General features: G+C 67.3%; 83 protein-coding genes and 1 pseudogene. 38 read left to right on the forward strand and 46 right to left on the reverse strand.

Features of this window, described 5'->3' with window-relative positions:
- On the reverse strand, window positions 1–106 hold a 106-nt coding region (locus AB0C78_RS29415; protein WP_360754125.1), incomplete at its 3' end, for a DNA gyrase subunit A.
- Window positions 107–353: 247 nt separating this feature from the next.
- Between AB0C78_RS29415 and AB0C78_RS29420 the strand changes: the two genes are divergently transcribed.
- Window positions 354–2,207 (forward strand): serine/threonine-protein kinase, encoded by a 1,854-nt coding sequence (locus tag AB0C78_RS29420; protein ID WP_360753958.1) that lies wholly within the window; start codon window positions 354–356, stop codon window positions 2,205–2,207.
- Here AB0C78_RS29420 and AB0C78_RS29425 read toward each other — a convergent pair.
- The 5 genes from AB0C78_RS29425 to AB0C78_RS29445 all read right to left on the reverse strand — a co-directional run bounded on the left by AB0C78_RS29425 (window position 2,191) and on the right by AB0C78_RS29445 (window position 9,204).
- Window positions 2,191–4,431, reverse strand: a complete 2,241-nt coding sequence (locus tag AB0C78_RS29425) for a transglutaminase domain-containing protein (protein ID WP_360753959.1) — start codon at window positions 4,429–4,431, stop codon at window positions 2,191–2,193. The two genes, AB0C78_RS29420 and AB0C78_RS29425, sit on opposite strands and share 17 nt — an antisense overlap.
- Window positions 4,428–5,555, reverse strand: coding sequence for a DUF58 domain-containing protein (locus AB0C78_RS29430; RefSeq protein WP_151599954.1), 1,128 nt, complete (start codon window positions 5,553–5,555; stop codon window positions 4,428–4,430). The genes AB0C78_RS29425 and AB0C78_RS29430 overlap by 4 nt, the downstream gene beginning before the upstream one ends.
- 15 nt (window positions 5,556–5,570) lie before the next feature.
- On the reverse strand, window positions 5,571–6,599 hold the full coding sequence (locus tag AB0C78_RS29435; RefSeq protein WP_360753963.1) for an AAA family ATPase: 1,029 nt from the start codon (window positions 6,597–6,599) through the stop codon (window positions 5,571–5,573).
- Window positions 6,581–8,374: a hypothetical protein gene (locus tag AB0C78_RS29440; protein ID WP_360753965.1), complete on the reverse strand. Its 1,794-nt coding sequence runs from the start codon at window positions 8,372–8,374 to the stop codon at window positions 6,581–6,583. The genes AB0C78_RS29435 and AB0C78_RS29440 overlap by 19 nt, the downstream gene beginning before the upstream one ends.
- A 200-nt stretch (window positions 8,375–8,574) precedes the next feature.
- Window positions 8,575–9,204 (reverse strand): TetR/AcrR family transcriptional regulator, encoded by a 630-nt coding sequence (locus AB0C78_RS29445; RefSeq protein ID WP_151599956.1) that lies wholly within the window; start codon window positions 9,202–9,204, stop codon window positions 8,575–8,577.
- A gap of 132 nt (window positions 9,205–9,336) precedes the next feature.
- On the opposite strand from AB0C78_RS29445, the gene AB0C78_RS29450 reads away from it, so the two are divergent.
- The 4 genes from AB0C78_RS29450 to AB0C78_RS29465 all read left to right on the forward strand — a co-directional run bounded on the left by AB0C78_RS29450 (window position 9,337) and on the right by AB0C78_RS29465 (window position 13,083).
- On the forward strand, window positions 9,337–9,492 hold the full coding sequence (locus tag AB0C78_RS29450) for a hypothetical protein (RefSeq protein WP_160573974.1): 156 nt from the start codon (window positions 9,337–9,339) through the stop codon (window positions 9,490–9,492).
- Between the two features lie 257 nt (window positions 9,493–9,749).
- Window positions 9,750–11,552, forward strand: coding sequence for a serine hydrolase (locus AB0C78_RS29455; RefSeq protein ID WP_360753968.1), 1,803 nt, complete (start codon window positions 9,750–9,752; stop codon window positions 11,550–11,552).
- Window positions 11,553–12,038: 486 nt separating this feature from the next.
- Window positions 12,039–12,545: an SRPBCC family protein gene (locus AB0C78_RS29460; protein ID WP_360753971.1), complete on the forward strand. Its 507-nt coding sequence runs from the start codon at window positions 12,039–12,041 to the stop codon at window positions 12,543–12,545.
- 262 nt (window positions 12,546–12,807) lie between these two features.
- A complete protein-coding gene (locus AB0C78_RS29465; RefSeq protein WP_360754128.1) occupies window positions 12,808–13,083 on the forward strand; it encodes a transposase in 276 nt (91 codons plus the stop codon).
- Window positions 13,084–13,628: 545 nt separating this feature from the next.
- Here the strand turns inward: AB0C78_RS29465 and AB0C78_RS29470 are convergent.
- The gene (locus AB0C78_RS29470; protein WP_160573977.1) at window positions 13,629–13,832 is read right to left on the reverse strand and encodes a hypothetical protein; all 204 of its coding nucleotides are present in this window, start codon (window positions 13,830–13,832) and stop codon (window positions 13,629–13,631) included.
- 113 nt (window positions 13,833–13,945) lie between these two features.
- On the reverse strand, window positions 13,946–14,857 hold the full coding sequence (locus AB0C78_RS29475; RefSeq protein WP_360753973.1) for a hypothetical protein: 912 nt from the start codon (window positions 14,855–14,857) through the stop codon (window positions 13,946–13,948).
- A gap of 421 nt (window positions 14,858–15,278) precedes the next feature.
- Here AB0C78_RS29475 and AB0C78_RS29480 point away from each other — a divergent pair, with 421 nt between their 5' ends.
- Window positions 15,279–16,553, forward strand: coding sequence for an MFS transporter (locus AB0C78_RS29480; protein ID WP_160573978.1), 1,275 nt, complete (start codon window positions 15,279–15,281; stop codon window positions 16,551–16,553).
- 186 nt (window positions 16,554–16,739) lie between these two features.
- On the opposite strand, the gene AB0C78_RS29485 is transcribed toward AB0C78_RS29480, so the two are convergent.
- The 7 genes from AB0C78_RS29485 to AB0C78_RS29515 form a co-directional block, all read right to left on the reverse strand.
- Window positions 16,740–17,294 (reverse strand): GAF domain-containing protein, encoded by a 555-nt coding sequence (locus AB0C78_RS29485; RefSeq protein WP_202126045.1) that lies wholly within the window; start codon window positions 17,292–17,294, stop codon window positions 16,740–16,742.
- Window positions 17,295–17,358: 64 nt separating this feature from the next.
- Complete coding sequence (locus tag AB0C78_RS29490) at window positions 17,359–17,934, reverse strand: ATP/GTP-binding protein (RefSeq protein WP_151599964.1); 576 nt, start codon at window positions 17,932–17,934, stop codon at window positions 17,359–17,361.
- Window positions 17,915–18,286 carry a DUF742 domain-containing protein gene (locus tag AB0C78_RS29495; RefSeq protein ID WP_328601301.1) on the reverse strand — a complete coding sequence of 124 codons (372 nt, stop codon included), beginning with the start codon at window positions 18,284–18,286 and terminating at the stop codon, window positions 17,915–17,917. The genes AB0C78_RS29490 and AB0C78_RS29495 overlap by 20 nt, the downstream gene beginning before the upstream one ends.
- Window positions 18,283–18,714: a roadblock/LC7 domain-containing protein gene (locus AB0C78_RS29500; protein ID WP_151599965.1), complete on the reverse strand. Its 432-nt coding sequence runs from the start codon at window positions 18,712–18,714 to the stop codon at window positions 18,283–18,285. The genes AB0C78_RS29495 and AB0C78_RS29500 overlap by 4 nt, the downstream gene beginning before the upstream one ends.
- Window positions 18,715–18,724: 10 nt before the next feature.
- The gene (locus AB0C78_RS29505; protein ID WP_360753978.1) at window positions 18,725–20,257 is read right to left on the reverse strand and encodes an ATP-binding protein; all 1,533 of its coding nucleotides are present in this window, start codon (window positions 20,255–20,257) and stop codon (window positions 18,725–18,727) included.
- 584 nt (window positions 20,258–20,841) lie between these two features.
- Entirely contained in the window at window positions 20,842–21,276 is a 435-nt protein-coding gene (locus AB0C78_RS29510; protein ID WP_151599967.1) for a hypothetical protein, read from the reverse strand.
- 11 nt (window positions 21,277–21,287) lie between these two features.
- A complete protein-coding gene (locus AB0C78_RS29515) occupies window positions 21,288–22,181 on the reverse strand; it encodes a sigma-70 family RNA polymerase sigma factor (RefSeq protein ID WP_360753981.1) in 894 nt (297 codons plus the stop codon).
- Window positions 22,182–22,773: 592 nt separating this feature from the next.
- On the opposite strand from AB0C78_RS29515, the gene AB0C78_RS29520 reads away from it, so the two are divergent.
- Complete coding sequence (locus tag AB0C78_RS29520; protein ID WP_360753983.1) at window positions 22,774–23,523, forward strand: hypothetical protein; 750 nt, start codon at window positions 22,774–22,776, stop codon at window positions 23,521–23,523.
- Here AB0C78_RS29520 and AB0C78_RS29525 read toward each other — a convergent pair.
- Window positions 23,480–24,190, reverse strand: a complete 711-nt coding sequence (locus AB0C78_RS29525; RefSeq protein ID WP_160573981.1) for a response regulator transcription factor — start codon at window positions 24,188–24,190, stop codon at window positions 23,480–23,482. The genes AB0C78_RS29520 and AB0C78_RS29525 overlap by 44 nt on opposite strands.
- Before the next feature lie 177 nt (window positions 24,191–24,367).
- Between AB0C78_RS29525 and AB0C78_RS29530 the strand changes: the two genes are divergently transcribed.
- Window positions 24,368–24,724, forward strand: coding sequence for a response regulator (locus AB0C78_RS29530; RefSeq protein WP_360753986.1), 357 nt, complete (start codon window positions 24,368–24,370; stop codon window positions 24,722–24,724).
- A gap of 13 nt (window positions 24,725–24,737) precedes the next feature.
- Here AB0C78_RS29530 and AB0C78_RS29535 read toward each other — a convergent pair whose 3' ends face one another.
- From AB0C78_RS29535 to AB0C78_RS29555, 5 genes are all read right to left on the reverse strand, one after another.
- Window positions 24,738–26,699 carry a PAS domain-containing sensor histidine kinase gene (locus tag AB0C78_RS29535; RefSeq protein WP_360753989.1) on the reverse strand — a complete coding sequence of 654 codons (1,962 nt, stop codon included), beginning with the start codon at window positions 26,697–26,699 and terminating at the stop codon, window positions 24,738–24,740.
- 1,274 nt (window positions 26,700–27,973) lie between these two features.
- The gene (locus AB0C78_RS29540; RefSeq protein ID WP_360753991.1) at window positions 27,974–28,999 is read right to left on the reverse strand and encodes a phosphodiester glycosidase family protein; all 1,026 of its coding nucleotides are present in this window, start codon (window positions 28,997–28,999) and stop codon (window positions 27,974–27,976) included.
- A gap of 602 nt (window positions 29,000–29,601) precedes the next feature.
- Window positions 29,602–31,464 carry a TraM recognition domain-containing protein gene (locus AB0C78_RS29545; RefSeq protein WP_360753993.1) on the reverse strand — a complete coding sequence of 621 codons (1,863 nt, stop codon included), beginning with the start codon at window positions 31,462–31,464 and terminating at the stop codon, window positions 29,602–29,604.
- Between the two features lie 682 nt (window positions 31,465–32,146).
- Window positions 32,147–33,784: an NlpC/P60 family protein gene (locus AB0C78_RS29550; protein ID WP_360753996.1), complete on the reverse strand. Its 1,638-nt coding sequence runs from the start codon at window positions 33,782–33,784 to the stop codon at window positions 32,147–32,149.
- A gap of 42 nt (window positions 33,785–33,826) precedes the next feature.
- Entirely contained in the window at window positions 33,827–34,459 is a 633-nt protein-coding gene (locus AB0C78_RS29555; RefSeq protein ID WP_360753999.1) for a DUF6668 family protein, read from the reverse strand.
- Between the two features lie 394 nt (window positions 34,460–34,853).
- Between AB0C78_RS29555 and AB0C78_RS29560 the strand changes: the two genes are divergently transcribed.
- Together AB0C78_RS29560 and AB0C78_RS29565 are read left to right on the forward strand one after the other, a co-directional pair.
- Window positions 34,854–35,453 carry an RNA polymerase sigma factor gene (locus AB0C78_RS29560; protein ID WP_151599977.1) on the forward strand — a complete coding sequence of 200 codons (600 nt, stop codon included), beginning with the start codon at window positions 34,854–34,856 and terminating at the stop codon, window positions 35,451–35,453.
- Window positions 35,446–36,495 carry a CU044_5270 family protein gene (locus AB0C78_RS29565; protein ID WP_236010060.1) on the forward strand — a complete coding sequence of 350 codons (1,050 nt, stop codon included), beginning with the start codon at window positions 35,446–35,448 and terminating at the stop codon, window positions 36,493–36,495. The genes AB0C78_RS29560 and AB0C78_RS29565 overlap by 8 nt, the downstream gene beginning before the upstream one ends.
- 60 nt (window positions 36,496–36,555) lie before the next feature.
- On the opposite strand, the gene AB0C78_RS29570 is transcribed toward AB0C78_RS29565, so the two are convergent.
- From AB0C78_RS29570 to AB0C78_RS29605, 8 genes are all read right to left on the reverse strand, one after another.
- Window positions 36,556–37,773, reverse strand: a complete 1,218-nt coding sequence (locus tag AB0C78_RS29570; RefSeq protein ID WP_151599978.1) for a hypothetical protein — start codon at window positions 37,771–37,773, stop codon at window positions 36,556–36,558.
- A gap of 33 nt (window positions 37,774–37,806) precedes the next feature.
- Window positions 37,807–39,249 (reverse strand): P-loop NTPase, encoded by a 1,443-nt coding sequence (locus tag AB0C78_RS29575; RefSeq protein WP_360754003.1) that lies wholly within the window; start codon window positions 39,247–39,249, stop codon window positions 37,807–37,809.
- Window positions 39,250–39,477: 228 nt separating this feature from the next.
- The gene (locus AB0C78_RS29580) at window positions 39,478–41,046 is read right to left on the reverse strand and encodes an ATP/GTP-binding protein (protein WP_360754006.1); all 1,569 of its coding nucleotides are present in this window, start codon (window positions 41,044–41,046) and stop codon (window positions 39,478–39,480) included.
- Window positions 41,043–42,521: an SCO6880 family protein gene (locus AB0C78_RS29585; RefSeq protein ID WP_360754009.1), complete on the reverse strand. Its 1,479-nt coding sequence runs from the start codon at window positions 42,519–42,521 to the stop codon at window positions 41,043–41,045. Before AB0C78_RS29585 ends, AB0C78_RS29580 begins: the two co-directional genes overlap by 4 nt.
- A 134-nt stretch (window positions 42,522–42,655) precedes the next feature.
- Complete coding sequence (locus AB0C78_RS29590; RefSeq protein ID WP_360754011.1) at window positions 42,656–43,732, reverse strand: hypothetical protein; 1,077 nt, start codon at window positions 43,730–43,732, stop codon at window positions 42,656–42,658.
- 27 nt (window positions 43,733–43,759) lie between these two features.
- Window positions 43,760–45,244, reverse strand: coding sequence for a hypothetical protein (locus AB0C78_RS29595; RefSeq protein ID WP_360754014.1), 1,485 nt, complete (start codon window positions 45,242–45,244; stop codon window positions 43,760–43,762).
- A 198-nt stretch (window positions 45,245–45,442) separates the two neighbouring features.
- On the reverse strand, window positions 45,443–46,351 hold the full coding sequence (locus AB0C78_RS29600) for a hypothetical protein (protein WP_360754017.1): 909 nt from the start codon (window positions 46,349–46,351) through the stop codon (window positions 45,443–45,445).
- Between the two features lie 167 nt (window positions 46,352–46,518).
- Entirely contained in the window at window positions 46,519–46,839 is a 321-nt protein-coding gene (locus tag AB0C78_RS29605; protein ID WP_151599984.1) for a hypothetical protein, read from the reverse strand.
- 992 nt (window positions 46,840–47,831) lie between these two features.
- Between AB0C78_RS29605 and AB0C78_RS29610 the strand changes: the two genes are divergently transcribed.
- Window positions 47,832–48,440: a hypothetical protein gene (locus AB0C78_RS29610; RefSeq protein WP_360754020.1), complete on the forward strand. Its 609-nt coding sequence runs from the start codon at window positions 47,832–47,834 to the stop codon at window positions 48,438–48,440.
- Window positions 48,437–49,009 carry an OmpA family protein gene (locus AB0C78_RS29615; protein WP_360754023.1) on the forward strand — a complete coding sequence of 191 codons (573 nt, stop codon included), beginning with the start codon at window positions 48,437–48,439 and terminating at the stop codon, window positions 49,007–49,009. The genes AB0C78_RS29610 and AB0C78_RS29615 overlap by 4 nt, the downstream gene beginning before the upstream one ends.
- Window positions 49,010–49,385: 376 nt before the next feature.
- On the opposite strand, the gene AB0C78_RS29620 is transcribed toward AB0C78_RS29615, so the two are convergent.
- Window positions 49,386–49,898 carry a hypothetical protein gene (locus tag AB0C78_RS29620; protein ID WP_360754025.1) on the reverse strand — a complete coding sequence of 171 codons (513 nt, stop codon included), beginning with the start codon at window positions 49,896–49,898 and terminating at the stop codon, window positions 49,386–49,388.
- A 454-nt stretch (window positions 49,899–50,352) separates the two neighbouring features.
- Here AB0C78_RS29620 and AB0C78_RS29625 point away from each other — a divergent pair, with 454 nt between their 5' ends.
- Complete coding sequence (locus AB0C78_RS29625) at window positions 50,353–50,763, forward strand: hypothetical protein (RefSeq protein WP_360754027.1); 411 nt, start codon at window positions 50,353–50,355, stop codon at window positions 50,761–50,763.
- 1 nt (window position 50,764) lies between these two features.
- Here AB0C78_RS29625 and AB0C78_RS29630 read toward each other — a convergent pair whose 3' ends face one another.
- On the reverse strand, window positions 50,765–51,415 hold the full coding sequence (locus AB0C78_RS29630; protein ID WP_360754029.1) for a TetR/AcrR family transcriptional regulator: 651 nt from the start codon (window positions 51,413–51,415) through the stop codon (window positions 50,765–50,767).
- Window positions 51,416–51,509: 94 nt separating this feature from the next.
- Here AB0C78_RS29630 and AB0C78_RS29635 point away from each other — a divergent pair, with 94 nt between their 5' ends.
- From AB0C78_RS29635 to AB0C78_RS29645, 3 genes are read left to right on the forward strand one after another with little or no spacing between them, the layout of a single operon-like run.
- Window positions 51,510–51,698 (forward strand): hypothetical protein, encoded by a 189-nt coding sequence (locus AB0C78_RS29635; protein WP_360754032.1) that lies wholly within the window; start codon window positions 51,510–51,512, stop codon window positions 51,696–51,698.
- Complete coding sequence (locus AB0C78_RS29640; RefSeq protein WP_360754034.1) at window positions 51,695–52,300, forward strand: VC0807 family protein; 606 nt, start codon at window positions 51,695–51,697, stop codon at window positions 52,298–52,300. The genes AB0C78_RS29635 and AB0C78_RS29640 overlap by 4 nt, the downstream gene beginning before the upstream one ends.
- Window positions 52,297–53,742, forward strand: a complete 1,446-nt coding sequence (locus tag AB0C78_RS29645; RefSeq protein ID WP_360754037.1) for a hypothetical protein — start codon at window positions 52,297–52,299, stop codon at window positions 53,740–53,742. Before AB0C78_RS29640 ends, AB0C78_RS29645 begins: the two co-directional genes overlap by 4 nt.
- A 35-nt stretch (window positions 53,743–53,777) precedes the next feature.
- Here AB0C78_RS29645 and AB0C78_RS29650 read toward each other — a convergent pair whose 3' ends face one another.
- The 3 genes from AB0C78_RS29650 to AB0C78_RS29660 form a co-directional block, all read right to left on the reverse strand.
- Window positions 53,778–55,106 carry an NAD-binding protein gene (locus tag AB0C78_RS29650; protein ID WP_360754039.1) on the reverse strand — a complete coding sequence of 443 codons (1,329 nt, stop codon included), beginning with the start codon at window positions 55,104–55,106 and terminating at the stop codon, window positions 53,778–53,780.
- Window positions 55,107–55,208: 102 nt separating this feature from the next.
- The gene (locus tag AB0C78_RS29655; protein ID WP_360754041.1) at window positions 55,209–55,991 is read right to left on the reverse strand and encodes a hypothetical protein; all 783 of its coding nucleotides are present in this window, start codon (window positions 55,989–55,991) and stop codon (window positions 55,209–55,211) included.
- Window positions 55,992–56,079: 88 nt separating this feature from the next.
- Window positions 56,080–56,412, reverse strand: a complete 333-nt coding sequence (locus tag AB0C78_RS29660; RefSeq protein WP_360754044.1) for a hypothetical protein — start codon at window positions 56,410–56,412, stop codon at window positions 56,080–56,082.
- A 176-nt stretch (window positions 56,413–56,588) separates the two neighbouring features.
- Between AB0C78_RS29660 and AB0C78_RS29665 the strand changes: the two genes are divergently transcribed.
- Window positions 56,589–56,750, forward strand: a complete 162-nt coding sequence (locus AB0C78_RS29665; protein WP_360754046.1) for a hypothetical protein — start codon at window positions 56,589–56,591, stop codon at window positions 56,748–56,750.
- A 185-nt stretch (window positions 56,751–56,935) separates the two neighbouring features.
- Here the strand turns inward: AB0C78_RS29665 and AB0C78_RS29670 are convergent, their stop codons facing one another.
- A complete protein-coding gene (locus tag AB0C78_RS29670) occupies window positions 56,936–57,628 on the reverse strand; it encodes an ATP-grasp domain-containing protein (RefSeq protein ID WP_360754049.1) in 693 nt (230 codons plus the stop codon).
- A gap of 549 nt (window positions 57,629–58,177) precedes the next feature.
- Here AB0C78_RS29670 and AB0C78_RS29675 point away from each other — a divergent pair.
- From AB0C78_RS29675 to AB0C78_RS29705, 7 genes and pseudogenes are all read left to right on the forward strand, one after another.
- Entirely contained in the window at window positions 58,178–58,699 is a 522-nt protein-coding gene (locus AB0C78_RS29675; protein ID WP_360754052.1) for a hypothetical protein, read from the forward strand.
- Between the two features lie 115 nt (window positions 58,700–58,814).
- The gene (locus AB0C78_RS29680) at window positions 58,815–59,846 is read left to right on the forward strand and encodes a hypothetical protein (protein ID WP_360754054.1); all 1,032 of its coding nucleotides are present in this window, start codon (window positions 58,815–58,817) and stop codon (window positions 59,844–59,846) included.
- Between the two features lie 251 nt (window positions 59,847–60,097).
- Window positions 60,098–60,343 (forward strand): hypothetical protein, encoded by a 246-nt coding sequence (locus AB0C78_RS29685; protein ID WP_360754057.1) that lies wholly within the window; start codon window positions 60,098–60,100, stop codon window positions 60,341–60,343.
- A 1,204-nt stretch (window positions 60,344–61,547) separates the two neighbouring features.
- A pseudogene (locus tag AB0C78_RS29690) lies at window positions 61,548–62,011 on the forward strand (ATP-binding protein).
- A complete protein-coding gene (locus tag AB0C78_RS29695) occupies window positions 61,989–62,255 on the forward strand; it encodes an ATP-binding protein (protein WP_360754131.1) in 267 nt (88 codons plus the stop codon). The pseudogene AB0C78_RS29690 and the gene AB0C78_RS29695 overlap by 23 nt, the downstream one beginning before the upstream one ends.
- 103 nt (window positions 62,256–62,358) lie before the next feature.
- On the forward strand, window positions 62,359–62,499 hold the full coding sequence (locus AB0C78_RS29700) for a hypothetical protein (protein ID WP_360754060.1): 141 nt from the start codon (window positions 62,359–62,361) through the stop codon (window positions 62,497–62,499).
- A 210-nt stretch (window positions 62,500–62,709) separates the two neighbouring features.
- Window positions 62,710–62,982 (forward strand): hypothetical protein, encoded by a 273-nt coding sequence (locus AB0C78_RS29705; protein WP_360754134.1) that lies wholly within the window; start codon window positions 62,710–62,712, stop codon window positions 62,980–62,982.
- A 398-nt stretch (window positions 62,983–63,380) separates the two neighbouring features.
- Here the strand turns inward: AB0C78_RS29705 and merB are convergent, their stop codons facing one another.
- The 3 genes from merB to AB0C78_RS29720 all read right to left on the reverse strand — a co-directional run bounded on the left by merB (window position 63,381) and on the right by AB0C78_RS29720 (window position 66,256).
- Window positions 63,381–64,040 (reverse strand): organomercurial lyase, encoded by a 660-nt coding sequence (merB, locus tag AB0C78_RS29710; protein ID WP_360754063.1) that lies wholly within the window; start codon window positions 64,038–64,040, stop codon window positions 63,381–63,383.
- A gap of 265 nt (window positions 64,041–64,305) precedes the next feature.
- Window positions 64,306–64,452: a hypothetical protein gene (locus AB0C78_RS29715; RefSeq protein ID WP_360754065.1), complete on the reverse strand. Its 147-nt coding sequence runs from the start codon at window positions 64,450–64,452 to the stop codon at window positions 64,306–64,308.
- Between the two features lie 4 nt (window positions 64,453–64,456).
- Complete coding sequence (locus tag AB0C78_RS29720; RefSeq protein WP_360754068.1) at window positions 64,457–66,256, reverse strand: TraM recognition domain-containing protein; 1,800 nt, start codon at window positions 66,254–66,256, stop codon at window positions 64,457–64,459.
- A 321-nt stretch (window positions 66,257–66,577) separates the two neighbouring features.
- Between AB0C78_RS29720 and AB0C78_RS29725 the strand changes: the two genes are divergently transcribed.
- Entirely contained in the window at window positions 66,578–66,943 is a 366-nt protein-coding gene (locus AB0C78_RS29725) for a hypothetical protein (protein WP_360754071.1), read from the forward strand.
- A 380-nt stretch (window positions 66,944–67,323) separates the two neighbouring features.
- Window positions 67,324–67,491 (forward strand): hypothetical protein, encoded by a 168-nt coding sequence (locus tag AB0C78_RS29730; RefSeq protein ID WP_360754074.1) that lies wholly within the window; start codon window positions 67,324–67,326, stop codon window positions 67,489–67,491.
- Between the two features lie 9 nt (window positions 67,492–67,500).
- Here the strand turns inward: AB0C78_RS29730 and AB0C78_RS29735 are convergent, their stop codons facing one another.
- Entirely contained in the window at window positions 67,501–68,202 is a 702-nt protein-coding gene (locus AB0C78_RS29735; protein WP_360754077.1) for a pyridoxal-dependent decarboxylase, read from the reverse strand.
- Between AB0C78_RS29735 and AB0C78_RS29740 the strand changes: the two genes are divergently transcribed.
- Window positions 68,122–69,396, forward strand: coding sequence for a PLP-dependent aminotransferase family protein (locus tag AB0C78_RS29740; protein ID WP_360754080.1), 1,275 nt, complete (start codon window positions 68,122–68,124; stop codon window positions 69,394–69,396). The genes AB0C78_RS29735 and AB0C78_RS29740 overlap by 81 nt on opposite strands.
- A 40-nt stretch (window positions 69,397–69,436) precedes the next feature.
- Window positions 69,437–70,105, forward strand: a complete 669-nt coding sequence (locus AB0C78_RS29745; protein WP_151600112.1) for a TIGR00730 family Rossman fold protein — start codon at window positions 69,437–69,439, stop codon at window positions 70,103–70,105.
- Window positions 70,106–70,671: 566 nt separating this feature from the next.
- Here AB0C78_RS29745 and AB0C78_RS29750 read toward each other — a convergent pair.
- The 3 genes from AB0C78_RS29750 to AB0C78_RS29760 all read right to left on the reverse strand — a co-directional run bounded on the left by AB0C78_RS29750 (window position 70,672) and on the right by AB0C78_RS29760 (window position 73,053).
- Window positions 70,672–71,577 (reverse strand): hypothetical protein, encoded by a 906-nt coding sequence (locus AB0C78_RS29750; protein ID WP_360754082.1) that lies wholly within the window; start codon window positions 71,575–71,577, stop codon window positions 70,672–70,674.
- A 552-nt stretch (window positions 71,578–72,129) separates the two neighbouring features.
- Window positions 72,130–72,525, reverse strand: a complete 396-nt coding sequence (locus AB0C78_RS29755; RefSeq protein WP_360754085.1) for a hypothetical protein — start codon at window positions 72,523–72,525, stop codon at window positions 72,130–72,132.
- 213 nt (window positions 72,526–72,738) lie between these two features.
- Window positions 72,739–73,053, reverse strand: a complete 315-nt coding sequence (locus AB0C78_RS29760) for a hypothetical protein (protein WP_360754087.1) — start codon at window positions 73,051–73,053, stop codon at window positions 72,739–72,741.
- Window positions 73,054–73,076: 23 nt separating this feature from the next.
- On the opposite strand from AB0C78_RS29760, the gene AB0C78_RS29765 reads away from it, so the two are divergent.
- Entirely contained in the window at window positions 73,077–73,274 is a 198-nt protein-coding gene (locus tag AB0C78_RS29765) for an aldehyde dehydrogenase family protein (protein WP_360754090.1), read from the forward strand.
- Between the two features lie 65 nt (window positions 73,275–73,339).
- On the opposite strand, the gene AB0C78_RS29770 is transcribed toward AB0C78_RS29765, so the two are convergent.
- Both AB0C78_RS29770 and AB0C78_RS29775 read right to left on the reverse strand, forming a co-directional pair.
- A complete protein-coding gene (locus AB0C78_RS29770) occupies window positions 73,340–73,963 on the reverse strand; it encodes a LysE family transporter (RefSeq protein ID WP_360754093.1) in 624 nt (207 codons plus the stop codon).
- Complete coding sequence (locus tag AB0C78_RS29775) at window positions 73,960–74,472, reverse strand: N-acetyltransferase family protein (RefSeq protein ID WP_360754097.1); 513 nt, start codon at window positions 74,470–74,472, stop codon at window positions 73,960–73,962. The genes AB0C78_RS29770 and AB0C78_RS29775 overlap by 4 nt, the downstream gene beginning before the upstream one ends.
- 67 nt (window positions 74,473–74,539) lie before the next feature.
- Here AB0C78_RS29775 and AB0C78_RS29780 point away from each other — a divergent pair, with 67 nt between their 5' ends.
- The 3 genes from AB0C78_RS29780 (at window position 74,540) to AB0C78_RS29790 (ending at window position 77,480) form a co-directional block, all read left to right on the forward strand.
- A complete protein-coding gene (locus tag AB0C78_RS29780) occupies window positions 74,540–75,601 on the forward strand; it encodes a GNAT family N-acetyltransferase (protein ID WP_360754099.1) in 1,062 nt (353 codons plus the stop codon).
- Window positions 75,598–76,371 (forward strand): PhzF family phenazine biosynthesis protein, encoded by a 774-nt coding sequence (locus AB0C78_RS29785; RefSeq protein ID WP_360754102.1) that lies wholly within the window; start codon window positions 75,598–75,600, stop codon window positions 76,369–76,371. Before AB0C78_RS29780 ends, AB0C78_RS29785 begins: the two co-directional genes overlap by 4 nt.
- Window positions 76,372–76,478: 107 nt before the next feature.
- Complete coding sequence (locus AB0C78_RS29790; RefSeq protein ID WP_360754105.1) at window positions 76,479–77,480, forward strand: helix-turn-helix domain-containing protein; 1,002 nt, start codon at window positions 76,479–76,481, stop codon at window positions 77,478–77,480.
- A gap of 17 nt (window positions 77,481–77,497) precedes the next feature.
- On the opposite strand, the gene AB0C78_RS29795 is transcribed toward AB0C78_RS29790, so the two are convergent.
- The gene (locus tag AB0C78_RS29795; protein ID WP_360754107.1) at window positions 77,498–77,917 is read right to left on the reverse strand and encodes a hypothetical protein; all 420 of its coding nucleotides are present in this window, start codon (window positions 77,915–77,917) and stop codon (window positions 77,498–77,500) included.
- Between AB0C78_RS29795 and AB0C78_RS29800 the strand changes: the two genes are divergently transcribed.
- The 6 genes from AB0C78_RS29800 to AB0C78_RS29825 all read left to right on the forward strand — a co-directional run bounded on the left by AB0C78_RS29800 (window position 77,916) and on the right by AB0C78_RS29825 (window position 81,770).
- Entirely contained in the window at window positions 77,916–78,068 is a 153-nt protein-coding gene (locus tag AB0C78_RS29800) for a hypothetical protein (RefSeq protein WP_360754110.1), read from the forward strand. The two genes, AB0C78_RS29795 and AB0C78_RS29800, sit on opposite strands and share 2 nt — an antisense overlap.
- Before the next feature lie 210 nt (window positions 78,069–78,278).
- Window positions 78,279–78,512 carry a hypothetical protein gene (locus tag AB0C78_RS29805; RefSeq protein ID WP_360754112.1) on the forward strand — a complete coding sequence of 78 codons (234 nt, stop codon included), beginning with the start codon at window positions 78,279–78,281 and terminating at the stop codon, window positions 78,510–78,512.
- A 184-nt stretch (window positions 78,513–78,696) separates the two neighbouring features.
- Window positions 78,697–79,185, forward strand: coding sequence for a fumarylacetoacetate hydrolase family protein (locus tag AB0C78_RS29810; protein WP_160573995.1), 489 nt, complete (start codon window positions 78,697–78,699; stop codon window positions 79,183–79,185).
- Window positions 79,182–79,319, forward strand: a complete 138-nt coding sequence (locus AB0C78_RS29815; RefSeq protein WP_360754114.1) for a fumarylacetoacetate hydrolase family protein — start codon at window positions 79,182–79,184, stop codon at window positions 79,317–79,319. Before AB0C78_RS29810 ends, AB0C78_RS29815 begins: the two co-directional genes overlap by 4 nt.
- Before the next feature lie 97 nt (window positions 79,320–79,416).
- Entirely contained in the window at window positions 79,417–81,051 is a 1,635-nt protein-coding gene (locus tag AB0C78_RS29820) for an ABC transporter substrate-binding protein (protein ID WP_360754117.1), read from the forward strand.
- Between the two features lie 62 nt (window positions 81,052–81,113).
- On the forward strand, window positions 81,114–81,770 hold the full coding sequence (locus tag AB0C78_RS29825; protein WP_360754120.1) for an ABC transporter permease: 657 nt from the start codon (window positions 81,114–81,116) through the stop codon (window positions 81,768–81,770).
- A 12-nt stretch (window positions 81,771–81,782) separates the two neighbouring features.
- On the opposite strand, the gene AB0C78_RS29830 is transcribed toward AB0C78_RS29825, so the two are convergent.
- Entirely contained in the window at window positions 81,783–85,172 is a 3,390-nt protein-coding gene (locus tag AB0C78_RS29830; RefSeq protein WP_360754122.1) for a hypothetical protein, read from the reverse strand.
- Window positions 85,173–85,514: the final 342 nt, after the last annotated feature.

Raw genomic sequence — 85,514 nt, forward strand, 5'->3', positions numbered from 1 at the left:
GCGCGTCGTAGATCGCCGAGTCGCCGTGGGGGTGGTAGTTCCCCATGACGTCGCCGACGACGCGGGCGCACTTGAAGTAGCCGCGGTCGGGCCGGCCGCGACCCAACCGACCTCACGAAAGATCGAGGTTAGAGACCGTCCGCGGTCGGGGCCGATCTACCACTCACCAAAGACCGCTGCCAAAGGGCACGACCTGGAATTGCGACTGTGCCCTGGTCTGTGACGCCCGGGAGGGCACCGTCGGTGTCGGACGGGCCGGAGCGGTCGGTGATGGCGGTAGCGCCGCTCGCCTGAACTGTCTGTCTGGTGGAGCTGGTCCGGCTTGCCGTCTGAGCGCTGAGGATGAACGATCAATGACCAATGCCCTGAACCTTGTCGTGGCGGGAGACGTGGGCCTGTCACAGAAGCTGCGTGGCACAGGACGGTTTCCGGCCGTGTTCGATGTCGCCTCCGCCACCGAGCTCCGATCCCTCTCCAAGAGCGGCGAGGTTCAGCCTCCGGCCGCGTTCATGTTCGCGCCGGGCTTCGACGAGGACCTCCCCGACGTCCGTGTCACTCACCTGGCCAACGGGCTGGCGGCCGCCGGGTTCACTGTCCTCGTCCACTGCTTCTTCACACAACGTGGTGACCGCTTCAGCCCGGGGGTTCTCGCAAGCGCGGAGCCGATGAGCCTGTCGCAGCTGCTGACGACGCTCGGCGCCGCCCCGCCCGTGAACGATGAGCAGCCGGACCTCCTGCCCGAGCCGCCACCGGAGCCCTGGGTGCTCCCGGGCGTGACGGCCGCGGGGCAGACCGGCCAGGCATGGCCCGCGGACGAGCCGCCGGCAATTCCGGTCCAGAGCGGCGTCGGCGATGAGCCCGTGGAAACCCCGCCCGGTTACGGCGAACTGACGGTCACCCATCGCGGTGTCGCTGCGGTCACCTACCGTGCCGTGCACGAAGAGTCCGGGACCATGGTCGCCCTCCGGATACGGCACGATGGTGTGGAGACACCGCCGGACGAACTGGCCGCCCTGGAGCGCGCCTCCCTCAGTGATCACATGGTCACCGTGCTGGAGTCCGGCCGCACCCCGGCCGGACAGGTGTACACGGCCTCAGAGCACTGTCTCGCGTACCCATCGGAACCGCCTCTGCCGCTCCAGGAGGCGGTCGACGTCGCTTTCTCGCTGGGCATGGGTCTGCAGGCACTGCACGAGCAGGGACTGATCCACGGTGACGTCAATCCCGGCCGAATCATGAGCGACGCCGGGAGGCCGCTGCTGAGCGGGGCGGCGAGTCTTCGGGGCCTGGCGGTACATTCCGCGCCGGGCATGCTCGAACCTGTGGACTTCGAACGCATCGATCCGGGGGTCGCCGCGCCCGAGGTCCTCCGTGGGCGACCTGCCACCGCGGCCTCCGATGTGTACGGGCTCGGCGCGACCCTATGGAGCCTGCTGGCCGGGCATGCCCCGTTTACCGGCGACGACCGGTGGGCCGTGCGGGAACGTGTGTTGACCGAGGCCGTGCCGCCGTTGCCGCGTGACGACGTGCCGGAGTGGCTCGCGAACCTCCTCTCGATCGCGATGGCGAGGGAGCCCGCCGAACGGTACCCGACGGCGCGCGCGTTCACCGATGCGATCGAGGAGGGCATGCGGGGCGTTCCCGAGTCCCCCACCGACTGGGAATCCCTGCTGGCATGGCCGTCGGGCACGACAGTGTCGGAGCCGGGCGGTGCGGGCCGCCGCCGCAAGCCCGTGATGGCGCTCCTGGCGGTGTTCGCCGTACTCGTCCTCGCCGGGGTAGGGATCAGTACGGCCGGACTGATGGCCGGGGACGACAGGGAGGGCGCGCAGCGGCGGCGGCCGAGCCCTTCGCGGACGGAAACATCGCCTTCGAATTCCTCGCCGGGCCCGACGTCCACCCCGACACCGGTGAAGCCGATCAAGGAGTACGCGCCCGGCCGGGTACGGATCGCCGACGCCAGGGTATCGATCGAGGTCGCATGGGCGGACCGCAGCGGGGGCCGGGCCGCGTACTACATCGTCGGGGGGCCCGTGGGACGCACACCCTCCACTCTGGCCAGCGCACCGCCGGGAACCGCGAAGGTCACGGTCACCGCGCTGAACCCGAGCGTGGACTACTGCTTGACGGTCGTCGCCGTCGTAGACGTCGACCGCGTGGCCCACGCCGAGCCCGTCTGCACCCACCGTGTCAAGAGGGTCGGCTGACCCGATCGCGGGGCCCGGCGGCGGGCTCTTCCCGCGTCAGGCGGGACGGTCGAGCCACCCAGAGCACCGCTCGCGGGTTCACCCACCACGACAGGCGGCGCGGCAGTGAACTGGAGCGCCGTAGCCGTGTGGCCAGCAGGCGAACCTGCTCGGACGTGAACGAGGCGTCGTCCGGTGTGACCGGACCACCGAAACCCGCCGCGTTCACCAGCCGGCTCAACCTGCGCAGTCGCCCAGGATCGGTGTCCGGCAGTGTCGCCGCGAGGCTCGCTGTCAGTTCTGCCGTTGTGGCGGAGGCGGGCACGGTGTGGCCTGCGAGCCGCATCGCCACAAGGAGTTCTGTCCAGGCCGCGAGGATGCGCTTGCGGGCCGTTCCGCGGCGCGATCCGCGCGCCGCACGCAACCGCAGCAACGGCATCAGCAGCAGGAAGAGGACGAGCAGCCCCGGCGGGGTGGCGATCAGAAGGGTGTATTCACCACCTGTCGGCCGTGGCACGGCGCCGGGTGCACCAGTGTCCGTAGCGTCGGAGGTGTTGCCGCCGCGGTATGTCCCGTTGTGATCCGCCCGCTCCTGCGGGCCCGGACGCGCCGACGCCTCCGAACGCTTCCGCGGGTTCGGGTCGTAGGGCACCCAGCCCAGGCCCTCGAAGTAGATCTCGCCCCAAGCTACCGCGTCACCTGTGCGGATCACACGGCTGCCGCCGCCGCTGCCCGCCCCGAACCCGACCACGACCCGGCTCGGCAGTCCGGCCGCCCGGGCGAGGACTGCGAACGCGCTGGCGAACTGCTCGGAGGTGGCGCCGCCGCCCTTGCGTCCCGGCGGGACCAGCAGCTCGGCGAGTTCCGCGTAGCCGTGTCCGCCCGGGGCGCCCGGCTCGAAGGTGTAGGAGTCTCGCAGGTACTCGGCGATCCGGGAGGCACGCTGGTGCGCGGTGCCGTTCCCTGCCGCCGCCCGGGCGATGTCGGGCAGGCGCGCCGGCGCGCCTGGCGGCAACCGAAGGTAACGCTCGTACCCGGTACCGGAGGCGGTCGCCGCCCGGGTCCCCTTCCATCCGCTCCAGTCGGGGACCATTCCGGCAGCCGTGTACGAACGGCCGGCGACCGCGCCGTCCAGGGAGAGCAATGTGCCGGAGACGGCGTCGTGGCCGACCGCGACGCCGTCCACCCTGGTGGCGATGCCCGGGACCGGCAGCCAGTCGCCGGGCAGGTCGCCGGCCGAGACCTTCACGGTGGTCCGCGTCGTCCGCGGCGGCACCACCTCGGGGAGAGGCAGGTCCGGCCCGGCAGGACGGTAGGAGCTGTCGGGCAGCCAGACAGGTCCTGTGAAATCGGCGAGCGCGACCCATCGCAGAGTGGTCCGCGGACCCGAGACCGTCATCAGCGGAACGTCCGGGGCGGCTGACCACGCCGACAGGTAGGACAGCGGATTGCGCACCTCGCGCGGCTTCTCGGGAAGATCGCGCTGCCCGCGCGGATCGGCCGCGCGCACCGGCCACCCCTCCAGCACAGCGGGCACCGCTACCGCGCCGATACCGATAAGGATCACCGCGCATGCCACCGCCGTCCCCGCTGCCAGGGTACGAAGAAGAGATCTTTTCCGGCCGTGCACCGCTGCCGCGGCCCGCACGCGTAGCGAGAACCCGGCCCGAGTGGTAACGGGAGCATCGTGGCGAGCGCCGGCCAGTGCCATGGCGGCGGCGCCCGCCAGCAGCGCCGCCGACCGATATCCGGGCTCGATCGCCTCGGGATTGAGCGCGGCGGCCCCGCACAGGAGGACCGTGGCGGGGAGCAGGGAGGGCAGGACGCGGCCGTCGCGGCGCAGCACCGTCGCGATCGCTCCGGCGAGCCACACCGCAAGCACAGGGAACGCGAGCAGGTCCACGGTCGCCAGGGGGTGCGGCCCCGTGGTCAAGATGCGCGCTCCCGAGTGGAGCACCGCGTCCACCGCCGCGGGGACCGGCTCCTTGATCGGCCCGGGCGACCAGGCGGCCAGCGCGACCAGCACGACCGCGGCCATGGGAAGGCCGGCCGGCACCGCGACGGGCCCCAGCCCGCGCAGTACCCGGTGCGCCGCGGACGTGACGGCCACCGCCGCGATCGCCGTACTGACCAGCACGGCAGTGACCGGCGCCGACCGTTCGTAGCCGGCGGCCAGCAACGGCGCCGGCGCCGCCGCGGCCACCGCCACAGCGGCGGAGGCGAGGACTGCGCGTCCCCGGTTCATGTGGTCCACCAACAGGTCTGGTTCCAGCCGTTGGCGAACGCCGCGGGGGTGTGGGCCTGCAGGAGCCGCACCCCGGCGACCGATGCGGGGGGATGATCGGTTTCGCGGAAGCGGCCGATCAGGGCGACCAGTGACAGGACGCGCCGCGCGGCCAGAGCGTCAAGCGCCGCCGCGGTGTCCGCCGGCGTGGCTCGGGCGGACAACAGGACGACCACGCGCCCGGTCGGGGCTGAACGGAGCAGAGCGCACGCGGCCTTGAAGTCCGCGCCGGGCCGCGCCGCCGCCTCGGCGAGGAGGTCCAGATGCGCGGTGATCCCGGCGGATGGGGGCGAGTACCCGCCACTGGCCAGCCGCAGTTCGATCGGGAGCCCGCGGGCGGACAATACGATCGAGGCCGCCGCCTCCGCGAGGTCGTCCAGCTCCGCGTGGCCGTGGCGGTCGTCGACGAGCACGGTGACGCCGGGCCGGGGGGAGACGGCGTGCTCGCGCACCATCAGCCGCCCGCGGCGGGCCGTAGTGCGCCAGTGGATCTGACGGACGTCGTCGCCGAGCGTGTGCTCGCGCAACCCCGCGAAGGCGCCTTCGGTCGACCGGGTCACGGCCGACGAGGCGTCCCGGCCGCCGGCGCCGGCAGCGGTGAGGGCGGCCAGCTCGTGGTGGCGGGGATGCACGAGTACCCGCACGGTCTGGTCGTCGACCCGACGGGTGGCGCGTGCGAGCCCCAACGGGTCGGTGCGGACCAGGCTGAGCGGGCCCACCTCCAGCACGCCGCGCCGCCGCGCGGACAGTTCGTAACGGAGCGGGGCCCGGACTCTCCCCAACGGAATGTCGTACGTGCCGGCGGGCGAGGTCACACGTTCGGCGGCCGTCACACCACCCGCGTCCGCGTCGTCCGTCTCGATGATGACGGTGACGGACTCGCCGACGTGCACGCGCGTGTTCGTGATGCGGCGGTGCACCCGGGCGGTGCGCGGCGGCCGGGCCAGGACCATGGCCAGCGCGACGGTGGGGAAGGCGAGCGCGCCCAGCACGCCCGGTGCCAGGTAGCCGAGGCCGAGGCCGCCACCGGCCAGGACGGCGCCGGACGAGAGGATCCCCCAGCCGCGGCGGGTGGGCCGAGGCATGCGACCCGCCATCCGCTAGGGCCGGTTCCCGTGCGGCCCCGGTACCGGAACCTCGGCCAGGACCTCGGCCAACAGCGCTGTGTTCTCCTCCGCGCTGGAGGCGCGAGAGAAGGGCGCCAGCCGGTGACCCCACACGGGCCCGGCGAGGTCCTTGATGTCGTCGGGAGTGACGTACACGCGACCGTCGGCCAGCGCGTACATGCGCGCCGCCCGGCACAGCGCGATCGACGCGCGCATCGACACTCCGGCGCGCAGCCTCGGGTGTCGACGCGTCCGCTGGGCCAGCTCCAGTACGTACTGGTACACCGGATCGGCGAAGATGATCCGGTCGGCGGCGGCGGCCAAGCGCGACATCTCCGCTCCGTCGAGCACGCAAACCAGGTCCTCGGGAGCGGCCATGGACGCGCCGCGCATCAGCGACAGCTCCGCTTCCTCACCGGGGTAGCCCAGTGAGAGCCGCATCAGGAAACGGTCGAGCTGAGCTTCCGGCAGCGGGAACGTGCCCTCCAGATCGGCCGGGTTCTGCGTCGCCACCACCAGGAACGGGTCCGGCACGGGATGCGCCTTCCCGTCCACCGTGACCCGCCCCTCCTGCATCACCTCCAGCAGCGCCGACTGGGTACGGGGGGAGGTCCTGTTGATCTCGTCCACGATGACGACGTTGGCGAAGACCGGACCGGGGTGGAACTCGAACTCCCGGGTCCGCTCATCGAAGATCGTCACTCCGGTGATGTCGGAGGGCAACAGGTCCGGGGTGCACTGCACGCGGCGCGCGGTCCCCCCGGTCACCGCCGCCAGCGCGCGGGCCACCGTGGTTTTCCCCATGCCGGGCAGATCCTCCAGGAGCACGTGCCCGCCCGTGGCGAACGCGGTGAGGAGCAGCCGCACCGTCGCGGGAGCGCAGCGGGCCACGGTCCCCACGCTCTCCGCCATCCGGTCGAAGATATCGGCCGCCCGCATGGCCTCCTCGCCGGTGACCGCCGCAGTCTCGGGCGTACTGATGCTCAAGCTCGTCCCTTTCAGGGTCATCCGCAGTTGCCCCATCCGGCTGATGCGCTCGCGCCGGACGCGCCACCGGAGAAGCTGACGCAGATGCCGGGTGCATTCACATACACCGGCCCGGCGTAGTACTTGAACGTGCCGCCGTCGTATGCGGGGTGGCCTCCGCTCTGCTTCTTCAACTGGACCCAAACACTGGTGCCCTTGCCGACGTTCGCGGTCTTCATCGTGACCGCGCAGTTCTTCTTGGTGCTGTTGCTGTAGAGCAGGTAGGCCCGCCCCCCATGGAATGAGATCGACCGCTGCACGTAATAGCCACCGCCAGAACCGACGTTGCAGACCTGCTGCGGTGTGTACGGGTTGCGCGTGGGCTTGGGTTTGGGCTTCGTCGTCGGCCGGGGCGACTTCTTCGCCGGCGCCTTGCTGGACGGCGCCTTGCTGGACGGCCCTCTGCTGGACGGCCCTCTGCTGGACGGTCGTCTGGTGGACGGTCTCGGCGCGGAGGGACGTCCACCCGAAGGGCCGGCCTTGGGTCCGGTGGTTCTGGATTCAGTCGGTTCGGGCGGGATTCCGGGCTTCGCCGGCCCCGGGTGCGGGGGAGTCGGGTCGAACGGGTTGGGGAAGATCGGGTCGATGGACGGTGCCGGCACCAGCGGCGGGGCCTTCTCGCCGCCCCCCGGCACGACCGGACGGTCTCCACCCTTCCCCGCCTTGCCCGGGTACTTGCCGACGATTCTGGCTCGGCCGTCGGATCCGATGACGCGAGCGTCCGGGCTGCCCGGTGCGTTGATGAACAGGTTGCCCTCCCGGACCTGCAACTCCAGGTCACCGCGTCCGGCCGGGATCGACTGCACACCGGTCTGCCGTCCGGCCGGGTCGTACACGTGGACCTGCCCGGTCTCCCTCACCGGCACGTACACCTTGCCCGCGAACGGTACGGCGGGCTCTTGGACCGGATCGCGCAACGGGAAGGACAGGACCGGGCCGCTCTTGCCCACGTCGCCCAGCGTGACCACCGAGCCGGCTGCGGGGACGGTGATCGCGGCCAGCGCGCCATGTGTGCGCTCGGGCACCAGCGCGCCCGCCAGCGGTACCGGCGCGGTGACGCGGCGGGTGCCGCCGGGTGTCGCGACCACCAGGTCACGTCCGCCGCGGTCGACCACCAGCGCTCCCTGGTCCAGCACGCTCAGCCCGAGATCACGGCCGGGCTCAGCGACTTCGGTGGTGAGGGTGACCGCGGCACCCCGGGCAGAGACCGTCAGCGCTACGGCCGTGCCCTGCTGGGGCACTGCCACCCACAACCGTCCGGCGTCGTCGAACTCGCCACCGGCCAGCGGGCCCGGCAGCTGCAGCACCGGTCCGACCGGGCGAAGCGTGGCGGGGTCCAGCGCGCGCACGGAGCCCGAGGCGCGGTCGATCACCGCGGCGGCGGTGGCGGTCATCGCCAGGTGCGGGTCACCGCGCAGGCCGACGTCCAGCCGTCCTGACAACCCCAGGCCGCTCAGGTCGAGGGAGGACACCCGGCCGGTGTCCAGATCGTGAATGAGCAGATGCTCGTCGTTCTGGGTGACCTGCACCCGATGGCCGCGGGCGTCGGTCACGCCGCGGCGTTGCTCCACCTGGCCGCTGTCGGGATTGACGCGCGCCACCTCGCCTGCCGTCCGGCTCCACAACCAGGCACTGCCATCGGACGCCTCGGTGGCGTGACCGATCTGGCCGCCGCCGAGCAGTGTCGCGGCAAGTGCCAGAGTGATGAGGGCGGCCGCGCCCCAGCCGCCGATGCGCGCCCGGCCCTTCGGCGCGGGCTTTCCCAAACCCATCAGAGGCACCCTTCGTCGTCCCCGCCATGCGGACCTTCTGGTACGGGGAACGACATCCGGACCAACCTCGGCCTCTGCAGCCTCCAGTTCCCGCTGCCGATCCAGCCCGCGCCACAGGTCTCCGTACCGACAGTCCGGAACGGCCTGCGATGTGCATCACCGGACCTGCGGTGGGCGAAGCGCCGGCCCGGGAGGGTGAGTCAGCGGTGACGGACCAGAGGCAGGAAGACCTGGTCGACGATCTCGATGAGGGCCTGGTCGGAGATGGGGGCGGTGCCGCCGCCCATCAGGTACTCGTTGCGGAGCAGGGCGATGGGGAGCGTGGCGATGCGGGGGACGAGGGCTTCCTGACGTGCCTCACCGCGGGCGACCGCTCGCGCCAGGATGGCCAGCATCACGCCCGGCTCCCCTTCGGCGAGTTCGTCGCGTATGCCGGCCAACAGTCCGGGGTCGCGGCGCGCGTCCATCATCAGCCCGCGGAGGATCTCGGTCCCTGCAGAGGAACTCATCCGGGCAGCGGTTGACCGGAGCAGCTCCAATACGTCGGAGCGGAGTTCCCCGGTGTCAGGTGGGCTTTGCGGACGGCCGACCATCTGCTTGTAGGCGGCGAAGGCGAGTGCCGTGCGGCTGGGCCAGCGCCTGTAGATCACCGTCTTGTTCGTGCCGGCGCGGGCGGCGACCCGGTCCATCGTGAAGCCGCCGTAGCCCCGCTCGGTCAACTCCTCGATGGCGGCCTGCAGGACGGCGCTGTCGATTTCCGCGGCACGGCGCCGTGGACGCCGTGCCGGGCCGTCGGCCTTCTCCACCGGGAGCACGTCCTCCGCTCGCATCGATGCCCCTCCGATCAGCTCGCCATCGGTTTGCGGGGTGCTGGAGGGCACATTCTAGCTTGATCAATCAAGAGACTGTGAGTACCTTATAAGGGTACTAGTAGTACCTACAAAGGATGACAGGAGGAGATCATGTGCATCCGGTTGGCTCTCGCCGGCATGGCGTTCATCGTCCTGGGCGTGCTCGACCTCGGCGGCCTCAGGGAGTTCGTGATCGTGGCCGGCACTGTGGCTCTGCTCGGCTCCAGTATCGGCTGGCTCCTCGCCCGACGCGGCTGGACATCGTGAAGGGCGCACTCCTGCGCGCCGTCCTGTCCGGCCTGACGTCCGAAGGCGTTGCCTCAGCCGGGCCGCCGCGCGCACAGACTCAGGCAGTGCACAGGACAGGTACTCATAGTGTCCAGGCCGACGAGCGTGGGGGAGGGGCGGCGAAGCGGCCGAGGTTCCTCGTCCGGTGGACGGCCCTGCCGCTCGCGCTCGGCATGGCCCTGGGCCCACTCACCCCGGCGGCTGCGTCCCCGCCCTCCCCGCCCTCCGCGCCGGACATGCGGAACGTCGGATCGCTGGTCGACGCGATCGTGCCGAATCAACTCGCCGAGGAGAAGATCCCCGGAGCGGCCGTCACCGTCGTCGCGGGCGGCAGGACGGTGTTCAGCAAGGGATATGGGCTCGCCGACGTCGGCCGGCGCGTGCCGGTGAGCGCCGAGCGCACCGAGTTCTTCACCGGCTCGCTGGCCAAGACCATCACCGCCAACGCGGTGCTGAAGCTGGCTGGAGAGGGGCGGATCGACCTGAACGCCGACGTCAACACCTATCTGCGCCGCTTCAAGGTCACCGAAGCTCCGGGCCGCCCGGTCCGGGTCCGCGATCTCCTCACCCACACCGCGGGGTTCGAGGACGATGTGCTCGGCCGGTCCTGGGGAGACCCGGACGACGTCCCGCGGCTGGCCGAGCTCGCCGAAGACCAGCCGGACCGGGTGCGCCCGCCCGGCACGCTGGTCGCCTACGACAACTACGCCTACACGCTCGCCGGATACCTCGTGGAAGTGGTCTCCGGCCAGCCGTTCGACCAGTACGTGCAGCGCGAGCTCCTGGCCCCGCTGGGCATGAGCGGCACGACGTTCGCACTGCGGCGCCCGCCCGCGATCGACGCCGCGCTCGCCAAGGGCTACCGTCCTGACGGCGACGGGTTCACCGCCTACCGGCGCTACTACGGCGCCGCACCGTCCGGCGTCGGACCGGTCACCACCGCGGCGGACATGGGCCGCTACATGATCGCCCAGCTGCGGCATGACCCGCTGCTCGGGAAGGACGCGGCCGTGCGTATGCAGGCCAGGCAATACACCCAGGACCCCCGGCTGCCCGGCATGGGCTACGGGCTGGAGGAATGGCCGCGCAACGGCCGCCGGCGGCTCGTCAAGGGCGGAGACGTCACCGGCTTCCATCAGATCATGGCGCTGCTGCCGGACGACGGAGTGGGCATCTACGTCGTCTACAACGGCGAGGGCACGTCGATGGGGAAGGGAACCGTCCTCGCCGAACGCCTCGTCGACCGCCTCGTCGACCGCTACTTCCCGGCACCGCGATCCGCGCCGTCCCGGCCCATCGCGGCGGACGCCTCGAAGTACGCAGGCACGTACGTGCCGAGCCGGAGACGCGGCGACCTGCTGCGCTTCAGCACGTTGTTCAATCCGGTGACCGTCGAGGCGAGCGGCGACGGGACGCTGCACACCACCGGGCTGTCACCCGATCCCGACAAGCCCGAGCAGGACTGGACGCAGATCGGGGTCGGCCTGTTCGCCGAGCGCGGCGGCCAGGAACGCATCGCCTTCGACGGGCACGGCCGGTTGGCCGGCGGCCACACCGAGGAGGCATCCGCCTTCGAACGCCGTGACGGACTCTCCTCACCGGTCCTGCATCAGGTCGTGGTGTACGCCGGGTTGACCGCCTTCCTGCTGTCGTTCGCGGGCGTCCCGATCGCCGCGCTCGTCCGGCGGCTGCGGAAGCGCCGCGCCGACCATCCGTCTGCATGGTGGCTGGCCTGGCTGACCAGTGCCCTCGTGCTGGTCTTCGTGGCCGTCCTCGCCTGGCTGTTCATCGTCGACTCCAACAACGCCGGAGACGTGATCTTCCTCGGTTCACCGCTGCTGACGGGGGGCCTGCTCGCATCCTCGTCGGCCTTCGTTCTCACGGCCGGCCTGGCCATCTGCAGCATCATCGCCTGGCTGCGCCGCTGGTGGCGCCTGCCCAGCCGCATCGCCTACACCGCCCATACCTTGTGCGCCGCGTCGTTCATGACGGTCGCGTACATCTACCACCTGGTCGGAGGCGTATTCGCCGCGTCCTGACTTCGACGTGGGTGAACCGCAGGCGGGCCGCTGCTGATCGACCCGCATCGCACAGACAATCGAGCATCCACACGGCGAACTCCCTCCAGAAGCGGACCAGGGTGGCCGTGATGCCCTTCCCCCGGACGGTAGGCGGCACAAGACGCTTACCTACAAGACGTTGGATGGAGGGCAAGTCTCCTGGGAGCGGATTCCGCACCCAGAGGTTGGTCGTCCGCTTCCGATGCCGGAAGGACCGTGGTGTGAGCCGACCGCTACGTCCTATGGACCGAACTCCTCCCGCTCCCACGAGAGATGCAACAAGGGGACCCAGAGAAGAAGCTGCGCGGTGTGGCAACAGACGTCACGTTCTGTACCGCACAGCGGGCGTGCGCCTGACGGCCACCCAGAGCGGCTGCGGTGCGCGGTCGACGCAGCCCAGCACCCATGAACCACTCCCGGATACCTAGAGTGTTCGACGGCAAGGTCAGCCGAAGGAGATACCTGATGCGCATACCGCGATTCCCAGAGGCCGCCGCTACGGGTACGGTCACCATTGGGGCGACGCCGGACGAGGTCTACCGCGTCATCAGCGATCCGCCGTCCATGGCCCTCCTCGCCGAGGAGACCCACAGCGCCCGCTGGCTGGACGGCGCCACAGGGCCCGCCGTCGGGGCCCGCTTCCGCGGCTACAACCGCAACGGGCTGCGTCGCTGGTCCACCACCTGCAGCATCACGGACGCCGACCCGGGCCGACGCTTCGCCTACGAGGTGGCGGCGCCGTTCAACGTCCCCATCTCGCGCTGGCAGTACGACATCGAGCCCACGGCGGACGGCTGCAGGGTCACCGAGACCAACTGGCTGCGCGTGCCGACCTGGTTCCTGCCGTTCGGCATCCTGATCACCGGCGTCGCCGACCGTGCCAGCACCAACGACGCCAACATCGCCGCCACACTGCGGAGCCTCAAGGCGCACCTGGAGACGACCCCCGACCTCCACACCGACAGGCGCTAGGCATACACCGTCTGTTCTGTGGCGTTCGCCCGATGGCTCATCCGGGGCTCGTATGCAGGCTGACGGCATAGCCCGGGTCGAGATTGACCAGCTCACGGGGTTACCGGCGCCGTACACGCGGATCCGGTTGGCCCGCAGCTAAGGCCTGTTTCGAAGTTGGTCGAGTGCCGGCGTGTTGTGAGCCGGACGCAGCGAGGTCTCTGGTAGGTGGTTCATCGACCAAGAAGAACCTGAAACCGGAGACCTCGTGGTCGGCGTAGTGGTGACGAGGCGGTTCGACCAGATCGACGCGCAATGGGCGATCCTGGGGCCGCTGCTACTCGTTGCCCGGCGGTCGGGTCGGCCGTCGAAGTGGACTAAACGGCAGCTCATCGATGGGCTCCGCTGGCGGGTGCGGACCGGCTCGCCGTGGCGGGACGTGCCCGCCTGCTACGGCTCCTGGCAGGCGGTCTACGGGTTCGGCCGCGGGCAGTGCAATGGCGTTTGGGCGCGCATCCTGGCCGGACTGCAGACACCCGCGCGGAGGCGGTCGGGCTGACCGGGTGGGATGTCAGCGTCGACTCCACCATCATGCGGGCGCACCAGCACGCCGCCGGGGGCCCGGCCGGCGCGGTGACCTGCTGCGTGAACACCGGGCGGTGTGGCGTCCGAGCCGGATGATCACTCGCTGGGACGCTCCCGCGGCGGCGCTGTGCGGCGACTGGGCGTCCTTCAACCCGTTCGAACGGCTCGCGGGACTGCGGCTTGTCGACCAAGGTGGACCTGGCCTGCGAGCAGGGGCAGAGTTGGACGGGCTCGTCGCGCCTCGGGGTCACGTCCTCTCTGGTCATGTGAAGCTTCTGGGACGGCAGGCAGCGCCTCCAGGGCGGGGGCGAGACCGGGCACGGAACTGGGAGTAACAGAAGGCGGCCATACAATCCGTTCTGGCCTCTAAAGTGGCCATCGTGCCACTAGAAAACTGTGGACGGAGCCCTAGAGAAAGCCGCCACTGCAAGATTCTTCAATGACCATTGTGTCGACCCGCCGCGATGGTACTGCGCCGGCCGGACCAGGCGGTGACGCAGGCCCGCCGGGCCCTAGGAGTCAGCGGTCGTCTGCAGAGGTGACCGTGTGCGTAATGGTCAGCCGGTCGGCCTGCTCACCGGCCAGTTCCCGGAGCTCGTCCTCCAAATGCAGCGCGCAGCGCGCTGCCCCCGCCTCTGTGAGATGTCCGTGCCTGCACTCGCGCCTGTAAGTCTTCATCTCGTCCAATACTGTGGTGACGGCGATCACAGTTGCGGTGTACACGACGCTCTCCTAGCCGGATTTCCTGTCCTATGTCCATATGAGACTGTCCTGGACATCGGCGCTCCGACAGCACGAGATAGGTTGGTGTAGCGAGTGGGTCCAGATGCCTCTCGTTACCGGCGCTCTGGCTGCCAGGTCATCTGGGGGATGCCGACCCTGGCGGGACGGGGGCGGCTCTGCACTGGGCCATCGAACGAGTATTCGACCCTGTGCATGGTCCATTTGCCGTCGCCGCTCGCCTGAGTCTCCGAGTATACGGGCAGCCGAGTCTGAGGATCGATATAGCGGACGATGCGCAAGGCGTCCACTTCCCTGCCTATGAGGTTGTACGGGTGGGTATCAGCCTTGAGTTCGGTGTACTTGAAGGCGTCCAGGTACATGCCTGCGCCGATGGGGTCCCCACTCCCGACGACTTGAGGCGTCACCTGGATCTCAAGGCGCACGTATTGTTTACCTGCCCGCTCCACCATGCTTTTCCCGCGGGCGTTGATCAAGCCTTTGCAGTCAGCGAGGTGTCCGACGAAGATATCGGCCTGCTCGGGGGTCAACCCGCCAACACCGAGTCCGTCGTTGAGCCATATCTGATCAGTAAGGGACGGGCACCGGTCACTCTCCTGCGTCCAGCGGCCCACACTCGACCAGAACCAATCCTGGTATCTGCCCTGGCACCAGTTCGCCCATGCGACGCTGGCCTTGCCGTTCTCCACCGTGACCTCTGACTTCTCCAGGCGGACGTCCTTGGTCCGGTAATCGACCCCCGAGATCACCGCCTCCCGGCTGCCGCCGGGATAGGCCTGCCGCTCCAAGTAGTATTCCTGCACCAGGTTGATGGACGGCTGCAGCGCCTGCCGACGCAGCGAGTCCAGATAGAGCCCACGCGCATCGGTGGTCGCGATGGCAGGTGCCCCATTCGCATTCACCCTGGCCGACGGCGAGTTACCAGCCGGCCGCGAGCCTCCTTCCTGATCGCCCGCCTTTCCGTGGATCACACCGCAACCGCAGATCACTGCCAGCAGAGTTGCCACCAGACCGTGTCGAAAAATACGCATCGGCACACCTCATCGTTCCGGCCGAGACACCGGCCACCGGTTTGACCAGCCTGGATTACCGTCCGTCGGCCTCGCGCGGCCGCAATCATCCCGGGCGCCGGATGTCGCCGCTTGCGATGTCGCTCACCCGGCGGACGGTCCTAGATGGCCCTTGGTGCAAACCAAGACAGCACAGATTGGAGGCAGTCATGCGTGACAGCGGCTGGGGCTGACGAGCCGACCAGAAGACCGATCCTTCATGAAGCGGCGGCAGGCCGGGTTCGGCTGAGCTCGCACCCCTGAGAAGGTCGCCTCCGTGGATGGGGCGCGCGGATGCCGGGTTCCGCGCATCCGCGCGCTCACAGATGGGTGTGAGAAGTACTCCGAGAAAGCTGAGCTCATCAAGGCGTGGGGGACCGTGTCAGCGGATCGGACGGCCACGTTCGCCGACCTCTTTCGGGTCGGCGAATACCGGGCGCTATTGATCGCCAACCTGATCTCCAATCTGGGGGACCAACTCGCCCGGGTGAGTCTCGCCCTCCTGGTCTTCGACAGCAGCGGTTCATCATTCCTCACCGCGCTGACCTACGCGCTGACCCTGCTCCCCGCGATGGTGGGCGGGCCGCTGCTGGGCGGGCTGGCCGACCGGTACCCACGTCGCGACCTGCTCATCGCGTCCAATCTGATCCGAACCATCCTTGCCGCGGCGATGGCACTGCCTATGTTGCCCTTGGCCGCGGTGTACGCACTGGTGTTCGCGTTGGCACTCCTGGACGCGCCGGAACGGGCCGCACGCACCGCCCTGGTCCGGGACCTGCTGTCCGGGGATCTCTACACGCTCGGAGTGGCGACCAATCAACTCACGTACCAAGTGACCCTGCTGGCAGGGTTCGGTGCTGGCGCCATGGTCGTGACCTCGATCGGCCCATATTCAGCCCTGGCGGTCAACGCCACGACATTCGCCTGCTGTGCGCTGCTTCTTTGGACATGTCTTCGACCGCGTCCCGCTCTGCCCGCAGCAGGACGAAGAAGCTGGCGAGTTGAACTCGCCGAGACATTCCGGCTGATAGCCGGTTCGCCGCAACTGCGCGCGATCCTCGCCCTCGCTCTGCTCGCGGGATACTTCGTGGTCCCCGTGGGCCTCGCCGTTCCGTACGCCGCTCAGATCCACCTGCCGACGCGGCTAGTGGGCCTGCTGCTAGCCGCCGTCCCGGCCGGAAACGTGGTCGGCATGGTCGTGATCGGCCGATTGCTGCGGCAAAGGACGCGGGTCACGGTCATGGGACCGCTGGCGGCGCTGGCCGGGCTTCCGCTCACCGCCTGCGTCCTGCACCCGGGGGCCACCGGATCCCTGACCCTGTTCGGTCTCACCGGTGTGGCCGCGGCCTATCAGGTGATCGCGCAGGCGGAGTTCGTGCGGGCCGTGCCCGCCCACCGGCGCGGTCAGGCCCTCGGCCTGGCGGCCCCGGCGATCACCGCCGTCCAGGGTGCGGGGGCCTTGCTCGGCGGCCTGCTCGCCGACCACATCGGCCCCGCCTACACGATCGCGCTCACAGGGACCGCGGGCCTGGTCACCGGGATTCCGCTGGCTATCGTCTGGCACAGGGTCCGTACGAGCGCACCCACCGTTCCCGGGCCCGATCGCGACGCCGCGGACACGCCGACCGCGCGTGATCCGGCTCGAGGGCCGTGAGGCGCCCCTTGGCCGCCGAGGAGATGTTGCCAGGGAGCACAACAGGGCTCACCTTCGCTCACCTCCACCTTGACCCGGTGACGGCCGGGCTTGGCGAGCCTTCCCCGCCGGCCTGCAATCCCGGCCGGCGGGGAAGGCTCATCGCGGTGACGGTACCGCGGGAGTTTTCTCAGCGGGCATTGCCGCTCACGACTCCGGCCGATCCGGCACGAGCCCGGATCCGTCGCCCGGGCGCGCTCGGCGCTCGATCTTGCGCATGAGTTCGGCGGCCCGGGACTTTATGTACGCGATCCCGTCCGCTCCCCACTCACGAGTCTTCGTGTCGATGACGGCGACGGTCCCGAGCGCCACCGTCCCATCGATCAGCGGAGCCCCCAGATAGGAGCGGACCCCGATCGCATCGACCACTGGATTGCCAGCGAAAATGTGGTAGTCGTTCACCTCGTCCAGCGCCAGCGCGTGCATGCGCGCGGTTGCGTAGATGCAGAAACCACTGTCGCAGGACATCACCCGGAAGGGGTCGTTCTTCGGGTCCACGCCCCTTTCCTCGGAGGATGGATAGATCCCTGCGAAGAACTGCCGCTCCGGACCGATGATGTTAACGCCCGCGATGGGCGTGTCCAGATCCTTTGCCAAGGCCGCGGCGAACTCGTCGAACTCGGGGTTCGGGTCCTCGCTCAGGAGGTCGAGTTCTCGCAACCGCGCGGTACGGCGATGCACGTCACGGTCGACGGGGGTCACGAATCGAAAGGCTGGAGAAAGAGTCACTCGGCACTCCTCATTTCCTTTTTGGTTGGATTTGGACTTAGTGTGGGGCTAGTGTGTCTAGAAGGTATTTGATCAGAGAGCGCAGGACAAAATTCGCGGAGCGGGGCTCTCTGGCATCGCACAGCACGATCGGGACGTCCGGATCGAGCCCGAGAGCAGCGCGCACTTCTGCGGCTTCGTAACGGAACGCATCGTCGAATTGGTTCACGGCGACTAGGAAAAATATACCTCCGCGTTCGAAGAAGTCCACCGCGGCGAAGCATTCCTCGAGATGGCGGGTATCGGCCAGGATCACCGCGCCGAGCGCCCCGTCGGCCAGTTCCTTCCACATGAACCAGAAACGTTCCTGCCCGGGCATTCCGAACAGATACAGCACGATGTCGTGCTGCTCGATGGTGATGCGACCGAAGTCCATGGCGACGGTGGTGGTCGACTTGCTCTGCACCCGGCTCACGTCGTCGACGCCGACGCTGGCTGTGGTCACGATCTCCTCCGTGTTCAACGGCTCGATTTCGCTAGCCGAACCAACGAAGGTCGTCTTTCCAACGCCGAAGCCGCCCGCGATCAAGACCTTGACCTGTGTCGAGGCGACTTCAGATTCGCTGTAGACCATCGAGAAGTCTCTCCAGAAGAGCTCTGTCGTGCGCAGGGGCACGAGGACTTGGTGCCTGGGGGGCTATGGCGCCGCAGTCAACCAGGTCGGCCAGAAGGACTTTCATCACCACCACGGGAAGACGCATACGCGCCGCCAATTCGGCGACTGAGATCGGCCTGCGGCACAGTTCGAGCACCTGAACGTGCTCCAGCTCCAGTGCCGAGCCAGCACGGCCGGTACTGACCAGCATCGTGAGCAGATCCAACTCCACCTTCGGGCGGGTCCGCCCCCCGTTCACGGTGTATGCGCGTACCAGCGGCCCGGCCGCGTCGTCGACCCAGACCCTGTCCTCCCGGCCGGCCACGATCACCGCATCCGGTCATCGGCCGCGGCGGGCGCCGGGCGGGGGGCGGTGCCCAGGAAGGGGCGGACGGCTTTGATCAGGCGGGCCATCTCGAATCCGATGACGGCCGGGTCGGCACTCCCCTCCGCCAGCACCGCGAGGACCGAGTTGAACCCGGCCCACGAAATGAAGAGCTGACTGGAGTGGAGTTCGACCACGACCTGCCGGACATCGGTCCCGTTGTCGAATCTCGTGCTCGCGCTACGTGACATGGAGAACAGGCCGGAGGCGAGCGCCGCGAGATATTCTGAATTGGTGCGGTCCAGGCCGTGGCGGGCTTTTACCATTCCGTCGGAGGACAGTAGGACGCTGCCACGGATCGCCGGAACCTCTTGAGCCAGCCCCTTGAGGAGCCAGGCCAGGTCCGCCAGCTGGTTCGAAGTGGTGCCGGCCATTGGACGCTCCTTACGGGTTCATGGTGGATGAGGGGTCGATGCCATTCGGGCCATTAGCAGGACGTGGTTGCTCGGCATCACGCATCCCCTGACGAAAAGCCGCCATCAGGCCGTGATTGAGCTGGACGTCCTCGGCGCTGTCCAGCGCCAGGGGTGCCTCTGTTGGTTCAGGGGCGAAGTTTGTCTGGGCGCGCCGCTTCGGCAGTTCCGGACGGCCGTCTTCGGCCACGGGAGACGTTGAGCCGGACTGACGGTCCGGCCGGTCGGTCATGGTCGCCCACTCGTCCGGCCACGGCTCGGACGGCGCTGCACTGTAGGTGTCGTCGGTATTCGGTGAACTCGGTACCGGGCTCGGAGGGGGCCCGTACCGATCCCGAGACGGAGGCGCCGGGGGCAGGCCCGGCGAGGGGGCTGGCACGGAGCCGGGGAAGTCGGCTGGCGGCGCCGGATGAGCATCGATGCCCGGCACTTCCGAACCGATCAGCTCGTGCGGAATCACCACGACCGCCTGTGTCCCGCCGTAGATGTTCGCCTGCAGCCTGACGGCGATTTTGTGTCGGCGTGAAAGTGCGGCCACGACGAGGAGGCCGATGCGCCCCTCCTCCAGCAAACGGTCGTCGCCGAGCCGTTCCGCGTCGTACAGGAGGTCGTTCAGCCGGTGCTGGGCTTCCACCGGTATTCCGAGGCCGCGATCTTCGATTTCGACTGCGAGCCCGGCGGTCACCGTCTCCACCCGGACGAACACCTCCGTGTGCGGCGGAGCGAACTTCGTGGCGTTCTCGATGAGTTCGGCCAGAAGATGGACGACGTCGGAGACCGCGCCCCCGTCGAGGGTGCCTTCGACGGGGGGAACCACTTTGACCCGGGCGTACTGCTCGACTTCGGCGATTGCCGAGCGAAGCACCTCGTGCACGGAGACCGGCCTGCTCCACTGGCGGCGTGGGGCGGCTCCGCCGACGACGGCGAGGCTTTCGGCCTGGCGGCGCACCCGGGCCGTAAGATGATCGATTCGGAAGAGTTCCTTGAGGAGATCTGGGTCCTCGACCCGGTTCTCCAACTCGTCGAGGCTCTGGAGCGCCCGATGCAGCAATGTCTGCATCCGCAGGGAGAGATTGACGAACACCTCTACTCTGCGCTCGAGGCCGTTTGCAGGCTCCTGCCGGGTCGCCGACTCGACAAGAGCGTTCCATGCCTCGTTGTGAGCCTTCTGCAACTCCCATCCGAGCCGCTCGGCCGGGTCCGCGGTCTCGGCCGGTTGAGAATCGACGGCACGAAGCGACGGGATCTCGCCGGCCGCGATCCGATTGCCGAGGTCCCGTAGTTCCTCTCTGCCGTGGAGTACCAGGCCGGCCAATGCGTCAAGTCGGGAGTGGGCTCCCTCACCTCTCTGGGCCGGCGCGGCGGGCATCGGCCGTGCCCGGCGGGCTGTCGCCTCAGCCGCGAGGGCGGCGCCGAAAAGAACCCCTGCCGCTGCCATAGCGATGACGACGAGCGCCCATCGAACCTTCACCGGCAACGGCTCGGTCCTGATCAGGATCGTCACCGCGAGCAGTCCAAGACCCGCCATCAGGGCCGAGGGGATGACCGCCGCGCACAACTGGACGACACGATCGTCGGCAGGTCGCCTTCGTCGCCGACGGGACGGGCGGGTCGCCCCCGTTGTGCCTCGGCGTGCAGGGACCGTGGTGTGCGGCGAAGGCTCAGGCATCGGCGTCCTTGGTTCGGCTGATAAAGCTATAGGGGCTACCGTCCTGAGTTACGTGGAAGGCGCACGGGCATATCCATAGCTGTGGAAGCCGCGGGGGGCGCGGTTCCCGCGTTGCGGGGACCAGTGGGTGCGGCCGAACACCGGTGGCGTCGGACGGTAGGACCTGTGACGCATCCTCTCCGGCCCCGCCCCCCGCACATGGTCGCCCTGGCGGATCAGATGAAGGCGGCCCTTCGTGACAAGGACGGTGATCGTTTCGCTCACACCGTCCGTGCGCTTTACCTGCACGACCCTGCCGCAGCCAAGATGATCCTGCGGGAAGGGCTGCGGCAGGCGGCCGGTTCCGAGCCCCGCCTGAAGCCTCCGGGACGGTGACCCGCAGGGGCGCCGACCGGCGGCAAGGGCAGCGTGTTCGCCCGCTATCGGTCGAGGTTGATTTCGGCCCACGTCCACGAACCGTCGTCCATCGAGTGACGGCCGAACGCGGTGTTCGGCAGGTCGAGGTCGGCGAAGTCCGCCGAGCCGGCCCTGTGAGCGTGCCGTGCCGGGACTTTGTCGAAGATCTCGATACGGACGTATCGCCCGTCCTGGCGGTGGATGAGCCGGATCGCGACCTCCAGCTCGTCCGCCCGGCCCGCGGCCCGCATGCCGCACACCGCCTCACCCACCAGTTCGCTGACGGCGACCTCCGCGGCCACGGTGACGCGGAAGTTCTTCACCGCCCACCCCGCGAGAGCCGCGCTCAGGAGGCCCTCGGCGGCGCGTACGAGCCCCATGGTGGGCTGGTGGAACAGGACGTAGCAAGCCTTCTCGTCCGCCAGCGGGATTGTTGTCGTGCCCGGAATCCTGGTCATGGCGCATTCCCTCAGACGGCGTCGGCGATGGGCTCGTTGAGCTTGGCCAGAGCCTTCTGCTGTATTTGGCGAACTCCTTCACGAGACAGCCCGAGCTGTTCACCGATGACGCGCAGCGGCTGTTCCTCCTCCCCATCCAGGCCGAATCGGCGGGTCAGCACGTACAGTTCGCGTGTGTTGAGGTTCGGCAGTCCGTGATTGATGAGCGCACGCAGGTGGAACCGGAGTTGCACCTGGTCCTCGATGCTCGAGGACGGATCGGGGAGACGGTCCTCCCAGGGAATCGTGTCCTCCCCCTGCCCGCCGATCGGCGCTTGGAGGCTCTCCAGGCGAGGCGCATCCAGGACTCGGTGGACCTGGGCCTCGGTGACTCCCGCTCGCCTGGCGATCTCGGCGTGATCGCAGACCGCGTCGGCTCCGTGGTCCTCCAGGAAGGCGCGCTCGGCGGCGAGGATGGCCGGGCGCTTCTCGAAGTCGCTGAGGTTGAGATTGGGGTGATCGGCGTCCCGGACGGCCCGCAGCACCTCGCGCTGGATCGGCTTGAACGCCCAACTGGCGAACGAGCCCCGCGCGGGATCGTAGGACGCGATGGCCCAGAGCAACCCGACCTTGCCGGCGCTCTGAAAATCCTCACTGTGCTGACTGGACCTGGAGGTGAACATGGCGACATACCGCCGCACGAGACCGTAGTTGGCGGCCATGATCTCGGACGTCAGATCGTCCAGCTCGCGCTCGTCCCGCCGCAATGCCGCCTCGGACACCTCGTCGAGGTCACCGGCTTCGGCCTTGGCCCGCAGCTCGGCGATGCGATCCGAGAGCTCTTTCCGGCGGGCGAAGAGTTCGTCGTTCCGGCTGTGGAGTTGGGTGGCGGGACGTCCGTCACCGGTCGGCTGCGCGATGTCCATCTCACTCTCTCCCTGGCTTGTTCTCCACGCAAGCTGCGAGGTGACGATCTCTAATAACGGTCGGTGCGGAAAAGAGGTCGTTGACAGGCCGATGACGGTGGCCGACGGCGGAAAACGTTCGGGATTCTCAAGCGGTAGGTCAGGGGAGTAGCCGTATGTCCAGGTAGGAGGCCTTCGCTAAGGTCTACAGGCGTGGCCGGATCAGGGCCGCCGCCGTATTCCGTTGACACGTTATTGATCGCTAGTAGGCGGCACGTTGATGCGCCGGTGTCCCCGCGGTGCGGTTGTAGTGTGCGAATTGGCCGAACGACACGGGCTTGAGCGAAACAGCTTGCCGATCCGTGCGCGCACGGACTTTAGAGGGCATGGCGGAGGTTAAGCGTTCTGGTGGGGACGGGCGGCGACACCGCACACCCGCGAGCCCGAGAGCAAACGGAGATTCAACGGACGATTCCGGCGGTCCAGGGCCGCGCTCACCGCTCGTCGGGTCGGTATCGGCGTCGCGAGGGGCTACCACCGGCACGCGCGGGGAGCCTGACGTAGCTGGTCCGGATCAGCCCTCCACCGCCGGGTGCTGAGGTAAAACGGTTCAATGGGTTTCGCGTTGGTCCAGGCGCAGGCGGGAACGCCGCCTGGTGGTGTGGAGGAGCTGATCGGTGCGGGCGATGCTGCCCTGGATCGGGATTCCCTGGTCGTCGCAGGCCAGGCATTGACCTGGCAGACGACGTTCACGAGCGGCTCTCTTACCGCCGTTCCGCTGAATGAGACCTCCGCGATGGTCTTCAGCCGGGTCGGCGGGACAGGCTCGGGGCAGTGGCACGAGCGGTTCGCGCGAGGACTCGGTCACCGCATGGCGGGCGAGATCACCGTCGCCTCCGTCACCGCCGGACTCCTGGACGAAGCGGCCGGGATGGCCGAGGACTCCGAGATGCTCGGTTCCGCCATCGACGGGCTGGCGCGGCTGCTCACAGAGGTGGAAGAGGCGCAGATGATGGAGGTGTCCGCCGCCCGGATCGTCGCCGATACCCTCAGCACCCACGCCGCTCTCATGGGCGCACTCACCGATCAGCAGGTCTCCGAGCGGCGGCAGGGGGACTTCACCATCCATACCGTGCGTTCGACGTCCGCCGGTCTGCCGCGTCCCGCTCTCGAACGCGCTCGGGCGCGGGTCGGCCTCCCCTGGCCCACGCAGGTGGAGAACGGGTTAGGCAGTGACCTCGGGCTGGCCCGCTGGTGCACGGCCATGCAGGCTCACGGCCACCAGATGTGGTCGCGGCTGGAAGACGAGGGGATCCTCGTCACCGACCTGTGGCTGCGGAATCATCCGGTCTCGCAGGGATGAGGTATCCGTAGCCCGTCTGGGTCACGATCAGGCCATCGCCCAGCTTGCGGCGCAACCTCGAGATGTGCTCGGCCAGTGTCCGGGAGACGCCTCGGCTTGTTCCCCACACGTGCAGCATGAGTTCCTCTTTGGAGACCGCCCGGCCGCGGTTCGTCGCCAAGAACTCCAGGACGGCGTACTCCATGGGGGCGAGGCGCACCAGTTCTCCGTCCTTGAACACCTGGCGTGCGGCGAGATCGATCTTCACGGGCGGGAGTTCCAGCAGGTCTCCACGCGGGCTTTCGGCCCGCTGGGAGGTGCCCCCTGCAGCGCGCCGCAGCACGGCCTCGATTCTCGCGAGCAACACTTCGGGCTCGAACGGCTTGGCGACATAGTCGTCCCCGCCGAGCCGCAGCCCGAGAGCCTGGTCGTGCACCTCGGTACGGGCCGTCAGCAGGATCACGGGTATGTCATTGCCTTCCTCGCGGAGCTGGAGGACGAGGGAGAGACCGTTGACATCCGGGAGGTTGACGTCCAGCAGGGCGATGTCGACATCCCCACGGCGCAGCACCTGGCGCGCCAGCTCTCCGTTGGGCACCGACTCCACCAGGTGGTTGTGCTTTCGCAGAAGGCTTCGCACGACCTTCACCAGCCGTGGATCATCATCCACCACCAGTACCCGAGCCACGACCACATGTTATCTGCGCGGCCACAGTGATCGAAAGCCGAGTGGCAGAACGCGGGCGACTCCCGCTGGCTCCGTCCACCTCGGCTGACGGCTGAAGGCGGTGCGGGCAGCGCTGGTACGCTCCCTTGGGAGGTTTCCACCAGAACGGCAGCTTCTCCGGACGCAGAGGGCGAGAACATGCGGGTACTCATCGTTGAGGACTCCCGGGTTGGTCAGTTGCTCCACACCGTCCTGGAGCGCGACGGGCACGAGCCCGTCGTCGCCGAGAACGGCACGAACGGATGGCGCGAACTCACCGGCGCCACCCCGCCGCAGATGTTGATCCTGGACCGCATGCTTCCCGATATGGACGGCGCGGACCTGCTGACCCGGCTCCGCGGTGACGCCCGGACCGCTGCACTGCCCGTGCTCATGCTGACGGCGGCCGCTAGCACCTCTCGCGACCTCGACGACGGGACGCTGACCCGCGTTCTCGGCAAGCCTTTCGACCTCGTGGAACTGCGTCAGGTCCTTTCCGAACTCGCCGGCAACTGAACAACGATCACGGTCAGGTTCGGCAGTCCTCCGGATGGTCTCCTCCGCGGCATCCGTCCCCGGTCGCGAGCGGAAGCCGCAGGTCCACCTGGAGGCCACCCGACGGCGCGTCGACCAGCTGGATCTCTCCACCCATGACTGCCATCATCACCTCGGCGATGTGCAGGCCCATACCCGACCCGGGCAGGTCCTGGGTGGCGGCCGATCGATAGTAGGGCTTGAGGACCAACCGGCGTTCGTCCTCGGGGATCCCGGGTCCTTCGTCCGCGATGGAGATCACGCCGTGGTCGCCTTCCCTGTGCAGGGTCACGGTGATCTTGCCGTCGGGAGCGTACTTCTCCGCGTTGCCGAGCACCAAGAGCAGGCACTGGCGAAGCCGGACGGGATCGCCATGCACGATCATTTTCGCCGGCGTGACGGTGGTCGTGCGGGCCGCCACCGACGGAAGGATCTGCAGCGTCCTCCGCAGCAGGGACGGCAGATCGACGGGCTCCCTCGCCGCGGCCGGTCGGGCGGAGGGGTCCTCGCCGAGTACCAGGACGAGATCCGCGATGACGTGGTGCATGATCTCGACGGCGTCGGTGATGGCCGTCAGCGAGGCCGCCTCGGCCTCGTCGCTGACGACGGTGCCCAGCAGTTGGGCATGACCGCTGATGCTGGTGAGCGGACCGTGCAGCTCGTGGTGGACCGATGCCAGGAGAAGATGCCGCATGTACTCCAGTTGACGGATCGCGGACTTGTCCACGAACACTGCGGTGCGGAGTCCGGACGCGCGCACATCGTCCGGGGTCGATGAGGAGATCTCGACCCAGAGCGAACGGCCGGTCGGCATGGTCAGCCGGGCGCTGCCGTTCACTCCGTTCACGAGGTCCAGCATCGAGCCGTCCTCGTCGGTCAGCGTGAACAGCTCCTCGGGCCTCCGCTGCAGGGCGTCGGCGGTGGGCGTGCCGGTCAGCCCGGCCATCGCAGCGTTCCAGACCACCACACGGCCGGACGGCTCAAGGGCGAGGATGGCGACGTCGGAGTGATCGATGGCCGCACTGAGCCTGGAACGCTCGCTCTCGAGATCGTGGGCGGCCCAGACGTTGGCCCAGAAGGCGCCCAAGGCGCGGCCAGTGCTTGTCATCGCCCCGCCCAGGAGGCCGGCGACCATCCAGCGTGCCAGATACGGTCCGGTCCGCCGGGTCCAGCCCAGCAGCAGGTATCCGGCGTCCCGTCCGTCAGGAGCAGAGAGCGGAACGTAGACGGCAGCGCGCCAGCCGGGCGGCAGGGTTTCACGCTTGAGGATCTGAGGCCGTTCCGGCCGGGCGGGCCGCGTGAACCCGAGGTCGTCGTCCGGCCTGCATTGGACGGTGCCGTGGGCGGATGCCTCGACCAGCACGGTCCCGGACGGAAGAGTCGTGTGCATCCACAGCACGTCCGAGCCCAGGATGCGCCGAAGGTCGTCCACGAAGGGGACCAGATCCGCGACGGTGGTCCGCTGCACGGCGATCAGGTTGGGAAGCCTGAGCAGTTGCTGCGCGGTGCTGAGCGCGCTCTCGCGGGTCAGCAGGACACGGGTGTCCAGGTAGTGCGCGCTTCCGGGGATCAGAGCCAGCAGTCCCCATATCAGCTGCCCGCTTTGCAGTGCCTCAAGCACCAGAATGGCAAACGCGACGGCGAAGCCGGCTCTGGCGAGCCCCTCGCCGATCAATGCCGCCCGCACTGAGCGGCTGATGATGGCGTCGATCGCCATGGCGGCGACGGCGAGAACGCCGATCTGTGCGGTGGTCGGATCCACGGAGGGGAGACCCGCGGAACTCACCATGATGTCGGCGATCAAGAGCGCGAGCATCGTATCGATGGCATCGAGGACGGACTGTCGCGGCGCTCTGCGGAGGACCAGTGCCTTACCCAGCAGCACCATCCCGGCTCCGACCAGTACCACGACGGTGCCCTCGGCCAGGCAGAAACCCAGTGGGGCCGCGAAGGCCACGATCGAAGTCGTCGTCGAAGGGGGGCGTGTGAACCAGGTCCTGACCTGGGTCGCCGGCTGGGAGCGTCTCATGGAGCCCTCTGTGGGATGAAACGTGACGGGCACGTGTGCGGAGCCTGCAGCCATCTTCCTTCTTCTCGTGGTCTCCCGCATCCGCAGCCGGTCGTTCACCTGCCGTTCGTTGCGCGACGCCGGTTGAACCGGTGGTGCTGTGGACGGCCCCCGCACCCACAGAGGCATCACCTGTTCGCAGAGATTCGTCCGTCGTCGCACAGTTGGTCACGGCCCCGACCGTCCGGGTAACCACCTCGACCGCAAGCACTGAGGCGCATCCGGCATCGAGAGGTCACACAAACTGGTGACGATCATCGGCGGCGTCAGGGGGCAGCGGTCTCCCCGGAGGCGTATGCCCTGGCGCGGCAGGTCAGGCTACCGTGATGCGGGTTCGGTGGTGGGTGCACGTTGGCGTTGGCGCGATAGCCCTCAGCTGGCGGTCGAGGCGGTCATCCCGGCTGGCGCTCCCGACGAGACCATGCGTTCGGCGCCCATCGGCACGGTCCTGCTGGTCGCCGGCCTGCGCGCGCTGGGCGAGTCCTCGCAGCCCTAGCGCGCCGCTGATCGACGTCCCGGGAACGGTCCTGTACGTACTGGGAGTGGGGGGCGCTCACCCTACGGGCTCCCAGTTCTTCGTCGACGTCCAGGGCAGCTCGATCCTGCGAACTGAGGTACAGACCTTGCTGCCGCGCTCGCGATGGTCATTGCCAGCCCGTTCGCGGACCGGTTCGCCGCCCGGTACGCCCGCTACCGCATCCGCTGCCACCTTGGCGGCTAAGCTCGTCAACGAACTCGTCGAGGCCCTGCCGGACGGGCACGCCCGCTCGGCAGGCGGGGACGAGGAGACCGACACCTGAAAGGGTGCACGGCGTCTCGTCCCCGACCTGACACATGGAGCTCGACAAACGCGGTGCCGACCTGCTCTTCCAGGTCCTCACCGAACGCGAGGAAAGAGCCAGCGCCGCCATCGTCTCCAACGAAAGCTTCGGCGGCTGGACAAGACCTTCACTGACCCCCGCCTCTGCGCCGCCATCGTCGCCCCGCTCACCTTCGGCGGCAACATCATCGAGACCAGCACCGACTCCTACCGCCTCGCCCAAACCCGCGCGAGCCAGCAAGCTTGACCAGCGGCCATGCCCGCCATCAGCCTCGACACCGCCGACGCCATCGAACTCGCCGAGCTCCTGCAGTTCACGCCGCCTTCGCCCTTGAGGGGTGGTTCAACGCGGGACGGCCACCAGGGCCATCGGCAGGGCCCAGCCCCGGTAGTCGAACAGTGGCCGCAGCAACTGAAGGTGGTCGCCGTGCACGGCCATCTCGTAGCGCCCGCAGAAGTCCCGTTGGTATCCGCTGGCCGATACCTTCTGGCAGGCGACCGGCCCGCCGTCAAGGTTCAGGGCGAGGCGCAGGTCGAGCTCGGTGCGGGGGAGGAACGCGGCGAGCGAGGGCAGGGAGAAATAGGCGTCACGGGTGGTGCCGACGATGATCCGCCCAGCGCGGTCCTGACCGAGGAAGCTGCGGTTGGCCAGCCACCGCTCGTCTTCGCCGGCGGTCCGGCCGCGCCCGTCGGCTCCCAGCAGCATCGGATAGGACACCATCGCCTGGCTCGCGCCGTCGGTGACCTGCCGCCAGTCGAGGCCGGCAAGGTCCACCAAGCGGGCGCTGCCCGAGCCACCGGGCCCGTCGGCCAGGAACGCCCCGTGCGTGGCCTGGTACGACGCAGGGCCGAGTCGGCGGCCGTCGCTGATCACGGGGGTGTCCGGCGTCCCGTCGTGGCCATAGTAGCTGCCGTTGACGACCAGCGACGCCCCGGTAGCCGCCATCCAGTCGCCGACGTCCCGGTCGCCGGCCGGGCGGTTGAGAACCCGGAACCGGTAGCGGGCCGGGTCGATCCGGCTGAGCAACAAGGCGTCCACGGGTTGCCCGCCCACCCGGACGGGCAACTCGGCGACTTCCAACCCCGCCGCCACCTGGCGCCAACGCACCGGTTCGGCCGGGTCGGGCGTGCGCTGCCCGGCCAGCGACAGCCGGATCCCTGGGGACAACCGAGAATCGTCCGGGGATACGTCGACCCAGGTGCTGGCGCCGCGGCGCAGCATCACATTCACGCCGTACCAGCCGCCGGCCGTCCCGTACGCCACCGCCATCGCCACCGCCGCCACCAGGACGGGAGCTAGGGACAGCGCCACGAGCCACCGCCATCGCCGTGACCACTGCAATGGCTGCAGGATTCTGATCCAGGTCATGCAGGTTATGATGCTTTACCTTCACGGCCGGTTCGGTGACTCATTTCACCCGTATGGACGGACACCTATCACGGCGTGATCGCGATGTGAGTGTCCGGCGGGGTGGCACGAAGAAGCCCTGTTAGACGGGGTCGATTACGGCACCCAAGCGCGGTCAAAACTCACGAACAAGTGCGGTCAGTTCCCCCGAACAAAACCACGGGAGCGATCACGAAATCTAACGGACACGGCTGAATAAGCCAGAGGCTGCGGCCGGTGTGCGGGCAGAGGTCGGCGGCTGCGGGGCTTCGGGCCGGGGCGGTGCGGCGGTCGGCCAGCGGTCCTGAGGTGACCTCGCCGACGAGCCATGGAGGCAGCCGCCGGGTGGTGCCGGCGGCCAGACGCCCAACCGGTAAAGGAGCGTAGCGCCGAGCGGCGTTGGTTCCAGGCGCGGGCCGCCGCATCCTCCGGCCGTCAGAGCTGACGGTGTCGGTATCCAGGCCGCGGCAGGCCTGAGTCCTCGGCTGCTTTGCCGAAGGAACTGCCGTTCGGATGCTGCTGCCGGTTCAGCCGGAGCAGCGCAGAACGCCGCGGTAGCGGCCTGAACAACGACATCGCTCGTGTCACAAGGAGGGCCAGGGATCCTCGTCGTCTGTGGTGGTCAGCAGGGGAGCGGTCTCGGCGTTCGGGGTGACCGTGGGAACGGTGTCAACGTTCGGCGTGGCCGGGGCGGGGGAACTCGGCGTTTGGCCGGCGGCCTGCATCCGGATCAGTTCCTCGACGGCCTGCTTGCCCGCCGCGATCTGGTCCCGGTCCTTCCGCTTCCACCACGGCGTGAGCCACATCTCGACGGGACGGGCCGTGCCCGCGACGAGGGCCGCGCGGCCGAAGGGCATGGTCCGGATCTCCTCGGGGCGCAGCGCGGGCTCCCCGTGCTGCTTGCCGACGAGATCGGAGAGCTCCGCCAGGTCCTTTGCGGTACCGGTGCCGCCTGAGATGACCCGGAAGGTGGCATTGTCCCACAGACGTGCGGCGCCCTCCGTCCCCCACTTGGCCCGCGCGTCCGCAAGCGACGTCAGATAGGCGTGGATGGTGATGCCGTAACCGCCGGACTCTCCCATGTACGTGGGGAGGCCCCCGATGGGGCAGATGTCGGTCACCTGGTTCAACTCGAAGGTGAGCGGCGGGTCGAGGCGGCTGGTCGGGTTCTTCATCGCCGCACCGCGTGCCGACCTGAAGAACTGTTCGACGATCGTGGTGACGATCGGGGCGATCCCTCCGTGGTCGATCTGCTGCTTGCTGACGAAGTACAGGGTGTTGCGGCCCTTGAGGAACTCCTTGTAATTGAACACCTCACCGGGGGACGGAGAGAGGTCGTCGAGGATGTCGCCGATCGAGAAGCAACTCATCACCTGCATCACCCCGGACCAGAGGCGCTCGTCCCGCCGGTTGAACTCCAGTTGCGCCGAATATCCTGGGGCGACCCTGCCGTCGCGTTCGCCCTGACGCAGGATGTCCATCGCCTCGTCCGTGTTCGCCTCGTAAACCCAGCGCACCACCTCGCGAATGGTGAGGCCGCCGATCGCGCCCGCGTGCAACAGGCAGCGGATGACCGTGATCACACCGCCGAGCCCCTGGGCCCCCTCTCTCGCCATATCGAGGCCGCTGGTGGCGACGAGCGTGCCGGACCTGACCGCGGCGACGTTGGTGTCCTCGCATCCGTCCAAAAAGTTCCAGCGCATCCGATGCGGCCACGCCGTCCAGTTGAACGGATCGAAGACGTGCACCTCGCCGTACTGCGCCCGCACCATGGCGGTGTTGACGAACGTCTCCCGCCGACTGGAGGTGACGATGCAGGGACCAGGGGCGTCGATTGTGAAAGGCGTGACGAAGTGCACGTCCTTCCCCTGCCGCGGTGCCGCGACCACGATCATCATGTCTTCAAGGGACGTGTACAGCTTCCGCCGGGACCTGATGTCCCGCCCGATATAGAAACCGACTTCCTCGGGCTTCACTTCCCGCAAAGGCCGGCTCTGGAAGGACGGCCGGACTTGATACGCCTTGCTAAGCACGGTTCGGGCGCTGAGTAGTTTGCGGACCTCCCACCCGGACGCGAACCCAAGCCGCAGCCGCCGAACCGGCCGCCGCCGCCGCACATTCAGAACCAGCCGAATGCCGAAGTAGAGCCCTCCCGCAAGGGCTACGAGGAACACGAACAACAAAACGAAGAATACTGAGGCGGGCCCCACCGCACCCGCCGCCCCGGTCGGCCACGCCGCCCGCGGATTACTGGGATTCCGCAAGAATCGAAACGCGATTTCCGCGAAGTCCGAGGGGTTCGAGTCCGGCCACCCGCCACCCGCGATCACCCCGGACACCTGCCCCGCCAGCCAGGTAAGGAATCCGCCCGCCAAGCCGAGCACACTGACAAGAAGAGCCGCGCCGATGAAGACCGCATAAACCTCGTCGTCGTCGCTACTACTCACAAGAATCCCTACCTCGAAATGCGAGCCATTTTTTGGTTTTCGGGGAAGCTACATGGCGTCCTGGACGGTAATAGTTGAGACCTGCCAGGGACCGCTCTGGGCAGACCTGGCAAGAGTTACGTAGGCCACCTTCTTGGCAACCCTGCCCTTCCAGTGATCTCTCCCCGTAGGGAGTGTGGTCATCTCCCATTGGCGATAAGCGGCAGTCGGTCCGTCGGACGGCGCCCCGGCCTCCCGGACGAGCGGCCTAAGCCGTACCGAGAGGTAAACTCGGTGCCGCCGCCATTCATCTGGGACGTACTGCACAGGTTCCGCCTTGATTCTCGCCCAGAGGGCAGGGGTCAAGTACCGTGCCGCGCGTAGTCGCGCATCCCGCAATCCGGCGTCGGTGGAGCTGTCGACCGTGTACATGAGGATCAACGCCGCCCTTGACACCGCCGTCGCGTCCTTGAGATCGACCCGGCGCGGATCCGGCAACCCGCCGGGTATTCGAGGACTTCGTGATGGTGACGGTGAGACGCTGACCGTCGGAATAAGGCTCTTCACAACCGGATGAGATGGCCGCGCAGAGGCCTGCCCAGCCGATTTATGACCCTTCCCGCCACCACAGCCGGTTGCCAAGGCGGAAGCAGATATAACGCTGAATGCCAAGCAGATTCGCTTCGCCAAGACGCGGGTCATCTCACACCGCCGCCGACGATTCTGCTCCTAGCGGAGCCAATGCATGCACAGAGGGAGACTGCGCAATGCGAATCGCTCCCACATAGCCCATTTTTGACATCTCATCCAAGGTATTGAAGCGAACGAAAGCGCCCGAGTGTGGAGCTTCGACGACCCATCGCTTGCCATTGTATGGCCCGTAATAGATGCCGACATGTGCCGGGCCGGACTTCCCCTTCTCGCCATTCATGTGGAAAAATACCAAATCACCCGGGAGCAGTCGGTCGAGGTTTGTGATTTTAGTTCCGATGTTGCTATTCCACATGGATTGACTTGTTCGAGGGATCTTGATTTTATTGCCCGTCACCGTTTTGACGGTAAACACCACTAGGCCGGAGCAATCAAAACCTCCTTCACTAAGTGATTCTCCGCCCCAAACATATGGAATGGGGACGGAGTCGACTCGGTCTTGCACAGGTGGCGCATCCTTGTTCCTCATCGTGTATTTCGCAGCAAAAGCGGCCATCTTTCCACCGAGAGAACCTCCTCCGATTCCGGAAAGCCCAGTGGATGTGCAGCCTTTATCGGCATAATTGGGTGACCCAAGAGCATATTTCTTGGCGTATTGATTTGCCGCCGTGATGACATCATTCACATAGATCTGTGAATGGTTGTAGGAAAATATTGAGGAACGCAATTCTCCTGTTGTCAAGATTCTGCTCTTCAGGATTTTCGGGTCTGCGTCCTTGCCGAGAATATGTACTTTGAGAAGCTTTGCTGCAGTGAAGATCGCATCAGCGGGGTCCCATCGACTGACCTGGCCGTCATGGTTTCCGTCCACTGGACCTACTCCTTTCCACGTCGGCGCCAAGAACTGCATCGGCCCTCCTGCGCCGGCGAAGTTCTCGGTGCCCCAGCGAACGCCCGGAGCGAGCTTCCCATCACTCCCCTTGAGTGTGCCGTGCTGAGTTTCAATCCAGCCAATACCGGCCAGGATGTACCATGGTATATTCCATTCCGCTGCGGCGCTGCGGTAGAGCTTAAAATAGTTCTCGGGTATGGGGCCTGCGGATGGCGCCACGAGAGATATTGAATATGCTGTCGAAGTCACCCCATGGGTGCCACTCTTCTTGGGGGCCAGCTGCAACTGCTCTGGCTTGTCAACGCCATACGCGCGCCAAGTGGGACCATAGAATTTGGTAGCTCCACTTGCGATGCCATAAGTATTCACACCTGAGTGTGCGCCAGGCAGGGGAGAAGTACCGCGTCCGCTTTCCACTTGCCTGGCTCCAGCGAGACTTTTCCATGGGATCCCATGCCTCCAGGCACTCCCATAAAGTGGTTTGTAAGCCTTGAAGTCCGAGTAGTTTTTCGATATTTTCGCGGTTGTCGGCACGACCCTGATCCCCCCTGAATGGTCAAGTGATGCGCAGGCCTGCTGCATTCCAGGGTTGCCGATCGGCAGGACCAGCAGGACGACTATGAACATAAAAAGGAGGACGAGCAGTCCAATGGTATTGCCCCCTGCCGCAAGGATTATTATCCTTATGCTGACGATGGTCAGCCTTCTGCCGGTGATCACCGGTTTTCTTGCTGGCATCTCAATCGACTCTTCCAGGTAAAACGCTCGTCCGAGTGGCCTCTCCAGGGCTTGCTGCATTCGAGTTAAGACGACTCTGTCTCGCCCCAGCTGAGCGCAATTTTAATGATGCTGATCGCTGAAGATTATGCGCTCAAGGTCCTTGACCAATCGTGAATAGGCGGACGGTAGCCTCACCTGATCCAGGGGAGCGCCCAGCCGCAAGGCCTCCACCCACGGAAGCTGCCATAGCCGTGGCACGCCTCCGGAGATCAGCTGCACGAGATCGTTCAGTGGCTTCGGACGCTTTCCAGGTGCGTCGGCGATCACTACCAGCCCTAGAAGCCGGACGTTCGGGAGGACGCCTGCAGCCCATTGGCGGGCGGCGGCCTGGGCCGCGCAGAGCCCGGACGCATGGCTGCGTGCGACGAGGAGCACGCTGGCCTGACCAGGGGACGAAGGGGTCGGCCAGTACCGTCCGGCACTCATGCTTCGCGGGATGAGGGCGGCCAACGTGGACGTGCCGGCTCCCCCGTGGCATGAAGACAGCCAGACGTTGGGGCCTTGGCCGCCGTAGCCTGCCAGTCCCAGAGAGCTCGTCGGTGGCGGCGCCAGGTGTGCCGGCACAACCACCTGGGCGCCGAGCTCCCCACCCGGGGCGTCCTGCGGTCGGGCGGAGTTCGCATTAGGAGCCGACGTGGCCGACACAGCCTTCAGAGTGGATGGCCGCTGCAGCCCGGTGCCGGGCAACGACATTTGCACCTCTGACGCCCCCTCTACCGAACTATCAAGTACTCGGTCGCCACGCTGACGACGCCGCAGTGCTCGTTCAGAACGGTTCGCAGGGCCACCTGTAGCGGCTGGCCCTGCGAACCGGCTCTGTGGTATCGACTGGAATCCAAAAGCCGGTAGCGCCGGATGGTTGTCGATTGACCTCCCGAGCAGCAGCTCCGTGTTACAGGCCTGACCGTCCGTACGTTGTCATGATCGTCAAGCGCGGCGCCGCCAGATGGCTGCGGGTCGCATGGCTGCGGTGCATTCCGCCTATAGCTGGCAAGTGATAGCGAGCCGCCTTGGGCATCCCGGCGGGAACTGGATGGGGGCGGGGTGGCAACAAGGGGTGTTCTGTTCCGACGCCGAGAGGCCGAGCATGAGTGAGTCGAGGGAGGTGGACGCCGATGACGCGTCCGTCATCGAGCGGTCGCGGCGGGAACCCGAGGCCTTCGCCGAGGTCTTCCGCCGGTACGCCCCGGACATCAAGCGGTACGTGATGCGCCGGCTGGGCGCCGATGCCGCTGAGGACGTCGTGGCCGAGACGTTCCTGGCGGCATTCCGTCAGCGGGACCGGTACGACCTGACGCGCGCCAACGCGCGGCCGTGGTTGTACGGGATCGCCACCAACCTGATGGGACGGCATGTGCGCACGGAGGTGCAGCAGCTGCGCGTCCTGGAGCGGATGGGCACCGACCCGGTCATGGCCTCGTTCACCGAGCGAAGTGACGAGCGGCTCAGCGCGGCGGCGTCACGTCGGGCGCTGGCCGGTGCGCTGGCCCGACTTCCCGCCGGGCACCGCGACGCGCTGCTGCTCGTGGCCTGGGGTGACCTCAGCTACACCGAAGCCGCACAGGCCTTGAACGTGCGCGTGGGCACGGTGCGGTCCCGCATCAACCGGGCCCGCACCAAGTTGCGAAAGCAACTCGGTGCGACCCCTTCTGTGAACTTCGTCTGTGAGGAGCCCGTCCATGAATGAGATGACCGAGCTCGAGCGGTTCCGCTCGGATGTGCCGGAACTCGGCATGGCCGACGTGCGCGCCGAGGAGCGTCGGCTGCTGAGCGTGTTGCAGGACACGGCCCGGCGTCCCGAACGTCCCACCGCACGTGCTCCGAGGCGCGCGCCCCGGAGGCACCGGCTCCGGATCGGCCTGGCCGGGGCCGGTCTGGCCGCCGCCGCGGTGGCGGCCGGGGCCGTCGTGGTCACCACAGGCGGGGACCCAGAGCCCTCCCCGATCGTCCATACGATGCCGGTGGCGTCGGTGCAGGTTCTCGAGCGAGCCGCAGACAATGCGGCCAGGACCCAGGAACTCCACCCCAAGCCCGGGCAGTTCCTGGTGTTCGAGTCGCGGAGCATGAACCCCGTCGAAGGCAGCACGGGCGGTCACGAGGAGCGGTATCTGGAGCGGACGAAGAGCAAGACCTGGCTGCCCGTCGAAGGCCACTCCACGCGCGGCGTCGCCCAAGTGGAGGTCCTGGCGCCGAAGCCGTACCCCGGTTGGCCGATCCCGCCCGAAGCTCGCAGGAAGGTCGGGTGGAGCGCACCGGAAAGGATCGGAGGCGTCGACAATCGCGCCGAGCACCTCCGCAACGACTACGCCTATCTGAGCCGCCTGCCGGCCGACCCGGCGAAAATGTACCAGCACCTGTACACGGGCCTGGGTACAGGCCCACAGGCCGACGTAGTGGCCTGGCAGAACGTCGGAAACATGCTCAGCGATGCCTACATGCCCGCCGCGCAGCGGGCGGCGTTGTTCCGGGCCGCGGGCGCGATCCATGGCGTGACCACCGTCGGCCACGCCGTGGACGCGGCGGGCCGGACCGGCGTCGCCGTGGCGCTGACCACTCCCGACAGCGGAATCCGCGACGAGTACATTTTCGATGAGGACACCTACCAGTACCTGGGCCAGCGTGTCGTCGTCACGAACGCCGCTCAGGGAGGAGCACCGGTCGGCACCGTACTGACCAACTCAGCGCAGCTGAAGGTCTCCGTCGCCGACCGCGCCCCGGCGGTGGACTGACCCGGTGGTGGGCTGATCCGGAGCGCCGAGCCGGGGTCGGGGACTTCCTCCGGCCCCGGCTCAGCCGTCCGCAGACGCAGCAACGGCAGGATCGTCCACCTGGGTGACCGTCTGAACGGACGCGAAGCGTCCCGAGACGACGAGCCGGACGGCCGCGCGGAACTCGGTCTCAGGATTGGCGATGAGCGCGCCGATCTGTCCGGCCGCCGCCATCGGCTCCGCCGGCGCCCCGGGGCGCACACCGATCACGTAATCGGCGTCCAATGGGCTGGCCGCGGCCACGCATCCAGCGGGCAGAACCCCGTACGGCCCTTCGAAAACACGACATCCCTGGGGGATGAGCGAAGCGAAGGCGTGGACCACCATACGGGCGGCCGGACCCACGACTGTCACCGCCTCCATGTGCGCCAGGGCCTTCTCGACCTGGGCGAGGTGGTCATTGGTGACGACACCGGACGTGACGAGGTCGGTCGCTCTCAAGCCCGTGCCGTCACGTCGGCTCACGATGACGGACTCGCCGACGTGAGTGACCACGGCCCCCATCCGGTCCTTCGCCGCCTCCACGGCATCAACGGCCCTGCGGGCCACGGCGGTTTCGGTGAAACCGGGAACCTCGCGGATGCCGTGCTTGTCGCAGACCGTGACTCGGGTGCCGCGGACGTGGATTTCGGCGACGCCCTCGTCCTGCCACAATTCACCGATCAGGTGCTGGCCGTCGAGGATGTGGTACACCCGGCGGCCCATGACCTCGTCGCCACCGGCCTCCTGGACGAGAAGGTCGAGCCACATCTGGCCGAGGCGTGGCCTGATCGACTCGGCCATCCGCGCGGCACTCTCCCAGCTCAGGTCGGGTTTGGGTGGAGGAGGCGAAGGATTGGGATACCCAGGGCCCTCCACGACCGGGCCCCTCGCATGGGCAGGACGAACGGGCGGCTGGGACGATTCCTGATCCTCGACCGCCGCGGCTGTGTTCTCACTTGAGAGCAACGCGGCCCGTTCGGGCTGCACGTCCGTAACCGCCTCACGATCGTCGAAAGCCTGGGACGGGTCCGGGGAGAGCATCGGCTCGGCTTGAGCCGACTCATCCTCAGGCAACGGCGCCATCTCCCCTTTTTCGAAAGCAACGACACCCGGTGGCTTGTCTTGGAGCTGCTGGGTCTTGGCGACCGCAACGCGCTTGTCCTGCGGATCCGGCAGCGCCTGTTCTCCGGACTCCTCGCCGACCCCGAGCGTCTCCCAGAAATCCAGTCCGGCGGTGGGCTCTTGGTCCATCGCCATCAATCAAGTCCTTTCCGGCCGGTGGGCCTTCGGTTACCGTGGCTTCAGGGCAAGAAGCTTCTTCCAGCGGTTCGCCGCCGACATGCTCGTCGGCGGCATGGTCGGCGGTGGCCCGAAGACAGGGTCGTCGCTGACGACCCGCATGATTCCTTGGAGAGTCTCGGCGAGTTCAGGGCGTACCCGGTGCCCTGTCAGCCGATGGGTGTTGACGGCGTGTGTCCATCCCTTGTCCTCGCGGATCACACCGGTGAAGCGCCATCCGCGCAGCATTTCCATGACCTCCGCGGGACCGCACTCCACATCGGCACGTGCCCGGTTGAGGATCAGCGAGATCCGCTCCGCGGGGACGGTGCCCTGCGGGCTGTGCGCGCTGGTGACCGCGGCCAGCCACGCGCGAGCGGCCTCCAGCGTCACCCTGTTGGGCTCGACGGGCACCAGGATCGAGTCCGCCTCCGGAAGGATCAGATCGGTGAAGGTCGCGTGGTGCAACTCGGCGACCGGCGTGTCGATGAACACGTAGTCGAAAGCCTGCCGCAGCACGGCGAGGATCCGTCGGTACAACGCCGAGTTGATCGTGGCCGGGTCGGCGCTGACGGCGTCCGGCGGGCCGAGGAGCGCGTACAGCCCGATGTCGGCGAGGTAAGCGAGGTGCCGGCGGACCGATTGCGGCGCAAGGGCGTCCGGAGCCTGCAGCAGATCGAGAATCGTCGGCGATCTCAGGCTGAGGTACCGCGCCACGTCGGCCTGCTGGAAGTTGGTGTCGACCACGATGGCCGAACCTGCCCGCCCCGCCGCATGCAGAAGCCTTGCCGTATGGACCGCGAGGTTCACGGTCGTGCTGGTCTTGCCGACCCCGCCCTTCGCCGAGGCGATCGCGATCACCCTGCCTCGTCCACCCCCGAGCGGGACGGCCGGAGGGGGCTTGGCCGCGGCGGCCGCCCAGGCGTTCACGGGTCCGGTACCTGGAGGGTTCGGCTGAAGGCTCGGGCCGACCAGAGCAGGACCGGGAGCCGGCTCAACATTGACGAAGCCCTGCACCCGTGGCTGAGAGCTGAGGATCGGAGCAGCCGGCGTCCCACCCGAGGGCGGTCGAGGAGCCGGACCGGGCGGCGGTCCGGATGGCGATGCGGGTAGTGATCTGGAAGGCGGGCCGGGTGCTGCCCAGGCCTCCGGTGGCGGGGGCGGTTCGGGCGGCGCCGCGGGCTCCGCGACGCCGAGACTCGCCAGCAGATCCGCCATGTTCAGTTGCTTCCCCGCGGTGATCACCTTCGTATCGAAGACGTCGCCGCGCTCGGCGAAGGACGAATGGACCAGCACGGTGAACCCGCTGCGCGCCAACCCGTTCGCGAGCGCGTTGACCTTCGCGCCGGGGAGGTCCTCCTCGAAACCAGGCGCAAACATGAAGGCGGCCGGGGAGCCCACCTTGCCGCTCTTCGACAGTTCCCGGAGCTCCGAGGCCGATGCGACGTCGAACACGACCCGAAACCTCCCGGTGTCCCGGAGCTTCCGCGCGACGCCCGGGTGCCCCGCCACAACAAGGTGCGGCGCAGTAGCCATCACAAGTTTCCTTAACGCTCCGTATGTCCGGCCCACAGGAGGACGAACAGTCCCCCGTATCAGACAGTGCGGTCGGCGCGCCCCGCCGCCATCGCCAGCTGACCGCTGTGGCGAACGCCTGGGGCCCGGCCTAGCGCATCTCGCCGGTCAGGTGCCTTTGGCGTGAGATCTTGTGGTCGAGTTGATCCAACGCTTGTTTGTGTCGTTGACGTCTCGTTCGACGGAGGTGAGCTCCACTTTGAACGGGATGCCAGGGCGGCCGCCCACCTTGACGAGAAACCTGCCGCGTCCCGGAGGTTCGCTGTCCTCCTTGAGATCGGGGTTCCAGGAAGGCGGTGTCGACCAGTCGACGATCATGCTCTGTTCGCGGGATGACAGGCGCACCACTTGGTTCACCATGGACATCTCCGCCTGGGGCAGGCCGCCGCATATCACCATGCCGGCGCGTTCGGCGAAACCCTTGGCCTTGAGTTGGTCGGCGTGGTCGCTCAACGACATCAGGTCGGCCATGGTGTGCGTGATCATCACTTGGCCGGTCCCGCGCTGCCGGTTGAGACGGGTGAGGGCGTCGACTCGGTCGACCAGGCCGCGCCCGGACCGCAGGACCCGCCACAACTCGTCGAGGACGACGAAGAAGTGCCGCTGCGGCGCCAAACCCTCGTCGGCCAGCGCGTGCGCGGCCTCGATCGCGCCGAAACCGTCCGACCAGCACGCCAACAGGACGGCGGCCTGAAGTTCGGCGTCGGCGTCGTCGATGCCACTGATATCGATGCAGACACCGCCCGGATTGTCCAACTCGATCGCGGTAGTGGTCTGGCGCGCGAACGTCTCACCCATCGGACCGTCCAAAGCCCCGAGCAACGAGGCGTGCAGCGGGTCAACGGCCGCGCGGTACCGTGCCTCGTCCCCGCGGGCCAGGGTCACCGCGCGGAGCCGCTCCGGCCCCTCATCGATCACTCTGATGAGATCGGGCAGGACCGGCACACCGCGATGACGTTCGTCCAGCACTCGCAGGGCCGCATTGAGAACGGTGCGCTCGGTGTCGGCTATCGGGCCCCCGCGCAGGATCGTGAGCAGCGCCGCCACGATGTTGAGCCGGCGGCCGTGCGCGTCGGCGATCAACTTGGTCCGCGCCTCCTCCGGTAGCCTGGCTGCCGCGGCGGCCGTCGCGCCAGGGTCGAGCACGTTCAGCGATCCGAGCCCGCGGCCGAGCTTGATGATCTGCCCGCCCATCGCCCGGATCAGATCGACGTAGTCGGGTTTGAGGTCGCCGAGCACCATCGGGAAGACCCCCTGCCCCACCAACCCCACCACCATCCGGCGAATGAGGGTCGACTTGCCCAGGCCCGGCTTGCCCAGCAGCAGGGCGGACGGATTATGAATCAAGTTCGCGCGCTGGAACCACGAGATCGGATCGCAGCAGAGCGTGGCACCGGTGGTCAGTTCACGTCCCAGTGGGACACCCACCATCGGTGTCCCGGAACCGGCTCCGAACGGCCAGAGCCCGCACACCTGGACGGTAGTACCACGCCACTCCGAAGGCATCTCCACGTGCGAAACCCGGCCCCCGCCGCGGCGACTGAATCCTCTGAACCCGGGTTTGGGTTCGGACTTGCCGGCCTTTTTCTTCTTGCCTTTCCTCTTCGTGTCACCGGCCTGTTCAGCGGGTTGCTCTTCGGCGGCGTCGCCAAAAAGTGATTCCAGCGGACTGCTCACAGAGATTCCCTTACCAGCGCAGGAATTTGAATATGGTCGGGAAGTACAATGCCCACCGGCAGGGCCGCCGCGAACGAAGAGGCCTGCGCCCCGTACATCCGCCGCAGACGCAGCCGAGCGGGGGCCGCGAGCGTGTCGATCGCGGCCGCCGCGACCGGAAGCTGATCGGCCGAATGCACGGTCGCGGTGACGAGAATGGTGAACCGGGTGACACCCGCACCCCTGGCCTCTTCGATGGCCGACTGGTCACTCTTCATGACGTCGATCTCGTTCCGAGCGGCGCTGGCATTACCATCGAGACGGAAGCGCGAGTCCCTGCGGTCCCGCTCCACGATCCGAGCTGCGGAGGCCGGGTCGTGCGGCCGGAAGAGGAAGGTCACACGCTTGCGGTCGATATCGTGATGGGGCGCCACCAATCCGGTCATGACATTGGACAACACCTCACCGCGAGGAGCCTCGGACATCCCCCAGGTGATGGAATGGCCACTGTCGTGAATGTAGTGATCCCATGATTCCTGCGCTGCGACCGGCCCTGCGTCCTCCCAACGCAATTCCTGGTCCTTACTGGTCTCCATGCTCGACTGCGCGGTCGGGTCGTAGGCGATCCGCACGGCGCGGGTGAGTTGGTCCGCGGTCATCGGGCGAGCGGCGCCGGCACCGGTCATCTCCAGACCGGAGATCAACCCCGGGATCCGCATGCCGATCTCCCGCACCATGCTCTCCTGGTCACGGCGTTTGCCTCCCGGGTGCGGCAGGGCGGCATAGGTGACCGCAATGCGGGTGGAGACCCGTGCACTACCCACCGGATAGTTCCAGACGATCTCCTCGAGAGCGGCCCGGGCCAAGTCCGGAGCGTTCGGATCAAGATTGGCGTAGACCTCCTCCTTGAGGCGGCTGCCGGTGTCGGGAGCCGTCTCGATGGTCACGCTCGCGGCGACCAAGCCCGGCTCGTAGCTCAGCGAGGCCAGCCACTGCCCCCAGTGGGCCACCCATGCGTTCACCTGGCTCTGATCCACGAGTGCAGCCCCTTCGGCGTTGCAGTCGAATACCACCGTGTAGTGCCTAGTCGAGGGGATCACTACCAGGGCGAAGGGGCGCCCGTAGGAGTCACGGCCTTCGACCAGCCGAGACTGAGCCAACAGCCCGGGAAGGCGGCACGAGCCGCGCGAGGTGACGCTCAGTGGCCCCGAACGGTAGAGATGCCAGCCCTGAGAACGCCCCCACCACCAGTTGAACCGGGCAGTGAGCGACTGGAGGGCCGTCCGCCCTTGCGCGTCCTGAATGACCAGCGGAAGCATGACCACCGCCAGCACCACGATGCCGAGCGCGCTGGCCTTCGGCGACACCATGGCGATCATGGTGATGACGACCAGCCCGGCCATGAGCATCAAGGTCCCGGCCAGTCCCAGTCGCCCGATCCCCGGAGAGACGGGCTTACGCCAGTTCCCGTATGTGGGCTCACGATCAGGGGCCATTCCAGTTCACCTCACTCCTCGATCTATTGGCAGCCACCTAGGCTGCCATTCTCTGCCATTCGCTGGCACTGCCATGCGGGCGGTCGTTCGTGGAGACAAGCACTCCGGCGGCTTCAGGAGTTGCCCCAGCAACGTCAAAAAGGGTCGACAATAATAGCAACGAAGGCGATGGCGAATCCTGAACCGGCCATGACGCACGCGAGCATTAGCCAGCCAAATTCGCCTGCATGTGAGTCGACTTCACCTCGGTGGTGTCGCAGCCCCAATTTGCCGCCGAAGATCACGATACCGAACACGCATCCCCCCGCCACGGTCCAGACCAACCAGCGAAGCGCCGGCCGCAAGGGTTCAGTTACCTTCCCGACACCCTTCGCATGACCTCGCGGCAAACTGAGATCAGGCCTGTCATTGATACTTGGTTCCCCTTTTCTCGATTCGGGAGGCGTTAGGGGCCCTTCCTCCTCCTTCTTCTTGCAATATGTATTCCAATCTTTATTGATGCCATCCAAATCGACAAATGGACCACAAAACTCATCCAGTCCTCCGACGCAATCGATGGCGGCTTCGGCGCCCTTCGACTCCCATATGCGTTGGCAATAATCTCCACTTCTTTCTACTTCGGGCCAATCTCTATTGGTACTCATGTTGCAGTAGCCGTCTGGGTGGTCGTAGCTGCGGGCAAGGCAAACCTTGAACCTGTATACGTTACTCTTGTTGTATTTTGGAATACTATCCTCGCGGCAGTTGCCCTTTCCGCCCCTGTGTGCTTCGGCCACGACTCTGCCCTGGGGGTGATTCAAATCGACAAGGCCGGCTGTGCCGCGCACGACATGGCTGTCCGGATGCTCGTCACACACTCTTATTCGACCGCGTTTGGCGTCGAACTGGAAACATCCCCCATCTTCGCCATTGTTAACGGTCCACATGGCGTCTTCTATGTTCTTCCAGTTGCCGGTTCGGTCGCACTCCTTCTTTCTCCGACTGGCCGCCGCCGATAGTTCCGCCATCTGAATGGTCGGAGTGGCGAAAATTCTGGTTCGTCCTCGGCTTGTGAGGTGTGAGCTGACCGTGGTGAATTGGCCAAAAACAACGAGCCCGATCCCTGCCAGCAAGGCACTCAGCGCAAAGAAAGCGGTGAGCCGGACACGCGTGCGTCTCCGGAGGTTCTGATTCCGGTCAGACACCGCAAATGCTTCAGGGTGATTGAACACCGTTCCATTCCACCTCATTCCGGGAACTTACCGGCTGCCGGTCGGACCGCCGCTGCCGTTGCTGCCACTTGGGCCGCTGTTCCCGCCACTGCCGCTCGGGGTGCCGTTTCCGTCACTGCCACTCGGCCCGTTATTCCACTCGATGCTGTCCCAAACTATGTGCGCCCCCTCTTCAAGAATGCGAAAGTCCGGATCGGGAACCCGATAGGGCTCAACAATGGGAACGAACTCTTCCTCGAAATCCAAGGGGTTATGCGTGTCCCCGGCGGCGCTTCGCCCGGCGGTGGGCTGGCTGCCTGAGCCACTGGGGCCCGCCCCGGCGGTGGGCTGGCTGCCTGAGCCACTGGGGCCCGCCCCGGCGGTGGGCTGGCTGCCGGTACCGGTCCCGGTGAGGCCTGGGCCGGTGGTGGGCTGGCTGCCGGAGCCGGGGCCGGTAGGACCCGGGCCAGTCGCGCCCTGGGGTCCGGCGCCGTTGCCACGGCGGAAGTTGTTCGGATCGCGGATCCGCCACGACAGCCACTCAAAGACGCTGAACCCACTCGCGCTCGGACCGAGGCGCCACCACGACGACCTTGCAAAAGCGCTGCCACCACCACCGCTCGGGCCGCTACCGATGCCCGTCCACCTGGTCCAGATCCCGGCTCCCTGACTGAGAGTCACAGCTGTACCGCCGGCGGCGAAATGGCCGACCTGACGTATGCCGAAGGATGCGTTGTCTTCCTCGACTTCGGGGACCAACGCGCGCAGGGTTGCAGGCAGGGCGAACACCGCACCACCGACTAGGGCCAGGCCTCCAAGGCGATCGGCTTCGTATGGGGATGCCATCAGATCCAGTGCTGCGGCGTAGATCGTCGCGGCAGCTCCCTCGAACAACCAGAGCGAAATCCCTAAGCGGACGAGACTCTTATATGCGGCATTCCCATGCGAGGTGAACCTTGATGCCGCGACCGGCGGAAGAACCCCGACTATGATCAGCAGGACGCCGGCCCGAAACATCATCAGAATGAATTGGATCACTGAGGACACGAGCGCAGCCAAGGCGAAGGCGGCCACGAGAAAGCTCGTTCCGGCCTCATGGCCCTTGAGGGAATCATATGACCTAGTATTCCAGTACTTGCTCCAATCCTTCTGTTTCGGCGCCAGGTCCGTGATGACCCAGTTGGAATATCTGTCCATGAGGATGAATGCCAGATTTGCGATGGCAACCACACTGCACGAGATTACGACCAAAGAGAGGAATTGCGAGAATATTTCGCGGAAAGGTTGACCATTGCGTTGCATCGCAGTCTTGCAGGCCGCGAAAAGGAATCCGGCAAAGACCATCACCGCGGTCAGCCAGTTGATATGCGCACGAAGGTCGTAGAGCACGCCGCCCTTATCACCCGTCAGCGGCACTTCGTACGCGTCACTGGTGAGCCACCAAGTGAGGAGTGTAAGTAGGCTGGACAGTGCCCACGTAAGCAGTTTATTGCAGAACCATTCCCATACATCGTCCGGGGTCATCTTGAGCAATCTCCCAACAATGTGGAATGGAAGTTGCAAAACGTGATCAGATTAGGTGTTCCGGCGCTCCTCCCCACTCCGATGGGAGGTCTTGACGCGAACTTTCGCTCTAAGAATGCGTCGGCGAGAACGAACGCGCGTTATGGTAGCAGTCCAAATCGGGCGATATAGTTGCTATCTCGGAAGGGACATGGCTTGTCATCTGAGTCATTTTTTTTCTTTGCCGATGCCCGTCCACCTAGTCCAAATTCCCTGTCCCTTGCTGAGATTCATTGCGGTGCCCCCCGCAGCGAAATGGCCGACCTGACGTATGCCGAAGGAGGACATGTCTTCCGGAACTCCAGGGGCCACTGCGCGCAGGGTCGCAGGCAAGGCGAACACGGCGCCGCCGACGAGGGCTAGGCCCATAAGGTGGTCAGCTTCATATGGGGACGACAACAACTTCAGCGCAACCCCGTAGATCGTTGCGGCGACACCCTGGAAAAGATAGAACGAGATCCCCCAATGAACCATTCTGCGATACGCGGCGTTCCCATATGAGGTGAACCTCGATGCGGCCACCGGAGGAAGAAGGCCTACGATGATTATGAGAATGGCCGAACGAAAGAACATCAGCGCGAATTGGATCACCGAGGCCAGTGCCGCAGCCAGAGCAAAGAAGGCAACAATAAAGGACGACGATCCATCGGGATCCTTGAGGGAGTCGAACAAGTGGCTGTCCCAGTAGTTGATCCAGTCATCGTTCTTCGGTCCCATGCCCGTGATGATCCAGTTGCAATACCTGTCCATGAGGATGAGTGCCAGGTTCGCGATGGTGACCACGCTGAGCGAGATGATGGTCAATGAGAAAAACTGGGAGAGGATATCCCGGAAGGGCTTGCCATTGCGTTGGATTGCGATTTGGAAAGCCGCGACCAGAAAGCCGGCGAAGACCATCACTGCGGTCAACCAATTGACGTGCGTGCGAAGGTCGTAAAGTACGCCGCCCTTCTCTCCGGTCAGCGGCACCTCGTAAGCGTCACTGGTCAACCACCACGTGAGAAGCGTCTGGAGGTTGGAGAGCGCCCAGACAATGAGTTTATTGCAGAGCCAATCCCATAGGTCGTCTGCGCTCATCTTTTACCTCTCCAGTACTGGAATATGGTGTTGGATCACCTGATCGGGCAGTACTTTCGTTCATCCATTCGCGGTGCTCATTTGGAACGTGCCATCGAGTGAGGCATGCGACTTGGGGAATTCCAGCGTCAGGAGCGCGGCTAACCCCGGCGATACCGTGCGTACGCTCAGCCCCCTGCGGCCCCGGCCAGATTGCGGACGATGGCGTACGCGGTCACGATGAGAACACAGCCGAAACCAACGATGGCCATGCTTCCCATGTGACTTCCGCCCTCGCCCTTCTTGTGCTGGATTCCCATTCTCGCACCGATGATGATGAAGCCCGCCACGCAGCAGAAGAGGGCACCCCACATCGCCCACCTGAGCAGCGTTTCGATCTGGTTACCGAATGGCGGTTCTGAGCCGTCGCCGGGGTTCGGGATGGTCGGGCCGGCAAGGTATGCCGCATGAAGCAGACCGGCCGTCCGAGTGATCACAGTGTCAAGCATTCACGCCTCCTAGGTGGTGCGTCGAGGTCCTGATCAGCCGTGCGAACTGAGCCTCACGGGGCTCGTCAGCGGATTGACGAGCTTTCCGGTGGCATCATTCGCTGCAGCAGGCCTCGCAGCCGTATGTTCTGGGACACGCCTGCGGCCCGCCGTCGGACGGCCGGCTCGGAGGCATGGATGCGCGCAACGTGAGCCAACCGGTCCTGTCCAACCGGGTCGGACGCCGACCAGAATCGTTCGGTGCCTCGGCCAACGAGGGTGGAGGCGTCGACTCCTCTATTGCGTGAAGAGAACCAGAAGGCAGGAGCTGGGGCGGCTGTGACCAGCGCATTTCGACCGACTAGTGGCTGCTTGCGCAAGCGGTACCGGCACGATTGCATACCGAAGCCCGCCGACCGGGCCTGTCGCTGTTCCAGGCGCCCTGCCCCCGTAGCCGACGGACTCAGCGAGTGACCGAGATCGAATATTTCCTGAGATCGGGCCACGCCCGCCACTTGCATCATGGATGACCCCCTCTCAGAAGGGGGTCTCTCGTCGGTCACAGCCGAATCGACGAGACGAGCCACCTCCCGAGCACGGTTCTGCGCTTGTGCTGGACAGTCCGTAAGCCGCCGCAACTGGCAACCGCCCGAGGGAGAAAATTTGGCGCAATGGGGGAGCACGTGTGGGAAGGTCGCCGTGTGGCCGGTGAGCAGCGTGTAACTGAGCAAGTCCATCCCGGCCCCGGAACCATCCTGCGGGCGGCTGGCCTCTGGCGGCCCTTCGCCCAGAGCCGATCACTCCGGTCTGGACCGCCGTGTTCGCGCCACCTTGTTGAAGCGTGAGTGCCCATGGTTCCCGTTGAAGGCGTGCCAGGGTGACGGGTTGCGTGTTGGCGGGCGTCTCGGACGGTCTTGGGTGGTGTTCGTCGGGGGGACGGCGACCCATCTCAAAGGTAGAGACGGGCGCGAACGCTCAGATCTGAGCCGACCCGCTGGAAACGGAGGCAGGCCATGCGAATCGACATCCGACGAGGGACGGTGCTCATCGTGGCGCTGGCCGCCCTCGCAAGCGGCTGTTCATCGTCCGATGGCGTTGACAAGGGGGCAGGCGCAACGGAGAAGAACATCGCAGCGCAGGGCTCGGGCAAGGGCGCGGGCGCTCCCAGTCCGGACGGCATCGCGGGCGGTGGCGGTGGCGGCGGAGCCGTCGGCTCCGGTACACCCGTGGCCACCGCCACCTTCGACACCCCGAAGTTCCCCAACGGCAAGGTCGAGGTCGCCGTCATGAGCCTGCAGGTGCGGGGGAAGCTGGCGATCCTGACGATTCGGCTGACGCCGCACCTGCCCCAGGGGTCGCCGGCGAAGACCAGTCCTTACCAACTCAACGACGAGATACCGCTCGCCCCCGAGCTGATCGACACCGTCAACCTGAGGCGGTACGTCGTCGTCAAGGATAATCAGCAAAAAGAGGTCCAGACCGACGACGTCATGTCGCCCATCTACAACGAGAAGGCGGGTGTGGCGACCTACAGCTTCGCCGCGCCGCCGGCCAATGTGCAGTCCGTGGACGTGCATTATGGCCACTGGCCGGCTTTCAAGAACGTCCCGGTCCAGCGGTGAAGACGGTGGCCACGCGGGGCGCCGCGGCGCTCGTCGGCGCTTTCGCGGTGATCTTCTCCGGCATTCCCGGGGTCGCCGGAGCCGACCCGAGCGTCTCCGACGTGAACATCCAGGAGTCCGTCCGCACGATCGAAGCCGATCGGTATGTGTACGCGATCGAGGTCGGTCCCTTTGTGCGGCCGCTGCAGACGGTGGAGAACGACGGCAAGCACGTCACCGTGCGCATCTCCGCCGACCTCCTGTTCGACTTCGACAAGGCCGACCTCACCGACGCCGCGCGCAAGCGGATCTCGCAGCTCGCGCCGCAGATGAAAGACGCCGTCGGCACGATCGAGGTTTCGGGTCATTCCGATTCCATCGGAGACCCGAGCTACAACCAGGAGCTCTCACAGAAGCGTGCGGACTCCGTCAAGGCCGAGATCGAGCGCGTGCTGGGCGGCGGCAGGCATATCAAGGCCACCGGGTACGGCGAGAGCAAACCGATCGCCCCCAACCAGGTCGGTGGGAAGGACAACCCCGAAGGCCGGGCTCAGAACCGGCGGGTCGAGATCGAGTTCACGCAGCCTTGATGCGGAAGTAGGGCCGAGGTAGCCCTGTCGCTGCGGTTTGCTTTGCGAAGCCGGCTGTCGTCCTCATCCTGCCCTTTTCGTGTCCTTGGTTCCGATGGGGAGAAAGTGAAGTTTCTGTGAAGCACGGCCTTGGTGAAGACCCGCAGGATGCGGCCAGGCGGCTCCAGCGGTACAGCGGACGCTGGCTCTGCTGGTACGGATTCAGGACCGGTCACTATTGGGCGGTGACACGGTACGGTCGGGCAGTCCTGCTTGAGGCGACAACGCCCCAGGAACTTCTCAACGAGATGACGCGTGTCGACGTCTCCCATGGGATGGGAGATTCGCTTGTCCTTTCGTGACTCACTTCGGTGTGGAACGCAGCAGGAAGGCCGGATCAGCTGGTGGGGCGGAACTCTGGCCATTGGGTCAGCAGCCATGCGGACGCCGGGCCCGCGCGCCGCCAGATGACGACCGCGACCGCGATGACCGTCTTTCCGTCATGCAGTTCCCAGTTCTGCGTCGCCGATGTGCCTGACGGATCCCCGACAGGGTCCGAGGGATCGATGGTGAGGCCGGCGTTGGCCCAGCCGGAGTAGATGGCGGCATGCAGGCGCTGGTTGTTGTAGTTGTACTGGCTCCGCTCCGTCACCCGGCCGATACGGTTCAGATCGCCCGAGCTGATCTCGGTTAGGACGGCGGTACATCTTCCCGATGGCGGTACCGAGTAGGGCTCCGCCGATGCGAGGCCGCTCGGAAGCGTTGACGGTTGCCGCGTGACCGGGGTCGTCTGAGATGGAGCGGGTTCGCTCCGGGGCGGTGGCTCGCTTCTGCGACCGGCGACTTGTGTGACCACGGCGATGAGCAGGATGAGGACCAGCGCCGCGCCCGCGACGGTGGCGTAGAGCATCGGGCGGCGCCTCCTCGCCGACTTCGGGGCCTGCTCCCGCCTCTCGCTGGCGAACAAGGCCTCGAGTGTGGCGTTGTCGTCTGCGGCCGGCTCGCTGGGAGTGGCCGGGGGAAAGGAAACCGTGCCGAAGCCCCCCGGCTTTTGACCGGTCGTGTCGATCGGCGCTGTCTCCGCGAATTCGGACGGGGCGAGGCGACGTCGAGATCGACGGTTTCCTTCTCGACCTTTCCCGTCAGGTCCAGAAAAATCGCCCACAGGCCGGCCAGCGGACCGTCGGTAATCGCATCACGTCCGCTTGTCACATTACTCGCCTCCGCGAGTGACCGTCCTGTGAGCGCAGCGGCCTGCAAGGTGGCCGAGGGCGGCGGGGGTCGCACCGCTCGACTTGCTGACCGCTTCCATCCGCGGACGGTACGTGATGACCGCACGCTGACCGACGGCAGGCAGGAATGTGATGCTCGACCACTTGATAGCGGCACGCAAATCGGGGGCCGGTGTTCGGCGCCTCGCGTGGCTCGTCTTTTGGGGGGAGCGCGCGGTGGGCTATGCAGAGGCCTGCGGCAAAGGCATTCCGGACCGCGAGGTGGTCGAGGCCGTCAACGACGGCGTTTTCCTGTCGGACTACAGCAAGGCTCGCGAGGTCGCCGCGCACCGCGAGATTCTTCAGGCCCATACCGCGACCGGTGACGTTTTCGGCTACGCCTGCCACCGGGCGTGGGGCGAGGATCACGAGGCGGCGCTCGAAGAGGTCCGCGCCGGGGCTTCCGGCCGAATGCAGGCCCCCCTGCGATGTGAACGTCAGACGATGGCGGCGTTCCGTCCGACGATGTCGCGGAGGGCGCGGGAGGTCGAGGTGCCGCGGTGAGTCAGCGCGGGCGCACCAGGGGCAGGAAGACCTGGTCGACGATCTCGGTGATGGCCTGGTCGGAGACCGGGCCTGGGCCGAACATGAAGTACTCGCTGCGGAGCAGGGCGATGGGAAGCGTGGCTATGCGGGGAATGAGCGAATCTTGGCGCGCCTCTCCCCGGGCCACCGCGCGCGCCAGGATGGTCAACATCGTGCCGGGACCGCTCTGGCCGAACTCATCGCGCAGGTCGGCCATCACCTCGGGTTCGCGGCGAGCGTCGATCACCAGCCCGCGGATGATCTGGGTCTGCACGGGGGAGTCCATCCGGTCGGCCGCCGCGTGGAGCAGTTCGAGCACGTCCGAGCGGAGGTCGCCGGTGTCGGGCGGGTCCTGCGGGCGGGCCACCATCTGCTTATAGGCGGCGAAGGCCAGCGCGGTGCGGCTGGGCCAGCGCCGGTAGATCGCCGTCTTGCTCGTGCCGGCGCGGGCGGCGACCCGGTCCATGGTGAAGCCGTCGTAGCCGTTCTCGGAGAGTTCCTCGATCGCGGCCAGGAGGACGGCGCTCTGGACCTCCGCCGCGTTCCGCCGCTGTCTCCGCACCGCCTTGGCTCCGCCGTCGGCCGCGGTCGGGGGCGGGTCGGTGTCATCCAACGTCATCGGTGTCTCCAAACGGTCATCAGTACCTTACTGACGGCTGATCCGCCATTGTGCTTGTCAAAATAGGGGACTGTGAGTACCTTCAGAGGGTACCTACAGTATCTAAGTGTACCGGTTCGAACAGAGACAGGAGAAGAACATGGCCATTCGGCTGGCCCTCGTCGGCGTCGCCCTCGTCGCCGTCGGCGCACTGAATCTCGGCGGATTCCGAGAGATCACGGTCGTAGTCGGAGGCTTGGCACTGGTCGCCTCCGGCATCAGCTGGCTCATCGCCCGGCGAGGCGGAACCTCGTGAACCGCGCACTCGTCCGGACCCTCTTGCCCAGCCTGGCGCTCAACGGCGTCGTCCCGCTGCTGGCCTACCTGCTCCTGCGCCCGCACCTGTCCGGCGACGCCGCTGCCCTGGCGATTGCGATGGCCATCCCCGTCGTTTGCACCCTGGCGGTGTTCGCCTGGCGGCGGCGAGTGGACGCCATCGGCGTCATCGCGGCCGTCACCTTCGGCATCGCACTGATCGTGGTGCTGCTGTCGGGCGGCAACGCGTTCGTCCTGAAGATGCAGGAAGCCGTCGTGACCGGGCCGGTCGGGCTGCTGTTCCTCGGCTCGGCTGCGGTGCGCAGACCACTGCTCCTCGTCGCCGCGCAACTGCTCGCCCGGCGTAAGCCGCAACCGCCGCAACCACAGGCGGACGCGCAACGACGGCAGGCCTCCATCGTGCTGACGACGATCATGGGGGCGACGTTCCTCGTCCACGCCCTCGTCCTCACCCTGCTCGCGGTGGTGCTGTCCACCGCCCAGGTGCTGGCGGTGTCCAGGCTGGTCGGCCTGGCCATCATCGGCATCGGCTTGGCCGTCGTGCTCGGATACCGCGGCAAGATGCAGAAGGCCATGCGATGACCTCGCCACCGCCGCCGGCCACCTCGCTGTCGGGCCCACGGATCGGGATCTGCCGGGGGATCAGCTACGGCCTGCTCGATGACCCCGAGTGCTTCATGCCCGCCGTGCGCTCGCTGGGCGTCGACCTGGCGCGCATCAATCTGTTCTGGTCGCAGATCGAACCGGAGCCTGGTCGTTTCACCTGGGACGTCGTCGACGCCGTCCTCGACCAGCTCGAGGACGGCGACGAAGCATGGGTCACCGTCTGCTCCAGCTCCCCATGGGCGACACAGCAGGCGACACGTTTCCTGCCGTCCTCACCGGCCACCGACATCGACGACTATCGCCGTTTCGTCACCGAACTGGTCCGGCGCTGCGGCGGCGCGATCCGGTACTGGCAGTGCGAGAACGAACCATGCGTGCCGTTGCTGTGGGAGGGTAAGGTCGACGAGTATCTCTCCCAGCTCATCGTCTTCTCGGACGTCGTCAGGGAGTCTGCCCCCGGCTCGCTCGTCGTGCTCGGCGGCGCCGTCCCCGCCGCCATGTTCGCCGAAGAGGCCAGGGGGAACCAGCGATGGGCGGAAGACCTCGACCGCATCATCGGCGAGGGCCGCGACCACTTCGACCTCTTCGACCTCCACCCCTATGGCGACCCATATGCGATCCCCGCTCTCATTCAGGCGAGTAGGGCGCTCCTGGCCGCCCACGGTGCCCACAAGGCCATCGTCGTCGGCGAGCACAACGGCCCCATGCCACCCAGCTTCCCTGAGAACCTTCCGTACCTGACCGATGTGCTCACCGAGCACCGCCGCGTCTTTCTCGGCCAATCCCGGCTGGCCGACGGAGGACTGGACTTTGACCGGACCACCCCCGCCATGGTCGACCTATACGCCTGCCGGGACCAGCTGCCGCCCACCCTGCAGATGTTCATGGCCGACTGCTCCGCCGACCTCGCCGCGGAACGCGACCGCCATCTCCAAGAGGAGATCGTGATCCGCACGATGCTGCTCCTGGCCTCCGGCGTCGAACGGGTAGCGTGCTTCCAGCTGGCGCCCGAGGCCCGCGACACCGGCAGCCGCCTCAACATCCGGTCCCTGATGTTCGACGCGTTCGCGCTCATGGACTACGAAGGCGGTGACATCGGCCGCCGGCGGCCCCAAGCCGACACCTACGCACTCATGGCAGCCCACCTCGCCGACGCCCACGCCGTGCTTCACCACAACCCCGGTCGGCCGGGCGCCTACCTGTTCGAAATCCAGCGGCGCGGACGGAGTTCGACCTTCGTCGGCTGGAGCCGCGTCAACGAGACAGCGCACATCACCTGCCCGTGGCCCTTCAGGGGACGTCCTTACGGCATCAACGCCCTCGGTGAAAACGTCCCCATCCGCCTCCATCGCGGGGTGATGCGCATGCCGATCTCTTCGACCCCCCTCCTGGTCGGAGAGGAAGGCGAGGACCGATGACCACCGGTGAGGGCGTCTTCCACTGGAGCGCGCCCTCACCGGTGGAGTGGGTCAGAGCAATCGCATCTGCGAACGACATCGCGGGCGACCGCAACGCGGTCGGCATCAGGGTGGGTTCTCAGTTTGCCGCGGTCAGGGTAGACGAAATGCGCAGATTCCCCGTGCACGGCGGCGGCGACCGCCGTCGCCGTCATGGCTGAGATATCGCAGACATCGCCGATCGGGAACAGTGACCTGGTCTCGGTGATCACGGTGTTGTCTCCGGCTCGCAACACCACGCGCAGATCCGGCTCCAGCGCGAGCGCCGCGATGGCGGCTTCGACGTTGTCCAGGTCGTCGGCGCCCATGGCAGCGAAGGCCCGGGCGCGGTGCAGGGAGAGTCGGCCGAGCACGGCGCGGTCTTCGGCGTGCGCGATCAGCACGGGGATCCCAGCGGCCTTGGCGAGCCGCAGATTGGTGGCCCGGGGATCGCGTTCCACCGCCAGGACGGGTATGTGCAGGTGTCGCAGTGCCATGCAAAGACGAAGCCCGATCTGTCCCAGCCCTACGACGATGACATGGTCGCGGGTCGGCAGCGTTCTTGCGCCGACGATGTCGATACTGCGGTCGGACAGGAGTCGATTGACGATGCCGGCGGTGAAAAGGGAGGAGTAGCCGATGGTCAGCAGCATTCCGATACCGGACAGGACCAGGTACCAGTTCGGTGCGGGCTGGGCCTCTCCGGGGCCGACCGTGGCGACGACACGGGTGGCGGAATAGAAGGCGACGGCCACCGGCTGATGCAGGACGACGACCGCCAGCAACCACTCCAATAGCAGAGTAATGGTCAGGCCCGTGAGCCCGGTGAGCAGAATCCCGCTGGTCAGGTCGTGGGAGCGGAACTGGCGGGAAAGCGCACGCATGAGTCTTCGCGAGCGGGGATCGGGACGCCAGCGGTCCATGGTGATCCTCTCGGCGTCCTCGATGAGGACTCTGGCCGGAGAACTGCGGACGTCGACGGCGAGAACAGGCTTGCCGAGGCACGCTCCGATGATCGCGGGCACGGAGACGTCGGCCGGTGAGGTCACCTGGCAGTTGGGAACGGTCTTCAGGAGCTGGTCGGCGACCGTCCGGTCGAAAAGCATGACTACCAGGTGGATGCGGGGACGCAGATGCTCGACCAGCAGCGCGTACCGGAGGGCGGCGACGTCACCGCGGACGAGAACGGCGACCGCATGCGGTTCCCAGGCCAGGGCATCGCGCAGTTCGTTCTCGGTCGGCTGGGAAAGGTGCGTGACCGTGCTGCCCTGCCGGGTGAGTGAGACACAGGCGAGCCGGGCGATCTCGATATCGCCGATCACTATGACACGTCGTGCTTGTCTCATGCCGTCTACTGTGCGCAGGCCGTCTGGTCCGGCCAGCAGTGGCGTTGCGGCGTCCCGCCTGCACCTTGCCCATTGCGCTCTGTCGGAGACCGGTGTGCGCGATCATCCGATTGGCTTCACTGCCTCGGAGCGGACCTGGAGTGTGAGTTTTGCGTAGAACCGCAGATCCAGGCCGGATGGATCCTGGGAGGCCGTCTTGCTGGTGATCGGAGCGACCGCGGCCGCCGTGTTCTCGTCGGCCCAGGCGCACACAGGGTAAATCAGGGTTGTACCCGACTTGTCCTGCTTAAGGACTTCGCAGCTGACGGTCGGCGAGCCGCTCTGCGTGAAGACCCTCGGCCCGATCGCCACGGTCACCCCCTCGCCCTCTCCGGCCCCCTTGAGCATGTTCTCGCGCGGCACGACCGTGTCCTTGAAGCGGCCGTACATGCCGGACAGCAGCAGCACCCCCCTGGACTCGTCACCGCCCAGGTCGTACTTGCCGACCACCGAGTCGGTGATCTTGACGTATTCGGCGCCCGCCTCGTCCTCGATCCTCTGCCCCTCCGAGTCGGAGAGGTCCTGGGCGAGTTGGAAGCGGCCGTCGACCAGCGCCTCGGGCAAGGTCAGGGCGAACTTGGCGTTCGGGAACCCGCTTTCGGACCTCATCGTGATCAGCACGATGAGGATCACGATGACGAGGACTACGCTGACACCGCCGCCGATGATGCCGAGAACGACGCCGCCCTTGCGCCTGTTCGGCGGCAGTGGCGGGTTCGGCGGGCCACCGCCCAGCGCGGGGGCGGGTTGCCAGCTGTTAGGGGGTCCGTACGGTGGGGAGCCGTAGGCTCCCTGCTGCGGCACCGGGACGGGCTGCCCGCCGTAAGGGGGCTGATGCGGGGTCATATGGAGTTCACCGTGGTCTCTCAATTCCTCGGCAGAGCGGCGGGACCGTGGTTCGCCGCCGGCCGCCCTGCCCCATCCCGGCCGGTCCTCAGCGTGCCGGCCGAGCGGCCGCCGGGGCCGGGCAGTCGATCGCGTACTCGGCCGTCCCGTCCCCCTCCCAAGTGACGGTGTTGGTGCCGTGCGGCGCGATCTGCGCGCACGCGGGCGTGTCTTCGCTGCTCAGGACGACAGACCCCTTGATTTTCCACGGGCAGTCGTTGCGCAGCTCCGCCCAGCCGGCGCCCTGATCCGTAAGTTCCGCGCAGGCGCCGGCAATCTTGGAGACTCCAGGCTCCGAGCCGTCAGCGGCCAATGCGGCCGTTGGGGCAGAGAAAAAGACACCCGTGGCGGCAACGATGCCTGCGGTCGCGCGAAGCCTCATTGTCGTTCCTCCAGTGGTCGACCGAAGCGGGTTTCCCGGCCCCGCCCTGCGTAACGGGGGGAACGCAGGGGCGGGGCCGTGGGGTGACCGCCGATGGGCCCCTGACCCGGTCCGCGACCACCATTCATGACAGTCGCGGAGCAGGACGAAGTGTCAACCACGAGATGTGGCGTTCAGTGGATTCCGTCGTCGCGAAGCGTGCTGTGACCATCGGCCACGTCTTCGCCGCTCAGCGGGCCAAAGGTCCCGATCCGCCGCTGGAGAAGCGGCCGGCCCTGCTTGGCGGACAGGACCCGCCGCAGCCAGCGCGAACCATCCGCCGGTTCGTCTCCCGCTGAGCCGGACGCTCGGGAGGTGCGATGGCCGTGCCAGGCCGCCTTTCGATCTCGTCGCTCCGTTCGAGCCCACGATGCTGCTCGACGCCAAGGGGCCGTCCGCCCGCGTCGGCACCGAGGCCGACCTGCGCGACCTTGACCACTCGCATGCGGGAGGTCGGGCCCGCCGAGGGCGTACACCGGAGCATCTATGTGTCTCCCGCTGATGGGGTGGCTGACGAACCGGGAACGCGGATGAAGGGACGATCGTGGGCTGCGACGTCTGCGGCTGGCCCTGCGGCGCGGAGTACGACGTCGAGAACATGGTCGGTGTTGGCGGCGTAGTGGCCGCTTGCCCAGGCCGCGTTGGCCTCGATCACGGCCCAGCGGCCGTCCGTCGTGCCGACATCAACGACGATCGCTGTGGGAAGCGTATGCCCGCACTCTGCGAGGAGGTCGGCTCCGAATCTGGACGCACTGGTGGACAGTGGTCCCAGTTTCAGTTGCCCGTTCTCGGCATACTGACTGCCGGCGTGCACTGTCTTTTCGAGTATGTGCAGGCGGTATTCGGCATCGAATGTCACCACGTCGCTGACGAGCACCGGCGTCTGCGGATCGACTGCATCCGGGCCGGGCAGGCGCGACCCGTCCGGGTAGACCAAGGCCCGGATGCTCTTGTCGTTGGGGGATTTGATGAAAGCGGGGCGGCGGAGCGCGTAGGCCTCCTCAATGCTCATGATGACGATCTCTCGCTGGGTGAACGCGCGTGGCAGATCGGCCAGCCAGCCGAGGGGTGCCTCAAGCGGTGCGATGCCCAGTCGCGGAGCGACGGCGTCGGCGAAGCTCGGCCCGGCGTGCAGGTGGTCGGCGCGCAGCCCGGAGGGAACATCGAAGGTCGGCAACTGGACGACACGTAGGCCGCAGTTGTCGCGCCGCTTCGCCCAACGACGTGGCGGAGGCGGTGAGTCGTGGCGGCATGAGCAGAGTCACAAAACTTGATTATGTCGGACTCGCGTTGACGGCGTATCGATTATCGACTGTGAATACTCGTACAGACCAGGGCCATTGTGGGCCCGAGGTCCCCCGTAGCACGGACGGCTGGGGTGAGGTGGGTCAGGTGGTCGTGATCGGGGTTGGGTGTCGTTCCTCGCAGTCCACCAGATTCAGCATTCCGATGCTGGAATGCTTTCTGAACGGGTTGTACCAGCACTCGATCCATTCAAACACCGCAGCTGCTGCTCGCCCTGCCTTCTGCAGGCTTTATCGCGTCGTCAAGCCGATCGCCGCGAGGGCGCCGCTGGCCGCAGCCCGGGCGGCGTGCGGTTCACGGTCGATGCCGGACTGTTTCAACCGCCGCCCGTGCTACCGACGCTCCGCCGACTGCTGCGGACGGCTACCTCGAACGCGTCACCGGCCGCTCCGTGCCTCGGTGACCTGTACGGAGAGGGATCATGGCCACGTGGAGCAAGGGAACCCTGGTCGGGGAGACGCGCCGAGCCGACGTGGTACTGCCCGTCCCCGTCGTGCATGAGGAGTCGAAGGTGGTGGGGGCGCACTGGCAGGTCGTCCAATGGAGCCCGGTCGTAGCCCGCTGGACCGCGACCGCCGCACTGCTTTTCGCCGCCTGCCCGGGTCTCCCGACCGCACCACCTGCCGGAGCAGCTCCCAGAGTCCTCGCCGCCGTCGCAGTGACCATCCTCGCCTGCGGCGCGGGCGTCTGCAGGGCCGAGCGCGAACGCTCCGGTATCGGGATCGCACACGGCGGCGGCGCGACGGGCATGCTCGCCGTGTGGGCCGCCGCCTCCCACGCGTGGCCGGCGCAGGCGGTGGGGTGGGATCGTTCCGGTCGCCGCGCTGTTCACGTCCCCGCCTCACTCCCGCCCGGCCGGGGCGGCCTCATCGGCGGCGGGACGATGGCGGCGCCGGGCGCCGCAGCCGCCGTCTGGGACGTGTTCGGCCTGGACGCGCCATGAACCGCCGCCGTGTACGCGCTGGCACGGGTCTTCCCCTGGTGGCGGTAGGCCCGGTAGTGATCGGGACCTTCGGCACGTTCGAACGCTGCTCGGCACTTTCTGAAGGGAACGGAGATTGGATCACAACTGGGCCGAACCGGAGTGGACGGTCGAACCCGCACCGATTCCGTCGTCTCCTCCGCTGAAGACGCCGGATGGTCTCGCTCTGAAGAACGTGCACGGCGAATCACTGCTGCGGCGGCTCAGACGGGGGGTGGCCAAGCCGTTCCTGGCGGTCGGCGACGCGCAACGGCTTGCCGAGCACGTGAGCTGCGTCCAGCGACCGGTTATCGCGGGACTGCGGATCGCGGTCACCGGCATCCACGGCGGATCCGGCAAGAGCACCCTCGCCGCTCTCCTCGCGGTGACGTTCGCCCGCTACCGGCAGGACCGCGTGCTCGCCCTGGATCTCGATCCGGAGTTCGGATCGCTGCCGTTCAGGCTGGGCGTCTCCGGCGGCCGTTCCCTCAGTGACCTGGCGCGGGCGGGCCTCGGAACGGCGCCGTTCGAGGAGCTCGAGCCCTATCTGGCGCGACTGGGCGAGCGGCTGTGGACGCTATCCGGCTCGCCGAGTTGGAGGAGGGGATCGGACGGCGACGCCGCCGTCGTCTACCGTTCCGCGGGACTGCCGCTCAGCCGGTTCTTCGGCGTCACGGTCATCGACTGCGGCGGGGGCCTGCGGTCGGACCTGCACCGCGCAATCCTCGCGAGCGCCCACGCCCAGGTGTTCGTCACTCCCGCCACGGCGCTGGGGGCCGCCAGCGCGAGCCGCGGCCTCACCTGGCTGCGGGCGGGCGGTTTCAGTGACCTGGTGGGGCGCACCCTCGTGGTCTTCACCGAGCGGACGCCGCATGGTGGTTCCCCAGTGAACATCGGCAATGTGCGCGCGAGCCTGAGAAAGGTCGGGTCTGACGCATTCCTGTTCGGTTTCGACCGTCATCTCGCCGTCGAAACGATCGTGGATTCCCAACACCTCGGCCACTCGGCCCGTGTCACCGCCACAGCGATCGCCGCGGCCGCCATCGACCGTGCCGTGCCCGCGCCATCGTCGCCGCTGGAGGAGAGCCTGCACACGCCCGCCGGAAAACACGGCAGCCCTCAAGCGTGAAGGCGACACTGCGGCGACACGGCCGACGCATCGTCCCGCACGGACCGCTCACCCGCTGCCCGAGCGTCCGGCCCGGCAGATCGAGGAACCGCCCGCGCTCGCGGAGGCGGCCGGTGCCAGGAACCCGCTGCTGCGGGTGTCGCGGCGCGGGCAGACGTCGCGGAAGCGGCGGGGACAGCGCGAGCGGTATCTGGAGGGGTTGCAGGAGATCTTCGCGGAGGAGGAGCGGGGCGGCCGGGACAATGCCCATAGTGCCAGGATCACCGGCGGAGGCACGCGCCCTGGCGGGCAGGTTCCGGACGGCGCCCGGCATACCGGTCGTCCTCCCGCTGGACATGGCCGGCGACCTCAGCGTGCTGGGCAGGCGCGGCAACGCCCCGCGACTGCTGCGCGCCATGGTCGCGCAGCTCGCCGCCTTTCACGCGCTCGACGATGCCCCCGTCGCCCACGTCGGCGAGCGGGCGGCCGACTTCAACTGGCTGAAATGGCTGCCGTGAGCCGCTCACCATCGCGACGGTCCTGAGAAGGTTCTTGCACCTACGACCCCGTGGTGCTGATACAAAGCGTCCTCGACGCGGATCCTCGTCGACGCCATGGTGACCGCGGATGACGCGCTCCGGGATGCGCGGCGCCGGCGACGGAGCGCTCATCCAGCTCTGCGGTGGCACGGGCCGGTCACTCGTGAACATCGAGCCGCCCAGCGGTTAGTGGGCGTCGGGGTGTCGGTAAGACTCGTCCGACCAGGTACACGCGATTGAGTCTGCCCAGTTCAGATGCGCTCTACTGATCGGTGGGGAGGACGGCGTCCGACGGCGTCCCGGACGTGCCGTCCCTCCAGGCTCTCAACGCGGTGATCGATAAGTGGGATGCCGCCGATGAGGCCCAGCGGATCGGCGGCCGGGCGCGGACCGTGGGGGAGTTCCTTGAGATTGAGAGGCCGCTGTTGCCGCCGCCGGCCGAGCCGTTTGAGACCGGCCGCTGGTTCACCGCTCGGGTGAACGGGTTCGTCCAGGCTACGGTCCGGACCAACAAGTACTCGGTGCCGGTCCGGCTGATCCGACGCCGGGTTCGGGTACTGCTGCACGCCTCGGACCTGGTTATCTACGACGGGGCCATACCAAGGTTGCCCGCCATGAGCGGCTGCCCGGCGAGTCCGGCGCTCGCCCAGACCTGGATTATTACTTGGAGGCGTTGGTCCGCAAGCCGGGCGTGCTGCTCGGGTCGACCGGGCTGGAGCAGGCCCGCGTCGCCGGGAAGTTCACCCCGGTCATCGGCGCCTGGTGGGCAGCCGCCCGCAAGGCCCACGGGGACGCTGCCGGCACTCGGGTGCTGGTGGGGGTGTTGCTGCTGCACCGCTATATGGACGGCGAGCATCTCGTCGTAGGGCTGGCAGCCCCGCTGGGAGCCGGGGCGCTGACCGCGGACGCGGTCGCGCTGGAGGCCCGCAAGGCCACCGACGAGGTTGACGCCGGGCCGGGCGCAGACGACACGCCGTCCGTCCCGTCTGCGGTCGCGTCCTTGACTGCCCGCCGTCTGGAGAAGCCGCCGACCTACACGCCCGCTGCCGTCGGTCGCCGTCTACGACCGGCTGTTCCGCCGCAACCGCACCCCACGGGAAGGAACCGCCGGCCCATGACCGCCAAGCCTCGCCGGGGACCGACCGAGCAGGCCGCCGACGCCGCCGTCGACCAGGCCTGCCGGATGCTGCACCTGCCCACGATCCGCGCCCGGCTCCCGGAGTTGGCCGAGGCCGCCGCCCGCGAGCAGGTCTCCTACCGAGGCTTCCTCGCCGAACTGCTCATGGCCGAGCGTGACGACCGCGCCCGCCGCCGCTCCGAACGCCGCATCAGGGCCGCCGGGTTCCCCGGGAGAAATCGTTGTGCTCCTTCGACTTCGACGCCAACCCAAGCATCGACCCCGCCGTCCATCAACACCCTCGCCACCTGCGACTGGGTCAAAAGGGCCTGCCGCTCTGCCTGATCGGCGACTCTGGAACCGGCAAGTCCCACCTGCTCATCGCGCTCGGCACCGAGGCGGCCATGGCCGGCTACCGCGTCCGCTACCTCCTGGCCCTGAACTCGTCAACGAGCTCGTCGAGGCCGCCGACGACAAACAACTGTCCAAGACCATCGCCCGCTACGGCTGCGTCGAGTCTGCGTCGATGAACTCGGCTGCATGGAACTCGACCGCCGCGGCGCCGATCTGCTCTTCCAGGTCCTCACCAAACGCGAGGAAAAGCCAGCGTTTCCATCGCCTCCAACAAGTCCTTTCGGCGGCTGGACCAAGACCTTCACCGACCCCCGCCTCTGCGCCGCCATCGTCGACCGACTCACCTTCGGCAGCAACATCATCGAGACCGGCACTGACTCCTACCGACTCGCCCAAACCCGCGCAGCCCAGCAGAACTGACCACCGGCCTAGGCCATGCCCCAGACCTGCTCGACGCCGCCGACGCCATCGAACTCGCCAAGCTCTGGTAGCGGAACTGCGGTCAATGAGCGAGAGCTCTATCGTGACTGACGACGCAGCCCCCTGGGAGGAACACAACACCACCGTGACCGCATCCGACAAGGCCACCCGGCTGGTCCAGATCGCCGCCGAGGGCATCATTTCCAACGCAGCGCAGCGCGTGCCCGTCGGGGAAGCCCAGTGACGGCGGGAGGCGGATCGCGCAAGATCGTCCTGATGCGACACGGCCAGACGGTATGGAACGACGAAGGTTGCTTCCAAGGCATGACCGACATGCCGCTGGACGCCGCCCGGCATCGAACAGGCCGCCCACGCCGCCCGGCTGCTCGCCGCCCTATGCCCCACCGCGATCGCAAAACGCTTCAGCGCCGCCCTCGAACGCGCCCTGGAACGCATCCCCGACGGAGGCCTCCTCCTCGTCGTCTCCCACGGCGCTGCCATCCGCATCGGCATGCTGCACTGGCTCGGCTTCCCGGAGGAACTCTGGAACCGACGACCGGCCCCAACTCGGCTTCCCGGCCGGCCAGTCGGATGGAGCCTTCCTCGTATCGTTTGGAGATCATCCCGAAGACCAGGTTGGCTTCGCCTCGGGCGAGCGGTAATCGGCCGGTCCGTCGGGCTGTCCAACGGCTGCTGGTCCATCCCTCAAGAAGGCCACAAAGGCTGACGGCTCGTCGAACATAACACTTCTAGCGAACATCGATCATGCTTCCGGCCAACACGTGCGGTCAGTTCCCACGAACAAACCAACGGTCTTCATATGGGTCTTGAAGTCGCGGCCGGCGAATTCGCCGTAGTGGGCGTCGATGAGCGGGTCGCCGTCCAGACCGCTGGTCTTCAGCCAGGCTAGGAAGGTCCGTACCCTGGAGTCGTAGGCGCGGCGAGTGCCGCCGTCCAGTGGCGCCCGCTTTGGCGCCGCGGCGTAGTCGGCGTGGACGGTGCTAAACGCCTTCGGTACCGCTTGATGCCGCCGCGCCACATGACCTTCGCAATATCAGAACTTCGGATCCGATCGTGACCTTCTGGTGCTTCCGTATCGCGTCGGAACTGTTCGCCTGGTGGGGGTCAGGTGCCCCAGAAGGGGCCGGTGAGTCCGACGGAGCGCAGATAGTCCGCAGCGGCGGCGGGTTCACGGCGGACATAGCCGTGGTCGAGGCGGCCCTCGTACCAGCGTGAGGCGAGCCGCCACAAAGTCGGGAGGTCAAGGACATAGCCGGGTGCGTTGCCTGTTCGTTTCAGCCAGGCGTCGACGCAGGGTTGCGAGCAGAAGATGCGCTGGTGTCCGCAGGTGTGGACGACGTCGTCCCACATGTGAGCGGCGGGGACGAGGAAGTGCGCCACCTGGTCTCCGGGCGGAGGGGCTTGCCGGGTGACATTCCAGACGTGCGGGGTGCCGCAGGCCGGGCAGCGTGTGGCCACCAGCGCGGGGTCGGCGTCGTCGAGCAGGTGGGGGAGGGCGAAGGAGTCCCATGCGCAGCCGCCCCACCACAGAGTGGTCGCTCCCATGACGGAGAATCCGAGAGGCACCGCTGAGAACGGGTGGGCCATGGTGATCGAGCCGCGTGCGTCCAAAGCCAGGTGGCGGGCGGCTGCCAACGCGCGCAGGCCCTCGTCCACCTGTGATCGTGGCGCATCCAACTCTCGCATGAGGTCTTCCGCGCTCGGTGCACGCCCCGTACTCGCGAAGATCCGGTACACCGTGACCCGGAGCTGTTCGATGTCCATACCGACCAGCTTGTCACATGGAAGGATAGGGGAATCTCGGCAGGGAGTTGAGGGCGCTCCCTCGTCCTGACGGCTTTCCGTGAGGCCTGTTGTCGCCGATGATCTGTTGGTGCGGCACGTGGTGATGTGACTAATGAGGAGCGGGCACTGATCGAGCCGTGGCTGCCGAGGGCAAGCAGAGCACGGGTCGCCGTCGGGCTCTTCTGCGGGCGGGCGTGCCTGCAGGCGCCTACCGTCGGTGCTCCACCACGTAGCCGGACGCCAATCACGGGGTGGGCAGGTCGGTGATGTCCAGGCGGCGGTCGGTGTGGAGCTGGATCTCCCCGTAGGGCGCTGGAGAGGCCCTGATCGGTAGTGCGGTGATCCACACGCTGGTGCTGGAGACGATAGCGGGGCCCGGAAAGGGGGTCATGCTGTCATAGGGCGGGCCAGGGTTCCTCTTCATCCGAGGTGGTCGCGTCGGTAGCGGTAGCAATAGCGGCGGGACGGCTCGTCGCGTGCTCGCGGATCATTGCCTCCAGAGCCTGTCTGCCCCTGGCGATGTCGTCACGGTCATCACGTTTCCACCATGGGGTGAGCCACATCTCGACAGGACGAGCCGTGCCTGCGATGACGGCTGCGCGACCGAAGGGCATGGTCCGAATCTCCTCGGGTTCCAGCGCACGCTTTCCATTGTGCCTGCCCATGAGGTCGGAGAGTTCGGCGAGATCCTTGGCGGTTCCGGTACCTCCCGAAATGACACGGACTGTGGAGTTGTCCCACAGGCGCGCCGCTCCATCCGGGCCCCATTTGGCACGGGCGTCCGCCAAGGACGCCAGGTAGCCGTGCACGGTGATGCCATAACCACCGGATTCGCCCATGTACGTGGGCAGGCCGTCCAACGGGCAGATGTTGGTCACATGGTTCAACTCGAAGGTGAGGGGCGGGTCGAGGCGTCCAGCCGGCTGCTTCATCGCGTTCCCACGAGCGGACCGGAAGAACTGCTCGACCATCGTGGTGACGATCGGCGCGATCCCACCATGCTCCTTCTGCTGCCTGCCGACGATGTACAGGGTATTGCGGCCTTTGAGAAATTCCTGGAAATTGAAACCCGTGCCGGGCGGCGGGGAAAGATCGGCCAGTACCCGCTCGTTCGAGAAACAGCTCATGACCTGCATCACGCCGGACCAAAGACGCTCATTTCGCGCGTTGAACTCTAGTTGCGACGAATATCCAGGGGCGACCCTGCCTTCACGTTCCCCCCGCCGCAGGATGCCCACCGGCTCGTCACTGCTCGCCTCGTGGACCCAGCCCATCACGTCACGAATGGTGAGCCCGCCGATCGCCCCCGCGTGCAGCAGGCAGCGGATGATGGTCGTCACGCCGCCGAGCGCGTTGGCGCCCTCCATTCCCATCTGGAAACCGCTCGCAGCGACGAGTGTGCCGGATCTGACCGCGCATACATTCGGGTCCTCGCATCCGGCCAGGAAGGACCAGCGCAGACGATTCGGCCATCCGGTGAGGTCGCTCGGGTCGAAGACGTGCACTTCGCCGTACTGCGCCCGCACCATGGCGGTGTTGAGGAACGTGTCCCGCCGGGTGGAGGTGACGATGCAGGGACCTGGCGCGTCAATCGTGAGAGGCGTGACGAAGTGCAGGTCCTTTCCCTGTCGCGGCGCCGCGACGACGATCATCATGTCTTCCAGGGACGTGTACAGCTTCCGCCGGGATCTGATGTCCCTGCCGATGTAGAAGCCGACTTCCTCCGGTCTCACCGTTTTCGCAGGTCGGTTCGCGGTGGACGGCCGGACCTTTGCGGCCTTGCCCAGGACGGTCCGGGCGCTCAGCAGCTTGCGGACCTCCCAGCCGGATGCGAAGCCCAGCCGCAGCCGCCGGGCCGGCCGGCGGCGCCGCAGGTTCAGCAGCAGCCGCACGGAGAAGTACACCCCGATCACCACCGACGCCAGAGACGCGAGCAGCAGGGCGTAGAAGACCGGGGCGGGCCCCAACTCTGCCGTAGGCGGCCAAGAGGCGCTCGGATCGCCGGGATGCCGGAGGAAATGGAAGACGATTTCCAGGCAGTCCTTCGGGCTGGAGTCCGGCCAGCCGCCGCCCGTGAGCAAGGCGGCCATCTGCCCCGACAACCAGATCAGGAAACTGCACAGCGCACCGAAGAGGACGATCACCAGGCCAACGCCGAAGAAGAGTACGTACACTTCCTCGTTCTCGTCGCTCATGAACCTCCTCTATTCAGCTGCTCGGCCGCTTGAATCTGCACAGAATTGGCTTTTGGCTGACAGTGCCTCAATTTTTGGGCGCTGCAGGGCATGCAGGACCGAGGACAGCTAACATTATGTGCCCCGCCGTACATCTACCGCGGTACTTCCAGGAGGTGTTCATCGTCTGGAAAGGAAGGCGTCACCTATTGATCAATTGAATGACCGCGCGACTCCGAGACCGCCGTTCAGGACCGCGGTGGACGAGGAACCGCCGGAAGCGGCGGCCGAGGCCACCAAGAATGAGTGCTCTCGTCATGTAGCGAGAGATACGGCATCGAGGTGCCGGCCACGCCGTACCCGGACGTTCACCAAGGCCTACAAGGCCCGGATCTTGCCGCCCACAATTCGCTGCCCGGTGCCGTCTACCTGTGCTCGCAGGCCATGTTGGGCTACGAGCGGCTCGAGGTCGCCACCGGCAGCCGCGTGGTGCGTCCGCGGTTGCCCGAAGCCCGGTGGCTGCATTACGCCGACACCCTGGAGGGCGCTGTCGCGCTCGACGAGCACCTGAACCGGCTCCCCTCCGAACTAGGTGGCGGACGGTTCACTGCCGTGGTCGTCGGAGCGGCTTCACCGGGCTGGAGGCCGCCACCGAGCTGGTCGGTCGACTGCGTGCGATCGCTGGGGACGGCGAGCAAGTACGGGTGATCCTGGTCGAGCGCGACGAGCACGTCGGTCCCGAACCCGGGCGCGCTCCGCGCCCTGCGATCGCGGTACTCGGGTGGAACCGCGCATGGGCGCCACCGTGTAGCAGATGGAGCGGGACAAGGTCGAGATTTCGGGCGGCACGCGGCCGCCCGAACCGTGGTGTGGACGGCGGGCACTCAGGCCAGTCCGCTGACGCGCAGATCCCCGGTGACCGTGACCGGCTCGGCCGGCTGGTGACCGACCCGTACCTGCGGGTGCGCGGGGTCGACGGCGTCTTACGCAGCGCACAACGTCGCTGCCGATCTGCTGGGGGCGGCCACGGGTCCCGTTCCAGGCCGACCCCTCCGTCACCTGCCTGGACTTTGGCGGCGCGGGGTGCGGTGGTCGCCCTCGGCTGGGACCGGATCGTCCGCGACACCGGCGAGACGGCCAAGGCTCGTAAGCGCAAGGTCGACACCGAATGGATCCACCCGCCGGTCGGTGACGCAGCGGAGATCCTTCGTCGGGCCGACTACCGCGTATCGACCCGTCCCGTCGCGTCCGCCTGAGCAGGGTGCTCAGAGCTTGGTAAGCCTGGTCCGCAGGGCCTCGGTGAGGCGGTGGACGTCGGTCTCGGTGGTGCGCCAGTTGCTGAAGGCGGCGCGGAGTGCGGGGACTCCGGCGTAGGTGGTGGGGGTGAGGAACGCTTCGTCCTTCAACTCGTCGGCGAGATCGGCGAGGCGCTCGGCTGTCGGGTTTTCGGCCAGTGTGAAGCAGACGACGTTCAAGCGGACCGGCGCCAGGAGACGCAGCCCGGGCATCGCCTCGATGGCCTCGCCGAGCGCCTGAGCGCAGGCGATGTTCCGCTGGACGATCTCGCGGTGCCCGTCCCTGCCATAGGCCCGCAGCGTGAACCAGGCGGCGAGGGCACGCCAGCGCCGGGAGTTCTCCGGCGTGAGGTCGACGAAGTCGGGGATCTCGCCCAGCGGGCCCAGGTAGGCGGCGGCGTTCCGGAACACTCGCAGCTGGAGGTCCGGTCGGCGGGTGAACTGCACGGCGCTGCTGTAGGGGACGTTCATCCATTTGTGGAGGTCGATGCAGATGGAGTCGGCGGCGTCCAGTCCGGCGACCAGGTCGGCGTGGTCCGGTGACAGGGCCGTGAAGCCGCCGAAGGCGGCGTCGACGTGGAGCCAGAAGTCGTGGCGTTCCCGCAGCGCGGTGATGGCGCGGAGATCGTCGAAGTCGACGGTGTTGACCGTGCCGGCGTTGGCGACCACCACGCAGGGACCGTCGACCTGCGTCAGCGCCCGCTCCAGGGCGGCGGGGTCGACCGCCTCACGACCCTGGAGAAAGGGCACCTGAACCAACGCGAGGCGGCGGCGCGCATCGCACCGTTCTCGGCCAGCGGCGAGGACGGCGTCATCGACCTTCGAAGGGCGGTTCCGGCCGCACCTCATGCGACATACCAGCAGGCTCTGCTGAGAGCGGCCGAGCGTTCCGGCCCGCTCCTGGCCGAGAGCGGGGAGACGGGCCCCGGCCTGCCGGAACTGCGGTCACTGATCGCGGACCGCTACACCGACGAGGGGCTCGCCACCCGCCCCGAGCAGGTGCTCATCACCTCCGGGACGCGCTCGGCACTGGCACTGCTTTCGGCGCGGTTGCGTCCTCGTGCCGTGGCCGTGGAGATCCCCACGTACCCTGACCCGCTGGCCGGCTTCCGGGCCGCCGGCATCCGCCTGGTCGGCTGCCGGGTCACCACGGACGGCTGGGACCTGGACCAGCTCCAGGACGCGTTCCGGTCCGCGGCAGGCGGTCTGGCCTACCTCGTCCCCGACTTCCAGAACCCCACCGGCGCGCTCATGCCGGCCACCGCCCGGCGGACGGTGGCGTGGCTGGCCGAACGGCACCGGGTGACCGTCGTGTCCGACGAGACCATGCGCGACCTCGACCTGCGCGAACCGCCCGCACCGCTCCTGCGGATACCCCGCTCCGTCCTCATCGGGTCGGCGGCCAAGACGGTCTGGGGTGGCCTGCGGGTCGGCTGGCTCCGGGGGCCTGCCGCGCTGATCGCCGAACTGGCCCACCATCCGCTGTGCGGGTCGCTGACCGCCGCGCCGACGCAGCAGCTGGTCGCCTCGGAACTCCTCCGCGACCTGGAACCGGTGCTGCGTCACCGCCGGGCCGCTTTGCGGCGACAGCGCGACCACCTGAGCGGGCTGCTGTCCGGAGACGACCGCTGGCGTTTCACGGTTCCTCCCGGAGGGCTCGCCCTGTGGTTGCGTCTGACGAGCATGCGCGCCGATGCCGTCGTGACACGCGCCCGCGCGCACGGACTCGAGCTGGCCGCCGGGCCGTCGTTCGCCGCAGATGCGACGAACTCCCGCCATCTGCGGTTGCCCTTCACCCCGCCGATCGCCACGCTGGACCGCGTCGCCGCCGCCCTGGACTGCGCATGCCGCGATCAAGACGCGTAATGTTTCCAATTTAGTGGACGAAATCTCCTAAAATGGAATCATGTGCAACCCTGAAACGGTCCTCCACCCCGCCCCCGACCAGCACCGCGGCCCCTCCACCGTGGGCGCTCCAAACCCGCAGGCGGGGCCGGCGCGCGGGCTGTCGCGGCTGGCGGTCTTCCTCGGTGCCCGGGACGGCTCCGATCCCGTCCACGCCAAGACGGCGTACGCGACCGGGCGGGAGCTCGCTGACCGCGGTATCGAGCTGGTGTACGGCGGCGGGGGCTCGGGCCTGATGGGGCAGGTCTCGCAGGGTGTCATCGACGGCGGCGGCCGCGTCTTCGGCGTCATCCCGCGGTTCATGGTGGAGCGGGAATGGGGCCGGGTCGACGGCGAGCCCGGCGTGGAGACCGTCGTGGTGGACACCATGCACGAGCGCAAGGCGCTGATGGCGGAACGGGCGCAGGCGTTCCTCGCGCTTCCCGGCGGGCTCGGCACGCTTGAGGAGCTGTTCGAGGTGTGGACGTGGCAGACGCTGGCGCTGCACGGCAAGCCGCTCGGCCTGCTCGACATCGGCGGGTTCTGGGATCCGCTCGTCGCACTGATCCGCCGTGCCGCGGACGCGGGTTTCGTGGACCACGCCACGGCCGACGACGTGGTCGTGGGCGACCGCCTCGACGACGTCCTCCAGCGGCTTGCGGACGCGACCGGAGCCGCCGCGAGCCGCTGAGGTCCGTCGGCGTCACCCCACGCTGGCCTGATCATGGTGCGCCCGATGGGTGCGGCACCGGGCGTCCGGCGCTCACCGCCGGAAGACCGGGCAACCGGGGCCCGGTGCGCCAGCCTGCGGAAGAAGCTCAGGAGGCCGCAGAGCCCCTTGGCCCAGGAGAGCGAGTGGTCAGGGGTGGCGGTGACGAATTCGGGGTGGGGCGGCGGTCCGGCGCTCCGGGGCAGGAGGTGGGTGGCCAGGTCGGACGCCGCGTCCCGGTGGCGCTCGGACCGCTCCGCGACGGCGAGGTTCAGCAGGTAGTCGCCGACGCAGGTGGCGCCGCAGCATTGACCGAGCGAGCTCAGCCACGGGACGCGGGCTTCGTCCGCTTCACGGGCACGCTGTACAACCACATCCCGACCTGAAGAAGCTACGTGCCGCGGCGGCGACGCGTGCCCAGGCGCAGGATGTGCGGCCGGGACGCTCCCGGGTCACCGGACCGGGCAGCGGAACGCCGCCGAAGCTGATGCGGCGCCTGCGGGGTCAGCACTGATCATCAGGGGGCCAGATGTCCGGTCGTGAGAGTTCTACTGGATGCTCCAGCGGTGCGGGTGGTCGGGATGTTCGGGGCAGGCGAAGATGTTGAGTTCGCCCCCGCGGCCCACGGTGACCTTGGTCGGATTGGCGTACAGGTGTGTGGGCGAGTTCGGGTCCTCCAGCGGTTTCCAGCTGCCGCTGCCGCCGTCCCACTCCGAGCTGTCGATGGTCAGCAGGAGGTGCATCGGTGCCGCGCAGGTCAGGCAGTCCATCGGGGACGGGTCGGTGACGTGCCAGGAGGCGAAACCACCGACGCGCCAGCCTGGTGGGATGGACAGGTCATTCTGGTAGTCCACAAACGCTGCGGCATCTTCATTCGCCGACTGCTCGGCAGCCTCGTCCAAGGCTTCTTCCCAGGCGTCGATCCGGGCGCAAAGGTCTCCTGGGAGGAGGCCGGCGAACGGGTAGGTGGCCACCTGTTCCGGATGCAGCACGCACGGCTCGGGCACGTACCCCTTGAAGCCGACGACCTGCGGCCGTGGCGGTGAGGTCAGCACCTCGGTGACCTCCCACGATCGGCGCCAGCGAAGGTCGAGCAGCATGCCGTAGCCGGTCGGGCCGTGTGCGTCGAAGGGGCACCAGAACACCTGGAGCAGATCGCAGTCGTCCGGCCCGGCGGGCAAGTCTGGGATGTCCCTCCGATACAACTGCGCAAGTCCGATCAGCGGCAGCGGATCAGCCGCAGCAGTCTTTTCAATACGGTGTTCCTGGCCGAGTTCCTTAAGTAGCTGCCGTTCTTGGTCTGTGGGGCCGGGGTCTGCTTCACGGCGCCATGCAGCAGCCAAGATCTGCCGTTCCTGGTGGATGTCCGCCGGACGTCGGCCACGTGCGTGGCTGTGAGGCTCGGTGCATTCCGGCCAGGGTTCGTGCGCCGGCCAGAGCAGCGGACCGCCCACGGAACTGGCCGCCACGTCCGGTCGGCCCGGGCGTGGATGGAGCCGGGTGGTGGTGCCTTGGAAGGCCGTCAACTCCGGGAAAGCGCCTCGACATCGAGCGGGCGCGGCGGTGTGGTCCTCGACACGCGTGTGATCTTAGGCAACTGCCAGCCATACGATCCAGTGCACCCGGAGGAGACCTTTTACGCCGGTGCTGGATGACGGTCAGCGCCTCTCCTTACGAACGCGCGGCCACGTCCCCGGGCACGTCGAGGTGGTTGTTCATGTCGAGGTCGAACCGGCCGTGCAGCTTCCAGCGGTGCTCCGGCGGCAGGGCTCCGTCTGGCGGACGGCCAGCCAGACGGAGCCCGCTGTCACCGAATGACCGGTGCCGACAGGCTGCCTGATGATGCGTTCCACCCAGTCCGGGAAGACCCGCAGGGAGGGGCCGCAGGCCGTGCACAGGTCGTGGAATGTTGCGGCATGAGTGCCGATGGCTACGGCTTTCGTCTGGTCGTGCAAAGCGGTTTCTCGAAGGGCTGCCCCCTGTCAAAAGGTTGGTTCGCCGGTCGGCTAGGCCACTCGGTCACGGAAGAGCTGCCAATTGCGGTGCAGCAGCCCGCCTTGGCCGTCCGACTTGATCTCTTCGACGGAGATGTCCACGTAGGTTCCTTCCGGAAGGTCGCCGGAGGCCCATCCGGAGCAGTAGCCCGACTCGTGGCCACGCGTGTCCACCTGCCGGTATCCGGTGGTGCCCCAGGTCATGACGACGGAAATGGCCCAACCGTCGGAAGAGGTATCGCATGCCTTGATGGAATCGCCTGGCCGGCCGTTCTCGGGGTCGGCCTGCCACAGACCGTACCCGCCCGTGGTCCACAGATATTCTTCGGCCGACGCCGGTGCCTGCAATCCCGCGATGAGCGCGGTCGCGGCGATGCCGACGGACAAGCCCAGTTTCATGAAGCGCATGAATCGCCCCTTTCGAGTTGATCTCGGTAGCGAGTATTCGCGATGGCGGGGGACGAGTCCTTGATGCCGAATCCACACTTTCTTGATGATCCGTTCCCTGCGTTGACGAGGACGACTACGGTGATCGTTGGTCTGGGCGGGGTCGGAAGAGCTCAAGAGGGGCGCGGCGTCGTAGCGGTTTCGCGTGCTCCTTGCCGGAACGTCCTGAGCGGGCTACCGCTTGCTCTCCGGCTCGCGGACGTCGCCGGGACGGCAGCGATCGGCGCTGTCCGGTCGTCGCGGCGAGTCGAGGGCATGGCCGCGGTTCTCATTGGTTGAGACGCTGTAAGCGGTGAGGGCGCGGGTGAAGGCGGCACGGTCGGGGAACCCCCACCGTGCCGCGATCTGGTGGACGTGCATCAGGCGAAGGGCAGGGGCGCTGAGGTCGCGGCGGGCCTGTTCGAGGTGCTGCCACCGGATCCACGAGCTCGTGCCGTGCGGGCGGAACAGGCGGTGCAGGTGACTGCCCCAGGGTTTCCACGAGTACATGCGGCTGGGGCGAGGACGAAGAGGTGCGGATCGCCAACGGCACCCGGTACGGCTTCCCCGGCGCCGTGTGGTCCGCCGCCCCGGACGTCGCCGTCGCCGTCGCTCGGCGGATCGACAGCGGGGAGGTCTATGTGAACGGCGGTCGGCTCAACATCGACGCGCCGTCCGGCGGCGTGAAGGAATCCGGCTACGGCCGTGAGCCGGGCCGCTCGACATTCTAAAGTTCACGCAGGCGAAGGCCCCCCTTCCTGGCGGAACCGTGTCCATGTAATCGCTGAGCACGCCGCTACTGGACGAAGGTCCGGACGGCCAGGGCGGCGATGAGAAATCCGGCGGTCACGGCCGTCGCGAGCCGGCCGCGGTATCCGGTGAGCAGGCGGCCCAGGGCCGAGCCCGTCATCACCACCGCCATCTGCCACAGCGCGGACGCCGTGAAGGCGGCGGCTGCGAAGACGGACCTGTCGAAGGCGTCGAAGGCGTCGAAGCGGCTGCCGATGACGATCGCGGAGAAGTACACGATGGTGCCGGGGTTCAGCACCGTGACCCCGACGAGCCGCAGGTAGGCGCGTCCGGGCGACGTCGCTCCGGCGGCGCCGCCGAGCGCGCTCTCCGGGGCGTCCCGCTCCCGGAAGGCACGGGTCACGATGCGCACGGCGATCCACAGCAGGACAGCGGCGGCCGTCCAGCGGAGGGGGGCGGCGACCGGTTCGATCATCCGGCTCGCGGCGCTGCCCGCCGCGATCGCGAGAGCGCTGTACAGTCCGTCCACGGTCGCGACCCCGAGGGCCGCGGCGGCGCCGACCCGGAGTGGTGCCGTCGAGCTGAGCAGGAGCAGGTAGACGGCGACGGCACCGACCTGCATGGCGATGCCGAGGCCCGCGACGGCTCCGGTGGCGAGGGCCGCCGTCATGGGGTGAGCCCGAGTCTCATGATCGTCAGGTCCAGCCGGCGGCCGAACTTGGTGCCGACCTCGCGGAGCGTCCCCGCGGTCTCGAAGCCGAGGCCGGCGTGCAGCGCGATCGAGGCGCTGTTCTCCGCCTCGATATCGGCCAGCATCACATGGGCGCCGGACTCCCGCGCGGCCGCGATCAGCGCCCGCATCAGCCGGCCACCGATGCCCTTGCCCCGATGTCCGGGGAGGACGTACACCGAGTTCTCCACCGTGAACCGGTAGCCCTCCTTCGGACGCCACTGCGACCAGGACGCATACCCGAGCACCTCGCCGGCGGCGTCGGCCACGAACGCCGCACGCCGTCCGAGGAGTTCGCCCCACCACGCCGCCGCCTCCTCGGGCGTCTGCTTCACCGTGGTCCAGATCGACGTCGTGTGCTCGATCGCGTCGTTGCGGATGGCCCGGACGCTCTCGGCGTCCTCGGCCCGTCCGGGTCTGACCGTGATCGAATCATATAGTGGAAACATGTCCACTATCATAGAAAGCAGTGATCGTAGACCGCACCGTATTTTGGGCGGTGAGACGGGAGTCCGGATGGTGCTGCGCTTCGAACTCGACAACCTGACCCGGCACGAGGTGCATCGGCTGCTGGAGGAGCATCTGGCCGACATGCACGCCACCTCGCCGCCGGGCTCGGTGCACGCGCTGGATCTCGGGGAGTTGCGCGATCCGGCCGTCGAGTTCTGGTCGGCCTGGGAGGGGGCGGAGCTGCGGGGCTGCGGTGCACTCAAGGACCTTGGCGGCGGAGATGTCGAGCTGAAGTCCATGCGCACCGCGCAGGCCGCGCGCGGAAAGGGCGTCGGGACCGTCATGCTCCGGCATCTGCTGCGGGTCGCCGTCGAGCGCGGGCACCAGCGGGTGCTGCTGGAGACCGGGAGCCAGGATTTCTTCGCTCCAGCCCGGCGGCTCTACGCGCGGCACGGGTTCACCGTCCGGGAGCCGTTCGCCGGCTACGTCCCCGATCCCAACAGCGTCTTCATGGAGTTGCGCCTCGACCACGACCGCGAATCCCAGGGGGTAGCCGTGTCCACTTTGATGGAGGGCTCGAACGTTCTCGGACGGCGGGTCAAGGCGGAGCGGACCCGGCGCGGCTGGTCGCTGGCCCGGCTCGCGGACGCCTCCGGCGTGTCCCGTGCGATGATCAGCAAGATCGAGCGCGGCGAGAGCAACCCGACCGCCGTCGTCCTCGGCAAGCTCTCCGCCGCGCTGGAGTTGAGTATGACCGCGCTGCTGTCGCCGGCGGACGGCGCCGCCGCCGGCCGGGTCCGGCGCGCCGCCGACACCCCGCGCTGGACCGATCCCGACAGCGGCTACCTCCGGCGCCAGATATCGACGCCGGGCTTCCCCGTCGACGTCACCGAGATCGTGCTGCCGGCGGGCGCCCGGGTGCCGATGCCGGCGGGCAGCTACGCGTTCATCGCCCAGCTCATCTGGGTGCTGGACGGCGAGCTGACTTTGGTCGACGGGGCGGCCGCCCATCGTCTCTCCCCCGGGGACACATTCGAGCTCGGAGAACCCCAGGCCCGAGAGTTCGTCAACGACACCGCCGAGAAATGCCGTTACGTCGTGGTCGTCACCCGCAAGGCGACCGCATGACCTCGTGGTTTCTCATCGACGCCTTCACCGAGCGTTCCTTCGCCGGCAACCCGGCGGCCGTCGTCATCCTCGACGGCCCTGCGGACCGGACGTGGATGCAGGCGACCGCCGCCGAGTTGCACCAGCCCACCAGCGCGTTCGTGTGGCGGGAGCCGGACGCCTGGAGCATCCGCTGGTTCACGCCCTCGTCCGAGCTGCCGCTGTGCGGCCACGCCACCCTGGCCGCCGCGCACGCGCTCGGCCATGACGAGATCGTCTTCCGCCATGGTCACGGAACCCTGAGGGCGCGCCGCCGCGAGACGCGCATCTGGCTCGACTTTCCGGCCGTCCCGGTGACCGAGGGGCAGGCCCCCAAGGACGTGCTCGACGCACTCGGGCTCTCCGCCGCCGGCGGATTCGCGCGCAACGACGCCGAATACGTCGTCATGCTCGACACAGCCGCGCAGGTGGAGGCTGTCCGGCCGGACATCCCGCGGATCCTGCGGCTGCCGGTCGGCCGCGTGATCGTGACCGCGCCGGGCGGCGGGGACGCCGACTTCACCTCCCGGGTGTTCGTCCCCGCCCACGGGCTGGACGAGGATCATGTGACCGGTTCGGCCCACGCCGTCCTCGGCCCGTTCTGGGCGGCCCGGCTCGGACGGGCCCGGCTGGAGGCCGTCCAGGCGTCCGCCCGGCGCGGGCGGCTCGCGCTTGCCGTGGAGGACGACCGCGTCCAGGTCGGCGGGCACGCCGTCACCGTCAGCCAGGGCAACCTGTTGCCGTCCCCATAGTCCGGGGAGCGCCTGCGTCGACGTCACATGGCGGCCTTCTGCAGGCGGCAGCGGTAGGCCAGGGACACGAGCAGACCGGCGCCTCCCGAGGAGCCCACGGAGAAAAGATGATGCGAACGGTCTTCTGCAGCGACGAACACGCGCCGGAGCGGCGGCTGACCGAATTCAACGCCTTCCAGGTCTCCAGTTCGTATCCGGTGCGGGTGACGAGTGACGATCCCGGGCGCTTCCACCTGGTGGCGCGAATGCTGGATCTGGCGGGGGTGAGCCTGCTGCGGGTGAGGAGTTCCTCGGTCGATGTGGTGCGAACACCGCAGCTGATCCGCGCACATGACCCCGAGATGCTATCGGTCGTGCTCGCCATGCGCGGCCGGATCGTGCTGAGCCAGGCCGGACGCCAAACCGTACTGGGCGTGCGGAGTCTCGGGTTATACGACAGCGGGCAGCCGTTCGATCTGCGCATCGTCGCCGACGGCGAGGCCGCGACGCTCGTGTTCGCCCATGTGCAGCGCGCCCTGCTGGTGCCGCTCCCTCACACCGAGCGGCTTCTGGCGGCGCCGCTGACCGGCAAGGCGGGTGTCGGTGCGCTGCTCGCCCAGTTCCTTGTCGCGTCGACCACGGACGGCGGATACGGGCAGACAGATGTGCCCTGGCTCCGTGAGATCGCGGCGGATCTGGTGAACGGCCTGGTCGCCCACCATCTCGACGCCGACCCCCGGCGGTCCACCCGGCTTTCGGCCATCGAGACGTACGTGCGGCGCCACCTGGACGATCCGGGGCTGTCGCCGCGCTCCATCGCCGCCGCGCACCATATCTCGGTCAGCACCCTGCACCGGCTGTTCCAGCCGAACGGCATCACACTCGCGGCGTGGATCCGCCGGCAGCGCCTCGAACGGACCCGCCTCGACCTCGGCGACGCGGCCTTGCACCTGATGACCATCCACCGCGTCGCGGCACGATGGGGATTCAGGGACCACGCCACTTTCACCCGCGCCTTCCGCGCCGCCTACGGCCTGCCCCCAAGCGAGTACCGCCGCCGCGTCCTCGGACGGCCGAACCGGTCGAGATCCGCTCGGGACCCGGTTGAGCCGGGTGCGGGCCGTCGGTGATGGGCGGGGCCAGCGGGCTACGCGGTCAGGATGCCGTCGTCACGGATCGTGCGGAGGACGTCGCGGGCTGCTTCCAGAGTGCGGTCGGCCTCCTGCTCGGTGTGGGCGGCGGAGATGTGGTTGCGCTTCAGGGCGAGCGGGAGCATCAGGAAGCCGCGGTCGGTCATGCGGTGGTGGAACGCCACGTAGGCGGCTTCGTTGTTGCGCATGAGGTCGCGGTAGCCCCGGATCGGTGACTCGGTGAAATAGAGGCTGAACACACCGCCGAAGTCGGCGGCGGTCGCGGCGATGCCGAGGTCGGCGCAGATGCCGGTGAGGCTGGCGCGCATCCGCTCCCCGAGGGCGTGGGTGCGCTCGTAGAAGCCGGGGTGGTCGCGCAGGTAGGTGATGTTGGAGGAGACGGGATTGCCAGCTGCCGAGACTGGCCTGGTCTGCATGCCCGCGCATCACCACCGGTTCGGCGCCGCCGTCCAGGCCGCCGCCAAGGGTGCGCTTGCCGCCGGACGGGTCGGGCTGCCCTGGAACGTCCAGCCGACTTCCTCGTCGACGGTGGCGACCCATGCCCGGACGGCGAGCTCGTCAACCTAGGCCTCTACCCCGTGGACGTGGTGCGGGCCCTCACCGGCCAGCCGGTCCGGCGCGTGCACGCCCTCCCGGGACGGGAGCGGGGCCGCCTCACCGTCCTGCTGCTCGACCACGAGCACGGCCTGACCAGCACGATCACCTCGGCTGCGCGGTACCGCCGACGCCCCCGGCATGGCGCTGTACCGCTAGCGGGTCAGCGGCTCCGGCGGGGTGATGGACGTCGACGCCGCCAAGCCGGGCGCGTCCGTCCGGACGGTTACGGGCAACCGCAGCGCCTGGCACGGCTCCGGCACCGTCGACCGGATGCTCACCGCCCTGCACACCGCCGCCGTCACCGGCCGGCCGCCCGAAGCCGGCCCGGCTGATGCCCTCGCCGCGCTGCGCGTCACCGACGCCGCGGCCCGCTCCCTCGGCACGCCCATACCGATCGACTCCCCGGAGGTCTGATCCATGAAGCTCGCGACGTACCGCCTGCCGGACGGCCGAGTCCGCCACGGCGAGATCGTCGACGGCGGCCGCGTCACCGACCTCGGCCCCGGCGATCTCTCGGCGCTGGTGGGCGCGTTCGGCTCGGTACCGTCCGGCGGGACGACGCACGCCCTGGACGAGGTGACCCTGCTCGCCCCGCCTGGTGCGTCCGGGCAAGGTCCTCGCGGTCGCCGCGAACTACCAGGAGCACGTCACAGAGACGGGCGGGGACGAGATCGACAAGTCCCGGATCTCGCCGCAGCTGTTCATCAAGCCCGGCACCGCCGTCTGCGGCCCCGGCGAGGACATCGCGCTGCCCTCGGTCAGCCCCAGCATCGACTGGGAGGCCGAACTGGTCGCGGTGATCGGCCGCGGCGGCAAGGACATCCCGGTCGAGGACGCTCTCGGCCACGTCGGCGCCTACACGATCGGCAACGACGTGTCGGCCCGGAATATGGACTACGGCCACGACCGCGACACCGAGGATCCCGCGGTCGCGTTCTTCGACTGGCTGAACGGCAAGTGGCTCGACGGTTTCGCCGCGCTCGGCCCGTACCTCGTCACCGCCCACGAGGTGCCCGACCCGCAGAAGCTCGACGTGATCCTGGAGGTCCACGGCGGGTCCGGCAGCACGGCGGCACCGATCAGATGATCTTCAACGTCGCGGAGCTGGTGGCGTTCGCGTCTCGGCTGATGACGCTGGAGCCCGGCGACGTGCTGTACACCGGCACGCCGTCCGGGGTGGGGATGGTATCGGGGAGTTCCTGTCCGCAGGCGACGAGATGACGGTCCGCGTGACCGGCCTCGGAAGCCTGGTGAACCGCGTCCGCTGAGCGGGCCAGTGGCCGGGCGCACCCGGCCACCGCAGAGAAGAGGCAAGTTTATGACCAATCGTTCCGGTGCGATGGCCGGCGGATCCGGACGGGGCGTCGCGGCGGCCGTGCTGGGCGGCGTGCTCGCGGCGGGCTCGCTCGCCGCCTGCGGCTCCGACCCCACGCAGAAGTCCTCCGGCGGGGACAGGGGTGTGCTGAACATGTACCTGTACCAGAAGCCGCAGACGTTCAGCCCGCTCGCGCCGAACCACGGGCCCGACCAGCTCGTCATGTCGTTGATCTTCGACTCGCTGTACGGCTCGGACGCGTCCTACACGCTGAAGCCGCATCTCGCCGCCGCCGCGCCGGAGATCTCCGACGGCGCCAAGACGATCACGTTCAAGCTGAAGCCCGGCCTGAAGTGGAGCGACGGGAAGCCGCTGACCGCCAAGGACGTGCTCTTCACCTTCAACGCCCTCGCCGACCCGGCGACCGGTAGCACGCAGGGCGGCAAGTTCGCCGCCGTGACCGGCGCGAAGGACCTCGCCGACGGCAAGGCCGACTCGCTCAAGGGGGTGACCGCGCCCGACGAGACCACTGTGAAGATCACCACGACCCGGCCGGCGGCGAGCCTGCCGGGGCTGATTGGCAACACCCCGATCCTGCCCGAGCACGTGCTCGGCGGTGTGCCGGCGAAGGGGCTCGGCGACAACGGCTTCTTCACCAAGCCGACCGTCGGCTCGGGCGCGTTCACTTTCGTCGACTACAAGACCGACCAGTACGTCGAGCTGAAGGCCAACCAGAACTTCCGGGAGGGGGTGTCGATCAAGAAGGTGTACTTGAAACCGGTCACCTCCGACGTCGCGATCGCGCAGCTCCGCACCGGCGAGATGGACCTCACCCAGGTCTCGCTGACCGACCTGCCGACCGTCAAGAAGATGGACGGCGTCAAGGTCGTGTCCGCGAAGAGCCCCGGCTTCACCCGGATCGCGATGAACCAGTCCGAGGCCCGGTTCAAGGACGCGCGCGTCCGGCAGGCGTTCCTCACCGCGATCGACCGCAAGGGCCTGGTCGGCAAGGTGCTCGGCGGCGCCGGGTCGGTCGTGAACTCCAGCTTCTACGGCGACGCCGCCTCGGCCGCCAACGAGGACGCCTACGACCCGGCGAGGGCGAAGAGCCTGCTCGCCGCGGCCGGATGGGACGGCTCCAAGCCCGTCACGCTGTCGTGGATCCCAGGGCAGCGCGACCGCGACACCGCGGTGACAGTGATCCAGAGCCAGCTCAAGGCCGTCGGCGTGGACGTCGAGCTGAAGCAGGTGCAGGCAGACGAGCTGTTGTCGTCCTACGAGAAGAAGTCGTACGACTTGGCGCTGTTCGGCGGCGGCAACTACGCCACCGAGCCTTCCACCGTCGCGACCATTGACGCCTGCGACCAGGCGTACCCGGCCGGCGGCAACGTGGCCCGCTTCTGCGACCCGAACCTGGACGACCTGCTGTCCAAGGCCGACTCGGTCGCCGACCCGGCGCAGCGGGCGAGCCTGTTCAAGGAGGCCGCGAAGGTCGAGAACGCGCAGGTTTCGTATCTGTGGATCTACAACCCGGACACAGTCTGGGCGTACCGCACGCGGCTGTCCGGCTTCGAGCCGTGCGGCCTGCCGACCAACGAGATCGGGACCTGGGACTTCGCGAACTGGAAGCTGAGCTGACCGAGACCGGGCCCGGGGCGCGCGCCCCCGGCCCGGCTGGCACGGACAGGAAGGGGTGAGGCGTGGCGGTCTACGTCATCCGGCGGCTGTTGGTGAACGCTCTCGTGTTCCTGCTGATCAGCGTCGGGATCTTCGTGCTGGTGCGGGTCGCGCCCGGCGACCCGGTCCGCATGATGGTCGACCCCGAGCAAATGCGCGGCGGCGGCGCTGCGTTCATCGAGGCCAAACGGGACGAGCTGGGGCTGGACCGGTCGATCGTCGTCCAGTACGGGCACTGGCTGTCGGGGGCGCTGCACGGTGACTTCGGCTACTCCTACGTCGGGCACCGGCCCGTCTCGGCGGTGCTCGGCGAGCGGCTCGGTCCCACGCCGCAGCTCATGGGCGCCGCGCTGGCCGTCGCGCTGGTCGTGTCGATCGCGCTCGGCGTCGCCGCTGCGGTGCGCCGCAACACCTCAGTCGACTACGGCGCCACCGTCCTCGGCATCGCCGCGGTCTCGGTGCCGCCGTTCTTTCCCGGCATCGTCGGGATCTACCTGTTCTCCCTGAACCCGCCTGCACCGAGACCCCGAGGCCGGCTCGAAGTCCGCGGAGCTCTTTCGATTACCGCTGCGCCGCGCGGCCCGCGATCAGACTGTGACCCGCGAGATCAGGAGAAATCAGCAGGCCGCTCGACGCTGAGCCTTCGATCCGCCCTCGGTACGCGACAACCGGCCATGTGACCGTCTCCAGAGTTATAGGAGCCACGATGGGATTGCCGCCTCAATTCGCGTCCAGTTGGGACGATGTTCCTTCAATTCTTCTATCGAAGTTTCCTGCCAAGAGCCAAATTCCTGGATTGAACCAGGTTCTTCAAGAGAGAATTTCCCCGAACTTGGAAATACTCCCGGATTGGGATAGCAGAAGTGACTGAGCACTAGAGATCGATTCTTTGCATCGCGGATGCCGAGACTGAGTGCTACATGGTCGATATCGTTCAACAAAAAGACGAGTCCGGCGGGAATGTTCGGACCACCGATTTTCGTTACTGGGTCGATAATGTATGGGATACGTTCCCCTGGTGCGAAGAACATGCCGATCTTCCCATGGAAGGCGTTTCGGGCGGCTTTAACGCGAAGCGCCTTGTCGCCGATGGTCTCTTCAAAAGCTGTCCGCGCCGCTGCGGCAGCATCAGCGTGCAATCGCCTTAATGTCCAAACATCAGTACCGCCTGCCAAGTGCACGATGCGAAGGGTGGCCTCCCAGCAGTTCATAATGCCATCCCGTCCCGGCGCGGGTCCGATGTCGAGTATATACCGGGCGAAATCATTTCGTAGTGCTGTAATGTCGCTCGTTGTTCCGATCTCCATCTCCCAGCCGCTCATATCGGGACCACTTCTCCCGCCCCACCGGAATGCACCCTTGTACGCCCGTCCCACTTCCAATATATTTTGATTCAGCGCCGCCTTCTCGGGGCTTAGGGAAACCGCATCGGAGCATATAAAGGCGGGGCTGGGCTGGTCCCCGCCGCCTGCCGCGGTCGGCAAGGTGGCGCTGCCAGGCTGACTGGTGCTACCGGACGCCCTGCTACTGGCCGGATGGTTGCCAGTCGATGTGCGTGACGGCTCTGTGTCATGGATGCCCGGAGCGGGCACATCACCGCGCTGCTCTGGTCTATTTCCATGGGGGAGGTCTCCCGTGCCACTGCCGGAATGCGTCGGCTGCGGAACCGGGTGCCACGCTGGCGCGGCTGGGCCGGCTGCTGGGTCGATCGTGGCTTGGGATGGCAACACCGGTGGTGGCTCGTTAGCTTCTGGGGCTAGCACACCGTCGTTGGCAACAGATGGAACCGAGCTCGCGGTTTCGTGGTCTCGGGGCGGCGGCCGGAGGTTGGTGTGCCAGTGCTCGTAGCGAAGGCTGATGAGGTTCTGGTTATCGCGGACGAGGCAAGCGGTGTCGTTGAGCTCCTTGTGGTGGAACCAGATCTCAATGCCATCGACCGGCGCCAGACTGCTGTCGGCGGCTATGTCCTCCAACGCCCGACGTGCGGCGTTTTCGGTGAGGCGGGTGGAGCGGGCATCGAGCACCAGCACCATCACCGGTTCGCCACCGTCAGTCAAGGCCAGGTGAATCGCGCGGCGCACGCTGTGCGAGGTGCCCCAGGCGACGCGCTGGTACTTGATCGGCGTCCCCGGATCCAATGGCGACCGCCGCTCCAGCAGAACCTCCCCTTGGCCGGTCGGGCTGATGTGACGTCCGAGCCGCTCCGCGCGCCACTGTATGAACTCTTGGATCTTGCTGCCGAGCCGGTTGGGCAGGCGTTCCACAAACTGTGGCCTGAAGGATTCGTTGAGCGAGCCCGTTTGGGTCGGGTCGGAGTACCAGTCGGTATTGGAGGTGTAGCCAGGCCGTTCCTCATAAAGGGCTGGAAAATCTGGTGCCTGGTGGTCATAGTCGCGATGTCCCGGAGCGAAGTCGCCCTCCCCCCCGAGGACCTTCATCCTGTCGGGGTCCGAACTGCCCTCCCGGCGATGGGGCTTGGCTGCTTCGGCGGAGGGGTCCTCGCGTGCGAAAGGCCGGGCGTCGGTGTGTCCGGTGGCACCGGCCGGGCGGTCCGTCGACGTGAACGGTTCGAACCGACCACCGGATGGACGGGGCTCGCCGGTGCCCGGCGGCAGCCCCTTCGGTGATCCCACGGCGCGGACATCGGTAGGTGCAGCACGGTTGTAACGATCAATGATGCCGCCGAGCATCTTTGCCGGTGGGCGGGGCAGATTACTAGAGCGGAGCTCCATAAACAGCTCGGCGAGCATCTCATCGAAGTTTTTCGAGCCGTAGCGAGACGAGATAGTCTCGACCAGATCTGCAATCCGCGGGTCCCGCCCGACTATAAATAGTGCGCTTCCAGAATTGAATTCTCTTACAAGGTCACTCAATTCCCCGCCACTGGCGGCCGAAACTCTATTCTCGGGCGTCCAAGTCAATGAGTCGATGATGTGCTTCCAGTCACCCGTAAGAGCGTTGCCCACCTCGGGAGATCCAGCAGGCGAAACGCGAGCGTAGTCCAATCCGTTGCATTGATAGCCCTTGATAACCCTGATTTGTTCAGCGTTTTTCCGGAATGGGCTGAGTGGTGTAAAGAGATTGCCGGGAGTGATCTCGATTGGTAAACCTAGAATGCTGGAAAAAGTCTTGTTAAGCTCCTTCAACGCCTCCGGATTTTTCATTACCGGACCGGTCAGCAAGTGACCGGCTTCGTGATTTATGGTCTCCCTCGCCAGGCTACCGCCCCAGTCTCCACCGAGTTCCGCCAGCTTCGCCGGATCGTTCCACCACGAATTAGCGTTCAATATTATTGAATCTTCGGTGGCGTAAGCCAAGTTGGCGGCCCTGTTAATCTGCCAGGTTGCAATAAATCTTTTCAGCTCTCGAATTTTGGGGTAGTCGAGGGTCAGCGCTCGTAGTTCTGTATTAAATTCACGCAGTACGGCGGGGTGTATTTGGCGAGCATTGAACTGAACAAGAGGATTCTTTCCGAAGTGGGCGAAGATCCCCTGAGTCTCCTTGAGGGCGGCGTCCATATCCCGCGCCCGTGCTGCAGCATAGAACGGCCCGTCGCCGAACGGGTCACCTTGAAGGCCGGATTTCTCCCACGGAATGAACCGCCCTTGGGCATCCCAGTTTCCAACTTCGGACAAGACCCCTTGGACGTCTTCGAACATGCTATCCTTCACAAACAGGATATTTGAATCTTCGTAGCATATTTCAATCCGCGGGATACGGTTGACCTCCAACCTGCCCGTCCCTATGGCTTCACCCACTTCCCTCGCGACCACATTAAACATCATAGGTTTTGAGCTACTCACGGACCGAGCATCGATGGAGATGAGATCAAATGCCGGATATCCTCCGGGCTCCTGGCGCCAATCGTCCAACGCCCGCAAGAGGGCAGAGTAGACCGCCGCAGGCTCCGATTGCTCCAATCTTACGAACTGCACAATGCGGCCCGAGTCATCCGGTCTATGACGCTCCAACATAACCGGCAATCTCTTATTGTGAGGGTCATAAAAGCCAGTGATGTCGATTCTGTACCTTTTAGCGCGCCACTCCGCGAAGTTGATATCGAAGGAATCCGGATCCCCCACGATGCGGACGCCGGGTCTAAAATCGTCGTGCAGCGGTCCTGGCGTGACCGGATCACGAACATCGGATGCACTGACCGCCGAGCCGTCCCCTTGGGGTGCTGCCTGCGGGACGGCCGTGTCAGGACGCGGTTCGGCGTGGGGGATGTCGCCTCCGTCGGTCGGGAGGGCGGCTGGTGGTGGCCCGGGTGTGGTGGGTTGGGCCTGCACCGCTGGTCCTGGGGGTCCTCCTGCCGCGGTAGGTGCGGCAGCGGCGGCTGAAGCTGAGGCGGCAGCGGGGCTTGCTTTGAGTGCGTCGGCCAGGTCGCGGACGTTGATCCGTGCGAGCCTGTCGGCGGCGCCGGT

Origin of the sequence: Actinomadura sp. NPDC048394 (assembly GCF_040651755.1) — a bacterium.
GTDB lineage: Bacteria > Actinomycetota > Actinomycetes > Streptosporangiales > Streptosporangiaceae > Spirillospora > Spirillospora montaniterrae.

Bases quoted from the DNA above. Each gene is read 5' to 3' on its own strand.
- AB0C78_RS29645 (WP_360754037.1), top strand. From the start codon at position 52,297: ATGACCTCGCCACCGCCGCCGGCCACCTCGCTGTCGGGCCCACGGATC.
- AB0C78_RS29605 (WP_151599984.1), bottom strand. From the start codon at position 46,839: ATGCTTGACACTGTGATCACTCGGACGGCCGGTCTGCTTCATGCGGCA.
- AB0C78_RS29565 (WP_236010060.1), top strand. From the start codon at position 35,446: ATGAATGAGATGACCGAGCTCGAGCGGTTCCGCTCGGATGTGCCGGAA.
- AB0C78_RS29435 (WP_360753963.1), bottom strand. From the start codon at position 6,599: ATGGGGCAACTGCGGATGACCCTGAAAGGGACGAGCTTGAGCATCAGT.
- AB0C78_RS29780 (WP_360754099.1), top strand. From the start codon at position 74,540: ATGGTGCTGCGCTTCGAACTCGACAACCTGACCCGGCACGAGGTGCAT.
- AB0C78_RS29500 (WP_151599965.1), bottom strand. From the start codon at position 18,714: ATGGCCGGCACCACTTCGAACCAGCTGGCGGACCTGGCCTGGCTCCTC.
- AB0C78_RS29790 (WP_360754105.1), top strand. From the start codon at position 76,479: ATGATGCGAACGGTCTTCTGCAGCGACGAACACGCGCCGGAGCGGCGG.
- AB0C78_RS29610 (WP_360754020.1), top strand. From the start codon at position 47,832: ATGCGAATCGACATCCGACGAGGGACGGTGCTCATCGTGGCGCTGGCC.
- AB0C78_RS29550 (WP_360753996.1), bottom strand. From the start codon at position 33,784: ATGCAGCAAGCCCTGGAGAGGCCACTCGGACGAGCGTTTTACCTGGAA.
- AB0C78_RS29600 (WP_360754017.1), bottom strand. From the start codon at position 46,351: ATGAGCGCAGACGACCTATGGGATTGGCTCTGCAATAAACTCATTGTC.
- AB0C78_RS29675 (WP_360754052.1), top strand. From the start codon at position 58,178: ATGGCCACGTGGAGCAAGGGAACCCTGGTCGGGGAGACGCGCCGAGCC.
- merB (WP_360754063.1), bottom strand. From the start codon at position 64,040: ATGGACATCGAACAGCTCCGGGTCACGGTGTACCGGATCTTCGCGAGT.
- AB0C78_RS29450 (WP_160573974.1), top strand. From the start codon at position 9,337: ATGTGCATCCGGTTGGCTCTCGCCGGCATGGCGTTCATCGTCCTGGGC.
- AB0C78_RS29720 (WP_360754068.1), bottom strand. From the start codon at position 66,256: ATGAGCGACGAGAACGAGGAAGTGTACGTACTCTTCTTCGGCGTTGGC.
- AB0C78_RS29755 (WP_360754085.1), bottom strand. From the start codon at position 72,525: ATGCGCTTCATGAAACTGGGCTTGTCCGTCGGCATCGCCGCGACCGCG.
- AB0C78_RS29650 (WP_360754039.1), bottom strand. From the start codon at position 55,106: ATGAGACAAGCACGACGTGTCATAGTGATCGGCGATATCGAGATCGCC.
- AB0C78_RS29770 (WP_360754093.1), bottom strand. From the start codon at position 73,963: ATGACGGCGGCCCTCGCCACCGGAGCCGTCGCGGGCCTCGGCATCGCC.
- AB0C78_RS29745 (WP_151600112.1), top strand. From the start codon at position 69,437: ATGTGCAACCCTGAAACGGTCCTCCACCCCGCCCCCGACCAGCACCGC.
- AB0C78_RS29490 (WP_151599964.1), bottom strand. From the start codon at position 17,934: ATGGTCTACAGCGAATCTGAAGTCGCCTCGACACAGGTCAAGGTCTTG.
- AB0C78_RS29440 (WP_360753965.1), bottom strand. From the start codon at position 8,374: ATGGGTTTGGGAAAGCCCGCGCCGAAGGGCCGGGCGCGCATCGGCGGC.
- AB0C78_RS29445 (WP_151599956.1), bottom strand. From the start codon at position 9,204: ATGCGAGCGGAGGACGTGCTCCCGGTGGAGAAGGCCGACGGCCCGGCA.
- AB0C78_RS29520 (WP_360753983.1), top strand. From the start codon at position 22,774: ATGGGTTTCGCGTTGGTCCAGGCGCAGGCGGGAACGCCGCCTGGTGGT.
- AB0C78_RS29800 (WP_360754110.1), top strand. From the start codon at position 77,916: ATGCCCGCGCATCACCACCGGTTCGGCGCCGCCGTCCAGGCCGCCGCC.
- AB0C78_RS29460 (WP_360753971.1), top strand. From the start codon at position 12,039: ATGCGCATACCGCGATTCCCAGAGGCCGCCGCTACGGGTACGGTCACC.
- AB0C78_RS29515 (WP_360753981.1), bottom strand. From the start codon at position 22,181: ATGGACATCGCGCAGCCGACCGGTGACGGACGTCCCGCCACCCAACTC.
- AB0C78_RS29660 (WP_360754044.1), bottom strand. From the start codon at position 56,412: ATGAGGCTTCGCGCGACCGCAGGCATCGTTGCCGCCACGGGTGTCTTT.
- AB0C78_RS29430 (WP_151599954.1), bottom strand. From the start codon at position 5,555: ATGCCTCGGCCCACCCGCCGCGGCTGGGGGATCCTCTCGTCCGGCGCC.
- AB0C78_RS29510 (WP_151599967.1), bottom strand. From the start codon at position 21,276: ATGACCAGGATTCCGGGCACGACAACAATCCCGCTGGCGGACGAGAAG.
- AB0C78_RS29715 (WP_360754065.1), bottom strand. From the start codon at position 64,452: ATGACCCCCTTTCCGGGCCCCGCTATCGTCTCCAGCACCAGCGTGTGG.
- AB0C78_RS29785 (WP_360754102.1), top strand. From the start codon at position 75,598: ATGACCTCGTGGTTTCTCATCGACGCCTTCACCGAGCGTTCCTTCGCC.
- AB0C78_RS29560 (WP_151599977.1), top strand. From the start codon at position 34,854: ATGAGTGAGTCGAGGGAGGTGGACGCCGATGACGCGTCCGTCATCGAG.
- AB0C78_RS29540 (WP_360753991.1), bottom strand. From the start codon at position 28,999: ATGACCTGGATCAGAATCCTGCAGCCATTGCAGTGGTCACGGCGATGG.
- AB0C78_RS29425 (WP_360753959.1), bottom strand. From the start codon at position 4,431: ATGAACCGGGGACGCGCAGTCCTCGCCTCCGCCGCTGTGGCGGTGGCC.
- AB0C78_RS29820 (WP_360754117.1), top strand. From the start codon at position 79,417: ATGACCAATCGTTCCGGTGCGATGGCCGGCGGATCCGGACGGGGCGTC.
- AB0C78_RS29805 (WP_360754112.1), top strand. From the start codon at position 78,279: ATGGACGTCGACGCCGCCAAGCCGGGCGCGTCCGTCCGGACGGTTACG.
- AB0C78_RS29625 (WP_360754027.1), top strand. From the start codon at position 50,353: ATGCTCGACCACTTGATAGCGGCACGCAAATCGGGGGCCGGTGTTCGG.
- AB0C78_RS29775 (WP_360754097.1), bottom strand. From the start codon at position 74,472: ATGTTTCCACTATATGATTCGATCACGGTCAGACCCGGACGGGCCGAG.
- AB0C78_RS29420 (WP_360753958.1), top strand. From the start codon at position 354: ATGACCAATGCCCTGAACCTTGTCGTGGCGGGAGACGTGGGCCTGTCA.
- AB0C78_RS29760 (WP_360754087.1), bottom strand. From the start codon at position 73,053: ATGTACTCGTGGAAACCCTGGGGCAGTCACCTGCACCGCCTGTTCCGC.
- AB0C78_RS29815 (WP_360754114.1), top strand. From the start codon at position 79,182: ATGATCTTCAACGTCGCGGAGCTGGTGGCGTTCGCGTCTCGGCTGATG.
- AB0C78_RS29555 (WP_360753999.1), bottom strand. From the start codon at position 34,459: ATGTCGTTGCCCGGCACCGGGCTGCAGCGGCCATCCACTCTGAAGGCT.
- AB0C78_RS29455 (WP_360753968.1), top strand. From the start codon at position 9,750: ATGCGGAACGTCGGATCGCTGGTCGACGCGATCGTGCCGAATCAACTC.
- AB0C78_RS29795 (WP_360754107.1), bottom strand. From the start codon at position 77,917: ATGCAGACCAGGCCAGTCTCGGCAGCTGGCAATCCCGTCTCCTCCAAC.
- AB0C78_RS29530 (WP_360753986.1), top strand. From the start codon at position 24,368: ATGCGGGTACTCATCGTTGAGGACTCCCGGGTTGGTCAGTTGCTCCAC.
- AB0C78_RS29655 (WP_360754041.1), bottom strand. From the start codon at position 55,991: ATGACCCCGCATCAGCCCCCTTACGGCGGGCAGCCCGTCCCGGTGCCG.
- AB0C78_RS29570 (WP_151599978.1), bottom strand. From the start codon at position 37,773: ATGGCGATGGACCAAGAGCCCACCGCCGGACTGGATTTCTGGGAGACG.
- AB0C78_RS29585 (WP_360754009.1), bottom strand. From the start codon at position 42,521: ATGGCCCCTGATCGTGAGCCCACATACGGGAACTGGCGTAAGCCCGTC.
- AB0C78_RS29620 (WP_360754025.1), bottom strand. From the start codon at position 49,898: ATGCTCTACGCCACCGTCGCGGGCGCGGCGCTGGTCCTCATCCTGCTC.